Source organism: Acidovorax radicis (assembly GCF_020510705.1).
Lineage (GTDB): Bacteria > Pseudomonadota > Gammaproteobacteria > Burkholderiales > Burkholderiaceae_C > Acidovorax > Acidovorax radicis_A.
The window spans coordinates 4,837,940-4,953,282 of record NZ_CP075184.1 but is presented as its reverse complement, the minus strand read 5'-3'; the positions used below and the strand labels follow the sequence as shown (position 1 = coordinate 4,953,282).

The window sequence follows — 115,343 nt, the reverse complement described above, 5'->3', positions numbered from 1 at the left end:
ATCCTGGGGTGGCCCGGCGATGAAAAAATTTCCCTTGCAAGGCCGCACGCTGGCATTGCTGGCCGTGGTGGTGCCCATGCTGGCGCTGTTCGTCTATGTGGTGCTGCGTTCGGGCCCGCTGGCGCCGGTGGCGGTCACGCTGGCCAAGGTTGAGCGCAGGGCCCTCACGCCGGCGCTGTTTGGCGTGGGCACCATCGGCGCCCGCACCACCACCAAAATAGGCCCCACGGTGGCCGGGCGCATCCAGCGGCTGGATGTGGACGTTGGCGACCATGTTCAGGCCGGCCAGGTGCTGGGCGAGATGGATGCGGTCGATCTGCAAGACCGTTTGCAGGCCCAGGACGCCGCGCTGCAGCGCGTGCAAGCCAGCTTGCGCGAGGCACAGGCGCGGCAGGCCCATGCGCAGGTGCAGGCCACGCGGTATGCACAACTGCTTGCCGTGCGCTCGACCAGCGAAGAGCTGGCCGCCGCCAAGCAGCAGGAGTTGCAGGTGGCCGATGCCGGCGTGGCCGCCGCGCAGGCCGAGGCGGTGCGCGTGCGTGCCGAGCGCGCTGCCATCGGCACGCAGCAGCGCCATCTGCGCTTGGTAGCGCCCGCCGCTGGCCTGGTGACGCTGCGCTTTGCCGACCCCGGCACCACCGTGGTGGCGGGCCAGACGGTGGTGGAGGTGGTGGACCCGGCCAGCCTGTGGATCAACGTGCGCCTGGACCAGATCAACGCGCATGGCCTGAAGGCCGGCCTGCCGGCACATGTGGTGCTGCGCTCGCGCGTGGGCCAGGCGCTGGCGGGGCGCGTGCTGCGCGTCGAGCCGCTGGCCGACGCCGTGACCGAGGAAACGCTGGCCAAGGTGGTGTTCGAGGCCTTGCCCTCGCCCCTGCCGCCGCTCGGTGAACTGGCCGAAGTGACCATCGACCTGCCTGCGCTGGCGGCGCAACCCGTGCTGCCCAATGCCGCCGTGCAGCGCGCGGGCGGCCAGACCGGCGTGTGGCGCTGGGCTGATGACAAGCTGCAATTCGCGCCGGTGCAATTGGGCAGCGCCGGTCTCGACGGCCATGTGCAGGTGCTGCAGGGGCTGGACGAGGGCGACCAGGTGGTCGTCTACAGCGAAAAACCCCTGACCGCGCGCAGCCGCATCCGGGTGGTGGAGCGCATAGCCAAAGGTGCCACCAAGGGCGGGCCATGATCAGCCTGTCCGGCCGTGACATCCTGCATGCCTGGGGCAAGTTTGTCTTCACCGGCGTGGGCCTGGGCTTGCTGATCGGCGTGACGCTGACCATGGCCGGGGTGTACCGGGGCATGGTGGACGACGGAATGGCGCTGCTCGACAACAGCCGCGCCGACATCTGGGTGGTGCAGAAAGACACGCTCGGGCCGTATGCCGAATCGTCCAGCCTGCAGGACGACCTGTACCGCGGCATCCTGGCGATGCCCGGCGTGGCCCAGGCCGCCAACGTCACCTACCTGACCACGCAGGTGCGCAAGGGCAGCAGCGATGTGCGCGCCATGGTGGTGGGCATTGCGCCGGGCCCGGCGGGCGTTACGCCGGGCTGGCCGCCGCACCTGGTGGATGGGCGCCAGGTCACGCGCGGCCACTACGAAGCCGTGGCCGACGTGGCCGCAGGTTTTCAGCTGGGCGAGCGCCTGACGGTGCGGCGCAACCACTACACCGTGGTCGGGTTGACGCGGCGCATGGTGTCTTCCAGTGGCGACCCGATGGTGTTCATACCGCTCAAGGACGCGCAAGAGGCGCAGTTCCTCAAAGACAACGACGCCATCTGGCACAGCCGCCGCCGCACCGAGGCCAACCCGGCCTTCAACCGCCCCGCGGTGCCGGGCCTGCTCGATGCCGTGATCGCCTCGCAAAGCACCAATGCCTTCGTGAACGCCGTGCTGGTGACCGTGCAGCCCGGCGCCGCCCCGCGCGAGGTGGCCGAGGCCATCCAGCGCTGGAAGCGCCTGACGGCCTACACGCGCCCGCAGATGGAGGAAATCCTGGTCAGCAAGCTGATTGCCACGTCGGCGCGGCAGATCGGCATGTTCCTGGCCATCCTGGCCGTGGTCAGCGCCGCCATCGTGGCCTTCATCATCTATTCGCTCACGATGGACAAGATCCGCGAGATCGCCGTGCTCAAGCTCATTGGCACGCGCAACCGCACCATCGCCGCCATGATCCTGCAGCAGGCGCTGGCGCTGGGGGTGATCGGCTTCGTGGTGGGCAAGATCTCGGCCACGTTTGCTGCGCCCTTCTTTCCCAAATATGTGCTGCTCATGCCCATGGATTCGGTGGCCGGCTTCTTCGCTATGCTGGGCATTTGCGTGATCGCCAGCGTGGTCGCCATTCGCATGGCGCTGCGGGTGGACCCGGCGCAGGCCATAGGGTGATAAGAGGGTGATGCCATGACCGCCAAAGGAATCCGCGTGGAAGGCCTCAGCAAAAGCTATGGCAAGGGCGACACCGCCGTGCACGCCCTCAAAGACGTCAACCTGCAGGTTGGCCCCGGCGAAGTGGTCGGGCTGGTGGGGCCCTCGGGCTCGGGCAAGAGCACGCTGCTCAAATGCCTGGGCGCCGTCATCGACCCCACTGCCGGGCGCATGGTGCTGGGCGACGAGGTGATCTACGACAACGGCTGGCAGGTGCGCGACCTGCGCGCGCTGCGGCGCGACAAGATCGGCTTCGTCTTTCAGGCGCCCTACCTGATCCCTTTCCTGGATGCCACCGACAACGTTGCCTTGCTGCCCATGCTGGCCGGCGTGCCCAACGCCCAGGCCCGCGCCCGGGCGCTCGAATTGCTCACCGCGCTCGACGTGCAGCACCGCGCGCGCGCCATGCCGGCCCAGCTCTCGGGCGGCGAGCAGCAGCGCATCTCGATTGCCCGCGGCCTGGTCAACCGCCCGCCCGTCATCCTGGCCGACGAGCCCACCGCGCCCCTGGACAGCGCACGCGCCCTGGCCGTGATCCGCATCCTCAACGACATGGCGCGCCGGTTCGAAACCGCCGTCATCGTGGTCACGCACGACGAAAAAATCATTCCCACCTTCCGGCGGATTTATCACATCCGCGATGGCGTAACGCACGAGGAAGCGGGCGAAGGCCGCAGTCTTGCATAACCCCTACAAGGAGACGCCATGGCAAAGAACACGCAGCACAGCGGCTGGGTCCGGGCCGTATCAGCGGTGGCCGTGGCCTTTGGCCTGGTGACCCTCAAGGAAGGCGGCTTGGTGTTGTTTGTCGACGGCGCCGCGCGCGCCGCGGCCGGTGCCTACGTGCCGTTTGTGCTCTGGTTCAACTTTCTGGCCGGCTTTGCCTATGGGGTGGCGGGCGTGGGACTGTGGTGCCACCAGCGCTGGGCGGCCTGGCTGGCGCTTGGCATCGCGGCGGCGACGGCGTGCGTTTTTGTCGCCTTTGGCGTGCATGTGCTGGGCGGTGGTGCCTACGAGCAGCGCACCGTGCTGACATTGGCGCTGCGCACGCTGGTGTGGACGGCCATGGCAACCTTTGCCTGGCGCGTGCTGCCGCGCACTGCGGCGCCATCAGCGGGTTGAACTCCAGAGAAGCGCCATGAACTCCTTCAAAACCTCTGCGGGCACCGCCCGCACCCGGGCTGCGCTGGCCGCTGCCGCAGGCCTGGCGCTGTTGGCGGGCTGCACTGCCGGGCCCGATTTCCGGCCGTTGGCAACACCCGCAAGCGCTACCGTGCTGGCAGCGGCGCCGCTGTCCACCGCCTCGGCAGTCACCGCGCTGGGCGGGGCACAACACTTGACGGCCGGTGTGGATCTGGCCGCACCGTGGTGGACCCGGTTCGGCGCGCCCGCGCTGGACGCGCTGGTCGATGAAGCACTGGTGGCCAGCCCCACGCTCGCCGCCGCCGAGGCCACGCTGCGCCAGGCGCAGGAAATGCAGGCGGCGCAGGCCGGCGCCATGCAACTGCCCCGCGTCGATGCCAGCGCGGGCAGCCAGCGCCAGCGCATTTCGCCCAGCGCGCAGGGCCTAGCGGGCGAAGGGCGCAGCTTCAGCCAATACAGCGCCAGCATTGGCGTGCGCTACACGCTCGACCTGGCGGGCGGCAACCAGCGCGCCCTGGAGGCCCTGGGCGCCCGCACCGATTACCGGCGCTACCAGCTCGAAGGCGCGCGGTTGAACTTGGCGGCCAGCATTGTCGGCGCCGCCTTCACGCAGGCGCGGTTGGCGGCGCAGATCGAGGCGCTGCAGGCCATCGTGCACCTGCAGGAGGAGCAACTGCACCTGGCCGGCGAGCGCCTGCGCCTGGGCCAGGCCGCACACAGCGAGGTGCTGGCGCTGCAGGTGCAGGTGGAGCAAACGCGCGCCAGCGTGCCGCTGCTGCGCCAGCAACACCAGCAAAGTAGCCACCTGCTGGCCACGCTGGCCGGGCGCGAGCCCACGGCGCAGGGGCTGCCCACGTTCACTCTGCACGATTTCACGCTGCCGGCCGAGCTGCCGCAGGTCATTCCGTCGGAGTGGGCGCGCCAGCGCCCCGACATCCAAGGCGCGCAGGCGCTACTGCATGCGGCCAACGCGGACTACGGCGTGGCTGTCTCGCGCCTGTACCCGCAAGTCAACCTCAGTGCCAGCCTGGGCTCGCAGGCGCTGACCACGGGTGCCTTGCTGGGCGGTGGTGCCGCCGTGTGGAGCCTGATCGGCCAGATCACGCAGCCGCTGTTCAACCCCGCGCTGCCGGCCGAAAAGCGCGCGGCTTTGGCTGCACTGGACGCCGCCGCCGCCAACTACCAGGGCGTGGTGCTGGAAGCCTTGCGCAGCGTGGCCGATGCGCTGCGCGCGCTCGACAACGACGCCCATGCGCTGGCCGCGCAGGCCGGTGCCGATGCCGCCGCGCAGGGCAGCCTGCAGTCCATGCAGCGGCAATACGCACTGGGTTCTGCCAGCTACCTGCAGTTGCTCAGTGCCCAGCAGCAGGCGCAGCAGATCCGCGTCGATCTGGTGGCGGCCCAGGCGCAGCGCCTGCAGAGCAGTGCCGCCCTGTACCAGGCTGTGGGCGCCGGCTGGGCGGGAGCGCCGCAGGCCGGCAACGGCGGCTGAGGGGCTGTGCCTATCGATTCGGCGGGATGGCGGCATGCACCCGTTTTGGCGACGCCTGCCGAGCCTTCGACCGTGCAGCAGGCTCACGGCAGGCCGGCGCAGGGTGAAGGGAACCGCGTCATGCATTCCACCTTGCCGGATCCCCAAGCGGGGCGGCGTCAGCCCAGCAAGCCCTTGGGCACCTTGTCTGCCTTTTTCTCCACCGGGTTGGCCGTGAGCCACTGGGCCGCGTACTGCCGCATGAACTCCTTGGCCTTCTCTTGCCGTGCCGTCAGCCACGCATCGTAGGAGCCTTCGTTCAGGATGGCGGGCATACTTTTTTCGCTGCCCGGCTGGCCGTAGCGGTGTAGCAGCGCGTGGTTGTTGGCGTTCACTGTGAGCAGGCAGTAGCTGATGATCACCTCGCCATCGGCGCCCTGCCAGCGCGCCCACAGGCCCGCCACGCCCATGGGCTTGCCGTCCACGCGCGCCACGCGGGTGGGCACGGCCTTGCCGCTGCGCAGGTCGTCTTCATAGAACGCCACCATGGGCACGATGCAGCGCTGGCCATTCAGCCACGCGTCGCGAAACGCCGTGCCGGTGGAGGCGGTGTCGGACTTGGCGTTGACCAGCTTGGGCGCGCGCAGCTTGGCGTCGGATGCCGACTTGACCCAGTGCGGCACCAGGCCCCATTGCGCGGGCACCAACACCCGTTGCTGTTCGGGGCGGGCGGTGGGCTCGCTGGCGGCTTCGGGGTTCACACCTAGGGGCTCGGTCTGTAGCGTGGTTGGTGTGTGGGCCGACTGTTCAGCCGATGACGGCATCGCAGACGAAGGGGCCACCATGGCGGATGCCGTTGCCGCATGCACGATGAAAAAGCCCGGCTTGCGGGGCCACAGGTGGCGTTCGCCCAGGGCAGCGGGTGGTTCCACCGCAAAAGCCTCGCGGTAGGTATTGGCGGAGGTCAGTGTTTCGTAGTGCGTGCTCATCGCGCGATGGTACCGCTGCCGGGCCACCATGCACAATAAAAACGGCCTATAGCGCTTGTTTTATAAGCGCAAGCAGCTATAAAAATTGCAGCAATCGCACAGGTGGGCGGTAGCGTTGTTGCTGCACGTCATGACACACATCAAGCGGGGTGTCGCGCACGTTGTGACGCGGCCTGCAGGCGTTTTCACAATGGCGCCATGGACTTCGCACCCTCCCTCCTGGCCCGGCAACTGCGTGAGCGCCTCTTGGCGTTCATGGACCGCTACCTGCTGCCCTACAACGCCGCGTGGCATGCGGCCGTGGCGGCGGGCGACTACCCGCCGCCGTTTCTGGAAGACCTCAAGGCCCTGGCGCGTGAGGAGGGGCTGTGGAACCTGTTTTTGCCCACGCTGCGCGATGACGAGCCCGGCACGCGGCTGTCCAATCTTGACTACGCGCCGTTGGCCGAGGACATGGGCCGCCTGCCCTGGGCGGCCGAGGTGTTCAACTGCCACGCACCCGACACCGGCAACATCGAGCTGCTGCACCGTTTTGCCACACCCGCGCAGCGCGCGCAGTGGCTGGTGCCGCTGCTGGAGGGGCGCATGCGTTCGGCCTTTGCGATGAGCGAGCCCGATGTGGCCTCGTCCGACCCGACCAACCTGCAGACCACCGTGCGGCGCGAGGGCGACGACCTGGTGCTCAGCGGCCGCAAGTGGTTCATCACCGGGGCGGCGCACCCGCAGTGCCGTCTGCTTATCGTCTTGTGCCGCAATGCAGACGCGGACAGCACCAGCAGCCATGACAGTCACAACAGTCACCAAAGTCACAGCATGGTGCTGGTGCCCGTGGATGCACCGGGTGTGCAGATCGTGCGCAACATCAGCGTGCTGCACCACCATGCGCCCGAGGGGCATTGCGAGATCTTGCTGCAGGGCGTGCGCGTACCCGCCGACCACCTGCTGGGCGTCTGGGGCGCCGGTTTTGCGATGGCGCAGGCGCGCCTGGGGCCGGGGCGTGTGCACCACTGCATGCGCACCATTGGCCAGTGCGAGCTGGCATTGCGTCTGGCCACCGAGCGCGCGCTGGAGCGCACGGCCTTTGGCAAGCCGCTGGCCGAGCAGGCGAATGTGCAGGAGTGGATTGCCGAGTCGCGCATCGAGATCGACCAGGCGCGCTTGCTGGTGCTGCATGCGGCCTGGTTGCTGGACCAGGGCGATGCTGCCGATGCCCGCCAGGTTCGTGCCCAGGTCGCCGCCATCAAGGTGGTGGCCGCGCGCCTGCAACAGCGTGTGGTGGACCGCGCCATGCAGATCTTTGGTGCCATGGGCCTGTCGCCCGACACGCCGCTGGCCGCCTTCTGGACCTGGGGCCGCGCGCTGCGGCTGATGGACGGGCCCGACGAGGTGCACCTGCGCACCGTGGCGCGGCACGAGCTGGCCCAGGCGCGGGCCGGGCTGGGGGCATCGGCCGCCTGGTTCACCACGCCCGAACAACTGCGTGCGCCGCCGCATCTGCGTGCCTGATGGGTGCCCATAGGAGCCCAGGGCGCCTGAGCGATTGGCAGACCGGCCGGGCTTGGAGATACTGTGGGCTCTTTACTTTTCCCGGAACGTCTCGCCATGAATATGTTTGCCACTGCCATGACCGCCGCTGTGCTGTTGCCCGGCGCCTTGGGCCTGGCCCATGCACAACCCCAAAAGATACGGCCCGGCCTGTGGGAACACAGCGTGGTGATGAAAAGCCAGAGCGGTCAGATGGAAGCCGCCATGGCGCAGGCGCAAAAGTCCATGGCCAGCATGACGCCCGCACAGCGTGAGCAGATGGAACAGATGCTGGCCCAGCAGGGCGTGACCATGGGGCCGAACGGCAACACGGTGAAGGTCTGCATCAGCGCAACGCAAGCAGATCTGGACCACCTGCCTGTGCAGGAAGGCTGTACGCAGAAGGTGCAGCGAACGGGCCCCAACGCGGTGGCAATGACCTTCAGCTGCCAAGGGCACCAGGGCCAGCCGCCCACCTCAGGTGAAGGCACCATGACCTTCAGGGGCCCCACCGCTTACGCAGGCAATTTCAAGGTCAAGGCCACCTCCAACGGCAAGCCCGAGCAGATCGACATGGCGCAGACGGGCAAATGGTTGTCTGCCGACTGTGGCGCCATCAAGCCCGCGCGTTAGTGGCGTAGCCTGGCGACGGGCGGTGGCTGGCAGGCGCCACCACCACCCGGTTGCGCCCGAGCGACTTGGCGGTGTAGAGTGCCTGGTCTGCACGCTCCAGCGTGTGCTCCACCGTATCGCCGGGCAGGTGCAGCGCCAGGCCGATGGACACCGTCATGCGCAGCACGCCCGTGGCGTGGGGGATCGTCATGGCTTCCACCGATTGGCGAACGCGTTCGAGCAGTTCGCGGGCGTCCTCGGGGCGCGTGTCCGACAGCATCAGCACAAACTCTTCACCGCCCCAGCGTGCCAGCACGTCGGTGTCGCGCACGCTGGCGCGCACGTTGCCCGCGAAAGCCTGCAGCGCGCGGTCGCCCGTGGCATGGCCATGGGTGTCGTTAACGCGCTTGAAATGGTCGATGTCGATTTCCGCCAGCAGCATCGGGCGGCCGCTGCGCAGGCTGCGGCGGTGCTCCATGTCCATCAGTTCGAGCATGGCGCGCCGGTTGAGCAGGCCCGTCAGTTCATCCCGTGTGGCCAGTTCGCGGTTGACTGCCAGTGCCTGGGCCAGCGCCTCGCGCTGCTGCCGCAGCTTGGTACGGATGCGCTGGATGCGCAGGTTCAGCGCCATACAGCCGCTCAGCACGAGGAGCACCATCAGTGCGTAGGCGGTGTCGAGATAGCCCGACGCGTTGGCACTGAAGCGTGAACTCATCCCAATGGCGCAGGCAAACGCCAGCAGTGCATACACGCCAATGCCGATCACCTCGGCCACCGTGAGCCCGAAGGTGCCAAAAAACAGGATCATGGCCAGCACGCTGGGCACCAGCCCGCGTGCATCCCCCGCCAGCACATAGGCCACTGCGCCGCTGGTGATGGTCCAGACCATCTGGGGAATGGTGAGTGAGGGGTCGCGCAGATGGGCGGTCTCACCGGACCGGATGAAGGCCGTCATCACCACCAGTCCGCCCACCGACAGTGCAGCCCACCACTGCACGGCGGTCTTGTCCACCGTGTCGCTGGCATGCGCCACCAGCAACATCACGCCCGCACTGCCCGCCATGAGCAGCAGGGCCAGCAACGCCATCCCCACCAGCGTGCGCCGCCGGGGATCGGTGGAGAGAACCACATCCTTGAGGCGTTGCCAGCGAGAAAACGTGCGCAAGTGGAGGCTCCTGCCAAAAGGTGGAATCGCGTGGAGCGAGGGAAGCCGAGGGATTTGGGGTCAGTCCATTTTAGGGCGGCGCACTCCACGCGGGCAACCCGACACGCGCTGTGTTCCGTATTCGAGCCTGTTCACGATCTCCCAAAGACCGCTGCCCGAAGGGTTGGAGCGAAATCGGGCGATTGGACGCCCCGGCTGCTTGCATGGGCATCAGCCCATGCGGCGCACCCGAAGCATCCACTCATCCCGATTGCGCTCCAACGCGGCTTCTGCGAGATCGTGAACAGGCTCTTAGAGGGTAAGTGCCGCCAGGGCCGCCAGCGGAGCCGTCTCCGCGCGCAGCACGCGCGGGCCCAGTGTGACGGGGGCAAAACCGTGTTGCAGCGCAATATCTTCCTCGGCACTGCTGAGCCCGCCTTCGGGCCCAGACAGGAACAGCACGGGCCCTTGCGCCGCCGTCGCAGTACGAAGGGGCGCGGTGCCCTCGCGCAGCGACAGCAGCAGGCGCAGGCCCAGCCCTTGGGTGGGCGCCTGGGCTGCGAGGGCTGTCTGGGCGCGCGCCCAACCCACCAGATCTATCGCATCGTGCACGACGGGCACGCGGTTGCGCCCGCACTGCTCGCAGGCGGCCACGGCCACGGCCTGCCAGTGGGCGATCTTCTTCTCAGCACGGTCGCCCTTGAGCTTGAGCACGCTGCGCTCGGCCGCCAGGGGGGTGATGCTGGCGACGCCCAGCTCGGTGGCCTTTTCCACAAGCCAGTCCATGCGTTCGTTGGCGGTGATGCCGGCCAGCAGGTGCACGGCGCGTGGGGCCTCGCGCTCAACGGCGTGGTGGGCTCCCACCAACACCCGCACATCGCTGCGGCCCATGCGCAGCACGGTGGCATCGAACTCGCCGCCGGGGTCGCCCGCAGCCTGCCCGCCGTGAAAGAGCGTGATGCCGTCGCCCGGCTGCAGGCGCAGCACCTGCACATGGCGGGCGGCGCCGGGGGGCAGGTCCAACTCAGCGCCGGTGGCCAGGAGGGCCGGGCAATGGAAACGAGGCATTTGCTACTTAATTGATAGCTTATAGCGCTTGCAGGATAAGCGCTGGAGGCTGTTTTTGTTCATGTCGTCGGTGGCGCGCAAGCGGGCGCCGTTCAGCGCCTACATCCGGCCATAAGCGAATCCGGTGACGGGCTCGGTGCCCTCGATCTGGTCGAGCATCTTGAGCAACGGCCCCAGTTGCCGATAGCGGTTGGCGGTGGCACGGATGTAGCCCATGAAGCGCGGCGTGTCCGCCAGGTACTTGGGTTTGCCGTCACGCAGGGTCAGGCGCGCAAAGATGCCCGCGACCTTGAGGTGGCGCTGCAGGCCCATCCATTCCACGCTGCGGTAGAACTCGCCAAAGTCGTTGCCCCAGCCGCTGGCGCTGGTGGCACCCAGCAGCCCGGCCTTGCGTGCCTTCTCCCAGTAACGCACGGTAATGTCGATGACAAATTCCTCCTCCCAGCTGATGAAGGCATCGCGCATCAGGCTGGCAATGTCGTAGGTGATGGGGCCATAGACGGCGTCCTGGAAGTCCAGCACGCCCAGGGGCACGCCGTCCTGCACCGGCGCCATCAGGTTCCGCGTCATGAAATCACGGTGCACGTAGACCTGGGGCGCAGCCAGGTTGTGGGCCACGATGGCATCAAAAGCGCCCTGCAGCGTGGCCTGCTGTTTGTCGTCCTGCGCGATGGCGCGGTGTTTGGCGAGGTACCAGTCGGGGAACAGCGCCAGTTCGCGGCGCAGCAGGGTCTCATCGTAGGCGGGCAGCACGCCGGGGGTGGATGCCTTTTGCCACTGCAGCAGCACATCGGTGGCCTGCTGGTACCAGGCGTAGGCGTCCTGGGGCTTTTCGGGGTTCAGCCGCTCGATCACCGTCTGGTGGCCCAGGTCGGACAGCAGCATGAAGCCACCGGGCGCATCCCATGCCAGGATCTGCGGCACATTCAAACCTGCTGCGGCCATGAGTTGCTGCACATGCACAAACGGCTGGCAGTTTTCCTTGTCAGGGGGTGCATCCATCACGATGCAGCTGGCGCCACGGCCCTCGTTGGCTCCGTCAGCCCCGTGCATGCTGTCGATGCGCAGGTAGCGCCTAAAGCTCGCATCGGCCGACGCGGGCCGCAGGGTTTCGGGGCGAAGCTGGTGGGCTGCCACCAGGGGGGCGAGCCACGCATCGAAGGCGGCGTGGCGTGCCGGATCAGCCCAGACCACTTGTGCCGATGGGGGGGTGGCCACAGCGTGGCCCGGGGCCGGGCGGTGGGGAGATGGTGGGATTGGGTGGCTCATGGATAATCCGATTTTACAAACCCGTTCCTGGTGTGTTCCCACATCACCCGAAACGGGGCCTTTCCCCTGTCACCGTCCCCATCACCCCACGTGCCACGCTGCAAGCCCCCTACCGTGCAGACCCCTTCCCCCCGCACCTGGCCCGCCACGGCAAAGGCCGCACGCCTGCGCGCGGCGATGCCTCCCGTGCCCCGTGCGCTGGCCTATGGCGTCGCGTTGGCATGGTGTGGCTTGCCCGTGGCCGCGCTGGCGCAAGACCCCACGCCGAGCGCCTGGGATGCCCCGCCCGCGCTGCGCACCTCGCCCCTGCTGCAGGAGAAAATCCCGGATGCCGTGCGCACCCAGCTGCCGGTGTTCGTCAAGGGCGACCACATCAGCGGCCAGACCGACCTGAATGCCCTCATCGAAGGCAATGCCGAGCTGCGCCGTGGCGACACCGTGATCCATGCCGACCGGCTCGACTACAACGTGCCTGAGGATCTGGCCAAGGCCAGTGGCAAGGTGCGTATCAACCGCGCAGGCAATGTATATGAGGGCACGGCGCTGGAGTTGCGGGTGGATGCGTTTGAAGGGTTCTTCAGCGATGCGCAGTACCGTTTTCTTGCTACGCAGGCACACGGCGATGCCACGCGCGTCGATTTTGTCGACCGCGACCGGGCCGTGGTGCACAACGCGACCTACACCACCTGTGAACGTGGCGATGAAGCGAGCTGGACGCCCGACTGGGTGCTGCGCGCGTCCACCATCCATATCGACAACGAAGAACAGGTGGGCACGGCCGAGGGTGCGGTGCTGGAGTTCAAGGGCATCTCCGTGCTGCCCATCCCGTACATCACCTTTCCGCTCTCCGACAAGCGCAAGTCCGGCCTGCTGCCCCCGACCATCGGGATCGACAGCCGCGACGGCGTGACCTATGGACAGCCCTACTACTGGAACATCGCGCCCAACCGAGATGCCACGCTGCGCGCCGCGCTCATGACCAAACGGGGCGCCAATCTGGGCGGCGAGTTCCGCTACCTCGAACCGAGCTACAGCGGAAAAATCAGCGGCGATGTCATGCTCGCCGACCGCCTGCGCGATCGCTCGCGGTGGAGCTTCTCCGGTCAGCACCAGGGCATCATTGGCACCGACATCGGCGCGCTGGGGCTCAACCTCAACCTCAACCGTGTGAGCGACGACAACTACTGGCGCGATTTCGGCCGCGCGGCCGAGCCGCTGCGCCAGCGGCTGCTGCCCAACGATGCCTCGCTTTCATGGGGTGGCAACGACATGACGGCCACCGTGCGCACCCTCAAGTGGCAAACGCTGCAAGACGTGTCATCGCCGATCGTGCCCCCTTACGACCGCATGCCCCAACTCAATTGGCGCTATGTGCCTTCGCAGCTGGGGGGTGGGCTGGATGCCAGTGTCGAGCTGGACGCCACACGCTTTGAGGCCGCGCGCGCGCTCACGGGGCAGCCCAATGCCGACCGCAGCTACGCCATGGCGCAGATCAGCCGGCCGTTTCTGGCGCCCGGCGGCTTCATCACGCCGCGCCTGCAGCTGCATGCCACGCAGTACCAATTTGATTCGGCCTTGAAGAACGGGCAAAGCTCGGCCAGCCGCGCCCTGCCCACGTTCAGCCTGGACAGCGGGCTGGTGTTCGAGCGCGAGGCCTCGTTTTTTGGGCGCGCCTTTTTGCAGACGCTGGAGCCGCGGGCGTTTTATACCTACACCCCCTATCGCGACCAGAGCTATCTGCCGGTGTACGACACGGCGGCCAACGACTTCAACTTTGCCACCATCTATACCGAAAACGCGTTTGGCGGCAACGACCGCCTGGCCGACAACAACCTGCTCACACTGGGTGTGACCACCCGCCTGCTGGATCCGAACACGGGTGCAGAGGCTGTGCGCTTCGGTATGGCGCAGCGCCTGCGTTTTACCGACCAGAACGTGACCCTGCCCGGTGGCACGCCCGTGAGCGATCGCCTGTCCGACATGTTGTTTGGCGCGGGCATCAACTGGACACCCCAGTGGGGCTTTGACTCCACCGTGCAATACAACCCCAAGACGCGCGATTCCATCCGCTCGACCATCGCTGCACGCTACAGCCCCAGCAACTACCACACCGTGAGTGCGGCCTACCGCTTTCAGCGCGACACCAGCGAGCAGGTCGATATCGGCTGGCAGTGGCCGCTCAACGACCTGTGGGGCGACAAAGGAAAAGACCTGGGTGCTGGCCGTGGCCAGGGTGGCGGGCGCTGGTACAGCGTGGGCCGGCTCAACTACAGCCTGAAGGACCGCAAGTTGGTGGACACTGTGGTGGGCCTCGAATATGACGGCTGTTGCTGGATTGGCCGTGTCGTGCTGGAGCGTCTGCAAAGCAGCGTGACCACTTCCAACACGCGCCTGCTGTTCCAGATCGAATTCGTGGGCTTCTCACGCCTCAGCCTGGGCTCCAGCCCGCTCGACACCTTCAAGAAAAACGTCCCGCGTTACCAGAATCTTCGGGATCAGGTCACGGCACCCAGCCGCTTCAGCAATTACGACTAGTGTTCAACATGCTCCACACCATGAATCGCAGTGCAATCGCCCTGGTTCTTGCTACCTTGGCCTCCGTGGCCGCGCAAGGCGCTTTTGCGCAGGGCCTGCGCCCTGCTGGCACATCGCCCGCCAAGGGCGCCGGGCTGTCTCGTCCGGCCACTGTCCCGTCGATCACCCTGCCTGCGGCGGGTGCCGTCAGCACAGCGCCCCGCTCTGCCGACTTCATCGTGGCAGTGGTCAATTCCGAGCCCGTGACGAATTTCGAAGTGCGCTCGCGCCTTGCACGGGCCGAGGCCCAATTGGCCAAACAGGGTGGTGCCATGCCGCCGCGCGACCTGATTGCGCGCGAAGTCCTTGAGCGTGTCATCCTTGAAAAAGTGCAGCTGCAGCAGGCCCGTGAATCGGGCATCAAGGTGGACGACTACGCCGTCTCGCAGGCCGAGCAGAACGTGGCCCGCCAGAACGACATGGAGGTGGAAGGCCTCTACAAACGCCTGGCCCAGGACGGCATGAGCAAAGAGCGGTTCCGTGAAGAGCTGCGCAACCAGTTGCTTTTGCAGCGCCTGCGTGAGCGCGAGGTGGAATCCCGCGTGAAGGTGTCCGACCTGGATGTCGACCAATACCTGCGCGAAGAGCAAAAAGGCACCGACATCGCATCGATGGAGATCAACCTGGGCCATGTGCTGGTGCTGGTGCCTGAAAACGCCACCCCCACCCAGGTGGCAGAACGCAAGGCACGTGCGCAGCAGGCCGCAGACAAGGTGCGCGCGGGCGAAGACTTTGCCGCTGTTGCGCGCGAATTTTCCGATGCCCCCGAGGGAACACGTGCCGGCGGCTTGCTCGGCCTGCGCCCCGCAGATCGATATCCTGAGCTGTTTGTGAACTCCACGCTGGGCCAGCCCGTGGGGGCCATCGTGGGCCCGGTTCGTTCGCCCGCCGGATTTCACGTGCTCAAGGTCGTGGAACGGGTCAACGCGGGGGTGCCGACCACCGTGGTTCAGAGCCATGCGCGCCACATCCTGCTGCGCACCGGCCCCCAGCTCTCCGAGAGCGCCGCCGCCGCGCGGCTGGCTGAGTACCGCCGCCGTGTGCAGGCGGGCCAGGCCGACTTTGCAGCCCTGGCGCGCGAACACTCACAAGACGGCAGCTCCAAAGAGGGCGGCGACCTGGGCTGGGCCAATCCCGGCCGCTATGTGCCCGAGTTCGAGCAGGCGCTGGACACCCTCAAGCCCGGGGATATCAGCGAGCCGGTGGTGTCCCGCTTTGGGGTGCACCTGATTCAGCTGCTGGAGCGCCGCGAAGCCAAGCTCACCCAGCGCGAGCAACGCGACATGGCGCGCAGCGTGGTGCGCGAGAAGAAGCTCGACGAGGCCTACGCCAACTGGGCTAAGGAGCTGCGTGGCCGCGCGTATGTGGAATACCGAGAGCCTCCGCAATGAAGGTGAATCCAGCGGCACACGTCATTCATCGGAGCGCTGTTTGAAACACATTCCACGCAAGCGTTTTGGGCAGCACTTTCTGGCTGACAAGGGCATCATTCAGGACATCGTGCTGGCCATAGCGCCGCAGCCGGGTGATCCGATGGTCGAGATCGGACCAGGCCTGGCGGCCCTCACGCAGCCGCTGGTCGAGCGCGTGGGGCGGTTGACGGTCATCGAGCTCGATCGCGATCTGGCGTTGCGCCTGCGGCTGCATGGGCAACTCGACGTGATCGAGTCGGACGTGCTCAAGGTTGACTTCACGGCGCTGGCGCAAGCGATGCGCGACAAGGCGGGGCAGCCCGGCCTGCGGCTGCGGGTGGTGGGCAATCTGCCCTACAACATCTCCACGCCCATCCTGTTCCATTTGCTGGACCACGTGCAGGTGATCCAGGACCAGCACTTCATGCTGCAAAAGGAAGTGATCGACCGCATGGTGGCCCGGCCCGCCACCAGCGACTACGGGCGCCTGTCGGTCATGCTGCAGTGGCGCTACGCGATGGAAAACGTGTTGTTCGTGCCCCCCGAGAGCTTTGACCCACCCCCGCGCGTGGACAGTGCCGTGGTGCGCATGGTGCCGCACGCGGAGCCTGCGCCTTTGTCGATGCCGCTGCTGGAAGAGCTGGTGCAGGTCGCCTTCAGCCAACGCCGCAAGCTGCTGCGCCACACGCTAGGCCGCTGGCTCGAAGCCCGTCAGTTTGCCGGCCACTTCGACACCCAGCGCCGCGCCGAAGAAGTGCCGGTGAGCGAGTTTGTGGCGCTGGCACAAGTGTGCTCATAAATTTATAGCATTTAGCGCTTTGTGGATAAGCGCTAGAGCTCAATTTAACTAACAGTCGCTAGCAACTGACGCAGCCCAGGCGAGAGAAGGGGCTGAGGGCTGCGGCTCCAAGCCTGCCTGCGCAGGCTTGGACAGCCCGAAGAACTGAGCTGCCGCCTCAGGCGGCCAGCACCGAGCGGTACAGCGCCTGAGGGGGATGTGCCGAATTCAGGCGGCGCTGAGCCAATACCCCGAGTTGAAGGGGCTGCTCATGCGCAGCGCCATCGGAGACACATCAACCAATTTGTCGGTGGGCATTTTTTCGGCAGGATCACCACCGATGTCGATGCCCTCGACGCCTTTGGTGTCGGTAGCCTCGTTCGCCCGTTCTGCTTGGCTTGTGGATGCAGAACGGGCTACAGAAAAGAATAGAAACACCGGAACGGAATCTTGCGATCAGCCCAGTAGTCCGCCGCGTCGCGGAAGATGTCGAGCAGTTGCTCGCGCGCTTCCTTGTCGAACTTGCCCGTGGCAGGAATCTGCTCCAGCACCACGATGAAACCAGGCTGTGGGCCCGATTTATGCAGGGGGTCTGTCATGCAGTCATACAACGCATCGAAGTTCTTTCCGAAATGCGCCGGAAAGGTGAATTGCCCGGCAATCAGGTCCAGTACGTCCTGTTTGGACTGTGCATGGGCCAGGTTGGCGTACAAGAAATGATGACCCAGGGCGGTGGCCGCGTCCTGCAGGTCCTGCACGCGAAAAGCGCGAATGGACTGCACGATGTTGTTGCGAACGCCACGCAGTGGCGTTTCCAGGTCTTTACGAAGTGGCGTCTGCATCTCCGCTACTCTTTCTTTATAAAGTCCACAAAACTCTGGCTTTTCGCAAGGCTGCGGAATGCAGCCTGCGAGTGGGGGAATCAATGGGGCACGGTGTGTGCGGCCAGTTGTGTGCTGGTCTGTGTGCACCGCATCGGGGGTCATTCGACGATCTCGCGAAAACTGGCGTAGTGGTCGCCGGTGTAGTAGCACGCGTCCGGAACCCGGGGCTTGCCTCCACATACGATGCGCCGGGCTCCCCGGTCGCGCGATCCTGGTGTTCTGACGGTGTACTCGCGGTAATAGCCCCGCTTTTGGGCGGGCAATATCCGCTCGCGATTGCCAAAAACCGATCCGTCCTTGTCATGCGGGAATGGCCCGCCTTCACGGATCAACGCATACGTTGTGCGCCCTTGAGGCGGTAACTCGGACAAAGCGATCGAGGCGGGCGCCCCGCTAGAAGACGGAGGTTTGCGGGCGTGCCCTGCTACCGGGCACAAAATGAACGCAACACCCAGAACCCACAAAACCCCTGCTTTTCGCGCCCGGGTGGCTACAGCCTTCAGCATCAACGAACCTTTCAGAAACTACGGGTTAACCCGAAATTTCGAGCCGCTAGTGTGACTCAACAGCCCTCAAAAAGCAAGCGTTTGCCCAAAGATTGAGCAGGCAAATGAAGGAATAGCTAGCGCTATAAGTTAGCGCTAGCTATTGACTTTGAGCCTATCGTGACGCGTTGGCGTCTGCCACGGTGAGGGCTGTCATATTGACAATGCGGCGCACGGTGGTACTGGCTGTCAGGATATGCACCGGCTGCGAGGCACCCAGCAACACGGGGCCAATGGCGATGTTGCCGCCCGCTGCCGTCTTGAGCAGGTTGTAGGAAATATTGGCGGCATCGATGTTGGGCAGAACCAGCAGGTTGGCGTCGCCGATGAGATCGCTGTGGGGCATGATCGCCGCGCGCGCCTTGCCGTCCAGCGCCACGTCGCCGTGCATTTCGCCGTCCACTTCGAGCCAGGGGGCTTGTATGCGCAGCAGCTCCAGCGTCTGGCGCATCTTGACTGCGCTGGGCTGGTTGCTGCTGCCGAAGTTGGAGTGCGATAGCAGCGCCGCCTTGGGCTTGATGCCAAACCGCATCATCTCCTCGGCGGCCATCACCGTGATCTCGGCCAACTGCTCGGCCGTGGGGTCGTAGTTCACGTGCGTGTCCACCAGGAACACCTGGCGGTCAGGCAGCAGCAGGCCGTTCATGCAGGCGTAGGTGTTGACCCCCGCGCGCTTGCCAATCACCTGGTCGATGTAGTTCAGGTGCAGCGCCGTGTGGCCCCAGGTGCCGACGATCAGGCCATCGACCTCGCCCTTGTGCAGCAGCATCGATCCAATCAGGGCGAGGCGGCGGCGCATCTCGATCTTGGCGATCGACACCGTTACACCTTTGCGCTCGGTCATGCGGTGGTAGGTCTGCCAGAAGTCACGATAGCGGTGGTCCTGCTCGACGTTGACGATGTCGTAGTCCACCCCTTCGCGCAGGCGCAGGCCGAACTTCTCGATGCGTTCGGCAATGATGGCCGGGCGGCCAATCAGCGTGGGGCGTGCGATCTTTTCGTCCACGACGATCTGGGCGGCGCGCAGCACGCGTTCTTCTTCGCCCTCGGCATAGGCCACGCGCTTCTTCACGGCGGCCTTGGCGGCGGTGAAGATGGGCTTCATGGTCGTGCCCGAGGCGTAGACAAACGTCTGCAGGTGGTCCCGGTAGGCGTCCATGTCCGCGATGGGGCGCAGGGCCACGCCGCTGTCTGCGGCGGCCTGGGCCACGGCCGGCGCGATCATCATCATGAGGCGCGGGTCAAAGGGCTTGGGGATCAGGTACTCGGGGCCAAACGCCAGGGGCTCGCCCACATAGGCGGCCGCCACCACTTCGCTTTGCTCCGCCTGCGCCAGCTCGGCAATCGCGTGCACAGCAGCGATTTCCATCTCCATCGTGATGGTGGTCGCGCCGCTGTCGAGTGCCCCGCGGAAGATGTAGGGGAAGCACAGAACGTTGTTGACCTGGTTCGGGTAGTCCGACCGGCCCGTGGCCATGATGGCGTCGTCACGCACCGCCTTCACGTCCTCGGGCTGGATTTCGGGGTTGGGGTTGGCCAGGGCAAAGATCAGCGGACGCACGGCCATCTTGGCCACCATGTCCTGCTTGAGCACGCCGCCCGCCGACAGGCCCAGAAAGACGTCGGCATCTGCGATGACTTCGCCCAGCGTGCGCGCCGAGGTCTTTTGCGCGAACTGGATCTTGTCCTCGTCCATCAACTCGGTGCGGCCTTCATAGACCACGCCCGCCAGGTCGGTTACCCAGATGTTCTCGCGCGGAATGCCCAGCTTGACCAGCAGGCCCAGGCAGGCTAGGGCCGCAGCACCGGCGCCCGAGGTCACGAGCTTGATTTTTTTCGGGTCCTTGCCCGCCACCTTGAGCCCATTGAGGATGGCAGCGCCCACCGTGATGGCCGTGCCGTGCTGGTCATCGTGGAAGACCGGGATCTTCATGCGCTCGCGCAGCTTGCGCTCGATGTAGAAGCAGTCAGGCGCCTTGATGTCTTCAAGGTTGATGCCGCCAAAGGTGGGCTCCAGGCTGGCGATGATCTCCACCAGCTTCTCGGGGTCCTTCTCGTTGATCTCGATGTCAAACACATCGATGCCCGAGAACTTCTTGAACAGGACGGCCTTGCCTTCCATCACCGGCTTGCCGGCCAGTGGCCCGATGTCGCCGAGGCCCAGCACGGCCGTGCCGTTGGTGACAACTCCCACCAGATTGCCTCGGGCGGTGTATTTGAACGCGGCGTTGGGGTCTTTGACAATTTCTTCGCAAGGCGCGGCCACGCCCGGCGAATAGGCCAACGCCAGGTCATGCTGGTTCAGCATCTGCTTGGTGGCGGCGATGGCGATCTTGCCGGGCTTGGGAAACTCGTGATATTCGAGAGCGGCACGGCGCAACTGGGCGCGTTTGTCGGGGTTGTTGTTGTTCTGGGCCGTGGTGTTCTCGGGCATTCAGTGTCTCCAACTCAGGGGTGGGTGCGAAAACCGTGCTCCAGCGGGTCTGCAGCGGGCTGTCAGCTTTGTAAGGGTCTGCGATTGTAGGACGAGGGCGGTAAAAACCCTAGTAAGAGAATCTGCTTACCCAGGTGGATCTGTGATGACCTTATGCATACCAATCACCGCGCGGTGCAAAACAAACGCCCCACAACCGCTGGGGCTGTGGGGCGTTAATCAGAAGAGACTGCGTAAGCAGCGGTCAGACATCAATGACTCAGCGGCTGCTCGGAAAGCTGAACACCGCCCCCTCGCGCACGCCGGCCGAGGGCCAGCGCTGCGTGATGGTCTTGCGCTTGGTGTAAAAGCGCACGGCGTCGGGGCCGTAGGCGTGCAGGTCGCCGAACAGGCTGCGCTTCCAGCCGCCGAACGAGTGGTAGGCCACGGGCACGGGCAGGGGCACGTTCACGCCCACCATGCCGACCTGGATGTGGTCGGTGAAGTAGCGGGCCGCCTCGCCGTCGCGGGTGAAGATGCAGGTGCCGTTGCCATATTCGTGCGCATTGATGAGGTCCATGGCCTCTTGCAGCGTCTTCACGCGCACCACGCCCAGCACGGGGCCGAAGATTTCTTCCTGGTAGATCTTCATGCCGGGCTTGACGTTGTCGAACAGGCACGCGCCCAGAAAGTAGCCTTCCTCATGGCCGGCGACCTTGACTGCGCGGCCATCCACCACCAGCGTGGCGCCTTCGGCCACGCCGCTGTCCACATAGGCCTTCACTTTTTCGAAGTGCGGCTTGGTCACCAGCGGGCCCATGTCGTTGCTGTTGTCCGTGCCGGGGCCGACCTTCATCTTGGCGATCTCGGTCTTCAGGCCGGCAATCACTGCGTCGCCCACTGCGTCGCCCACGGCCACCAGCAGCGGAATGGCCATGCAGCGCTCGCCGCACGATCCATACGCCGCGCCCATCAGCGCGCTGACGGCGTTGCCCACATCGGCGTCGGGCATCAGCACGGCGTGGTTCTTGGCGCCACCCAGGGCCTGCACGCGTTTACCGTGTTTGCAGCCTTCGGCGTAGATGTATTCGGCAATGGGGGTGGAGCCGACAAAGCTCACGGCTTTGACACGTGGATCGCGCAGCAGGGTGTCCACGGCCAGCTTGTCGCCGTTGACGACGTTGAGCACGCCGGGCGGCAAGCCCGCTTCCAGCGCCAGCTGGGCAATGAACAGCGTGCTGCTGGGGTCGCGCTCGGACGGCTTGAGCACAAAGGTGTTGCCGCAGGCCACGGCCATGGGCCACATCCACAGCGGCACCATGGCCGGGAAGTTGAACGGCGTGATGCCTGCGGTGACACCCAGCGCCTGGAATTCGCTCCACGAATCGATGTTCGGGCCCACGTTGCGGCTGTGCTCACCCTTGAGCAGCTCGGGTGCGTAGCTGGCGTATTCCACGTTCTCGATGCCGCGCTGCAGCTCGCCGTGCGCATCGGACAGCACCTTGCCGTGCTCGGCGGTGATCAGGGCGGCGATCTTGTCGGCGTTTTCTTCGAGCAGCACCTTCAGCTTGCTCATCACGCGCGCACGCTTCAAAGGCGGCGTGTTGCGCCAGGCGGGGAAGGCCGCCTCGGCAGAGGCGATGGCGGCTTCCACCGTGGCCTTGCTCGCCAGCGCCACGCTGGTGGTGGACTGACCGGTGGCGGGGTTGAACACAGGCTGCGTGCGCTCGGTGTCTGCAACGAGCTTGCCGTCGATCAGGTGGCCGACGGTGGTGGTGACGTTCTTGTCGTGGTTCATGGTGATTTCGAGTAAAAAGTGCCTCTAACGCTTGTCTAATAAGCACTATAAGCTATCAAATTAATAGTATTCAAGCCGTAACAGCCTGGGTCTCCAGCGTGGGCAGCACGTGCCCGAAAGCCCGGTCGATGAACGCCTGCTTTTCGCCCACCGGGGCAAAGTAGTGCAGCACCTCGCGCGCGGCGTCCAGCCCCTTGAGGCGCGCGATCAGCCACGCCACCAGGTACTGCGACGCCAGGCACCCGCCCGCCGTGGCCACGTTGCCGTGGGCCGCAAACGCGCGCGGCACGATATCCACACCGGACTCCACCACCCAGGGCTTGCTGGTCAGGTCGGTACAGGCGGGCGTGCCGCCCAGCAGGCCCAGGCGGCCCAGCAAGTAGGTGCCGGAGCACTGTGCCGCCAGCAGCTGGCGTGCGGGGTTCAGCACACGCAGCTGGTCCATCAGCGCCGGGGTGTTGGCCACCTCGCGCGTCTTCATGCCGCTGCCCACCAGCACTGCGTCGGCCTCAGCCAATTGGCTGAGGTCCTCGTGCGCGTCGATGGTCAGGCCGTTCATGGACGTGACGCGCGGCGTGGGGCTGGCAATGCGCACCTGCCAGTTCGTGTCGCCCAGCAAGGCGATGCGGTTGAGCATGCCAAACGCCACCAGCGAATCGAGGTCGTTGAAGGCGTCGAAGGTGAGGATGGCAATGCGCATGGATGGGCAGGGCTGCGGAATCAAGCCGTTTCTTGCAGGGCGTCGCCCAGTGCGCTCACCATGCGATCGATTTCGGCCTCGGTGCTGATGAACGGGGGCGCGAGCTGGATGGTGTCGCCGCCGTAGCGCACGTAAAAGCCCTTCTCCCAGCAGTTCATCGCGATCTCGTACGGGCGCTTGGCAGGCTCGCCGGGCAGCGCGCTGATGGTGATGCCGGCGGCCAGGCCATAGTTGCGGATGTCGGCCACATGCTTGGCTGTTTTCAGGCCGTGCACTGCGTTTTCGAAGTACGGCGCCAGGGCCTTCACACGGCCGGGCATGTCTTCCTTTTGCAGAATGTCGAGCACCGCATTGCCGGCCGCGCAGGCCACAGGGTGGGCCGAGTAGGTGTAGCCGTGTGGGAATTCGAGCATGTACTCGGGCCCGCCCTGGTTGATGAAGGTGTCGTAGATCTCCTTGGTGGCGATCACGCCGCCCAGCGGCTGGGCGCCGTTGGTCACCTGCTTGGCGAAGTTCAGGATGTCGGGCGTCACGCCGAAGGCTTCGGCCCCCGTCCAGGCGCCGCAGCGGCCAAAGCCGGTGATGACTTCATCAAAGATCAGCAGGATGTTGTTCTGCGTGCAGATCTCGCGGATGCGCTCCAGGTAGCCCTTGGGCGGGATCACCACACCGGCCGATCCCGAGAAGGGCTCGACGATGACGGCGGCGATGTTCGATGCGTCGTGCAGCGCGATCACCTCCAGCAACTTGTCGGCCAACGCACGGCCGCCTTCTTCGACCATGCCCTTCTGGAAGGTGCCGGCTGGCGGCTGGGTGTGCGGGATGTGGTCGGCCTCGATGCCCTGGCCGAAGGTCTTGCGGTTGCCCATGATGCCGCCCACCGAGATGCCGCCGTAGTTCACGCCGTGGTAGCCCTTCTCGCGGCCGATGAGGCGGGTCTTGGTGCCCTGGCCCTTGGCACGCCAGTAGGCGCGGGCCATCTTCAGCGAGGTGTCGGCCGATTCAGAGCCCGAGCCGGTGAAGAACACGTAATCGAGGCCCGCAGGTGTCAGCTCCTTGACCTTGTTGGCCAGGGCAAACGAAGCGGGGTGGCCGAACTGGAACGCGGGGGAGTAATCCAGCGTGGCGGCGGCGCGGCCAATGGCCTCGGCAACTTCCTTGCGGCCATGGCCCAGGCCCGAACACCACAGGCCCGAGAGGCCGTCAAAAATCTTGCGGCCCTCTGCGTCGGTGTAATAGGCGCCCTGGCCGCTCACGATCATGCGCGGCTTGGCTTTGAAGTTGCGGTTGCCAGTGAAGGGCATCCAGTGGGCATCAAGCCATGCGGCGTCGGTGCGCACGGCGGCTGCGGGATTGGGGTCGATGACGGCGAAGCTCATGGCGTTCTCCTGGCAAGTGCAAATGGTGGGCAATCGATCGGGCCCGGACAGGCGGGCCGAAGGTGCCATTGTTAGGGCGGGTGTTAATCTCTCCAATAATCCAATATCAATGTTTACTTGACAATTTATGCAAGTAAAAACCGCCTCTCAACCCCCCTCCACCTCCTCGCCCTCTGCCTCGGGCAAACACCGCGCCGTGCTGGGCCAGCTCAGCGACATGGATCTGCGCCTGCTGCAGGTGTTCAAGAGCGTGGCCGAATGCGGCGGCATGGCGGCGGCCGAGCTGGAGCTGAACATCGGCACCAGCACGGTGAGCCGCCACATGAAGGACCTGGAAACGCGGCTGGGCCTGACGCTGTGCCGCCGGGGGCGGGCGGGGTTTGCGCTCACGGCCGAAGGGCAGCGGGTGTATGAAGAAACCCTGCGCCTGCTGGCCTCGGTGCGCAGTTTTCGTGACAGCATCGACGACATCCATTCGCGCATGGGCGGGCAACTGGCCGTGGCGGTGTTTGACAAAACCGCCAGCAACCCGGCTGCGCGCATTGGCCAGGCGATTGCCGCCTTCACCGCCCAGGCGCCCGATGTGCAACTGCAGCTGCATGTGGGCTCCATCAACGCCATTGAGCGCGGCGTGATCGATGGCAGCTACCAGGTGGGCATCATCCCGGCGCACCGCAGCTCGCAAAGCCTAGCCTACGCCGACCTGTTTGCAGAAACCATGCTGCTGTACTGCGGCGCAGGGCATCCCCTGTTTGGCGCCTCTGTTCCCCCGGCCGACTGGCGTGCGGTGCGCAGCTACCAGTTTGCGGGCCTGGGCTACCACTCGCCCAACATGGAGCTGAGCCACCAGGCGAGGCTCTCGCGCGCGGCCACGGGGTTTGACCAGGAATCCATCGCCACGCTGATCCTGTCGGGGCGCTTTCTGGGGTTTTTGCCCGACCACTACGCCGAGGCGTTCGAGCGCCAGGGCCGCATGCAGGCCGTGAACCCCGCGCTGTTCCACTACAGCTGCCAGTTCGTGAGCCTCATGCGCCGCTCGCCCGCCCCGGCCCGGGCGGCCCAGGCGTTTGCGCAGTGCCTGGAAGTGGCACACCGGCCCGGCCAGTGACAGGGGCATTGCGAGGCTACGGCTTGCCAGAGGCCGCGGCGCGGCGGACAATCCGTGTCTTTGCAACATTGTGTGACACAGGAGCGCCCCCATGGCCAGCATTTCCTCGATTGGCAGTTCCGGCCTTCAGGCCGCGCAGTTGCGGCTCGATGCGTCGGCCAACAATGTGGCCAACATCAACACGCAGGGTTACCGCCGCGAGGTGGTTGCCCAAGAAGAAGTGGCTGAAAGCGCCGGTGTGCGCGCCACGGTGCAGCGCGAGCAGGACAGCCAGGGCGTGGCGCTGGAGCAGGAGGCGGTGGAGCAGATGTCTGCCACCTACGCGTTCAAGGCCAACCTGCAGACCATCAAGACGCAGGACGAAATGATGGGCTCGCTGCTGGATGTGACGGCTTGAGAAGGCCTGACGAACGTCTGACGAAGGCCTGCAGTCCAGGTGCCACCAGGCCCACACCATGCCCCGCTGGCCGGGGCATTTTTGTTGGCGCTTTGGATCGATCGCTCAATGGGCAGAGCCCAACGTGGCCAGGCGGTGCACCAGCCAGCGTTGAAAAGCCAGGCCTGTGGCAGAGCGGCTGCGCAAGGGAATGGTGTACATGGTGATGGTCCTTTCGGTGTGGAAGAAAGAAAAGAAAGGGGCTCAGGCGCCTTGCAGCGTGGTTGTGGCGGGCTGTGCAGCCGCGGCGTTGGCAACATGGCCAACGCCACCTGCGGTGCCTGCCTTGTGCCGAGCGGCGCGATCCCACGCTTTCTCATGGAAGAAGAAGGCCACGGCTTGCACGGTCGGCTCCAGCAAGCTCAGGGTGAGCGAGGCCCACAGGTTGCCGGTCACGGCATAGGCCACCAGGGCGGCCACACAGATATGGATCAGGTAGTAGCTGCCGGTTTTCATCAGCATGGATTGGTTCTGGCGGGCAACCTGGCGAATGCGGGACATGGTGGTGGGCTCCTGGTTTCTGTAAAGCCCGGCGCGGTGCGACAGGCGTTGATAAATGATATCCATTCTCAATAAAAATCCCAATCGATTCTGCCTAACGCTCGCATAGCCGCCGCCCGCATGCCCCTGGAGCGGCCTGTGTCTGCAGCGGGCCAGGCCGTGCGTGAGTGTGAACGGGTTCACGCGCGAGGGCAAAAAAAGCGGCGATGTGCAAAACCCCGTTGCTATGATGGCCGCTCTCATCAACCCCTCATCACAACACCCGGGAGCACACATGGCCCTCATGGACTTCATCAAGAAACAGTTCATTGACATCATCCAGTGGACCGAAGAAGGGGATGGCAAATTGGCATGGCGCTTCCCCATGCGCGACATGGAAATCCAGAACGGCGGCACGCTGGTGGTGCGCGAGTCGCAGATGGCCATCTTCGTCAACGAAGGCCAGGTGGCCGACGTGTTCACGCCCGGCACCTATAAGCTCACCACGCAGACGCTGCCGGTGCTCACGTACCTGAAGAACTGGGACAAGCTCTTCGAGTCCCCCTTCAAGAGCGACGTGTACTTCTTCAGCACGCGCCAGCAGATCGACCAAAAGTGGGGCACGCCCCAGCCCATCACGATCCGTGACAAGGACTTCGGCGCCGTGCGCCTGCGCGCGTTTGGCAACTATGCGTTCCGCATCGCCGACCCCAAGCTGTTTCACACCGAGATCTCGGGCACGCGCGAGATGTACCCCGTGGCCGACCTGGAAGGCCAGCTGCGCGGTCTGGTGCTGCAGAACATCAGCAACGCCATTGCGGGCAGCGGTCTGCCGTTCCTGGATCTGGCGGCCAACCAGGTCATGTTTGCCGATGCGCTGACCAAAGAGCTGGCGCCGGTTTTTGCCAAGCTGGGCCTGCTGATCGAAAACCTCACGGTGCAGAACGTCTCGCTGCCCGAAGAGCTGCAAAAGATCCTCGACCAGAAGATCGGCATGGGCATGGTCGGCAACGACATGGGCAAGTTCATGCAGTACCAGACGGCGCAGGCCATCCCCAAGTTTGCCGAAGGCGCGGGCGGCGGTGGTGGCATTGCGGGCGACGCCATGGGCCTGGGCGCCGGTGTGGCCCTGGGCCAGGTGCTGGCGCAGAACCTGCAGCAGGGCTTGCAAGGTGGCGCTGCCGCTGCACAGGCCGCACCTGCTGCAGCCGCCGCAGCGGTGGGCGTGAAGCCCGAGGACGTGATGGCCACGCTGGAGAAGCTGGGCGAGCTCAAGTCCAAGGGCATCCTCACGCAGGAAGAGTTCGACGCCAAGAAGGCCGAACTGCTCAAGAAGCTGGTCTGAATCCGGTTGCTATCATAAAAATAGCTGCATGCGCTTGAGGGATAAGCGCTAGAGGCCAAAAAGGCTTTAAAGGGCTTCAAACCGCGCAATGCGGCGCAGGCAGCACCACGACACGATGGCCACCGAACCCACACCGCCCACGCAGCGTTATTACCGCGCGCCCTGCCCCGGCTGCGGCGCGCCGGTGGAGTTTCGCAGCGCGCAGTCCACACACGCCGTCTGCGGCTATTGCCAGAGCACCGTGGTGCGCAGCGGCGAGGTGCTCACGCGCCTGGGCAAGATGGCCGAGCTGTTCGACGACCACAGCCCGTTGCAGCTCATGGCCAGCGGGCGTATTCAGCTCGACGGCAAGGACGTTCCCTTCACCCTCATCGGCCGCCTGCAGTACAAGGGCGATGCGGGCGTGTGGACCGAATGGGCAGCCTTCCTGAATGACGGCACCCTGGCCACGCTGGGCGAGGACAACGGTGCCTATGTCTTCACCCGACCCATCGACCTCGGCCGCGAAATGCCCGAGGCCGAGCGCTTTCGCATCGGCACCACCACGGCCATCAACGGCAAACCCTACAGCGTGGCCTACACCGGCCAGGCACAGCTGATCTCGGCCCAGGGCGAGCTGCCCAAACTACCGCCGCTGGGCCAGCCCTTTGGCATGGTCGAGCTGCGCAGCGCCGACGGCGAAGTGGTCAGCATCGACTACGGCCACACCCCGCCCAATGTGGAGCGCGGCCGCGCCGTGCTGCTCGAAGACCTGCAGCTGCAGGGCCTCAAGGACGAATCGGCCAAGGACGAAAAAGGCCGGCAGTTCAACTGCCCGCACTGCGGTGCACCGGTGCAGATGCAGCTGTCCACTTCCAAGAGCATCACCTGCGGCTCGTGCGCCAGCATCATCAGCCTGGACAGTGGCGTGGGCGGCGAGCTGCGCTCGGCCGAGCAGGACGAACCTGTGCAGCCGCTCATCCCGCTGGGCAGCAAGGGGCAGTTGCAGGGCGTGGCCTGGCAGGTGGTGGGCTTTCAGCACCGCATGGGCGTGGAGCCCGGCGATGACGAACACTTTGGCTGGAGCGAATACCTGCTCTACAACCAAAAGCGCGGCTTTGCCTTTCTGGTCGATTCCGAAGAAGGCTGGAGCATGGTGCGCCCCACCACCGGCGCGCCGCAGATGGCGGCCACCGGGCGCACTGCCACCTACATGGGCACCAAGTACGACCTCAAGTACACCTACGAGGCCGAGACCACCTATGTGCTGGGCGAGTTCTACTGGCAGGTCACGCGCGGCCAGAAGACCACCAACCGCGACTTTGCCAGCAGCAAGGGCCTGCTGTCGATGGAGCAAAGCCCGAACGAGATCACCTGGTCCGCTGGCGACAAGCTCGCCAGCGATACCGTGATCAAGGCCTTCAAGCTTGACGACAAGAAGGACGTGCTGCAGCGCGACGACCCCGGCCCGTTTGTGGCCAAGTCGGGCCTGGGCTGCGGCACCATCATCCTGATTGCGATCATCATCATCATCCTGCTCATCATCCTGAGCAATTGCTCGGGCTCATCGGGCGGTGGCTACCGCAGTTCGGGCGGCTCGTTTGGCGGGTATTCCTCCGGCGGCAGCCACAAGTAGGCGGCGGCACCGTGCAACAACGTTTCAAGAAGGAGATCTCCCCATGATCGGCATCGAATGGCTCAAGCCCGCAGCGTTCCTCGGGTCCATCCTGTACGCCATCATTGGCGTCATCATCTTCTGGCTGTGTTTTGTCATCGTCGACAAGATCACGCCCTATGACCTGTGGCGCGAGATCGTCGAAAAGCAGAACCAGGCCCTGGGCCTGGTGGTGGCGGCGATGTGCCTGGGCATCAGCATCATCGTGGCAGCGGCGATTCATTGATGAAACACCCCCCTGAGCGGCTGCGCCGCTTCCCCCCGCTCTCGCATCGCTACGCGATGTGGGCAGGGGGACGACGCCAGCGCAGCGGGGCGGCCCTTGCGCGGCGTCCACAGGCCAGGGCCGCGCCCATTGCATGCGCCGTCACATGAAGGAAACTGGCGCCCCCACCGGCGCGCGCGCCATCGACGTTGCGCTGCTCGCCAGCGTGTTCGTGGTGGCCGCCTGTGGCCTGCTCTATGAACTGGCTGCGGGCGCGCTCGCGTCCTATGTGCTGGGGGACTCGGTGCTGCAGTTCAGCACCATCATCGGCACCTACCTGTTCGCCATGGGCGTGGGTTCGTGGCTGTCGCGGTACTTCGAGCGGCAGCTGCCCGCGCACTTTTTGCGCATCGAACTGCTGGTGGCGCTGATTGGTGGGGCGCTGCCCGCCACACTATTTCTGGCCAACGCCTATACGCCAGGCGCGTTCCGGTTCCTGCTGTATGGCATGGTGCTGCTGGTGGGTACGCTGGTGGGGCTGGAGATACCGCTCGTGATGCGTATCCTCAAACGCAACGTGGCGCTGAAAGACCTGGTATCGCAGGTGCTCACGTTCGACTACCTGGGCGCGCTGGCGGTGTCGCTGGCGTTCCCGCTGCTGCTGGTGCCGCACCTGGGGTTGATACGCACCGGTTTGCTGTTCGGCCTGATGAATGCGGCCGTGGCGCTGTGGGCGGTGTGGTTGTTCCGGCACGAGTTGCGGCGCCTGCGCTCGCATCTGGTGGCCTGTGTGATGGTGGTGATCATCCTGTTGGCAGGATTTGCCGGTGCCGAGCACATCACCAGTTTTGCCGAGGACAAGTTCTACCAGGACCGCATTGTTTTCACCACCGCCACGCCCTACCAGCGCATCGTGGTCACGCAGGGCCGCTATGGTCACCGGTTGTATCTGAACGGCAACCTGCAGTTTTCCGAGTCGGACGAATACCGTTACCACGAGGCCCTGGTGCACCCGGCCATGTCGGCCCACGGGGGGCCACGGCGCGTGGCGGTGCTGGGTGGTGGCGACGGCATGGCCGTGCGCGAGATTCTCAAATACCCTTCGGTCGAATCGGTCACGCTGGTCGAGCTCGACCCGGCCATGACCAGGATCTTCACCGACAACCCCACCCTGGCGCACCTGAACGGCAACGCGCTGCGTTCGCCCAAGGTGAAGATCATCAACACCGATGCCTTTGGCTGGCTTCAGCAAGAAGGGGAAGAAGCCCCTTTCGATGTGATCGTGGTGGACTTCCCGGACCCCACCAACTTCTCGATCGGCAAGCTCTACACCAACAGCTTTTATGCGCTGCTCGACAAGCGCCTGGCGGCCAGTGGCTATGCGGTGGTGCAGACCACCTCGCCGCTGGTGGCGCGCCAGAGCTTCTGGACGGTGGTGCAGACCATCGAATCGGTGGGCCTGCACACCGCGCCCTACCACGCCCACGTGCCCAGCTTTGGCGAGTGGGGCTATGTTATTGCCAGCCGTCGCCCGTGGCGCCTGCCCGAGACGCTGCCCGCAGGGCTGCGTTTTCTGAGCCCGCCGTCCTTGCCGCTGATGTTTGACTTCCCGCTCGACATGGCGCGTGTGCCCGCCGAGGTCAACCGGTTGTCCAACCAGGCGCTGGTGCACACCTATGAACGCGAGTGGGGAAAGCATTGACTCCCCCTGAGCGGCTGTGCCGCCCGGTGGCAGTGCCAGAGGCACGGCCTTTTCGGCCTGTCCAAGCCTGGGCAGCCAGGCTTGGAGCCGCAGGCACTCAGCCCCTGAGGGGGAAGCCACCGGTGGCCTGGCCAAGCCAGCTCCACGGTGGCACTCGCTTTTGCCGCGCCATTTGCATGCGCTACGCCTTGAATCCCTGAAGCAGAATCAAGCCCCATGCAACGCCGCCACTTCCTTGCCACCGCTGCCGCCTCGGCGGCCACGGGCGTGTCGCTGTCGGGTTGCGATCGGGCACCGCGCACGTTGGAGGGCAGCTTCACCGGCATCGACATGGCCCGTGGTCACCAGGTGCGGGACCTGCTCCAAGCCGGCACGCTGCCCGAGCCCGCCGTGGTGCGGCGAGCGCAGGTGATCATCGCCGGTGGGGGCGTGGCGGGGCTGGCGGCGGCGCGGTCGCTGCGGCTGACAGGCGTGGATGACTTTGTGCTGCTGGAGCTGGAGGACACCGCTGGCGGCAACAGCCGGGGCAGCGCTGTCAACGGCCTGGCCTGCCCACAAGGCGCGCACTACCTGCCCCTGCCCGGCGACGACGCGCGCGAGGTGCAAGACCTGCTGGAGGAACTGGGCCTGCGCCAGCGTGTGGCCGGGCGCTGGCAGTACGAAGAGCGGCACTTGTGCCACAGCCCCCAGGAGCGGCTTTTTATCGGGGGCGAGTGGCAGGATGGCCTGCTGCCCGGAGGAGGTGTAGGTGAAGCCACCCTGGCGCAATACCGCCGGTTTGCCAGGCTGGTGGCGGTGCAGGCGGCCGCGGCCCGGTTTGCCATGCCCGCGCTCACGCTGTGGGACGCCAGGCACCCGATGGCACCATCCCACAGGGCGCTGGATGCCGTCACCTTTGCCGCGTGGCTGGCCGAGCAGGGGCTGGACGACCGGTACCTGCGCTGGTATCTCGACTACTGCTGCCGCGACGACTACGGCGCGGGGGCCGATCGGGTATCGGCCTGGGCAGGCATCCACTACTTTGCCAGCCGCCACGGGTTTCACGCCCCTGGTGAAGCCACCGACGAGGCGCGCGACAGCGTGCTCACTTGGCCCGAGGGCAACGGCTGGCTCACCGAGCGCCTGGCCGCGCCGTTGCGCGCAGCGGGCCAGTTGGGCACCGGCACCAGCGTGCTGCGCATTACCGAGGACCGGCATGGTGTGCAGGTGGATGCCTTCAACCACACCACTGGCAACGCCGAGCGCTGGCATGCGCCGCGCTGCATCGTGGCGCTGCCGGCTTTTGTGGCGGCGCGCGTGGTGCAAAACCCGCCCGCGTTTTTGACCGGTGCCGCGCAGCGCCTGACATGGGCCCCGTGGCTGGTGGCCAATATCTACATTGACAGCCCCCTCACCGACCGCCCCGGTGCGGCGCCGTCGTGGGACAACGTGCTGTATGACGACCCCACACCCGGCGGCCTGGGCTATGTGGACGCGGGCCACCAACGGCTGGACCCCCGCGCCACGTTGGCAGGGCCCACGGTGTTGAGCTACTACCAGGCGCTGGGCGACATGCCGGACGCCCGCCATCGACTGGCCACCTTGCCCTGGCAACACTGGGCGGATGCGGTCATGGCCGCATTGAGCGTGCCCCACCCCGACCTGCGCCAGCGTGCGCGGCAGGTGGCCATCACCCGCTATGGCCATGCCATGTCCATCCCCGTGCCAGGGGTGGTTCAATATTTGAGCCAAATTGGCCTTCAGCGCTTATCCAGCAATCGCAGGCAGCTATCAAATGGGGAGCGAGTTCGCTTTCTCCCGACACCCGCCACGGCGCGGCTGTCATTTGCGCACAGCGACTGGTCTGGCTATTCGGTGTTTGAAGAAGCCTTCACACGTGGGCACGGCGCCGGGCTGATGGCCGCCGGTTGACGGAGGGTGAGGGGCAACGCCCACGTCATTCCACGCCAGTCCGTTCGCCATCGCCTCACCACCCCGATCACCCCACCATCGCTGCGCCATCACCCGCGCTGCACATCCCACCACAGGCCCAGGCACAACGCAGCGCCCACGGCATACAGCAGCCAGGTGGGCGAGACGGCGTAGGGGTAGAACATCAGCGCAACGCCCCACCACCGGGTGCGGCGCTGCTGCGATCTCTTGCCATGCCAGTACGCGGCCATGCCAATGAGGCCGAACACGATGGCGCCCACGATGTAGGCCGGGCTGGGCAGCTCCAGTCCGAGCGATTGCAATGCAGAGAGGGTTTCCATGGCGGGTGTGGGCAGGTGGGTGGGCGGTGGTGGTGGCGACGGTGGTGCACTATGCCCCCACGCGAGGCACGCCCGGTGGGTAAGGTGCAGGATGTGGTGTGTGAGTCCCATCCACCACAAAAGATTCAATGCGCATGCAGGGCACCCGCGACACATGCATTGTGTTGTGCCGCATGCAGTGGTTTGCCCAGGCCCGGTTTCATGACGGCGTCATAGACGGGCCGCATCGTTGCCGTTTTAGGCTTTACCACTGCAAACATGTCCCGACTCTCTCCCCTGGCTGCCTGCGCCGCGCTGCTGTGCATGGCTTGTTCCACCTCGTTTGCCCAGCAGGCCTACCCTGCCACCCTGGCAGGCCATGCCGTGTTGCCGGCGCTCACGGTGATTGCCGCCCCCAAGGACGCGCCGCAGGACCTGCAGGTCAGCGGCAAGTTCACCACGCCGCGCCGCGTGGACGCCGTAGGCTCCGTGATGGGCCAGTCCGGCGGGCGCGACACGGGCGTGTCGCTGCCATTCAAGGGCCAGCCCATCCAGGGCCACTCCGGCATCAAGCGCATGGCTGATGGATCGTTCTGGATCCTCACCGACAACGGCGCGGGCGCCAAGGCCAACTCGCCCGACTTCATGCTGTACCTGAACCACTACACGGTGGATTTCCAAAGCGGAAAGTTCAACCGCCTCAAAACCGTGTTTTTGCATGACCCCGACAAAAAGGTGCCGTTTCGCATCACGCAGGAGGGCACGTCAAAGCGCTACCTCACGGGGGCTGACTTCGACCCCGAGAGCTTTCAATTTGCGGGCGGTGCCTTGTGGATCGGTGAAGAGTTTGGCCCCTACCTCCTCAAGGCCGATCTGAACGGCAAGGTGCTGGCGGTGTTTGAAACGCAGGTCGATGGCAAGGTCGTGCGTTCGCCCGATGCGCCCGGCCTGCAGCTGCCCGGCGCCCCCGATGCCAAAGGCGTGGCGTTTGAGGTCAAGCGCTCCAAGGGTTTTGAGGGCATGGCCTCGTCGAAAGACGGTAGCAAGCTTTATGCTCTGCTTGAAGGCGCGCTGTGGAACGAAGAAGCCAAGGCCTATGAAACCGTGGGCGGCAAACAGGTGCTGCGCGTGCTGGAGTTTGACGTGAAGGCCGGGCAGTGGACGGGCCGGCACTGGAAATACGTGCTGGAGGCCAACCACCATGCCATCGGTGACTTCAACATGATCGATGGCACCACCGGCTTGATCATCGAGCGCGACAACGGCGAGGGCACGGCCGACAAGGCATGCCCTGCCGACCAAAAGCGCGCCGACTGCTTTCACGACATCGCCAAATTCAAGCGCGTCTATAAAGTCGAGCTCTCCGACGCCAACGTGGGCGGCGAGATCCGCAAGCTGGGTTACATCGACCTCATGAACATCCAAGACCCGCAGCGCCTGGCCAGGAAGCCCCTGAACAACGGCGTGCTGACCTTCCCGTTCTTCACCATCGAGAACGTGGACGTGGTGGACGCCACGCACATTGTGGTGGGCAACGACAACAACCTGCCGTTCAGCTCCAGCCGCGAGCCCAACAAGGCCGACGACAACGAACTGGTGCTGCTGGAAGTGGGCGAGCTGCTGCGCGCCAAATAACGCGCCAACGCGCCGTTGGCCACGGCCGGGGGCAAGCGCCACCGGGCGCCATCCACCCCGGCCTTGCGGCCTTAGTCCACCGCCGTCAGGTTTGTTCTGCCGCGACCCAGCGCAGGCCCTTGCCGCGGCTGTAGTAATAGTCTCCTTGGGGGCTGATGACAACGGCACGGCGTGTTGCGGGGTCTGAAAAATAGCGCCACCCATAGCCCGGGGCGTCGGGGGCCGCGCTGTGGGGAACCGCCTTCATCCCATGGTCGAAGCCGTCGGCGGTGCGTTTGTCCGAGGCGTTTTGGCGGGCGGTCTCGCGGTCCCCGGCCAGGCCAGGGGCACTGATGACGGCGGCCAGCAGGGTGATTGCGGTGATCGCGGTGAGGCGTTGGGTGCGCAGCATGGGGGCTCCTTGTGTTGACAAGTCCTGTGGTCGGGGACTGTGGGCACAGTTTGTACTGTTTTTGCAGTGTGCCTTGGTGGTGATGAATCTCCGCTGAACAGGGGCTGCTGCCCATGGCGCGGTGCGCAGGTGTCTGGGTGGCAAAATTGCGGGCGGTGTAGTCGCGTGTGCGGGGCTGGGAGCGGTATCGGCCAGGTTGCTTTGCGCTGCATCTTTTGCCACTTCTTCGCCTTTTTTTGGGGAACCCCGCGCCATGTTCACAGGCATCGTCCAGGCCACGGCAGGCATTGCCGCCATCCACGACCGCGCAGGCCTGCGCACCTTCACGCTCGACTTTCCCGAGGGCTTTTGCCAGGATCTCGCCATCGGTGCCAGCGTGTCCACCGATGGGGTGTGCCTCACGGTCACGGAGATCCTCTCGCCCACGCAGGCCAACTTCGACGTGATGCTGCAGAGCCTGAACATCACCACGCTGGGCAGCTACCGCCAGAGCGACCGCGTGAACGTGGAGCGCGCGGCCAAGGACGGTGCCGAGATCGGCGGGCACCCGCTGTCGGGCCATGTGGACTTCACGGGCACGCTCGTGGAACGCCGCGAGTTCGACAACAACCTGGTGTGGCGCGTGGCCGTGCCCGAGCCGTTTCGCCGCTATGTGTTCGCCAAGGGCTACATCGCCATTCATGGCGCCAGTCTCACCGTGGCCGAGGTGAACCGGCAAGAGGGCTGGTTTGAGGTCTGGATGATTCCCGAAACGCGCCGCGCCACCGTGTTTGAACACAAGAAGGTGGGCGACGCGCTGAACATCGAGATCGAGCGCAGCACCCAGGTGGTGGTGGACACCGTGCGCGAGGCCGTTCAGGAGAGCCTGGGTCGCCTGCAGCCGGTGCTGGAAGCCTTGCTCAAGGAAAAAGGCCTGTCGCTCGACGATTTTGTGCAGCCCCCGGCGTTGTCCCACGGGTCACGCTGAGCACCTGTGGTGGCGACAACCCCCTCCCATTCGGTGGTGCGTGCCTTGGCCGTGCCTGATCTGCCGGGCCTGCTGGCGGTGCAGCGCGCCTGCTACGGCGAGGGTTTCGTTGAAAGCGGCGAGGTCTTTGCCCGCCGCTTGGCCAGCACCGTCAATGGCTCGCTGGTGCTTGAGCGTGACGGCGCCGTCTGTGCGTATCTGGCGGCGTATTGGTCGCAGCAGGGCAAGGTGACGCCACTGCACGGCGACTTTGAACCCACCCCCCGGCCAGACACGCTGTATCTGCACGACATGGCGGTGTTGCCTTCCTGCGCGGGCCAGGGGCTGGCGCACGCCTTGCTGCAGGCGCTCTGGGGGCAGGCAGCCGCGCGCGGGCTGCGGCACGCGGCGCTGGTGTCTGTGCAAGGGTCGCGCGATTACTGGGCCCGCCAAGGCTTTGCGGTGCAGGCGCTCACATGCGAGGTGCAGCGCGCGCGCCTGGCCAGTTATGGCGACGATGCGGTGTACATGGCGCGTGCCCTGTCGGCGGCCTGAACGCCCTGTGACGATGGCGCGGCGCGGGTCGTTGCGTCGTTTGGGTGCGACGGGTATCGGCGTCGGCAAGGCCGCGCGCGGCGTGTCGTTTTTGTGTCAACGCCCGTCGTCATAATGCGCGCCATGCCCCACCGCTGGAAACCCAATGTGACCGTGGCCGCGCTCATCGAGCGCGATGGCCGTTTTCTACTGGTCGAAGAAGAGACCACGGACGGTCTCAAGCTCAACAACCCGGCGGGTCACCTTGACCCCGGCGAGTCGCCCATCCAGGCCTGCGCCCGCGAGGTGCTCGAAGAGACGGCCCACGACTTCGTGCCCACCGCCCTCATCGGGGTGTACATGAACCGCTTCACCAAGACGCGCACGGGGGATGACATCACCTACATGCGCTTTGCGTTTGCGGGCAACCTGGGCATACACCACGAGTGGCGCACGTTGGATACCGGCATTGTGCGAACGCTGTGGATGACCGCCGATGAAATCCGCGCCTGCCCCGAGCGGCACCGCAGCCCGCTGCTGCTGCGGTGCCTGGCGGATTACCTGGCGGGCCAGCGCTTTCCGCTCACGTTGCTGCACACCGATGTGTCCGTGACCGAGCCGGTCACGCAATAGGATCGTGGACACGTTCTAAGCCAACGCATTCGGCGCCATGGGCGCGCGCCGAATGCATGCGGGTTCAATCCGCCGTCAGCTTGCGCTCCTTGATGATGGCCGCCCACTGGGTCGACTCCTTCTTCATGAAGGCAGCGAATTCGGCGCGTGTGGTGGGTTGGGGCGTGAGGCCGTGTTTGTTCAAGACATCCTTGACGCCCGGATCGTTCAGCGCCTTCACGATTTCCTTGTTCCAGCGGTCCAGCATCGGCACGGGTGTCTTGCCGGGCGCCACGAAGCCATACCAGTTCAAGGCCTCGAAACCGGGAAAGCCCGACTCGGCCACCGTGGGGATGTTGGGCAGGTAGGCCGGGCGCGTCAGGCCCGTGGTGGCCAGCGGGATCAGCTTGCCCGACTCCACATGCGGCATGGCCGTGGGTGGGGCGGCGAAGTACGAGGCGATGCGCTCACCCAACAGATCTTGCAGTGCGGGCGCGCCGCCTTTGTAGGGCACATGCACCATGTCAACGCCCGCCCGCTGGTTGAACAGCTCGCCCGCCAGGTGCGAGGCCGACCCCGCACCGGTGGAGGCAAAGTCCACGCTGCCGGGCTTCTTCTTGGAAAGCTGCACAAACTCTGCGAGCGTTTTCACGCCCAGGCCCTTGTGCACCACCAGTACGTTGGGAAAGTACACGCCGCCCGAGATGGGTGCCAGATCCTTGAACGGGTCGTAGCTCAACTTCATCAGGTGCGGTGCGATGGTCAGCGGGCCGACCGATCCAAACAGCAGCACCGAGCCGTCCGGCGTGGCATTGGCCACGAACTGGTGGGCGATGTTGCCGCCCGCGCCGCCTTTGTTGTCCACCACCACCGTCTGGCCGATATTCTCGGAGAGCTTCTTTGCGATCAGGCGCGCAGCCGCGTCGGCGGCACCACCGGCCGCGAAGCCCACCACCAGCGTGACGGGCTTCTTGGGTGGAAATTCCTGGGCCTGGGCGGCACCGCCCAGCACCAGCGCAGCGGTGGCAAGCGCGGTGGCGCGCAGCAATTGTCGTTTGTTCATCGAGGGTCTCCTTCGGGTGAATGGTTGTTATGAGAATTCAGTCGGCACCCAGGCCGATGGGGTTGGGCTGGCGCTTTTCCACCGCATGGCGCAACAGCGATGCCGTGCGGAAAATGCCGTGCCCGAACTTGCCGTAGGGCATGGTGGCAAACAGCGCCATCACCGCGCCCAGGTGCAGGCACAGCAGCAGCGCCAGGGCGGGGGTGCCACGGCCGACCCACAATGCCAGACCGCTGGTGGCGGTGAGGAACAGCAGGGCGATGAAGCCGCGGTCCATGGGCTTTTGTGCGGCGTCGCCGTGCAGCGGGTGGCGGCGCAGGTTCAGCCGCCACAGGCCCGCCGTGCCCAGCGCCAGGCTCACGCCGCCGGCCACGCCCAGCAGCTTGGGCAGGCTGGGTAGCTCGTAGGGCGCGGGCTGGCCCAGCAGGTAGTGGTAGAGCGTGGCCACGCTGGTGGCCGCAAAACACAGCATGAAGCCGTAGAACGTGAGGTGGTGAAAGCGCCGGCGCGAGAGGGTGTAGGCATCATCCTCGTTATGGCAGCCGTCGCCATGGCCCCCATCCAGGTATTTGAGCCGCAGCACCGCATCCGTGGCCTCGGCAGCGGCGGGCGAGGACAGCGGCGCGCCGCTGGTGGCGGGCGTGATATCGCGCCAGAAGCGGCGCACGCCCATGCCCAGCGCAAACACCACGAACAGGAACACCGGGGCGAACAGGCCCACCAGCAGGTTGTGCGGGAAGATGCCGTAGAAGTTGCCGCCCGGCGCGCTCCATAACGTGCCTTTCAATGCCACGGCCAAGGCCAGGAACAGCGCAAGGCCCGCAGCCAGCGCCAGTGACAGCGTGAGCCCCTGGCGCTGGTACAGCTGGCCCAGCGCGGGAGGCCAGGCGTAGTCCACATAGGTCTGGCCGCGTACCTGCGCCATGGCCTGCGGCACGTTCACGGCAAATTCATGCGGCGGCGCGTACTGGCAGGCGTGCAGGCAGGCACCGCAGTTGTGGCACAGGTTGGCCAGAAAGTGGATGTCGGCCTTGCCAAACTCCAGCCGCCGCGTCATGGCCGGGAACACGGCGCAAAAGCCTTCGCAGTAGCGGCAGGCGTTGCAGATCTGCAGCTGGCGGGCCACCTCGGTTTCGGCACCGGTGAGGGGCGCAATGGGCACCACGTTGCCGTTCGCCAGCGCCCGGGCGTCGCGCGTCAGGGCTTCAAGCGACTGCATGGTTTGCTCCTTGTTTTGTAGCTATTGGCGCTTTCTGCATAAGCGCTGGAGGCCGTTTTGATGCCAAAGCGGCTTGGGTGCCGGCGATCCGGCCAAACGCCGTGCCGATGCTCATGCCCACGCCCGCCGTGTAGCCCTTGCCCAGCACATTGCCGGCCATCATTTCGCCCGCCACGAACAGGTTGTCGCTGGGCTGGTTGTTAAAGCGCACGGCGGCCGTGTCGTCGGTGTGCAGGCCCAGGTAGGTGAAGGTCACGCCGGGCTTGAGGGCGTAGCCGTAGTAAGGGCCCGTGTCGATGGGCCGCGCCCAGTGTGTCTTGGCCGGTGTGATGCCTTCGGTGTGGCAGTCGTCCATGGCCGTGTGGTCGAAGGTGCCCACGCGGCAGGCGGCGTTGTAGGCATCGAGCGTGCGCATGAAAGTATCCACATCGAGGCCGAGTTTTTGCGCCAGCTCGGGCAGGCTGCCGGCCTTGACGCCCGGAAACACTGGCGGCATGAAGCGGCCAATGGCCTTGCTGTCGATGATCGAATAGCCGATCTGCCCGGGCTGCTGCGCCACCAGGCGCCCCCAGATGGCGTAGCGTTTGGGCCAGAAGTCTTCGCCCTCGTCATAAAAGCGCTCGCCCTCGCGGTTGACCACCACGCCCAGCGACACGCAGTCGATGCGTGTGCAGATGCCGCCGTCGTACAGCGGCGCGCGCGCGTCGATGGCCACCATGTGCGCCTGCGTGGGGTCGCCAATGCGATCGGCGCCGTGGTCTTCAAGCAGATGCCGCAGCAGCACGCCCTTGTTGTACGCCGTGCCACGGATCAGGAAGTTGTCCGACGGCCACTCGCCGCGCTCGTTTTGGCCCCAGGCCTCGCGCAGCCACTCGCGGTTGGATTCAAAACCACCGGCGGCCAGCACACAGGCCTTGGCGGTGATGCGCTCTGGCTTGCCGTTCACGGTGCAATGCGCGGCAACGAAGCGGCCGTTGTCGATCTCGATACGGTCCACCGGCGATTCGTAGCGCACCTCAACACCCAGCGCTTCGGCGCTGCGGAAATACGCATTCACCAGCGCCTTGCCGCCGCCCATGAAAAAGGCGTTGGTGCGGGCCACATGCAGCGTGCCGGCCAGCGCGGGCTGGAAGTGCACGCCATGGCGGCGCATCCAGTCGCGGCAGTCTGACGAGGCACGGATGACCAGGCGCGCGAGGTGTTCGTTGGTCAGGCCACCCGTCACCTTGAGCAGGTCCTGCCAGAATTCCTCTTCGGGGTAGGCGCCGACCAGCACGTCCTGCGGCGCGTCGTGCATGCAGCGCAGGTTGCGCGTGTGGGCCGAGTTGCCGCCGCGCCAGGCGCGCGGAGCCGATTCAAGCAGCAGCACGCTGGCCCCCGCCTCGCGGGCCATCAGCGCGGCGCACAGGGCGGCGTTGCCGCCGCCAATCACCAAAACGTCCACGCTCATGGCTGGGTGCCTCGGGCCGGGTGGCAGGCGCTGTGGCGCGCGCGGGTGCGGTGGGTTGGCCGGTGGGTGAGGCCCATGGTTTTGTCTCCTGGCGTGGTCGCCGCTTCGTTCGTTCGGGGTTATGGCGACTGTAGGGAGCTGCGGGCCGGCGGTGCAGCCGGTTCAGTTCATGCAGGTATCACGAATCGAGATGGTTGTTTGCCCCCTCGATGAGCTTGGTGCCGAACCACTGCCCCGCTGCGACCAAGCTGCGCACGCAGTCGGCCACCACCACGCGCGCGGCCAGTGCGGCGGGCGAGAGCTCATCTTCTGACAGGCTGCACAGCAGGTTCACGCGGCGCGCGGGTGCATCGGTCAGGCGCGCGCACTGAAAGCGCTGGGCCGCATCGGGGTAGCGGCCCATGGCCGCCCAGGGCTGCAGCGTCGATCCCAGGCCCGCATCCACCGCCGCCATCACCATGGCCAGGGAATCCACCTCCAGCACCACGCGCGGGGCCACGCGGTCGCGTGCGAAGGCGGTGTCCAGCGTGCTGCGCAGGCCGTGCGGGCCCGTGGGCAGGATCAGCGGCTCGTCCCCGAGCTCGGCCACGGTGATGGTCTCGGGCAGGCGGCGCGCACCCGGGCCACCGCGCGCGCAGATCAGGAACAGGTCTTCCTCCAGCAGCGGCTGCATCTGCCAGCGCCGCCCGGCCCCTGCGCGCTGGGCCTGGTGCAGCCGGGTGTCGAACAGCACGGCCAGGTCGAGCTGGCGGGCATGGAGCATGTCGGTGAGGTGGCCCGACATGCTCTCGACCATGTGCAGCCGCACGTCGGGGTAGCGGCTGCGCATGGCCTGCATGAGGGGCAGGCCCAGCACACCCGAGGTGGTGGGCGCCAGGCCCACGGTGACGGTGCCCGACAGCCGCGCCTGCTGCGCCGCGCGCACGGCCTGCTCGGCATGGCGCAAGGTGAGCTGCGCTTCGCGGAAGAAGGCCACACCGGCCTCGGTGGGCGCTACGCCGCGCGGCGTGCGGTGCAGCAGCCGCGTGGCCAGTTCGCCTTCAAGCCGGGTGATCTGCTGGCTCAGCGCGGACTGCACCACATCCAGGTCGAGCGCGGCGCGGCTCATGGAGCCACGCTCCACGACGCGCACAAAATAGCGCAGCTGTCTCAGTTCCATCGGCGAATCCTTCGGGCCTTGCAGGGGGCCACAGCCATCACGGCATGTGATGGGTGGGAGATGTTCTCACACCCCGCCCGGCAGCAGTGCGGCCAGCGCCTCGCGCATCCAGCGCGCAATCAGCTGCTGGCGCTCGCGGGGCATGCGGTCCAGGGTCGAGGCGACGCTGATGGCGGCCACGGGCGCGCCCTCGGCATTGCGCACGGCCATGCCTGCGGCCAGCACGCCCTGGGTGGCGTGATTGCCCACCACCGACCAGCCGCGCTCGCGCGTGGCACGGACCAGGATTTCCAGGCGCTCGGGGGTCATGCCGCCGTAGCTTGGCAGCTCTTTGGCGTTGGCGGCGATGCAGGTCTGCATCTCGGAGTCAGGCAGCGCGGCCAGCAGGGCCAGGCCGGCGGCGCCCACGCCCAGCGGCTGGCGCGTGCCCACCTGGATCACGAGGATCTGCACCGGGTGCGTGCCCACATGGCGCGCAATGCAATGCGACGTGGGCCCTTCGCGCACGATGGCAAAGGCCGCATCGCCACAGGCGCGGCTCACGCGCTCGAGCACGGGTGCCAGGCGCACGGCCATGTTTGGCAGGCCAGCGGGTGTGGCTATCGCCGCCAGCCGGGGCCCGGCCACATAGCGAAAGCGACCGCGCTGGGCCACGTAGCCGCTGTCCAGCAGCGTGGCCAGCAGCCGGTAGACAGTGGCGCGTTCCAGCCCCGTCGCGCGGCACAGGTCGATCACGCGCAAACCATCGCGCCCGCTGGCCAGCACGGCGTCCAGCACCTGCAGGCCACGTCGCAGCGTGCGGCTGCCCGGGTCGTCCACAGGTTCTCCGTCTGGTGAAGTGCAGGGCAAAACGTCCGGCAGGTGAACGTTTAGATTGGCGGAGCGGGAGGGCATGGGAAAGAATTTGTCGGTCAACGCAACCAGCATGCAGTGTGCCGCAGAGCCACGCTGCTGAAGCGCCAAGACGGTATTTTCAGAAACTCCCAGGAGACAAGACATGACCTCGTACACCACTACCACCAACGCGCCGCGCCGACGCCTTCTGGCCTTGGCCGGCGCTATCGCCTGCACCGCCGCACTGCCTTTGCATGCCCAGACCACCGGCTGGCCCACCAAGCCCGTCAAGCTCGTCGTGGGCTATGCAGCCGGCGGCGCCACCGACGTGATTGCGCGCCTGGTGGCCGTCAAGCTGGGCGACCAGCTGGGCCAGCCCGTGGTGGTGGACAACCGCGCAGGCGCCAATAGCAACGTGGGTGCCGAAAACGTGGCGCGTGCGCCGGCCGATGGCTACACGCTGTATGTCTACACCATCGCCAATACCATCAACGCCACGCTGTACCCCAAGCTGGGCTACGACCCGGTCAAGGACTTCGAGCCCATCGGCATGATCGCCAAGATCCCGAACATCCTCGTGGTCAACCCCAAGCTGCCCATCAAGAACCTGGCCGACTACGTGCGCTACGCCAAGGAGTCCAAGGACGGCATCACGTTTGCGTCTTCGGGCAGCGGCTCGTCCATCCACCTCTCGGGCGAGATGTTCAAGATGCAGTCCAAGCTCAAGATGCTGCACGTACCCTACCGAGGCAGCGCGCCCGCCGTCACCGACCTGCTGGGCGGCCAGGTGGACTCGATGTTCGACAACACGCCCTCGGCCCTGCCGCATGTGCAGGCAGGCAAGCTGCGCGCCATTGCCATCACCAGCGCCCAGCGCTCGCCCCTGCTGCCGGATGTGCCCACGCTGGCCGAGTCTGGCTACACGGGCTTCGACGTGCAGTCGTGGTTTGCGCTGGCGGCCCCCACCGGCACGCCGCGCCCCGTGGTCGAGCAGATCAACACCGCCCTGAACAAGGTGCTGGCCCTGCCCGAGGTGCGCACGCGCCTGCAGGAACTGGCCGCCACGCCGGACGGGGGCACGCCCGACAAGATGCGCAGCTTTGCCGCCGCCGAAATCAAGCGCTGGCGCGAAGTGGTGAAGGAATCGGGCGCATCGGCCGAGTAAGAGCGGCTCAAAAAAGCTCCCCTGGCGTCGTTGTCCCGCCTTGTCGTACCGGTGGTACTGCTTGCGACGGAACGCCTGGCCAGGGCCGCTTCGCTGAGTTTTGTTAGCCGCTCCAAGACGACTCACATCTCCACCACCAACCCACAGCCTTCCATGTTCCCCATCGACTTCTTCTGGCGGGCCGCCCAGCGCTGGCCCGACCGCATTGCCATCGACGCGCCCGAGGGCACCATCCGTTACGACGCGCTGGCCGCCCGCGTGGCCGCGCTCGCGGCGAGCTTCACCGCCATCGACCCCGCACCCCAAAGCCGCGTGGGCATCTGCGCGGGCAACAGCGCAGACCACATCGCTGCGCTGCTGGCCGTGCTGGCCTGCGGCAAGGTGTGGGTGCCGCTCAACCCTAAGAGCACGCGGCCCGAGATCCGCCGCATCATCGACGCGACCGAGCCCACCATGCTGGTGTTGGATGCCGCGTGCGCCGACCTGCTTGAAGGCGCGCCTGGCGCCCGCGTGCTGACCGGTGTGCAGGCCGCTGATGGCGCCCCCACGCTGGCCGGCTTGGCTGCAGCGCACGCCGGCGCACCGCGCCCGCAGCTGGACCTCCCGGGCGACGCCACCCAGGCCATCAAGTTCACCGGCGGCACCACCGGTGCGCCCAAGGGCGTGATGCAGCCCTACCGCGCGTGGATGGCCAACATCACCAACCAGATCCACGCCTGGGGCTTTGACGAGCACGAACGCTACATCGTGGCCGCGCCCATCACGCACGGCACCTCCACGTACATCCTGCCCATCCTGGCGCAGGGTGGCTGCCACGTGGTGCTGGCCGGTGCGGGCGCCGAGGCGGTGCGCACGGCCTTCCGCGAGCGCGGCGGCACGGTGTGCTTCATGCCGCCCACGCTGGTCTACATGCTGATGGCGCTGCCCGGCGTATCGCGTGCGGACTTTCCGCGCCTGCGCCGGCTGATCTACGGCGGCGCACCCATGCCGCCCGACAAGATCCGCCAGGTGCGCGACTTCTTCGGCCCGGTGCTGGGAACCACCTACGGCCAGACCGAGGCTCCGCAGATCTTGACGGTGCTGTGCCCCGAAGATTTCAAGGACGAGCGCAACCTGGCATCGGTGGGCCGCACCACTTGGTTCAGCGACGTGGCCATCATGGCGCCCGATGGTCGCCTGCTGCCCACCGGGGAGGTGGGCGAGGTGGTGGCGCGCGGCGACCTGCTGATGACCGGCTACTGGCGCCTGCCCGAGAAGACCGCCGAGACCCTGGTGGACGGCTGGCTGCACACGGGCGACCGGGGCCTGATCGACGAGCGCGGGTTCCTCTACCTCAAGGACCGGCTCAAGGACATGGTGATCACCGGCGGCTTCAACGTCTACCCCGTGGACGTTGAAAACGCGCTGGGCCAGCACCCTGCGGTGCACGAATGCACCGTGTTCGGCCTGCCCGACGACAAGTGGGGCGAGACCGTGCAGGCCGCCGTGCAACTGCGGTCGGGCGAGCAGGCCAGCGAGGCCGAGCTGATCGCCTTTGTGCGCGAACGCCTGGGCCCCGTGCAGACGCCCAAGCACATCCATTTTCACGACAGCCTGCCTCGATCGCCTGTGGGCAAGGTGCTCAAGTCCGCAGTGCGGGATACCGCGCTCGCGGCCCTGGCCCCACCACCGCCTGAAAGAACTAATCACCATGACTACTACTACCGCCAAGACCCCCGTCACCCGTCTGTGCACCCACACGCTCACCAGCCTGCACTACCGCAACGCGAACCTGGTCGAAGACCTGATGGGCAAGAAGACCTTCACTGAAGTGATGCTCATGCAAATCCTGAACCGCACCCCGCGCGGCGTGGACCTGCGCATCACCGATGCGGTGCTGATCGTGCTCATGGAGCACGGCCTCACGCCCAGCGCCATTGCTACGCGGCTGATCTACATGAGCGCACCCGAAAACCTGCAGGGCGCCGTGTCGGCAGGCCTGCTGGCCGTGGGCAGCTCGTTCGTCGGCACCATGGAGAACTGCTCGCGCCTGCTCGACCGCATCAGCGCCGCCGCCGACCCCGAGACCGAGGCGCTGGAGATTGCGCGCCACTACAAGGGCCTCAAAAACCCGGTGCCTGGCTTTGGCCACCACCTGCACAAGCCCGTGGACCCACGCGCATACAAACTGCTGGAGATGGGCCGCGCCGAGGCCGAGCTCAAGGGCGACAAGATCCGTGCACTGGAAACCTTGGCCAAGGCCGTCGATACCGTTGCCGGGCGCCCCATCACGATCAACGCCACGGGCGCCGTGGCCGCGCTGCTCAGCGAGATCGGCGTGCCCACGGGCGTGATGCGCGGCTTTGCCGTGATCTCGCGCGCTGCGGGCCTGGTGGCACACATCGTCGAAGAACAGCAAAGCCCCTCGGGTCGCTTCATCTGGGACACCATCGAACACGCCATTCCCTTCGTCGGTGGCGAGGCTGACCAGGGCGCTGGCGCATGACCGCCGCGCCAAGCCATCTGCCCGCCCTCCCGCTGGACCTGACGGGCCGCGTGGTGTTTGTGGCCGGCGGCGGGTCCGCCGGCCCGGGCTGGAGCATTGGCCGTGCCGCCTGCGTGACCTATGCCCGCCTGGGCGCCAGCGTGTGCGTGGCCGACTGCGACGCAGCCTCGGCCGAGGAAACCACGGCACTCATCCATGCCGAGGGTGGCACAGCCGCCACCTTCGTGGGCGATGTGGCCGTGCAGGAGGACGTCAAGCGCCTTTTTGCTGAGGCGCGCGAGCTTTTTGGTGGCGCCATCGACGTGCTACACCACAACGTGGGCATAGGCAAGACCGGCGGCCCTATGGAGACCAGCGCCGAGGACCTGGACCGTATCCACGCCGTGAACGTACGCAGCCTGCTGCTGACGTCACAGCAGGTGCTGCCCGGCATGGTGGAGCGCGGCCGGGGCGCCATCATTGCCATCTCATCCGTCGCCAGCATGCGTTACATAGGCTACCCGCACCTGGCCTACAGCGTCACCAAGGCGGCCGTCACGCACTTCACGCGCATGGTGGCGCAGCAGTACGCGGGCCAGGGCGTGCGCGCCAACACGGTGGTGCCGGGCCTGATTGACACGCCGCGCATCGCGAACACGGTGGCGAAGATGTTCTCGGACACCAGCCTCGACGAGGCCCGTGCCGCGCGCGCCCGCCAGGTGCCTATGGGCCGCATGGGCTCGGCCTGGGACGTGGCCCATGCCTGCGCTTTTCTCGCCAGCGATGCGGCCGCCTACGTGACCGGCACAGAGCTGGTGGTGGACGGTGGCATCACCGGCAAGTTCGTGTAGCTGTCTGTCGAAAAAAAGCAGACCGCGCAGCCCCACCAGACGCTGCGCGGCTTGCTGCGCTTCATTAGAAGCTGTGCATCACGCCGGCAGAGACACCCGTGGCGCTTGCCTGGTTGGCTGCGCCCTGGAAGCCATGGCGCCAGCGGGTATTGTCCAGTTCGGCGTAGACCTTGGTGCGGCGCGAGAGCTTGTATTCGGCAAACGCCACCAGGCGGCCATAACCGTCGTCGGTGGCGCCGGTGCACGTGCGGTCCACCTTGTAGTAGGCCGCAGTCAGGTCGGTCTGTGGGGTGATGGACCAGGTGGCGCCGGCCGACATCACACGCTGCACGGTGTGCTTGCCTGCGGCGGTTTCGGCCTTGCTGCGCGCGGCATTGGCGGCGAGCCGCAGTGTGTCCCATCGGTAGGCGACGCCCAGGGTGGCGCCGTCCAGCGTGCGCTGATCTGCGGCCTTGAAGGTCTGAAAGGCGCTGGACACGGTGAAGCTGCCCGCCGCATAGGCCAGGCCCAGGCCGCGCGATGGCAGGGCTGAAGTCTGCGACGCCACCTCCCCCAGGCCCAGCATGGCCCGCGCAGTGAAGCCGCCAAAGCGGCCCGTGTACTTGACCGCGTTGTCCAGCCGGTAGGAACCGCTGGTAGAGCCAGCACTGCCGAACTCGATGCCCAGGCCGTGTTGGCTGAGCGCCGCCACGCCAATGCTGGCGTTGAAGCCAGCAAAGCGCATGCCCAAGGGGTCCACGGGCGAGATGGCATCGGCCAGCGTGGTCGTCTGCCGTCCCAGGGCCAGTGTGCCCCAGCCGCCTTGCAAGCCTAGCCAGGAAGCGCGGTCAAAGTACTTGCTGGCATTGGCGGGGGCTCCCGTATCGGCGTTGAGACCGCTCTCCAGTTGGAACACGGCCTTGGCCCCACCCCCTAGGTCTTCGGTCCCACGAAGCCCCCAGCGGCTGGTGGTGTTGATGCCGCTGCCCAGGCTGTCCGTAGACCCGGCCGAGGCTGCATTGGAGGCCGTGAGCCCGCTGCCATGGCGCATGCCCAGGTCCACGATGCCGTACAGCGTCACGCCGTTGGTTTGCGCCACCACGCAGGTGCTGGCTACTGCGGCGCAAAGCGCTCCTAATCTTTTCATGAATGGCCTCCTCTATTTTTTTGAAAACGGAAAACGGAAAACGGAAAACGGGTAAGGGTGCTTTCCCCGTCCCTCAATCGGGTGTGAGCTGGGCCTTTTGCACTACGCCTTTCCACTTGGCGAGCTCCTGGCGCACGGTCAGGCCCAACTGTTCTGGCGTGCTGGTGTCCACCACAGCGCCCTGTTCTTCAATGCGCCGTACGACGTCCTTGTCTACCAGCGCGGTGTTCAGGGCCTTGTTGAGCTGATCGATCACTGCCCGAGGGGTTTTGCCGGGGGCAAACAAGGCATACCACTGGGTGATCTCGACCCCTTTCACTCCCGCCTCTTCCAGGGTGGGCACATCGGGCAACAGCGACGACCGCTTGGGGCCTGCCAGTGCCAACGCGCGCAGCTTGCCGCTCTTGACGTGCGGGTAGGCCGAGAACAGGCTGGGGAACATGACCTGGGTTTGTCCGGCCATCGTGTCTTGCATGGCCGGTGCGGCGCCCCGGTAGGGCACGTGGGCCAGCTGGGCACCGCTCTCCAGCTTGAAGATCTCCGCCGAAAAGTGGGGCGCCGTGCCGTTGCCCGCAGAGGCGTAGTTGAAGTCCTGTGGCCTGGCCTTGGTCAGCGCCACTAGCTCGCTCACCGACTGGGCCGGTACCTTGGGGTTCACCACCATGAGTGTGGGCGAGTAGCTCACCATGCCGATGGGCTCGAACTGCGTGATGGGGTCGTAGCGCAGCTTTTGCAGCGCCGGGCTCATGCCGTGCGTGCCGATGTACCCGAAAAGAATCGTGTGGCCATCGGGCGTCGCGCGGGCGACGTACTCCGCCGCGATGGATCCGTTGGCCCCGGCCTTGTTTTCCACAATGACTTGCTGCCCCAGCAAGGTAGACAGCTTGAGCGCCACCACGCGGGCCATGCCGTCGTTCCCACCGCCTGCGGCGGTGGGCACCACCAGCGTAATGGGCTTCTCCGGATAGGCCGCGTGGGCAAGGGTGGGGAAAAGCTGCGCAGCGGTGGCGAGGGCGGCTGCCGCGAGCAGGGTGCGGCGTGTGGGCAAGGGGCGCACGGATGGATGGGTCATTTTTTTGTCTCCTGTTATTGAAAAAGAGGGAATGGGAAGGTCAGTGGGTGAGCGCGTTGGCTGAAACGAACAGCGTGCCTTCCAGGATCTTTCGCGCCGTGCGGACCAGCGCGGCCTGTACGAGCTTGAAGTGCCCATCCACGTCGCTGAGCTCCACGTCCACCTGGATGCGGCCTGCAGGGTGCAGCACCTCCACGCGGCGTGTGCCTGCCGTGGCGGCTTGGAGGGTGTCGGTGATCACCGTGCCTGGCAGCACATGGGCGGCCGCCACGCCAATGGCACCGGTCACGGCGTGTGAGCGGTGGCAGCGGTGGGGCGTGAAGTAGCGCGATACGACACTTCCTGGCTGATCGCTTGCAGACACGATCACGGGCTTGGGCAGCACGCTGTTCGATACGTCGCCCATGCCCATGTGCAGCCCTGCTTCGCGCCGAAGGGCTTCCAGCCTGGCCAGCAGGCTGGCATTGGCATCCAGTTCTGCGGGGCTTTCGTCGCCGCGCAGACCAAGGTCTGCGGCGCGCACCAGCACCATGACCTGTGCGGCATCGATGCAGGTGACCTGCAAGCCGTGGATGGTGTCGATGCGCTGACCGGTGGGGAAGATCTGGCCCGTGACGGCGCCCCAGGCATCCAGGAAGTTCATCAGCACGGGTGCTGCGGTGCCCTGCACGCCGTCGATGTGCACGTCGCCGTCGTAGTGAACGCGGCCCCCGGCGGTGCACACCTGCACATCAATGCGTGAACGGGTGTTGACGTTGTAGACCCGCACCGTGGTGGTGTTGCCGTGGCCGGATGCAGGCACCAGCCCTTGTTCGATGGCAAAGGGCCCCACGCCCGCCAGCATGTTGCCGCAGTTGGGGCGCGTGTCCACGCGGGCCTCGTCCACGCTGACCTGGGCGAAGAGGTAGTCCACATCGCAGTCGGCGTGCACCGAGCGCGAGACGATCGCCACCTTGCTGGTCAGCGAGTTGCCGCCGCCCAGGCCGTCGATCTGCAGCTCATGCGGCGAGCCCAGGGCCGCGATCAGGGTGCGGTCACGCGCCGCAGGGTCTTGCGGCAGCCAGTCGGCCAGGAAGAACGGCCCCCGGGAAGTGCCGCCACGCATCAGAACGCAAGGAAGGTTGTAGCTCATGGGTCGGCATGGTGCGACGCTTCATATGTTCTGTGAATTGCATTGTTAACAATGATTGATGCATACAGCGCAATGGATAGTGAGCCCAAATACATGGTGAAATCACGTTCGTGAATTGCAATGTTTTGATCGTTTGATGCGTTCTGTGCAACAGAAACATGCCTTGAAAGCCCATGCCCGTGAACAACAAATTCGATCTTGCTGACATCCAGGCCTTTGCTGCAGTGGCTGAGTTGCACAGCTTTCGCGCCGCGGCCGAGTCCATTCACTTGTCGCAACCTGCCTTCAGCCGCCGCATCGACAAACTGGAAGAGGCGCTGGGCGTGCGCTTGCTCGACCGCACCACGCGCCGCGTGACGCTCACGGCCGTGGGCCGCGACTTTGCGCGCAAGACCCGCGTGTGGCTCGATGACCTCGATGGCATGCTGATGGGCCTGGGCGACGTGGCTGCGCGGCGCATGGGGGAGGTGACCATTGCCTGCGTGCCCTCGGCCGTGTATTACTTTTTGCCGCAGGTGGTCAAGCGCTACCACGAGCAGTTTCCCAAGATCCGCGTCAAGGTGCATGACGCCAGCGCCAACGAGGTGCTGGTGGCCGTGGCGCAGGGCGATGCGGACTTCGGCCTGAACTTCATCGGCAGCCAGGAGGCCGAAATCGAGTTCAAGCCCGTGCTGGCCGAGCGCTTCGTCGCCGCCTGCCGCCGCGACCATGTGCTGGCGCGGCGCAAGAAGGTCACCTGGGCCGAGCTGGGTCAGCACGATTTCATGTCGGTGGGCAAGACATCGGGCAACCGCCTGTTGATGGACCTGGCGCTGGCCAACGTGCCCGACCGCCCACAGTGCCTGTACGAGGCCAAGCACGTCACCACCCTGCTCGGGCTGGTGGAGGCGGGCCTGGGTGTGGCGGCCGTGCCCAGCCTGGCCATGCCGGGCAAGGACCACCCCACGCTCGTTAGCATTCCGCTCGTCGAGCCCGTGGTCACACGGCAGATGGGCCTCATCAAGCGCCGGGGCAAATCGCTGTCGCCCGCCGCCCAGCAGCTGTATGACCTGCTGGTGGCTACGCGTTCTGTGCGCCCGCGCCGCGCCGTCACGGCGCAAAAAATACAATAGGGGCAATGACAGCCCATACCCAACAGCCCAAACAACGTGTTGTCGTCGGCCTTTCGGGCGGCGTAGACTCCGCCGTCACCGCCTACCTTCTCAAGCAGCAGGGTCATGAGGTGGTCGGCATTTTCATGAAGAACTGGGAAGATGACGACGACAGCGAGTACTGCTCGTCCAACATCGACTTCGTGGACGCCGCCGCCGTGGCGGACGTACTCGGCATCGAGATCGAGCACGTGAACTTCGCCGCCGACTACAAGGACCGCGTATTCGCCGAGTTCCTGCGCGAATACCAAGCCGGGCGTACACCCAACCCCGATGTGCTGTGCAATGCCGAGATCAAGTTCAAGGCCTTTCTCGACCACGCCATGCGCCTGGGCGCCGAGAAGATCGCCACCGGGCACTATGCGCGCGTGCGGCAGAACGACTCCACGGGCCTGTTCGAGCTGCTCAAGGGGCTGGACCCGAGCAAGGACCAGAGCTATTTTCTGCACCGCCTGAACCAGGCGCAGCTGTCCAAAACGCTGTTCCCTGTGGGCGAGCTGCACAAGACCGAGGTGCGCCGCATTGCCGAAGAGATCGGCCTGCCCAATGCCAAGAAGAAGGATTCCACCGGCATCTGCTTTATCGGCGAGCGGCCGTTTCGTGAGTTTTTGAACCGCTACATCAGCCACGCGCCCGGCCCCATCCAGGACGATCGGGGTCGCACGCTGGGCCAGCATGTGGGCCTGAGCTTTTACACCCTGGGCCAGCGCCAGGGCCTGGGCATTGGCGGTGTGAAGGCCAAGGGCGCTGAACTCAAGGCGGCCATCGATCGGGGCCAGCGCGGCGTGGGCGAGCACGAACCGTGGTTTGTGGCACGCAAGGACATCGAGAAAAACACCTTGCGCGTGGTGCAGGGGCATGACCACCCCTGGTTGCTGTCCCACCGCCTGGTGGCGCAGGACGTTAGCTGGTGCGCGGGCCATGCCCCCACGCCCGGCGCCTACGCCGCCAAGACGCGCTACCGCCAGCAGGATGCGGCCTGCACGCTGGAGATGGCACCCGGCGGGTTTGCCCTGCAATTCTCCGAGGCGCAATGGGCTGTGACGCCGGGGCAGAGCGCGGTACTGTATGACGGGGACGTGTGTTTGGGTGGAGGCGTGATCGCCACTGCCGGTTGAGCGGCGGCTCCGGGTGCATGTCTGCCGGGCCGGGTGACCGCACGACGATGGGATCCGCTCAGGCACCGCCATAGTGCTGCTGCTGCCGCCACCGGACCCGTGAAATTGATTCAGGTGCCGCCGCCGCATTTTTCACGCTGCGCGGGCACCGAAATGCCTAAAGTCCCGTTTGCGCTGCGCCTGTCTGCCCACGCTCGGAATGACGTGCGCGGCGCTTTCCTCCAAATATCTGGATAACAACACGGAGACAAGCGCATATGGTCTGGCAGCAAATTTACGACCCGTTCGGCAACATGATCATCTCCACCGCGCTTGCCGCAGTGCCGGTGGTGGTCATGCTCGCGGCACTGGGGTTTTTTCACATCAAGGCCCATATTGCGGCGGGCATGGGGCTGATCGCCGCGCTATTGGTGGCCATCTTTGCCTATGGCATGCCGGCCGATATGGCCGGGCGGGCGGCCCTTCTGGGGGGCTTCACGGGGCTGCTGCCCATCGGCTGGATCGTGCTGAACATCATCTTTCTGCACCAGCTGACCGAGCAGAACGGCAGCTTTGCCGTTCTGCAGGATTCGCTGTCGGGCATTACCGAGGACCGCCGCATCCAGCTGCTGCTGATTGCGTTTTGTTTTGGTGCGTTTTTTGAGGGCGCGGCGGGCTTCGGCACGCCGGTGGCCGTGACGGCCGCCATCCTGATCGGGCTGGGCTTTTCGCCACTGGCTGCGTCAGGCCTGTCGCTGATCGCCAACACGGCACCGGTGGCCTTTGGGGCGTTGGGAACGCCAGTGATCACGCTGGCCAAGGTGCATGGCTACGACCTGATGGAGGTGACGGCCATGATCGGGCGCCAACTGCCGTTTTTCTCGCTGCTGGTGCCGTTCTGGCTGATCTGGGCCTTTGCGGGCCGCAAGGGCATGTGGGAGATCTGGCCCGCCATTTTGGTGGCTGGCCTGTCGTTCGCCATCCCCCAGTTCCTGGTCTCCAACTTCATCGGGCCCGAGCTGGTAGACATCATTGCTGCCATCGTTTCCATGGCCTGCTTGGTGGCCTTTTTGCGGGTGTGGAAGCCCAAGACGGTGTGGACCTCGCCCTCGTTGCGTGGCCATGACCCGAGTGCCGCCGAGGCCAAGTCGGCCCAGGTGGTCAAGCGCCACAGCACGCAGGCGCTGGTAGCTGCCTGGACGCCCTGGGTGATTCTTTCGGTGTTCGTGTTCGTTTGGGGCCTGCCCTCGGTCAAGACTTTTCTCAATGGCCTCTTTGCCCCCGCCTTCCCCATCGAAGGCCTGCACAACATGATCGAGAAGGTGGCGCCCGTGGTGACCAAGCCCACCAAGGAGAGTGCGGTCTACACGCTGAACCTGCTGTCGGCCACAGGCACGGGCATTTTGCTGTCGGCCATCGTCAGCGCGGTGGTCATGAAATACAACCCGGTCGCTATCGTGCGCACGTTTTTCAAGACTCTGTGGCTGGTGAAATATTCGTTGCTCACCATCGTGTTGATGCTGGCGCTGGGCACGCTCACGCGTTACTCGGGCACCGACACCACGCTGGGCCTGGCGTTTGCCAACACCGGCGTGCTGTACCCGTTCTTCGGCACGCTGATGGGCTGGCTGGGCGTGGCGCTCACGGGGTCGGACACGGCGTCCAACGTGCTGTTTGGCGGCATGCAGAAGGTGGCCGCCGAGCAGCTGGGCCTGTCGGCCAACCTCATGGGTGCGGCCAATAGCGCGGGGGGCGTGATGGGCAAGATGATCGACGCACAGTCCATCGTCGTGGCCTCTACCGCCACGCGCTGGTTCGACCACGAGGGCGACATCCTGCGCTATGTGTTCTTCCACTCCATCGCGTTGGCCTGTCTGGTGGGTCTGTACGTGACGCTGCAGGCCTACGTCTGGCCGTTTTCGCTCATGGTGGTGCGTTGATCGCCGTGGGTTAGTAACGTTTTTGGCCTCTGGCGCTTGTCTATCAAGCGCAGACAGCTATCATAGGTATAGCAAACGGGCGCCTCACGGCGCCCGTTGTGTTTTGCAGGCGGAGGGCACAAAAAAGCCCGCGTCCCTCGGGAGCGCGGGCCTATGCCCTCTGAAAAGTCGACGGCGCCAACTCAGAACGGGATGTCGTCATCCATGTCATCAAACCCCGACGCGGCGCGGGGCGCCTGGGCAGCGGGCGCAGGGGCGGGGCGTTGCACGGGTGCTGGTGGGCGCGCTGGCGGCGCGGCGCGGCGTTGCTGCGGCTGCTCATAACCACCCCCTTGATCGCCGCTGTAACCACCATCGTCATAACCACCACCTTGCTGCCCGCCGCCGCCTTGGCCGCCCATGCCCTGGCGGCTGCCCAGCATTTGCATCTGGTCGGCGCGGATTTCGGTGCTGTATTTTTCAATGCCGGCCTGATCGGTCCACTTGCGGGTGCGCAAGCTGCCTTCCACATACACCTGCGAGCCCTTGCGCAGGTATTGGCCGGCGATTTCTGCCAGGCGGCCATTGAAGACCACGCGGTGCCACTCGGTGGCCTCCTTCATTTCGCCGGATTGCTTGTCTTTCCACTTATCGGTGGTGGCAATGGTCACGTTGGCTACCTGGTCGCCACTGGGAAAGGTGCGCATTTCAGGGTCGCGGCCCAGGTTGCCGACGATGATGACTTTGTTCACGGATGCCATGCTGCTCTACCTATAAGTTGGAAGGCGCCGGTGTGCGGGAAAGTCCAGGCGCCAAACGCGCCATTGTGCCGCAATGCCACCGGGCCGTGCCAGAAGAAACTATGCCGCCAGCGGGTGCCCGCCAGCGCGCCCGTTCGCCCTCCTCGGGCGCTTCAGTGGCCGCCGCTGCTGCCCTCGCCACGCGCCAGGGGGCGCAGCGGCCATGTCCATACCAGCCACAGGGCCGTCAGCGCTGAGGTGGCCGCGAACAGCCCCGCCACCCCCACCCATTTCACCAGCGCGCCGCCCAAGGCCCCGCCGGCAAACAGGCCCAGCGACTGCAGCGTGTTGTAGCTGCCCAGCGCCGCGCCGCGCACATGCGCAGGGGCCATGCGCGACACCAGGCTAGGCTGGCTGGCCTCCAGTGCGTTGAAGCCGCAGAAAAATACAAACAACAGGGGGCCCAGCGTCCACAACGTGGGCGGCATGCCACTGGCGGTCAGTGCACCCAGCCCCACCTGCACGCACAGCACCAGCGCGATGGCGCCCAGCAGGGCGGCGCGCAGATGGCCTTTTCGCTCCAGTGCAAACAACCCGCCCATGGCCGCAAACGACAGCACCACGGCGGGCAGATAAACCTGCCAATGGTGGTCTTTGGTCAGGCCCGCCTGCACCAGCATGGCCGGCACGGCCACCCACATCGACAACTGCACGGTGTGCAGCGCAAAAACGCCCAGGTTCAGGCGCAGCAGGTCGGGGTGTTTCCAGACATCCGACAGCCGTCCGCGCGGGGCGTTGGCGTGCAGTGCCTGCTCAGCTGGCACCCACCACAGCACCACGGCGACGCCCGCCAGCGCCAGTGCGCAGGTCAGGCCAAACAAGCCTGACAGGCCAATGTGGGCCGCCAGCGCTGGCGCAGCCACCAGCGCCACGGCAAACATGAGCCCGATGCTGCCACCCACCAGTGCCATGGCCTTGGTGCGCACGGTGTCGCGGGTCTGATCGGCCAGCAAGGCGGTGACAGCGGCCGACACGGCGCCCGCGCCCTGGATGGCGCGGCCTACCAACAAGCCCGTAAGTGAATCGGCCAGCGCGGCCAGCAGACTGCCAGCGGCAAACACCAGCAGCCCGAGCACGATGACCCGTTTGCGCCCAAAGCGGTCCGATGCCATGCCCAGCGGCAACTGCAAAAACGCCTGCGTCAGGCCGTAGATTCCCATGGCCAGCCCCACCAGAGCGGGATCGTCGCCACCGGGGTATTTGCGCGCCTCCAGGGCGAACACAGGCAGTACCAGGAACAGCCCCAGCATGCGCAGCGCGAAGATCAGCGCCAAGCTGATGCTGGAGCGGCGCTCCAGCGGTGTCATGTTGGTGCTGGGAGTGGGGGACCGCATTGCTGCAGCGGCTGACAGGGAGGAAGAATCCGACACGGTGTGCGCTAAGGCCCGAGGAAGCAAAACCGGGATTTTCACCCATTGGGCGCCAAGGTGCTGCTGGGCCTGCAATCGATGGCGGCAGCAACTGCTCAGCTTCTGGTGTTGGAGCCTCCACACCCTCAGGCATGGGCATGCTCGCGGTCGGTAGCACCGCGACACACGCCACCCTTGACGTTATGGTTAAAAACTGCTGCTAACGCTTATTGGATAAGCGTTAGCAGCTATTGTTTTTGGATTTTGGTCGATGTGGCGCGCTCGCGCCATTCAAGCCCTGGACAGGCGCCGCTGTCTGCGCCAGCCCAGGAACCCCAGAACCGCCGATAGCAGGCCCAGCGCCCACGGTGCATCCACGGGGATGCCGACTGCATCGCCACCGACAGGGCCGGCTGCCAAAGCAAAGGGGTCACTGATGCGGCCAATGGTTCCGTCAGAGTCACCCGCACCGTTGTCGGTAACGGCGTAGGTTACCGTCAGACGGTCTGCGCTCAGAGTGGCCCCGCCAAGCTGAAACCAAGTGGATGTCGCGACCACGCCACCGACCGCAGCAGTGGCAGGGCCGTACTTCCAGAACTGGGTGCCCGCCGGCAAGGCCTGCGGATAAGTGATGGCCATGGTCACGGTACCCGTGCAGGAGGTGGCCTGAAAGGCATATTCGCCATATGGCATCGTCTTGCCTGCCGGGGCAGGGTTGGACAGGCTGGCAAAGCCGCTGGTGGGGTCGAGCGTGCAGGTCGCCCCACCGCCAGAGAGCGTTGCCGTTGCAGTACCCGCCATGCCCAGTGGCGTACCCGTCACTGTCAGCAGGCGGGGGACCACAGCGTTGGAAGCAACTGATGGAGCGCCCGTGCCGACGGAATTGGTCGCCATCACCGTGAACGTATAAGACGTGCCGTTGGTGAGACCCGAGAGGGTGATGGGAGAAGTGGCCCCCGTTGTATTTGTCCCCCCGGGGCTGGCGGTGACGGTATACCCGGTAATCGCTGCTCCGCCGGTGGACGCTGGCGCGGTAAACGTCACCGTGGCTTCAGTATTCCCAGCGCTCGCAGTGCCAATGGTGGGCGCACCGGGCACCACGGCATTCACAGTGAATGTCTGGCTGACCTGGGAGGCGGCCAAGTAGCTGCTGTCACCCGCCTGATTCGCATTGATCGTACAGCTCCCTGCCGTTACAAAGGTCAGTGCACCGCCCGCAGTGACGGTACAAACACCGGCAGTCGCGGTAGTGAATGAGACGGCATATCCGATACCCGCAGAAGAAGACGCCGAGAGCGTGGGCGTGGTGCCGAAGTTCTGCGCTCCAGGATTGTTGAAGGTGATGGTCTGCGGCGACGCTGGAGTGACCGAGTTGGATGGTGCCGAAGAGTTGCCCGTGCCGGCCGAGTTCGTCGCGGTGACGGTGAAGGTGTAGGCCGTCCCGTTCGTCAGGCCGGTCACAGTGATCGGCGAACTGGAGCCGGTGCCAGTGGCCCCACCCGGATTGGCGGTGACGGTGTAGCCGGAAGCGATGATGGCAGCGCCGCCGGTGGAGGCCGGTGCGGTGAACGTGACCGTGGCTTGGGCAGCGCCCGCAGTCGCCGTGCCGATGGTGGGTGCGCCGGGCGCTATGGCATTCACGGTGAAGGTCTGAGTCACGGTGGTGGCCGCTCTCCATGTGCCGTTGCCACCCTGATCAGCATCAATCGTGCACGAGCCCGCCGTCACAAAGGTCAGTGTGCCACCGCTGGAGATCGTGCAAACGCCTGTAGTGGACGATGTGAACGTCGGCGTCAGGCCGGACGAGGCGGTGGCAGTCAACGTGGGCGAGGTGCCGAAGCTCCGTGTACCGGGGTTCGCGAACGTGATCGTCTGGTTGCCCTGGGGCGTAGCGGAGTTGGATGAGCCAGACGCCGTGCTGGTGCCGACGCCGTTGGTGGCTGTGACGGTGAAGGTGTAGGCCGTGCCGTTGGTCAGCCCGGTCACCGTCGCCGTGCAGGCTGCCGGTCCTGCGCAAGTACCAAAAGCCCCGCCCGGGTTCGCAGTGGCGGTGTAAGTGGTGATGGCTGAGCCGCCGTTGCTGCCCGGTGCGGAGAAGGCCACGCTCACCTGCGCGTCGCCTGCCGTTGCCGTACCGATGGTGGGGGCCCCTGGCGCGGTGAGGATGTTCACCGTGTGCGTGCTGCCGCTGCTGTATGCAGCCACCGCATTGCCAACGCCATCGATGATATTGGTGCCTCCATTCAGATTGACCTTGAGCGTACCCGTGCCGCTGATGCCGCTAACGTTCACGTTAACAGCCGACCCCGAGCTGGCGGACACGCTAGCGATGCTGCCGGATGCCGAGCCCGTGCCCACGAGCGTGAAGTCGTCGGTGGAAACGTTGGCCACGGACTCGCTGAAGTTCACCGTGAAAGCCATGCTGGTGGCGCCGCTGCCGGGCACGCCGCTCACGACGATGCTGCTGACGACTGGCGCGGCGTTGTCCACCGTGGCGTTGGTGGTGTCGCTGGTGCTGGTGGCGTTGCCAGCGTTGTCCCTGGCCGTGACCGCGACGTTGAGGTTGTTGGCCGTGATGGCGCCTGCCACGATGGTATAGGTCGCCGTCCAAGAGCCGCCGCTGTTGGTGGCGGGCACCACACCACCGCCGCCGAACTGGGTGAAGTTCACCGTCACGCTGCTGATGTCGACGTTGTTATCGCCGCTGCCGGTGTTGTTCCAGGTGGCTGTGACGGTATCGCCGATCTTGAATGCGCCTCCGGCGCCCGAGGCGCCGCTGATGCTGATGGCGCCATCCGTGACGATCGGCGCGATGTTGTCCACCGTGGCATTGGTGGAGTCGGCCGTGGTGGTGGTACCGCCTGCGTTGGTGGCAGTGACGCTGACGTTGCGGTTGGTATTGTCGACGAGGCCCGATGTGATGGTGTACGTGGCCGTCCAGGTGCCACCGCTGTTCGTCGCCGTTACCGCAGCGCCACCACCGAACTGGGTGAAGTCCACCGTCACGCTGGCGATGGCAGCGACATTGTTGTCGCCGCCAACGGTATTGTTCCAGGTGGCGGTGACGGTGTCGCCGATCCTGTAGGCCCCGCCGGTGCCCGATGCGCCTGAGAGGTTAATCCGGCCATCGGTGACCGTGGGGGGAAGCGGTGCCTGGCAGGTGACCGTGGCCGTGGCGCTTGCACCAGTACCCGACCAAACGTAGACCACGTAATTGATGTCGTCGACAGGGGCGGTCTGAGTGGCATGAAGGTTCAGTTCATGGCCTAGGGTTGCATATTGCTCAACAAATATGTCGCCCGGAGAGTTAAGCCCGCCGTTTTTATAAAGGGCGAATCCAGCGCCGTCATATTGGCCGGTGTTAGTGCTGCCGGAAGACGTGACATCGTAGGTAATCCGCTCACCAGCAGTAACGGCATAGTTCGGTTGCCAATCCTCTGTCCCTGCTGACACGGTGACTCCGCTACCCCAGTACGCCTGAATTGCGACGCACCCGCTGGACAGGGCGGCCAGACTTGGCAATGAGAAACCCAACAGCGCTATCGAAGCCAGCGCGACCCGCCACGTCTTGCGAGGCCTATCAAGATGTTGTAGCTTCATCGCAGAGAGCGCACTTTGAACCGGCTGGTGGCCAGGCAATGAGGAGAGCTTGGACATGCGGGGCAGTGGTGATGTTGGAAGTTGGGGTAGCTGCCTTGCTGCAATTTTGATAGCAGATATGCATTTTGAATAAGTGCCAAAATTCAAAAATTCCGCAAAGATGGTGCTGATTCTGAATCAATTGCAAATTTTTGTGAATAAATATAAATCGGTCGATCTCGCAAGGCTTGGCAAAATCCCAGTAGGCCTCAGCGCACTCACCTATCATGGTGGGTTTATTTTCTGTGCCGCTCTGTGACCCATCCCCCTGCTGTTGACAACGCCGACGCACCCCTCGCCGATGGCCTCTACCTCGCCCGCGCCCTGCGTGAGCAGCGCATCAGCATCCGGGGGGCGCGCACGCACAACCTCAAGAACATCGATCTCGACATCCCGCGCAACCAGCTCGTGGTGATCACGGGGTTGTCGGGCTCGGGCAAGTCGAGCCTGGCGTTCGACACGCTGTATGCCGAGGGCCAGCGGCGCTATGTGGAGAGCCTGTCGGCCTATGCGCGGCAGTTTCTGGGGCGGCTGGATAAGCCCGATGTCGACCTGATCGAAGGCCTGTCGCCCGCCATCAGCATCGAGCAGAAGGCCACCAGCCACAACCCGCGCTCCACCGTGGGCACGGTGACCGAGATCCACGACTACCTGCGTCTGCTGTACGCCCGCGCTGGCACGCCGTATTGCCCCGACCACAACCTGCCGCTGGCCGCGCAGACGGTGAGCCAGATGGTGGATGCCGTGCTGGCCCTGCCCGAGGACACCAAGCTCATGCTGCTGGCGCCCGTGGCGCGCGAGAAGAAGGGCGAGTTCACCGAACTGTTCGCGCAGATGCAGGCGCTGGGCTACGTCCGCTTTCGGGTGGATGGCCAGATTTACGAGCACGAGAACCTGCCCGCGCTCAAGAAGACCGAGAAGCACAACATCGACGTGGTGATCGACCGCATCAAGGTGCGCGCCGACCTGCAGCAGCGCCTGGCCGAGAGCATCGAGGCCGTGCTGCGCGTGGGCGGGCACGAGGGCAACGGCCGCGTGCTGGCGCTGGAGATGGACACGGGGCAAGAGCACCTGTTCAGCAGCAAGTTTGCCTGCCCCGTCTGCAGCTACTCTCTGCCGGAGCTGGAGCCGCGCCTGTTCTCGTTCAACTCGCCCATGGGCGCGTGCCCCGCGTGTGATGGCATTGGCCAGCGCGATGTGTTCGACCCGGCGCGTGTGGTGGCCTTCCCCACGCTGAGCCTGGCCAGCGGCGCCATCAAGGGCTGGGACCGGCGCAACGGCTACTACTTTGCGATGCTCGAGAGCCTGGCCAAGCACTACGCGTTTGACATCGAGGCGCCGTTCGAGTCGCTGCCCGCGCCGGTGCAGCAGGCCATCCTGCACGGCTCGGGCGACGAAGAAATCGCCTTCAGCTACATCATGGACAGCGGTGCCTCCAAGGGCAAGGTATATGCCAAGAAGCATCCGTTCGAGGGCATCATCCCCAACATGTCGCGGCGCTACCGCGAGACCGATTCGGTGGTGGTGCGCGAAGACCTTGCGCGCTTTCGCAGCACGCAGCCCTGCCCCGAATGCCACGGCACCCGCCTGCGCCGCGAAGCCCGCCACGTGCGGCTGGGCGAGGGCGAACAGGCCCGCGCCATCTTTGAAGTAAGCCACGCCACGCTGAACACCGCCCATGCCTGGTTCAACGACCTGAGGCTCACCGGCGCCAAGGCCGAGATCGCCGACAAGGTGGTGCGCGAGATCGCCACGCGCCTGCAGTTCTTGAACGACGTGGGCCTGAGTTACCTGAGCCTGGACCGCAGCGCCGAAACGCTCAGCGGCGGCGAGGCGCAGCGCATTCGCCTCGCGTCACAAATCGGCTCGGGCCTCACGGGCGTGATGTACGTGCTGGACGAGCCCAGCATCGGCCTGCACCAGCGCGACAACGACCGCCTGATCGCCACGCTCAAACACCTGCGCGACATCGGCAACAGCGTGATCGTGGTGGAGCACGACGAAGACATGATGCGCGCCGCCGACCATGTGATCGACATGGGCCCTGGCGCGGGTGTGCACGGCGGGCGCGTGATGGCGCAGGGCACTTACGACGAAGTGCGTTGCAACACCCAGTCGCTCACGGGCCAGTACCTGTCGGGCGTGCGCTCGATTGCCGTGCCCCCGCGCCGCACGCCCTGGCTGCCAGTGCTGGAGCAAGCCGCGCCCGTGGTGGAGGCCAAGGCCCAGGCCAAATCGCGCTTTCCGCAAACCGAAGCCAGCAAACGCCGCGCCGAACGCATGGCCGAGCACCACGCGCGCCAGGGTGCCCTGCAGGCGCTGCGGGTGGCAGGCGCCACGGGCAACAACCTGAAGAACGTGACGGTGGACTTCCCTGTGGGGCTGCTCACCTGCGTGACGGGCGTGTCGGGATCGGGCAAAAGCACGCTGGTCAACGACACGCTGTACGCCGCCGTGGCCCGCCAGCTGTACCGCGCCCACGAAGAACCGGCCGCGCACGACGAGATCGTGGGCATCGAGTATTTCGACAAGGTCATCAACGTCGACCAGAGCCCCATCGGCCGCACGCCGCGCAGCAACCCGGCCACCTACACCGGCCTGTTCACGCCCATCCGCGAGCTGATGGCCGAGGTGAACACCGCCAAGGAGCGTGGCTACGGCCCCGGGCGCTTCAGCTTCAACGTGGCCGGTGGCCGCTGCGAGGCCTGCCAGGGCGACGGCGTGGTGAAGGTGGAGATGCACTTTTTGCCCGACGTGTACGTGCCCTGCGACATCTGCCACGGCCAGCGCTACAACCGCGAGACGCTGGAGGTGCTGTGGAAGGGCAAGAACATCGCGCAGATCCTGGAGCTGACGGTGGAAGACGCCGCCGCCTTCTTCAAGGACGTGCCGACCATCGCGCGCAAGCTGCAAACGCTGCTGGATGTGGGCCTGTCGTACATCCGCCTGGGCCAGGCAGCCACCACGCTGTCGGGCGGCGAGGCGCAGCGTGTGAAGCTGGCGCAGGAGCTTTCCAAACGCGACACGGGCCGCACGCTCTACATCCTGGACGAGCCCACCACCGGCCTGCACTTTGCCGACATCGACCTGCTGCTCAAGGTGCTGCACCAGCTGCGCGACGCGGGCAACACCATCGTCATCATCGAGCACAACCTCGACGTGATCAAAACCGCCGATTGGCTCATCGACATGGGGCCGGAGGGTGGTGCGGGCGGTGGCACCGTGGTGGGCGTGGGCACGCCGGAGGAGCTGGCGGCCAACCCGGCCAGCCATACGGGGCGGTATCTGGCGCCTTATCTGCGGGTATCTGAGGTAAGTAGCTAATCAGGTGAAATTGGCCTCTAGCGCTTATGGAATAAGTGCTGGCCGCTATTAAATTGAGAGTGATGCGCGGCGCACGCGCAACCGCCTGACGTTGCGTGAAGCGGCCAGATCGGCGCACCCCGGCGTTGACAGTTGCTATAGCTGTAATAGCATTCAGCGCTTTATGGGTATGGGCTGAAGCCCGAAAACCCCAAAGAGCCTGCTCTAAACCCCTACCGCTCCACCGTCCACCGCGTCACCTTCGGCGGCGCATCTCCCGTGTGGAATGCCAGCTTGCGATCGCGCAGCGCCACGTCCGACGCCGTCACCCGGTCAAACCGCCGCAGGTGCTCGGTCCAGGACTCGTCCTCGATGCGCTCCACATAGCGCGTCGGGTTGCTGATGTCGTGCAGCAACTGCCAGTCCAGCGCCCCCTGGCGCAAGCGGCTGCGGCGGCTTTCCTGCATCACGGCGCGAAACTCGGGCGCGCGGGCGGGCTGAATCAAATACTCGATCGTGACCACCACCCGCCCGGCCTCGGGCGCAATGTCGGCCACGGGCACCTTGAACGCGCGCGACGGGCTCAGGTCTTCTTCGAGGCTGCGGTCGGCCACCCAACGCTGCACCAGTGCCATGGCCAGCACGCCGGTGGCGGCGGCAATGGCCAGGCTCAGGTGCACATCGCTCCACGTGGCCACCTGGCCCCATACGGCCGCACCCAGCGCGGTGGCGCCCATGATGGCCATCTGGTAGATCGACATGCCGCGCGCGCGCACCCAATTGGGCAGCGCCAGCTGGGCCGACACGCTGAGCGAATTGGCCGTGGTGATCCACGCCATGCCGCCCACAAACATCGCGGGCACGGCCACATACACATTGGGCGCCACCGCCATCACGGCCGTGGCCGCCGCCTGCAGCATCGTGCCCCGCATCACCAGCACGTCACGCGCCATGGCCTGGCGCAGGCGCGGCAAGAACATGGCGGCCGTGATGGCGCCCGCCCCCATCGACGCGAGCAGCAGCGTGAACGTGCCGGCACCGCCGCCCTCCAGCCCCCGGGCCAGAAGGGGGAGCAGTGCGAGCAGCGCCGTGGCATGAAAAAAGAACAGGCCGATGCGCCACAACACCGCGCGCATGCGGGGCGACTGGCGAACGAACTGCACGCCCACCCGCATGGCGCTGCCCAGCTTTTCGCGGCCCAGGGGGCTGGGCACGTGGGTGCGCTTCCAGCGCATGATGACGAGGCCCGACACCACCGACAGCACGGCATTGAGCACAAACACCCAGGCGCTGCCCGCGCTGGCGATGATGGCACCCGCCAGCAGCGGGCCGATGATGCGCGAGGCATTCATCGCCACGCCGTTGAGCGCCAGCGCGGCAGGCAACTGCGGGCGGCTGACCAGCTCGGGCACGATGGCCGAGAACACCGGCCAGCGCATGGCCAGGCCGATGCCGTTGGCAAAGGTCAGCGCCAGCAGCAGCGGTGCCGACATGCCGCCCGACAACACCGCCACACACAGCACCAGCGCCACGGCGGCCACCCAGAACTGCGTGGCGATGAAGTAGCGCCGCCGGTCCAGGATGTCGGCCAGCGCGCCGCTGGGCAGGCCCAGCAGAAAAACCGGCAGCGTGGACGCGGTCTGCACCAGCGCCACCAGAATGGGCGAGGTGGTGAGCGTGGTCATGAGCCATGCGGCCGCGACATCGTTCATCCACATGCAGGTGTTGGCGGCCATCCAGGTGAGCCACAACATGCGAAACACCGGCAGCGACAGCGGCGCCAGGGGCGAGAGCGAGGCGCCCGCGCCGCGTGCGGCGGCGTCTGCTTCAAGCCGCATCTCCACGGATTCTTCGGTGCCCCGGGCGATGGCCGCGCGGTCCTCGGCGGCGGTGTGTGCCCCGGCCAGGGTGGTGTTGCCATCGGGCGCCGCGTGGGGCCCGGCACCCTCGATGGTGGCGGGGCGGGAGATGGTGTCAGCGGGCGTGGCGGCCGGCGTGTTTTCGCGCGGTGGCGGCAAGGGCAAAGGTGGCATGTGCGTGCATTGTGCGGTGGGTGGCGCGCGTGCGCTCGGCGCCACGGCACGCCCCACTGCCACGCGGGGGCATGGCCTGCGTAGCCGAATTCATGGTCAAAATGGCCTGTAGCGCTTATGCATCAATCGCTAGTAGCTTTATTTTTGATAGCAATCACACCTTGGGGCGCACCAGGTGCGCCAGCGGCAGCGCCCCGCTGGCCTTGACCTCGCCGAGTGAAAAACTGGTGTGCATGTCTTTCACGTTGGGCAGGTTGAGCAGCACGTCGCGCGCGAACTGCGAGAAGCTGTCCAGGTCGCGCGCCACCACCTGCAGCTCGAACGTGCCCGTGCCGCTGATGTAGTGGCAGGACACCACCTCCGGGATCTGCCGGATCGCCTCTTCCATGGCGCGTGTGAGGTTGCCGGTGCTGCGGTCGGCGTCCAGCCGCACGAAGGCCAGCACGCCAAGGCCAATCTTGTGCCGGTCGATTTCGGCCCGGTAGCCCTTGATGAAGCCTTGCTCCTCCAGCGCGCGCACCCGGCGCCAGCAGGGCGCGGCCGATAAGCCCACGCGCTGGGCCAGCTCGGCATTGGTCAGGCGCGCGTCGGTTTGCAGCTCGCTCAGGATGGCAATGTCGAATTTGTCCAAATTATTCATGATTTACCAATTCTAAGAAAGATCCTTTCTATATCAAGGGTAAACGTGGCACAAAAACGCAAGCACATAGCGCAGCACAGTGCATAAACTGCCCCCAGCCCCCCACAAGGTGCCCGGCGCCGCCCACAAGGCGGTGGCTGTGCGCGCCCCACCACCGGAAACAGCCATGAACGCCCCATTGCCCGAACACATCCGCAAAGCCCTGGAAACCGTCACGCTCGACGACAAATATGCATTGGATAGCGGCCGCGCGTTCATGAGCGGCGTTCAAGCCCTGGTCCGCCTGCCCATGCTGCAACGCCAGCGCGACGCGATGCAGGGGCTCAACACCGCCGGCTTCATCAGCGGCTACCGTGGCTCGCCCCTGGGCACGTATGACCAGTCCCTGTGGGCGGCCAAGAAACACCTGGCGGCCAACAACATCGTCTTTCAGCCCGGCGTGAACGAGGAGCTCGGCGCCACGGCCGTGTGGGGCACGCAGCAGCTCGACCTGTACCCGCAAGCGAAGAAGTTCGACGGCGTGTTCGGCATCTGGTACGGCAAGGGCCCGGGCGTGGACCGCTGCTCGGACGTGTTCAAGCACGCCAACATGGCGGGCACCGCCAAGCATGGCGGCGTGATCGCCATTGCCGGCGACGACCACATCAGCAAGAGCAGCACGGCCGCGCACCAGAGCGACCACATCTTCAAGGCCTGCGGCACGCCGGTGTTCTTCCCGAGCAGCGTGCAGGAGATTCTGGACATGGGGCTGCATGCCTTTGCCATGAGCCGCTTCTCGGGCGTGTGGTCGGGCATGAAGACGATTCAGGAAGTGGTGGAGTCGTCGAGCAGCATCTCGGTGGACCCTGACCGCGTGAAGATCGTGATGCCCGAGGATTTTGTGATGCCGCCCGGCGGCCTGCATATCCGCTGGCCCGACGCCCCGCTGGAGCAGGAGGCGCGCCTCATGGACTACAAGTGGTACGCGGCCCTGGCGTACATCCGCGCCAACAAGCTCAACTACAACGTGATCCAGGGCCCCCACGATCGCTTCGGCATCATCGCCAGTGGCAAGGCCTACAACGACACGCGCCAGGCCCTGGTGGACCTGGGCCTGGACGACGACACCTGCCGCCAGCTGGGCATCCGCGTGCACAAGGTCAACGTGGTCTGGCCGCTCGAAGCCACCATCACGCGCGACTTTGCCCAGGGTCTGCAGGAGATCCTGGTGGTGGAAGAAAAGCGCCAGGTCATCGAGTACCAGATCAAGGAAGAGCTCTACAACTGGCGCTCCGACGTGCGCCCCCATGTGCTGGGCAAGTTCGATGACTCCGCAGGCGACGCCACGGGCGGCGAATGGTCCATGCCCAACCCCAGCCAGAACTGGCTGCTGCGCGCCAAGGCCGACCTGACACCGGCCATCATCGCCAAGGCGATTGCCAAGCGCCTCAAGAAGCTGGGTGTACCCGGCGACATCATCGCCCGCATGGATGCGCGCATCGCCGTCATCGAGGCCAGCGAGCGCGCGATGACCGAGCTGAAAGTGGACACCGGCGAACGCGCGCCGTGGTTCTGCAGCGGCTGCCCGCACAACACCAGCACCCGCGTGCCCGATGGCTCGCGCGCCGTGGCCGGCATCGGCTGCCACTACATGGCCAACTGGATGCCCGACCGCAACACCTCCACCTTCACGCAGATGGGCGGTGAGGGCGTAACCTGGGTGGGCCAGGCGCCGTTCTCCACCGACCAGCATGTGTTTGCCAACCTGGGTGACGGCACCTACTTTCACAGCGGCCTGCTGGCCATCCGCCAGGCGATCGCTGCAGGGACCAACATCACCTACAAGGTGCTCTACAACGACGCCGTGGCCATGACCGGGGGCCAGCAGGTGGGCGAGCGTCCCGAAGGCCACTCGGTGCTGCAGATCATGAACAGCCTCAAATCCGAAGGCGTGGTCAAGCTCATCATCGTGACGGACGAGCCGCAAAAGTACGACGGCGTGGCGCTGGCCGAGGGCGTGACGGTGCACCACCGCGACGAACTCGACACGCTGCAGCGCCAGTTCCGCGAGATCAAGGGCTGCACGGTCATCATCTACGACCAGACCTGCGCCACCGAAAAGCGCCGCCGCAGGAAGCGCGGCACCCTGGCCACGCCCGACAAGACCGTGGTCATCAACGAGCTGGTGTGCGAGGGTTGTGGCGATTGCTCGACGAAGTCGAACTGCCTCTCCGTGGAGCCCGTGGAGACCGAATTCGGCCGCAAGCGCCGCATCAACCAGAGCACCTGCAACAAGGACTACTCGTGCGTGAATGGCTTCTGCCCGAGCTTCGTGACGGTGGAAGGCGGCAAGCTCAAGAAGCCTAAAAAGGAAAAGAAGGGCGACCTGTCGGCGCTGCCTTCCATCCCAGAACCGGTGCTGCCGGTGGCCGAGACGGCCTGGGGCATCGTGGTGGGCGGCGTGGGCGGCACGGGCGTGATCACCATCGGCTCGCTGCTGGGCATGGCCGCGCACCTGGACGGCAAGGGCGTCATCACGCAAGACGCCGGTGGCCTGGCGCAAAAGGGCGGCGCCACCTGGAGCCACATCCAGATCGCCAACCGCCCCGACGCCATCTACACCACCAAGGTCGATACGGCCAAGGCCGACCTGGTGATCGGCTGCGACTCCATCGTGGCGGCGCACAAGTACACGCTGGCGGTGATGCAGCCGGGCCGCACCTTCGTGGCGCTCAACACCCACGGCACGCCCACGGCGGCGTTTGTGACCAACCCGGACTGGCAGTTCCCTGGCGCCAATTGCGACAGCGCGATTGCTGCGGCTGTCGGCGCGGGCGGTGTGGGCAGCTTCGATGCCGAGCAGGTGGCCACCCAGCTGCTGGGCGACAGCATCTACACCAACCCGCTTATGCTGGGCTACGCCTGGCAAAAGGGCCGCGTGCCTTTGAGCCTGGCGTCGCTGATGCGCGCCATGGAGCTCAACGGCGTGCAGGTGGAGAACAACAAGGCCGCGTTTGAATGGGGCCGCCGCTGCGCGCACGATCTGGCCTCGGTGCAGGCACTGTTTGCCGCCGCGCAGGTGATCCAGTTCGTCAAGAAGCCCTCGTTCACCGAAATGGTCGGCAAGCGCGTGGAATTCCTCACGGGGTATCAAAACGCAGCCTATGCCTCTGAGTACCAGGCCTTTGTCGAGAAGGTGAAGGCTGCCGAGGCGAAGCTGAGCACCAGCACCAAGCTCTCCGAGGCCGTGGCCCGCTACCTGTTCAAACTGATGGCCTACAAGGACGAGTACGAAGTGGCGCGCCTGCACACCGACAAGGCCTTCACGGACAAGATCGCGAACATGTTCGAAGGCGACTACAAGCTAGTGCACCACCTCGCGCCGCCCATGACCGCCAAGAAGAACGACAAGGGTGAGCTGGTCAAACAGCCGTTTGGCCCCTGGATGCGCAGCGCCTTTGGTGTGCTGGCCAAGATGAAAGGCCTGCGCGGCACGGCACTGGATGTGTTCGGCAAGACCGAAGAGCGCCGCATGGAGCGTGCGCTGATCGTGGAATATCGCGCCTGCATCGAAGAACTCCTCAAGAACCTGAACGCCGACAACCTGGCCCTGGCGGTGGAGATTGCGCGCATCCCCGAAGAGATCCGTGGCTACGGCCATGTGAAGGAGCGCCACCTGAAGACGGCGCGCCCGAAATGGGACAGCCTGATGGCCCAGTGGCGCGGCGGCCCCGCCGCCCAGACAGCGCGCCAGGCCGCTTGAGCAAGGGCCTTCGGGCTCGCTACGGAAGGAAGGCCCGCGCAATGTGCGGGCCTTTTGCTATTATTTGAGGAGCTACTTGCGTTTGACAGTCAATCGTTAGAGGCCATTTTTGCTTGTTTTCTGCAGCCCGCAGCGGCCAGGCCACCCATGGCGGCAAACACCCGCCACAGGCTTGGGTCTTAGCCCTTGGGAGGCAGGCAGGGCGCCGCATACAATGCTCTGTTCCGCCCGGCAGGCGCTTTCGCGTTGGCTGCTGGCGGTTTTTGTGTATTTTGACCATTCCATTGTGGAGTCCCGCCCGTGTTTATTTCTTCTGCTTTCGCCCAGACCGCACCCGCCGCAGCCGCAACGGGCGGCGGCATCATGTCTTCGCTGACGGGCATGCTGCCCCTGGTGCTGATGTTTGTGGTGCTGTACTTCGTCATGATCCGCCCCCAGATGAAGCGCCAGAAAGAACACCGCGCCATGATCGAAGCCATCGCCAAGGGCGACGAGGTGGCCACCTCCGGCGGCATCGTCGGCAAGGTCACGCGCCTGTCTGAAGGCTTCCTGCACATCGAGATCGCCAACGGCGTGGAAGTGCAGTTGCAGCGCAGTGCCGTGGTTCAGGTGTTGCCCAAGGGCTCGGTCAAGTAAAGACAAAGATGAATCCCCCTGAGCGGCTTGGCCGCTTCCGCCTTCTCTCGCTGCTTCAGCGCGGGGAGGGGGACGACGCCGACGCCTGCGGACTGGCCAAGCCAGTTCCACGGCGTCCCTGGCAGGGGGTCGGCGCGCTGCGCCATGCACAACTGAGATAAGAGCGCGATCATGAACCGTTATCCGGTCTGGAAGTACGCGATCCTGGTGATCGTGCTGCTGGTGGGGGCCTTGTACACCCTGCCCAATTTCTTTGGCGAGGCGCCTGCCGTGCAGGTTTCGTCGGCCAAAGCCACCATCAAGGTGGATGCCGCTGTGCAGCAGCAGGTGGAAGAGGCGCTCAAGGCGGCGGGCGTCACGCCCGACTTTGTGGCGCTGGAAGGCAACTCGGTGCGCGCGCGTTTTGACACGCCCGACAACCAACTCAAGGCCAAGGACGCGATCCAGAAGGCCCTGGTGCCCGATGCCAACGATGCGTCCTACATCGTGGCGCTGAACCTGGTGTCCCGTTCGCCGCTGTGGCTCAAAGCCCTGCACGCCAATCCCATGTATCTCGGCCTTGATCTGCGCGGTGGTGTGCACTTCATGCTGCAGGTGGACATGCAGGCGGCACTGACCAAAAAAGCCGAGTCGTATGCGGGCGATATCCGCACGGCCTTGCGCGACAAGAACATCCGCCATGGCGGCATCAGCCGCGAAGGCCAGAACATCGACATCAAGGTGCGTGACGAGGCCACGATGACGGCAGCTCGCAACCTGATTGCGGACCAGTTCACCGACCTGCAGCTGGCCAGCACCCCGGAAGGGTCTGAATTCAAGCTGCGCGCCTCGATCAAGCCGGAGGCTACGCGCCGCGTGCAGGAGCAAGCGCTCAAGCAGAACATCGTCACGCTGCACAACCGGATCAACGAACTCGGCGTGGCCGAGCCGGTCATCCAGCAGCAGGGCCTGGACCGCATCGTCGTGCAGTTGCCCGGCGTGCAGGACACCGCCAAAGCCAAGGACATTCTGGGCCGCACCGCCACCCTGGAAGTGCGCATGGTCGACGAAGGCACCGAAGCCCGCACCGCCGAAACCGGCCGTGGGCCCGTTCCGTTCGGCTCCGAGCGCTATCTGGAGCGCAGCGGCCAGCCCGTGATCGTGAAAAAGCAGGTCATCCTGACCGGCGAGAACCTCACCGATGCCCAGCCTGGTTTTGACGGCCAGACGCACGAAGCCACCGTGAACCTGACGCTCGACGCCAAGGGCTCGCGCATTTTCCGTGACATCACCCGGGAAAGCATCGGCAAACGCATGGCGATCGTGCTGTTTGAAAAGGGCAAGGGCGAAGTGGTTACGGCCCCCGTGATCCGCTCCGAAATTAGTGGCGGGCGCGTGCAGATTTCGGGCCGCATGACCACGGCAGAAGCCAATGACACCGCGCTGCTGCTGCGCGCAGGTTCGTTGGCGGCGCCCATGGAAATCATCGAGGAATACACCATCGGCCCAAGCCTGGGTGCTGACAACATCGATCGCGGCATCCACAGCGTGGTCTGGGGCATGCTGGCGGTGGCCGCTTTCATGTGTGTGTACTACCGGTTGTTTGGTGTTTTCTCGACCATAGCGCTCTCTGTGAATGTGTTGCTGCTGCTGGCCATCCTGTCGATGTTGCAAGCCACGCTGACGCTGCCGGGCATCGCGGCCATGGCGCTGGCGCTGGGTGTGGCGATCGACTCGAACGTGCTGATCAACGAGCGCATCCGCGAGGAACTGCGCGAGGGCGTTTCGCCGCAAGCCGCCATCCAGATGGGTTACGACCGCGCCTGGGCGACGATTCTGGACTCCAACGTCACCACGCTGATCGTGGGCCTGGCGCTGCTGGCCTTCGGCTCCGGCCCGGTGCGAGGTTTTGCCGTGGTGCACTGCATCGGCATCCTGACCAGCATGTTCTCGGCCGTGTTCTTTTCACGCGGCGTGGTGAACCTCTGGTACGGGCGCCAGAAAAAACTCAAGAGCGTATCGATCGGACAGGTCTGGAAGCCAGACGCCGACACCGCTCTGGTCAAAACGAACTAAAGGAGGCAAACCATGGAATGCTTGGTTCCTGCGACGCGTGCGCTGCCTCTGGAAATTCCGGAAAAAGGATAAGAAATCATGGAATTTTTCCGAATCAGAAAAGACATCCCGTTCATGAAGCACGCGTTGGTCTTCAACGCGATCTCCTTCATCACCTTTGCCCTGGCCGTCTTCTTCCTGCTCACACGCGGGCTGCACCTGTCGGTGGAGTTCACTGGCGGCACGGTCATGGAAGTGGCCTACAGCCAGCCTGCGGAGCTGGGCAAGGTGCGCGAAACCGTGGCGGGCATGGGTTACCCCGACGTGCAGGTGCAGAACTTCGGTACGGCGCGCGACGTGATGATTCGTCTGCCCGTGCAAAAGGGCGTGACCTCGGCCCAGCAAAGCGAACAGGTGCTGACCGCGCTCAAGACCATTGACCCGGCCGTCACGCTGCGGCGCACGGAGTTTGTCGGCCCGCAGGTGGGTGAAGAGCTGGTGCACGGGGGGCTCATGGCGCTGGCCATGGTGGTGGTGGGGATCGTGGTCTATCTGGCCTTCCGCTTCGAGTGGAAGTTCGGCGTGGCCGCCATCATCGCCAATCTGCACGACGTGGTGATCATTCTGGGCTTCTTTGCATTCTTCCAGTGGGAGTTCTCACTGTCGGTGCTGGCCGCCGTGCTGGCCGTGCTGGGCTATTCGGTCAACGAGTCGGTCGTGATCTTTGACCGGATCCGGGAAGCTTTCCGCAAATACCGCAAGATGAACACGCACGAAGTGATCGATCACGCCATCACGAGCACGATGAGCCGCACGATCATCACCCACGCGTCGACTGAAGCCATGGTGCTGTCAATGTTCTTTTTTGGTGGCCCCAGCCTGCATTATTTTGCGCTGGCGTTGACCATCGGTATCTTGTTCGGCATTTATTCGTCGGTGTTTGTGGCCGCCGCCATTGCCATGTGGCTCGGTGTGAAACGGGAAGATCTGGTCAAGGTCACCAAAAAGGATGAAGATCCCAATGACCCCAATGCCGGAGCCACCGTCTGACCCGCTAACATCTACTCATGCAACCCACGCCCTCTTCCGTTCCGCAGCGCCGCCTGGCCCGCCAGGCGCGTCAACGGTTCGTAGAGGGCATTTGCGCCGGCCTGCCAGATGTAGACAAAACGGTTCTCGACTTTCTGTCCACGTTGATGAACCAGACTGGCACCGCGCGCCAGATGCAGTCGCACCGCGATGCATGGATGCAATACCAGCAGCACCACGCCGCCTGGATCAAACGTGTCGGCTCTGCGTGGCAAGAAGCCCTGGCACCTCACATCAGCACCACCCGGGGCCAGTCTGCAGGCATGATGGGCGCCAGCCAGTTTGAGCTGCTCAGTGACGATGTGGTGGAAAACAAGATCCTGGCCGCTCGCATGGCCCTCACGATCAGCGAGCAGGTCAACCAGCAATTCGATACCCTGCGCCAGCGCACCCAGTCGCTCGAAGGCCAGGAGCTTGAGGGCAGCGACATCCTGCGGCCCGAATCCGTGTGCCTTTTGCTGGTGGAGCAATGGATCGAAGCGGGGCTGGCCCGCACCGATCTGTTGACCGTGGTCGACCCCTTGCAACGCGACCTGGCCAATCTGCTTCAAAAGCAATACCAGGCCGTCAACGTGTTCTATGTCGAGCAGGGCATCACGCCCCAGGCGGATCTCAAATCCCGCGTACGGCGCACCTCTGGCGGCACAGTCACCGCCACGGGCAGCGGTGAATCCGGCGCAGGCGGTCTGGCCTCACGCGCGTTGGCACAAACACACGAAGCCATGGTGAGCGCCGCACGCGGTGGCATGGCGTCTCCCATGGGTGGCCATGCTTTCGCGCACCCGGCAGGGCGCATGCAACCGCCGTCTGCGGGCTACCAAGGACACCCTGGTATGCCCACCGCCTTCGCCAACGGCGTGACGCCGCTGGTGCGCGCACGCCAGCGCGCGCAAGGCGTGATGGGGCAATTGCGCCGGCTGTTGACGCAGCCCCAAACCGGCTTTGACATGGTCAATGCGCCACCAGCATCTGCGGCGCTTGCGCACGCGCTCACGGCACAGCGGGTGCACGCCGACACCTACTACAGCGGTATCGCCACCCTGATGGAAGACTACAGCCCAGCGGCGGTGGTCCAGCTTGTGGGGGCCGTGCGCGAGCGCTCCACCGAACTCAAGAAAAAAGCGACCACCACCGGCGAAAAGGCCATCATCGAAGTGGTGGCCCTGATGTTCCAGAGCATTCTGGCCGAGGATCGGATTCCCCCCGCAGTGCGCGTGTGGTTTGCGCGGCTGCAGGTGCCCGTTTTGCGGGTAGCTTTGGCCGAGCCCGAATTTTTCAGCAACCTTGATCACCCCGCACGCAAGCTGATTGATCGCATGGGGGCCTGTGTTCTGGGCTTTAACGCCACCGCCATCAACGGAAGCGCCCTGGAGGCAGAAATCCGCCGTGTCGTGCAGGTGATTGAGCAATATCCCGAAACGGGGCGCCGGGTTTTCCAGTTGGTCCACGACGAGTTTGAAAAATTCCTGTCGAAGTTCCTGACTGAAAAGCAGGCCACCTCACGCCTCGTGAGTGTTGCCCAACAGGTTGAGCAACGGGAAACGCTGGCCATTCAGTACACGATCGAGCTGCGTACCATGTTGCGTGACATGCCGGTGCGCGATGAAATTCGCGAGTTCCTCTTCAAGACCTGGGCCGAAGTACTGGCGTTGTCCGCAGTGCGCGACGGCCCGCAGCACGCAGACACCATCACCTTCAAGCGCACGGCAGCCGATCTTGTATGGGCCGCCAGCGCCAAACCCAACCGCAGCGATCGCGCCCAGGTCATCCAAAACCTGCCGACCCTGCTGCAGCGGTTGCGCCAGGGGCTCGCACTGTTGGGTGTGAATGGCGCCGATCAGGATACGCAGATCAAGACGCTGACCGACACGCTGGCCGACGCGTTCCTGTCGAAAACGGCTTCCATCCCGCAAGCGAATATTGATGCCATGGCCAAGCGCCTGGCCAATCTGGAAGACTTCATCAACGATGCCACCCTGGGCGATATGCCGCTCAGTGCCGACAACATCGAGATGATGCTGGGCATTGATGCCTCGTCGATCCACGTGGTGGCAGACAACGGCGCGCCCGTGGACGATGCCATGGTGGCCTGGGCGCAGGAGCTGCAGCCCGGCGCCTGGTACACCCTGGACCACAACGGCGCCTCGGCCCAGGTGCAATACGCGTGGCAAAGCCAACGCAAACAACTGCACCTGTTCGCGGCCATCGACGGGAGCAGTTACCTGATTCAGCTACGGCGCCTGGCCGCTTATTTGCAGGCCGGCTTGCTCGTGCCGCAAGACGAAGAGGGCCTCACCCTGCGGGCCACGCGGGATGCGCTGGCCAAACTCGATGCCAACCCTGAGCGTCTTCTGGACTAACCCCACGCATCATCAGCCGAGGCCCATGCGCTGAAACAGCCCCCCGGGAAGTCGCGCCACACGGCCCGCTAGCTCCAGATCCAGCAGCACCACTTGCAACGAGGAGGCGTCCATGCCGGTCCGGGCAATCAGGGTGTCCATGCCCATGGGATCGAAACCCAACGCGTTCAGCACCGTTGTTTGCGTGGTGTCCCCGGCTTCGGGCAATGCATCGAGGCTGGGCGCGTCGGGTTGATGCCCTGATGGTGGCGCGGGCATTTTGAGTTCCTCCAGCACATCCTGGGCAGACTCCACCAGCTTGGCTCCCTGCCTGATGAGTGCATGGCAGCCGCGCGACTGCGGCGCGTGAATCGAGCCGGGAATTGCGAAAACCTCTCGCCCCTGTTCCACTGCCATGCGCGCAGTGATCAAGGAACCTGACGCAAGCGCCGCTTCTACTACCAGCGTTCCCTGAGACAGCCCGGAGATGATGCGATTTCGCTTGGGGAAATTGGCGGCCAGTGGCGGCGTACCCAGTGGATACTCACTGATCAACAGACCCTGGGCCGCAATACGGTGTGCAAGATCAAGATTCTTGCGTGGATAGACCCGATCCAGCCCCGTCCCCACCACGGCAATCGTGGCCGCAACATCGGCACCGACCACGGCGGCGTCCAGTGCGCCTTCATGGGCGGCGGCATCCACCCCCAACGCCAACCCCGAAACAATGGTGAGCCCCGCGCTGTGCAGCGAGCGTGCAAAAAGCCGGGCATTCTCTGCGCCCTGGGGCGTCGGGTTGCGGCTTCCGACCACCGCAAGGCACGTTCCATGGGGGAAGGGCCGGTGCGCAACCAAATGCGCGGGGCCTATCACATACAGCAGCAGCGGAGGGTCTTCCGTTTCAAGCAGCGCCTGGGGATAACGGTCGTCGCCCAGCGTCACGATGTCGCGTGTGGGCCCTTGCGGGTCAGCACCCGCTAGCCACTCGCAGGTGACATCGAGCAGGGCCTGCCAAGAGGAGGGCACATCACACAGCGCCTGTGCCTGTGCGGGGGGCACACATTGCTGGAGCGCCCCGACTGTTTGCTGAAAAATCGCCTGGGGTAGCCCGAAATGCGACAGCAGCCGCCGTGCGGCACCGTTGCCCACCCCGGGAGCAAGCGTAAGGCGCAACCAAGCGCCAAGCTCTTCACGATCCATGGTCTGCGGACTCAAAATGGGCAGCAGCGGGGGCCTCTCATGGAGGAGGCTCCCGCCACACCCAGCCGAGACTTATTTGGGATTGACCAGACGGTCACCCACCCGCACACCATCGCGGATCTCAAGGATCAAAGCGTAGGACACGCGATCAAAAGTGCGGAACACCATCGCCGTACCATTGATCTCGCTGGGCAGCTTGATCATGGCTTTGCTCGGATCGGTGGAATCCTTGACACGAGCGCCTTTGGTCAAGAGGCTCAGGACATAGCCCGCCTCAATGCCGTCCTCAGCCCCCTTGTTGATGGCGACCACCTGGTTTTGCGCGGCATAGGTCACAGACGAACTGCCGTAGATGGAGACCACACTCGCGTCCACATCAAGTTCGGGCGCACGGGGGATGTAGTTTGCGAAGGCACGCGCAGGTGCCGGCAGCAGCCGGTCGCCCGCCCTGACTTCCTCTTTGGTCGCCGAAAGCGTGACGGTGGCGGGCACGTACTCGGCCGAATAGCCACCTTTGCCATTCGGAACCTCTTCAAACGCCTCGCCACGCACCAGCTCCGCCTTGCCCAGGTACTGCGCTTCGTAGCCGAGCACTGCACCGGACACAGGGTCCTTGAGTGCCACGGCGTCACGGAACACGCGGTAGAAACGGGGCTCACCAGCCTCGGCCAGCATAGGCGACGCTGCGTCGCCACGGACGTAGACGCGGTCGCCGCTGGCCATCAGCACACGCTCTTCGGTGGTGGCAATCACGCGCGGAGCATGTTCCAGCACCTGCGCGTCCACCACCAGGGGCTCAACCAGGAAGGGCTCAATCAGATGCGGCTTGAGGGTGGGCAATGCAGAATCTGCAAGGCTATCGCTGCGGGTACGCGGCGATACACGAACGGTTTCGGGTTCGCTGGAGCGGCTGGTGCGCAAACGAGCATAGGCGCCATCTTTTTCGAGGTACAGCGTCTGCCCGGGGAAAATCAGGTGGGGGTTGGGAATGGCCTTGAGGTTCATCCCCCACAGCTCAGGCCAGCGCCATGGCCGCTTCAGGTACATGCCAGAAATACCCCAGAGCGTGTCACCACGCTTGACCACATAGGTGTCGGGCGCGTTGGGCGCCAATTCTTCCAGCGGCACCCCGCGCTCGGAAACCTGCTGCGCAGTGGCACGCTGACCACTGGAGATAGGGTGATTTTGCGCCTGAACCGGCATGACCAGCATTGCGCCAGCGATGATGGTGAGCGCGCCCAGGGCGGTTCGCCGCACACTGGTAGATGCCGTCATGTTGTTCCTTTTTTCATGCATTGTGAAACCCCCCCTCACAGACGCCACGACGCTCGCGGCGTGCGAGAGACCGGGCAAATACGTTACAAACCTTCTTAGATTCTCTGCTCAAGCCCTTGATTCGGCAACGATTATTGGGTTGGAACGCAGCAGCAGATCGCAAAAGTGGCGAAAATAGCGACATATCACATCCGTATCCATGGCAATCCTTCCCATTCTCTGTTATCCGGATCCTCGGCTTCACACAGTTGCGCGCCCTGTTCAAGCCGTGGATGACCGCATCCGCACGCTGGTATCCGACATGCTGGCCACCATGTACGACGCCCATGGCATTGGCCTGGCAGCTACGCAAGTGGATGTACACGAACGCCTGGTGGTCATTGACGTGTCCGAAGGACGGGACCAGCCCCTGGTCCTCATCAACCCGGAACTCATCTGGACCAGCGCGGAAAAACACATCAACGAAGAGGGCTGCCTCTCGGTGCCTGGGATCTACGATGGCGTGGAACGATTTGATGCCGTGCACGTGCGGGCGATGGACGACCAGGGCCAATCACGTGTCATTGAAGCCGACGACCTGCTGGCTGTCTGTATCCAGCACGAGATGGATCACCTGATGGGCAAGGTGTTCGTTGAATACCTGTCCCCCCTCAAACGCAACCGCATCAAGACCAAAATGGTCAAACAGCAGCGGGAGAACCGCGAGTGATGCACTCAGCGCTCGGCGCCCTTCGACGGGGTGTCGGAGTGCTGGCGCTTTTAGCCCGGCTAGCACTGCCGGCGCTGTTGGGGCTGATCGCCGGTTGTGCAACACCGTTCAATGAACCTCCCGGGGCGCTGCGGGACGCTGTGGCTTCACGCCTGGGGGCGCCCACCGCCCGCTTCCCGCTGCCGTCGGGTGGAGAGCGGTGGCTGTACTCCGAGTTGCCCGCAGGGTACGCGGTTTACAACCTGGATTTCGACCCGGCAGGCCGCTTGGTACACAACGAACAGGTGCTGAACCAACCCCGCTTCGAACAGCTTTCGAAGGGCGCGTGGACAACGGCCGACCTGCAACGCACGTTCGGCACGCCGCTGCGGATAGAACGGGTGGCGCGTTTTGACGGCGACATCTGGACCTATCACTTCCTGCAAAACTCGGACCCCAGGCTGGCCCATATCCATGTCGATCCGCAGGGGGTGGTGCGCAGGGTGACGTTCACCGATGAGCTGCCCCTTTTCGACAACGACCGCGACTGAACACCGGGCGCATGCCATCCGCGTCCCCTGTGACGCTTCTACCAGAACAGATCCCAGATCCTATGAGAGTCGTTTTTGCCGGCACCCCGGAATTTGCCCGTGTCGCACTGCAGCGTTTGCTGGCCGCCGGATTCACCGTGCCCCTGGTTCTCACCCAGCCCGACCGTCCCGCCGGCCGTGGCATGAAACTGCAGGCCTCGCCCGTCAAGCAATGTGCCCTGGAGCATGCCATCCCCGTGGCGCAGCCCCGCAGCCTGCGCCTGGACGGCAAGTACCCCCAAGACGCCGAGGCAGCGCGTGACGCACTGCTCGCCGCCCACGCCGACGTGATGGTGGTGGCCGCCTATGGGTTGATCCTGCCGCAGTGGGTGCTGGACGCCATGAGCGCCACGCGTTCGTCGGAAAACAAGGAAAGCGCGGGACAACGCGGCCTGGGTTGCCTGAACATCCACGCCAGCCTTTTGCCCCGTTGGCGCGGAGCCGCGCCCATTCACCGCGCCATCGAGGCGGGTGATGCGGAAACCGGCATCACCATCATGCAGATGGATGCGGGCCTGGACACGGGCGCCATGCTGCTGGTCGAGCGCATGGCCATCGCCCCCACGGACACCACGGCCGCCCTCCATGACCGGCTCGCCGACCTCGGCGGGCGACTCATCGTGGAGGCGCTGGAGATGGCGGCCTGCGGCGGTCTTGTGGCCGTAGCGCAGCCAGCACAAGGTGTGACGTATGCCCACAAGATCGAAAAATCGGAGAGCACCATCGACTGGGCGTTGCCCGCAGCACAAATCGGCCAACGCATCCGCGCATTCGATCCGTTTCCCGGCGCCAGCACGGAATGCAGCGGCGAAGTCATCAAAATATGGAACTATGAAATTGATAGCATCCAGCGCTTTACGGATAAGCGCCAAGGGCTTGTTTTATCCACAAACGACGATGGCATTGTGGTCGCATGCGGCGACGGTCATGCCTTGCGCCTGACCACGCTGCAGCGCGCAGGGGGCAAGCGGCTGGCTGCGGCTGATTTTCTGCGCGGCTTCGATGTGCAGCCGGGCATGGTGCTGGGTGCCACCGGGCCATGAGCACGACACGGGCCGTCATCCACAACACGCTGCGCCACCCCGCCTTCCGGCTTGCCGCCGTCGATATGGCGGGCACTTCGCTGGGCATTGCAGCCTGGGGGCTGGTCACCGGCGTCGCCATGGTCAAGAGTGGCATGCCCGTGGGCATGGCCGTGTTCATGTCGCTGCTGGTCTATGCCGGCAGCGCACAACTGGCCGTGATCCCGCTGCTTTCAGTAGGGGCCCCGCTGTGGGTGGTATGGCTCACGGCGGGCTGTGTGAACCTGCGCTTCGTGATTTTCAGCAGCATGTGGCGCAGCTACTTCGCGCACCTGCCGCTGCGCCAGCGGCTGGCGGTCGGCTATTTCAGCGGGGACGTGATTTATGTCGCGTTCATGAAGCGGTTTCCTGACCCACAGCCACAGCCGGATCAACTGCCGTATTTCTGGGGCGCTGCCTGCACCAACTGGCTGGCATGGCAAGTTCCTTCCATTGCCGGGATTTTGCTGGCCAATGCGGTCCCCCTGTCGTGGGGCCTGGGTTTTGCGGGGGTGCTGGCGCTGCTGGGGGTGCTCCTGTCGTTGCTGTTTGACCGCGCCACCTGGCTGGCCACCGGCGTTGCCGCAGCGGCCGCGATTGCCGCGTTTGCATTGCCACTCAAGCTCAATATCCTGGTGGCTCTGGCCGCCGCCGTGGCTGCGGGCTTGTTGATGGAAGCCGTGGACCGCAGCCGCAGCAAGCCCGGGCTCCTGCTGGTGCCAGCCAACAGCGTCTTACCGCCCGATGAGCGTGAGCACGTCCAGGCGGGTGATGTGGTGGCATTGCGCGAGGAGAGCCACCCATGAACGGGTCATGGATAGAGCCACTGGTTGCCACGATCGGCCTGGCCATCATTACGGTGGTGTCGCGCGCGTTTTTTATGATTCCAGAAAAGGAACTGCCGCTGCCCGACTGGCTCAAGCGCGGGCTCAAATATGCCCCGCTGGCGGCGCTGGCTGCTGTCATCGCGCCAGAAGTCCTCATGCGCCAGGGCGAACTCATCGACACCTTCATGGATGCCCGTCTGCCCGCCGTGTTGGGCGCCAGCCTTTACTATTTTTGGCGCAGAGACATCCTGGGCACGATCGTGCTGGGCATGGCGGTCTATTTGCCGCTGCACATCGGCTGGGGCTGGTAGAAAAAGAAGCGCCCCTAGGTCGCCTTCGGCGCCCTCCCCCTGAGGGGGACGCACCCGGTGGCCTGGCAAAGCCAGTTCCACGGGTGCACTGGCGACGGGCACGCCCTGCTTCATGCGATCACTAAAATGGCGACTCCCAAGCCTCCATCTCCCCTCCTGCCATGAATATCCTCCGCTTTTCCGATCTGTGCGCCCAGGGCAAGGCCCAAGGGCAACGCGTCTTCATCCGAGCCGACCTGAATGTCCCCCAGGATGATGCCGGGCGCATCACGGAAGACACCCGCATTCGTGCCTCGATCCCCTGCATCCGCATGGCACTGGACGCTGGCGCCGCTGTCATGGTGACAAGCCACCTGGGCCGCCCCACCGAAGGCGACTTCAAGCCCGAAGACTCGCTGGCACCTGTGGCCACCCGGATGGCGGAGCTGTTGGGCCGTGACGTTCCGCTCGTCACCAACTGGGTTGATGGCGTGACCATCGCCCCAGGCCAAATCGTTCTATTGGAAAACTGCCGACTGAACTTGGGCGAAAAGAAGAACAACGAAACGCTGGCCCGCAAGATGGCTGCGCTGTGCGACATCTTCGTGAACGATGCCTTTGGCACCGCCCACCGCGCCGAAGGCACGACCTACGGCATTGCCCAGTTCGCACCCGTTGCCTGCGCTGGCCCGCTGCTGTCTGCAGAAATCGACGCTTTGACCAAAGCGCTGGCACATCCACAGCGCCCACTGGCCGCCATCGTGGCGGGTTCGAAAGTGTCGACCAAACTCACCATCCTGCAGAGCCTGGCCGACAAGGTGGATCAGCTCATCGTAGGGGGCGGCATTGCCAATACCTTCATGCTCGCCGCTGGGCTGCCCATCGGCAAAAGCCTGGCCGAGCCCGATTTGCTGGACGCTGCCCGCTCGGTCATGGCCGCAATGAAAGCCCGGGGCGCCGAGGTGCCTATCCCCACCGACGTGGTTGTGGCCAAGACCTTTGCGGCCGATGCGCCCGCCACCGTCAAACCCGCCACCGCAGTGGAAGCCGACGACCTGATTCTGGACATCGGGCCCGAAACAGCAGCGCGCCTGGCCACGCAGCTCAAGTCCGCAGGCACCATCGTCTGGAACGGTCCCGTGGGCGTGTTTGAGTTCGCGGCGTTCGAGAACGGCACAAAAACCATCGCCCAGGCGATTGCCGATTCGGTGGCCTTCAGCATCGCCGGAGGCGGCGACACGCTCGCGGCCATCGCCAAGTACGGCATCGAAAAACAGGTGGGCTACATCTCCACCGGCGGTGGTGCTTTTCTCGAAGTGCTGGAGGGCAAGAAACTGCCGGCATTCGACATTCTGGAGCAGCGCGCAGCAGCGGCCTCGATGTAAGCAAATGCAAGACAAACACCTCTGACAGAAGCCATACGCCTTGCATCGACTCACAACTGTGACAAAAACAACGAACTGTGTACGCCGGAGCGTAGTTAGCGTAATTTTTTCTTGTTTTTGTTGAGGATCCCGCCCAGAATTATTTTTCAATCACGCGGGCAGCATCTGTTCAGATCCTCGCAAATCAAGTCCGTAGGAGGGAATCATGTCGTTTTCAAAGGCAATCAGTTTGGCCGTTCTGGCTGGAGCTGTCGCAACTTTGGCTGGGTGCGCACAGAGGGCACCAATTCCCGTTGCGGAAAATTTTGAATACACCTCGCAACCCAAGGTCCGCTCCGCAGGCCACTGGGACCTGGTGTCACGCGATGTGGTGAACCAGACCCTGGGCACCCTGGACAAAGTGGGAGTGGCTCCGAACACCCCCCTGCACGTATCGCTGCCTGCCAACTCCACCCAGTTTGAAACGGCCTTCCGCGAGTTCCTGATCACCAAGCTCGTCCAAAACGGTGCGGTGGTTCAACAGAATCCGGGCCAAGCGCTTGAAGTGTCCTACGGCATTCAGGTCGTGCGCCACAACAGCGAACGCCCTCGTTTCATTCCTGGCCAGTTCACCATCCTCGCCGCGGGCCTGTTTGCGGCCCATGGCCTGCGCAACGAACACCTTGACGCTCAATTGCTCGGCGGCCTCGGCTTGGCCGCAGCAGCAGATTACGCCAACAGCATCAACTCCGGTGGCCCCACCAACACCGAGCTGATCCTGACCACCACCGTTACACGCGGCGGCCAATACCTGACCCGCAAGACCGACGTGTATTACCTGGAAAACGCTGACACCTCGCTGTTCACGCGCCCCTCGTACAACAACGTCAACATGAAGGTTGTCTCGCAATGAAAATTCCTGCACTCCTGACCGTGCTGGCCGGCGTGGTTCTGGCTGGTTGCGCCAACACCTCTGCGCCCGTGCGCATGGAGCCCACCTACCAAGAAGCCGCCAGCAGCCAGTTCATCCAGACAAGCCGCGATGCCGTGGCCAAGCTGACGGCCGGTTTTGATATGAGCAACCTGGGCGCAGGCCCTGTGCTCGTGGCCACCGTGGTCAACGTGAACGACCTGAGCCGTGCGGCCCCGCTGGGCCGTACCCTGTCGGAGCAATATGCGACAAGCATGGCGGCCGGCGGGTTCAATGTGAAGGAAATCAAGCTGCGCGGTGACGTGTTCGTGCGCGAAGGCGCCGGCGAGTTGCTGCTGTCGCGCGAGCTCAAGGACATTGCACGCAACCACAATGCATCGCTGGTCCTGGTGGGCACTTATTCCGCCGCCGCCAGCTACACCTATGTGAGCCTGAAACTGGTGCGCACGGAAGACAGCCGCATCATTCGCGGCCATGACTACGCACTGCCCAACGACCGCGACGTGCAACGCCTGCTGGCCGTTCCACGCTGAAGAACGGCAACGGGCCCACGGGCCCCAAGCAAAAGGAAAGGGGCCGTTTCGACGGCCTTTTTTTATGGGCAATCCGCACAATGAAGCCGCCACGACCAACACACAAGAACCTGCGGCGTTGGTGCCCGCTGCTCCACCCACCTAAAATCACGCCCCATGAACTTCATCGACATGCTGCGCGACGCCACGGCGCAGAACAATTCCCTGCTGTGTGTGGGCCTGGATCCGGAGCCCACGCGATTGCCTGCGGGGATGTTGGGCGATACGCACAAGATCTATGATTTTTGCGCGGCCATTGTGGATGCAACCGCCGATCTGGTTTGCGCCTTCAAGCCCCAGATCGCCTACTTTGCCGCCCACAGGGCCGAAGACCAGCTCGAGCGGCTGATGCAGCACATGCGCTGCAACGCGCCCCATGTGCCGGTTATCTTGGATGCCAAACGCGGCGACATTGGCTCCACTGCCGAGCAGTACGCCAAAGAGGCCTTCGAGCGCTACGGCGCAGACGCTGTCACTTTGTCGCCGTTCATGGGTTTTGATTCGATCGAGCCCTATCTCGCCTACCACGGTAAGGGTGCATTTTTGTTATGCCGCACATCCAACCCAGGGGGCGATGATTTGCAGAGCCAGCGCCTGGCCAGTGTCGAAGGCCAACCGCTGATGTACGAACACGTGGCCCGCCTGGCCCAGGGCCCCTGGAACCGGAACGGGCAACTGGGGCTGGTGGTGGGCGCCACTTACCCGCAAGAGATCGAGCGCGTGCGCAGCATCGCCCCCACGCTGCCACTGCTGATCCCCGGCGTGGGCGCCCAGGGCGGCGATGCCGTGGCCACCGTGCGTGCGGGTCTGCGAAGTGATGGCCCCATTATCGTCAATTCCTCGCGCGCGATTCTGTACGCCTCCAATGGCGCCGATTTTGCAGCGGCCGCACGCGCAGAAGCCATGCGCACGCGCAGCGTGCTGGAAGCCGCGCGGGGTTGACTCGCTTTACGCCTCGGTCTGGCCGCTCGCGCTGGCCAACGACCCGGCCCTCAAAACCACGCATGCCCGGGAGCGGAGCACACCACCCGGCAGCGGAACGCCAAGGCCCCCACGATGCAGCTGAAATGGCTTGAAGACTTCATCGTGCTGGCGCAGGAGCGCAGTTTCACGCGTGCGGCCGAACTGCGCCACGTGACCCACCCCGCGTTCGGACGGCGCATTCGCGCGCTGGAGGCGTGGGCAGGTACCGCACTGGTGGAGCGCAGTGGTAGCCCGGTGACACTCACGCCCGCAGGGCTGGGTTTTCTGGAAACCGCCAACCACATGGTGCGCAGCCTGGCGCAGTCGCACGAAGAAATGCAGAGCCTGGCAGGGCGGCAGGCCCGCACCGTGACGCTGACCACCGGCCGCACGCTGGCACGTACCCTGGTGGCAGACTGGTTGGTGCGCTTGCAGCCCATTCTTCAGGGTGGCGAGTTGTGCATACGCACGCGGGCTCTGGCAGACACCGTGGCCATGCTCGAGCGCAACGAGGCCGACTTTTCGCTCGTCTACCACCACCCTGCACTGGCGATAAGGCTGGACGCGCGCCAGTTCATGCACCTCACCGTGGCCAGCGACCGGCTGGTGCCCGTCTCTCGCGCCACGGCCCAGGGTAAGGCGCGCTACCGGTTTGACGCGGGTGATACCACCCCGCTCCCCTATCTTGCCTACGCACCCCAATTGGCGCTGGGGCGCCTGATAGAAGACCATCTGGCGCACCACCCGCTTGCGCCACGGCTGCAACGGGTGGTGGAGTGCGACTCGGCAGATGCCCACTACGAGTACGTGCAAAAGGGCCTGGGCGTGGCTTGGCTGCCCTGGTCCATGGTGCACGCCGACTGCGCCGCCAAGCGCCTGGCCCCAGCGGGCGATGCGCGCCTGGAGGTGCGCTTTGACGTGCGCCTGTACCGGCCCAAACGCCGCCTGGGCCCGATGGCTGAAGCACTCTGGGCCGCTTTGGCCCGGCGCTGACCCCAAGGGTTTGCGAGGGGTTCTCATGCTGCATTGACAGGTTTTCGTGCTGTTTCGGCACCACCTGCGGCCGCCTGTCTTTTCACAATGGAGTCACCGGACGGGGCGCAACACGCATCCCAACGGCGATAGTGCCTCCCCCATTCGATGTTTCAGCGCTCCATACCAAGGAATCCTCACATGCCCACACCTACCCTCTGCCTGCGCCGCGCCGCCCTGCTGTGCGGCCTCGCCGTGCTGGCTGCCCCCACACTGGCGCAAGAAGCCTACCCCTCCAAACCCATCACCATCGTGGTCGGCTACCCGCCCGGCGGCAGCACGGACCTGACGGCACGCAACGTGGCCACGGAACTGGGCAACAAGCTTGGCGTGCCCGTGGTGATTGAAAACCTGGGCGGCGCGGGCGGTGCCATTGGTGCCCAGAAGGTGGCCAACGCCACCCCCGACGGCTACACCCTGCTGGTCGGTGCCAACAACGAGATCGCCATCAACAAGCTGGTGACCAAGAAGGTCAAGTACGACATCAAGGACTTCACCGCCATCGGCCTCATTGCGTCCCAGCCTCTGGTGCTGGTGGCGTCCACAGGGGCTGGGGTGAAGAACATGGCGGAGTTCACGCAGAAAGTGTCAAAAAACCCCGGCAAGTTCAGCTACGGCAGCTCGGGGGTGGGCACGGCGCTGCACCTGGCGGGCGAGGCCGTCAAGGAGCAAGGCAAGCTGTTCATGACCCACATCCCCTACCGCGGCGTGGCGCCCCTCACGTCCGACCTGATGGGCAACAACCTGGAATACGGCGTGTTCGTGCTCTCCAGCGGTCTGCCCCACATCAAGAGCGGCAAGGTGATTGCCCTGGGCACCACCGAAGCCAAACGCTCGGCCACCACGCCCGACATCCCTGCGCTGGCCGAATCTCCGCAATACAAGAATGTGGACATTGGTGTGTGGTTCGCGCTGATGGCGCCAGCCCACCTGCCCAAGCCGGTGTTCGACAAGATCAAGAAGGCGCTGAACGATACCCTGCAGTCGCCCGACTTTCGCAAGAAGATGGAAGCTACGGGCTCCACCGTCGCGTCGCCCAGCGTGAACATCGACCAGTTCCTGGCCACCGAAGTCGCCAAGTACAAAAAGATTGTTGAATTCGCCAAGATCGAAGAATGACTAACGACAACCACAACCACAACACTGCCGTGCCACCGCTGACTTTTGAACTGCCCGCGCCCGACATCAGTGCCTGGCGCGCTGGCAACACCGGCACCGAGGGCGTGTGGCACTTCGACGCTGGCCAACCCGGGCGCCACGTGATGATCAGCGCCCTGGTGCATGGCAACGAGCTGTGCGGTGCCTGGGCACTCAAGGGTTTGCTCGAAGCGGGCGTGCGTCCGCAGCAGGGCACCCTCACGCTCGCGTTTTGCAACCTCGATGCCTTCGACCGGTTTGACGCGCACAACCACGATGCCTCGCGTTTCACCGACGAAGACCTCAACCGCCAGTGGCTGGACGAGCGCATCGACGCGGCCGACACCCACGAGCGCCGCCGCGCCGCCGCGCTGCGCCCGTGGGTGGCGCAGGCCGACTGGCTGCTCGACCTCCATTCCATGCACGAGCCCTCGGCGCCGCTGCTGCTCACCGGCATCCAGCCGCGCAACCTGGCGCTGGCGCGTGCTATGCGCTTGCCCGAGCACATCGTGGTGGACGCCGGCCACAAGGACGGCGTGCGCATGCGCGACTACGGCCGGTTTGGCGACCTGGACGACAACGGCACCCGCTCGCTGCTCATCGAGTGCGGCTTCCATGGCGACCCGGCCAGCCGCGCCGTGGCGCAGGACCAGTGCGTGCGCTTCATCGAACAGTCCGGCGCCCTGAGCGCCGACGCGCTGGCGCAGCAGCTGCCCGGCTGGCGCCTGCCCGACGCACCGCGCCAGTGGGCGCTGGAGGTGACGGGCCCCGTGGTCGCCACCAGCAGTGCCTTCCGCTTCGTAGCGCCCTACACGGGGCTGGAGGTGTTCGAGAAAGCTGGCACGGTGATTGGCGACAACGACGGCGTGCCGGTGGTCACTCCGTACGACGACTGCGTGCTGGTCATGCCCTCGGTGCGCCAGGCGCGTGCCGGGGTGACCGTGGTGCGCTTTGCGCGGCGCAGGTTGCTGTAGAAGTTTTGGTGGTTTTGCTATCCAAATAATAGCTGCTGCGGCATATTCAAACAGCGCTACGGGCCATTTTGGCTTGTAGTCTGGGCCCCAGCACCACACAGGCCAGCGCCGCCACCACCAGCGCAATGCCCGCCCACTGCCAGGGCGCCACGCCCTCGTCCAGCAGCAGCCAGCCCGCCGTCAGCCCCACCACCGGCACCGCCAAGCTGAACGGCGCAACCCGGTTGGCGGGGTAGCGCTGCAGCAGGTTGGTCCACAGCGCATAGCCCACGATGGTGGCCGCCCAGCCCAGGTAAGCCACGGCGGCCCAGGACAGCAGCGGCACGCTGGCCAGTGTCTGCCACTGCAGCCAGCGCGCGGCGTCGGGGTCGAACAGGGCGGACAGCGCCATGAACGGCAGCACTGGCACCAGACTGCTCCAGATCACGAACGCCAGCGGGTCAAACCCCGGGCTGTGCTGCTGCGCCAGCCGCGCCACGATGTTGGACGACGCCCACATGGCCGCGCCACACAACGTCAGCAACAGGCCCGCCAGCGTGGTGGCTGCGCCCACGCCCACACCAGCGCCGGGGCCCACGTAGTTCATGGCAAAACACACCAGCCCCAGCGCGGCCAGCACCATGCCCGCCCGCAAGGGCAACCCCGGCCACTCGCGCAGCAGCGCAAAGCCGAAGAGCGCCGTGAAGAACACCTGGGTCTGCAGCAGCACACTGGCCAGCCCGGCCGTCATGCCCACCTTGAGCCCCATGAACAGAAAACCGAACTGCCCCACGCCCTGGAACAGCCCGAACAGCAGCACCCAGCGCCAGTGCATGCGCGGCGGGCGCACCAGCAGCACCAGCGGCAAGGCGGCGCACAGGTAGCGCGCAGCGCCCAGCTGAAAGGGGCTGAAGCTGCGCAACCCCCATTTCATGGCGACAAAGTTCACGCCCCACAGGACCACCACCAACAGCGCTGCGAGCAGATCGCGCGCACGCAAGGGGCTGTTGGCCCCAAGCCCGGCCGCAGGGGCCGTCACTGCGCGGCGCGCGCAGCGTCGATGTGCGCCTGGGCGCGCTGGGCCAGCGCGATATCGCCCGGGGTTTCGGGGCTCCACTTGTCCACCGTGCGGGGCGCGTCGTCCGCACCCACGGCGGTGTACACCGCCACACAATGCACCACGTCTTGCAGCGGCGCGCCGTTGATGGCACCGCTGCGCACCTCCACCGCCAGGTTCATGCTGCTCTCGCAGGTGTGGGTCAGCCGCGCATGCACCTCCACCAGGTCGCCCGGGCGAATGGGGTGCACAAAATCAGCGCCCCCCACAAACTCGGTAATGCAGGCTCCTTTGGCCCATGCGCTGGCGCAGGCATACCCGGCTTCGTCAACCCAGCGCAGCACGGTGCCACCGGGGACACGCCCCCCTTGCAGCAGGCTGCTTTCAGACGCCAGAAAGCGCAGGGTGATTGAGTGCATGCCGGGTGCTCCAGATGGGGTGGAAGAAGCCCATTATTCTCCAGCCCGTGCCTCCCGCCCCCGCCGCGCGGCCGACCAGCGGGCGCCTCTGGCAGCCCAGCGACACACCGTGTGCCACGCTGCTCACTTGACCTGAGTCAAAACCTTACTACAGATAGATACCTACATTGCGTTACATCCCGTGCGCCCTGATCGAGGGCCACCCCCCATCGGCGGCTGCCGACACCCCCGCCCGCTGAGCGGTTTCCCTTCTCTCGCACACGCTGGTCGTGTGCCTACTGCCATGTCACTTCTTCACCGGTTGAACCTGCTCGAAAAATTCCTCATCCTCGGGACCATCGGGCTCATGATGAGCGCACTGCCCACCTATCTGACAGTGAGCGATTCGCTGCACGCCATCGGACATGCGCGCCAGGAGGCACAGGGCGCGGCGCCCGCACAGGCACTGACCCGCCTGGTGCAAGTGGTGCAGGTGCACCGGGGCCTGTCCGCGGGCATGCTCGGCGGCGACGAGGGCCTCGCGGCACGCCGCCCTGCCGCGCGCGATGCGGTCAATACCGCGCTGGGCGACGTGAGCGCCCGATTTGCCGCCGCCAAGGTGCCCGCTGCCCAGATGACGGCATGGACCCAGGCCCAACAGACCTGGCGCACGCTGGAGCAGGCAGTGGCCGCACGCAGCATCGAGCAGGCCCAGAGCACGGCCCAGCACACCCAGCTCATCGCCGATCTGCTGCAGCTCAACGAAGCACTGGTGCACGCCTACGGCTTGCAGCTCGACCCCGACGCCGACACCCATGCGCTGATCCAGGCCTCTCTGGCACAAGCCCCGATGCTGGGCGAAAAGCTCGGCATGCTGCGCGCGCAAGGCGCCAGCGCACTGGGCAAGCACGAGCTCACGCCGCAGGGCAAAGGCCAGCTGCTGGTGCTGCAGCAGCGGGTGGCCGAGCTGCAGGCCGACACCTTCCGTGGGCTGGACCGCGCCCTGCAGGGCAACGCGCAACTCCAGCGCGCCTTGGGCAGCAGCGCACAGGCGGTGCAGGGCCAGATCCAGCAAACGCTGCAGATGGCGGAGCGCGATGTGATCAATGCCACCGAGCTCACGCTGGCCTCCAAAGACTATTTCGACACCTTCACTCGCACCATCGACGCGTTGAACGCGCTCAACAGCCAATCCATGGACAGCCTCGACCAGGCCTTGCAGGCCCGCGTGTCTGACCTGCAGCGTGGCCTGATGTGGATCGCCTTGGCCCTGGTGGTCACGCTGTCGGCCACCAGCGCCGTGGCACTGGTGTTTGTGCGGTCCATGACCGGCCCGCTGTCGCAGGCTGTTGCCTTGTCCCGCGCCGTGGCGCAGGGCGACCTGAGTGGCGCGCCCATCGCCCATGGCACCAATGAGGTCGGCCAGTTGCTGCAAGCGCTGCTGCAGATGCGCACGCAACTCACCGACGTGGTCCGCAATGTGCGGGGCGGATCGGAAAGCGTGGCCTCCGCCAGCGTCCAGATCGCCCAGGGCAACACCGACCTGTCGGCCCGCACCGAAAGCCAGGCCAGCGCGCTCGAAGAAACCGCCGCGTCGATGGAGCAGCTCAACGCCACCGTGCGCCAAAACGCCGACAGCGCCCAGCAGGCCAGCCAGCTGGCCGCCAGCGCCAGCACCGTGGCCGTGCAGGGCGGCGAGGTGGTCGCCCAGGTGGTGGACACCATGCACGGCATCAACGACGCGTCGCGCAAGATCGCCGACATCATTGGCGTGATCGACTCGATTGCGTTTCAGACCAACATCCTGGCGCTCAACGCGGCGGTCGAAGCCGCCCGCGCGGGCGAGCAGGGCCGGGGCTTTGCCGTGGTGGCGTCTGAAGTGCGCTCGCTGGCCGGGCGCAGCGCCGAGGCCGCCCGCGAGATCAAGTCGCTCATCAGCGCCAGCGTGGAGCGCGTGGAACAGGGCAGCGCGCTGGTGGACCGCGCAGGTGCCACCATGAACGAGGTGGTGGGCGCCATCCGCCGCGTGACCGACATCGTCGGCGAGATCAGCGCGGCCAGCCACGAGCAGTCGCTGGGCGTGGCCCAGGTGGGCGAGGCGGTGACGCAGATGGACCAGGTCACGCAGCAAAACGCCGCGCTGGTCGAGGAGATGGCCGCTGCCGCCAGCAGCCTCAAGAGCCAGGCCGAAGACCTGGTGCAGGTGGTGTCGGTGTTCCGCCTGGGCGATGAGCACGGTCACAGCGAGACGCTACGACTTCAATAGCAGCTAGCGCTTATAGATAAAGCGCTACAAGCCTTTTTTCTTGAAACTGCCCCACCATTCCTGGTGGGGCGTTGCCATTAGAGCGGCGAACAAAACTCAGCGCAGCGGCCCTGGCTAGGCGTTCCGTCGCAGGCAGTACAAGCGGTACGACAAGACGGAACAACGACGCCAGGGGAGTTTTGTTCGCCGCTCTTAGCCCCGAGGTCGCTCAATGCCCAGCGCGGCCAGCTCCGCGTCGGTGAACACGCGCGAGCGGGTGTGGAAGGCCTTGCCTTCCGGCCCTTCGAGCGAGAAGGTGCCGCCCGTGCCCTCGATCACATCGATGATGAGCTGCGTGTGTTTCCAGGTCTCGTACTGCGCGCGCCCGATATAGAACGGGCAGCCGCCGATGTCACCCAGGTACACGTCGCCCGCGCCCATGGTGATTTCACCGGGCAGGTAGCAGTTGGCGGCGCTGTTGTCGCAGCAGCCGCCACTCTGGTGGAACATGAGCTCTGGCCCATGTTGGGCCTGCAGCCGGGCCACCAGCTGCAGGGCGGCGGGGGTCGCCACCACACGCGGTGGTGGGGCGCCAGGTCTCTGCGCGGAGTCCATGGCGTCAGGCCGCCATGGCCCCACGGAAGATGCCTTCGATATCGGCCTGCGTGGCCGTGCGCGGGTTGGTCAGCCCGCAGGCGTCCTTGAGCGCATTGGTGGCCAGCATGGGGATGTCGGCCTCCTTCACGCCCAGGTCCGCGAGGCATTTGGGGATGCCCACATCCAGCGCCAGCTGACGGATGGCGGTCAGGCACGCCTGTGCGCCCGCTTCGGCGCCGAGCCCCGACACATCCACGCCCATCGCATGGGCCACGTCGCGCAGGCGTGCCGCCGAGGTGGGCACGTTGAAGGCTTCGACATGGGGCAGCAGCAGCGCGTTGCACACACCGTGGGGCAGGTCATAGAAACCGCCCAGCTGGTGGGCCATGGCATGCACGTAGCCCAGCGATGCATTGTTGAACGCCATGCCCGCCAGAAATTGCGCATACGCCATCTGCTCGCGTGCTGGCAGGTTGTCACCGTGGGCCACAGCCGTGCGCAGGTTGCGGGCAATCAGCTCCACGGCCTTGAGCGCGCAAGCGTCTGTGATGGGCGTGGCAGCGGTGGACACATAGGCCTCCACCGCATGGGTCAGTGCATCCATGCCCGTGGCGGCCGTCAGGCCCTTGGGCTTGGCCAGCATCAGTTCGGGGTCGTTGACCGACGTGAGCGGCGTGACATTGCGGTCCACGATGGCCATCTTGATGTGGCGCGTTTCGTCGGTGATGATGCAAAACCGCGTCATTTCGCTGGCCGTACCCGCCGTGGTGTTGATCGACACCAGTGGCAGCTGGGGCTTGGCCGAGCGGTCCACGCCTTCGTAGTCGGCAATCTCGCCGCCGTTGGTCGCACACAGGGCAATGCCCTTGGCGCAGTCGTGCGGCGAGCCGCCGCCCAAAGAAATCACGAAGTCGCACTGCTCGGCCTTCAGCTGCGCCAGCCCCGCGCGCACATTGCCCACCGTGGGGTTGGGCTGCGTGCCATCGAACACCACCGAGTCGATCTGCTGCGCCGCCAGCTGGGCCTGGATGCGTGCCGCCACACCCAGTTTGCTCAGCACATGGTCGGTCACGATCAGTGCCTTGCGAAAGCCATGGCCTTTCAGGGCCACCATGGCCTCTTGCAGGCAGCCTGCGCCCATGATGTTGACACTGGGCATGAAGAATGTTGTAGCCATCGTGAAACCTCTTTGGATGAATAAGGGAGAACAGATGCGCATGGAAGCCCATGCGTGGCGCGCAGCCCGCGCGGCAGGTGGCGGCGCGCAGCCGCCCATGAGCCCAGCCCTGGCAACCGCCAGAGGAGCCCCGTGGCAAGTTGGAGCAACGAGCCACCATCCTCAACAGCGTATCCAGCGGTTCACAAACCGTCCCTGGCTAGGCGTCTCCGTCGCAGACAGTGGCAGCGCCACGGCAAGACGGAGCAACGACGCCAGGGACGGGTTTTGGACCGCCACCCCCAATCAGAAGAAGCCGAGCTTGTTTTCGCTGTAGCTGACGAGCAGGTTCTTCGTTTGCTGGTAATGGTCCAGCATCATCTTGTGCGTCTCACGCCCAATGCCCGATTCCTTGTAGCCACCAAACGCCGCGTGCGCTGGGTAGGCGTGGTAGCAGTTGGTCCACACCCGTCCGGCCTTGATGGCGCGGCCCATGCGGTAGGCCACATTGCCATTGCGGCTCCACACGCCCGCGCCCAGGCCATACAGCGTGTCGTTGGCAATTTCCAGCGCCTCGGCTTCGTCCTTGAAGGTGGTCACGGCCAGCACGGGGCCGAAGATTTCTTCCTGAAAGATGCGCATTTTGTTGTGGCCCTTGAACAGCGTGGGCTGCACGTAGTAGCCGCCTTCGAGGTCGCCGCCCAGGTGGGCCTGGCCGCCACCGGCCAGCACTTCGGCGCCTTCTTGCTTGCCCAGCTCCAGGTACGACAGGATCTTGGTGAGCTGCTCTTTCGATGCCTGCGCGCCCATCATGCTGTCGGTGTCCAGCGGGTTCTGGTGCTTGATGGCGGCCACGCGCTTCAGGACGCGTTCCATGAACTTGTCGTAGATCGATTCCTGGATCAGCGCACGCGATGGGCAGGTGCAGACCTCGCCCTGGTTGAAGGCAAACAGCACCAGGCCTTCGATGGCCTTGTCCAGAAACGCATCGTCCTTGTCCATGATGTCGGCAAAGAACACATTGGGGCTCTTGCCGCCCAGCTCCAGCGTGGCGGGGATGAGGTTGTTGGCGGCGGCCTGCGCAATCACGCGGCCCGTGCTGGTGGAGCCGGTGAACGCGATCTTGGCAATGCGCTTGGATGTCGCCAGCGGCATGCCTGCTTCGCGCCCAAAGCCGTTGACGATGTTGAGCACGCCGGGCGGCAGCAGGTCGGCAATCAGCTCGGCCAGGATGAGAATGGAGATGGGGGTGGACTCTGCAGGCTTGAGCACCACGCAGTTGCCCGCACCAATCGCAGGGGCCAGCTTCCACGCAGCCATCAGGATGGGGAAGTTCCACGGAATGATCTGGCCCACCACGCCCAGCGGCTCCTGGATGTGGTACGCCACGGTGTTCTCGTCGATGTTCGACAGCGCGCCTTCTTGCGCGCGCACGCAGCCCGCAAAGTAGCGGAAGTGGTCCACGGTGAGCGGGATGTCGGCGTTCAGTGTTTCGCGGATGGCCTTGCCGTTGTCCACGGTTTCGGCGTAGGCCAGCAGTTCCAGGTTTTGCTCGATGCGGTCGGCAATTTTGAGCAAGATGTTGCCGCGCGTGGCGGCGTCGGTCTTGCCCCACGCGTCGGCGGCGGCGTGCGCGGCGTCCAGCGCCAGTTCGATGTCTTCGGCGGTGGAGCGGGCGGCCTGGGTGTAGATCTTGCCGTTGACGGGCGAGATCACATCAAAGTACTGGCCCTTGACCGGGGGCACGAATTTGCCGCCGATGAAGTTGTTGTACTGGGGCTTGTAGGCGATCTTGGCGCCAGCGGCGCCGGGGGCTGCGTAAACGGTCATGGTGTTGTCTCCTGCGATGGTTGTATGCATCGGGCGGGCCCCAGGGGCCTGTCCGATACCAACCCCCTACTCAAAACCCATGCCAGCGGGCCGAGGCGCGCAGCGCGTTGATTTCATTGGGATTTTTCCTCTGCCCAGGGGGTACACCTGTCGCAGCAGGCCTCGCCGTGCTGTACCGGGCCGCGACACCTGTCACGAAATGGAACAGTTGGCGCAGACCTTGCGCCAACGCCCTTGCCCCCGGCGTTGCCGCCCGCCATACTCATCGCAACCCTACAAGCAGGCCGTCCTGAGCCTGCAGGAGACAAAGCGTGCGCCCCAACACTTCTCCCGTCGCCCTGCGACAGGCCCGCCAGCACTTGCTGGACTCTGGCCAGTGCCCCAGCGGCCTGGTGGACGAGCGCCTAGCGCGCTCCTGGTCGCGCAGCATGGCGGCCGGCCTGGCGCCCACCGGGCGCCCCCCGGCCATTGACCACCCCAGCAGCGGCACGCTGCGCCAGGTGCTGGCCAGCAACCCCGAGCTGCTCGCGCATTCGCGGCCCGTGATGGAGTACCTGTTTGAGCAGGTGCGCCACAGCCAGAGCGTGGTGGTGCTGGCCGACCGGCGCGGCATGCTCATGCACACGCTGGGTGATCCGTACTTTGTGGACAAGGCCGAGCGCGTGGCGCTGACCAGCGGTGCCTCCTGGCACGAGGCCCACCGCGGCACCAACGCCATCGGCACGGCCCTGGCCGAAGCCTGCGCGGTGGAGGTGCACGGCGGCGAGCATTTTCTGGAGCGCAACAGCTTTCTCACCTGCGCGGCCTCGCCCATCCTGTCGGCCACCGGCGAGCTGCTGGGCATCCTCGACATCTCGGGCGACTACCGCAACGGCCACGCCCACACGCTGGGGCTGGTCAGCACCGCAGCGCGCATGATCGAAAACCGCCTGCTGGCTGCCACCTGCAAACGCGACATCCGCCTGCACCTGCACAGTGCGCCCGAGGGCATTGGCAGCGTGGCCGAGGGCATCGTGGCCGTGTCGGCCGACGGCTGGATCGTGGGCGCCAACCGCGCGGGCCTGGCGCAGCTGGGCCTGCACGCGGGCGACGTGGGCGCCAGCTTGCTGGAGCGCGTGCTGGACGTGCGGCTGGACGACCTGCTCTCGCACCACAAGCGCCGCCCCCAGCAGCCGCAGGCTTTGCGCACACCCCACGGCGGCCTGCTGTTTGCCCAGGTGCAGATGGATGCCGCCGCGTGGGTCGCCCCGTCGCAGCCCGCCACGGCGGCCCGCGCAGCCCCCACGCAGGACGCATTGGCGCTGCTGGACACCGGCGACGCCCGCTGGCGCGCCGCCGCCGACAAAGCCCGCCGCGTGGTGGGCAAGCCGATTGCAGTGCTGATGCAGGGCGAATCGGGTGTGGGCAAGGAAGTGTTTGCACGCGCCCTGCACGCCAGCGGCCCGCGCCGCGACGCACCGTTTGTGGCCATCAACTGCGCAGCCATCCCCGAGCACCTGATTGAATCGGAACTGTTCGGCCACGTGGCCGGCGCCTTCACCGGCGCCCGCAAGGAAGGCCACCTGGGCCGCCTGCGCGAGGCCCATGGCGGCACGCTGTTCCTCGACGAAATCGGTGACATGCCGCTGGCCCTGCAAACCCGCCTGCTGCGCGTGCTGCAAGAGCGCAGCGTGACGCCCGTGGGCGCCAGCAAGGCCGTGCCCGTGGACTTTGCAGTGATCTGCGCCACGCACAACCAGCTCATGCAGGCCGCAGAGCAGGGGCGCTTTCGGCAAGATTTGTACTACCGCATCAACGGCCTCACGGTGCAGCTGCCCGCACTGCGCGAGCGCAGCGACTTCGTGGCGCTGCTGCAGCGCCTGCTGGCTGACCTGGCCACCGAGCAGGGCCTGGGCTTTGACGTGTTGGTGGCCCCCGACCTGCTGGCCCGCCTGGCCGCCTACCCCTGGCCCGGCAACCTGCGCCAGCTGGCCAACGTGCTGCGCACCGCCTGCGCCATGCTGGCCGAGGGCGAAGACACCCTGGGCTGGGAGCACATGCCCGACGACCTGGTGCAGGCGCTCACAGCGGCGCCCGCCAGCCCGCGCAGCGAAGCCGCAGCGGGCCCTGGTGTGGACAGCCTACCCGCCAGCTTGAGCCTGCAGCAACTGTCCCAGGCCGCCATCGACCAGGCGCTGCAGGCCGCACGCGGCAACATGTCGCAGGCAGCGCGCCAGCTGGGCATCAGCCGGCAGACGCTGTACCGCAAGCTCGCGGCTCAGAAAACCTAGATTTGCTATCAATAGAGTAGCTGTGTGCGCTGATTTCTAAGCCGTTGCAACCTGTTTTGATACAAACTCCAGGAAATCTTCCCCGTTCGGGCTGGGCCTGTCGAAGTCAGGGCACGCCCCTCAAAAAGCAAGCTATGAAATTCATAGCTACCTACGCTCCATCCATAAGCGCTGAGGCCAATTTTCGGAGCTCTCTTCCGTTTCGGGTGGAACGCTACAGTTCAAATAATGCGTATCTGGCGAAGCTGGGGTTGGTGAAGGGGGTTGTGAGTGGCTTCCTAAATGACTGGCAAGTGCGGCGGTTGGCCCAGTGCGTGCGCGAGGTTTTTGCGCCCTGTCAGCATGTGCTGGGTGTGTAGACACGCAAAATATGAAGTCGGCACCAACCCACTTGAAGCCATTCGCGCTTGTCGATGCGCCGCGCAAGGCTTCGACAGGTCAGCCCGAACGGTGGGTGGAAGTTCAAAGACGCCCGGTCCCAAAGGCCCTGAACAGATAAGCCCCGAAGAGATAGCCATGGTGATTGACGAACCCACCGCGCAGCGCTTTATTGCTGCCTACATGCATTTTTTAAACAGCCTGCTGCAGCCCAAAGAAACCAAGGGCCTGACCGTAATGCAAGTGCTGGCCAAGGGCCGCGACCGCTTTGTGGCCGACCGCACGCTGCTGACCCACTACCGCCAAAAACACCCCGAGGCCGACGCCGAGATGTTGGACGCCATTGCCCAAAGCCAGTTTGGCCGCTGGGTGCACCTGAAGGACACGCGGGGTTATTCGGTGCTGCTGGACGAAGACGCCACCCGCGCCTATGGCGTGCTGGGCCTCACGCAGCCGCTGCGCACCATCGACGCGGGCGAGGGCTACGTCATGGGCAGCGGCCTGGTCATGCAGGCCGCGTTGGTGCCGTTGAATGGCCGCTGGGTGTGCGACGGGTTGATTCAAGAGCCCATCTGGCTGGGCCCCAACTACAAGCGCAGCTACACCGAGAGCTACACGGCCCTGCGCAAGGCGGGCGGGTTCAGCCTGGGGCCGGGGTGATGTGCTGGGCTGGTGCGGGTAGACGAGGGATTGGCCTACTCTGGTTCGTGTTGAGTGCATTCACATCCAACCCGAATGGATGGGCATTTCTTTCTGGACGCACCCCGGAATCAATCGTTCAGGCTGCCGCCAGTACGCGGTATTCCTCGGAGGTCATGGGCTCAAAGTTGGCTGGCACGCCGCCTTGTAGCTCCACCATGACCCGGCGAGCAAAAGGTGCGCCCATGCGGTTGATGCGGCGCACCGTGGCCGTGATGGTGGCGTGCTCCAGCAGTGCGGCGCGCAGGTCGCTGACCAAGTAGCGCGGTGCCCAGCCAAGCAGGTGCCCGTCTCGTGTTTGCAGTTGCACGGCGTAGCCCGTGGCGGGGTTGTTGACCTCTATAGCGACTTGCAGCGTGTCGCCTTCTTCCAGGGCGTTCGCCCGGGCTTGCGCGGCAGGCAAAACATGCCGCAGTCCATGCAAAAAGAAGCGGAAGGTCACCGTGCCATCGGCCATCTTGCGAATTTGCGGAAACACTTCCAGGCTGTCTGTCTGACGTTCGCCGCCCGTGAGGCTGAGGATTTCAATAGGGTCTGCATGGGCAGGGTCCAGGTTCAGCCAGCCCAGATACTCGGCAAAGTCTTTGCGGTTGGGCTCCAGAATCCGGTTTTTGAACAGCGGGAACAATTCGCTGGCTTCGTAGCGCCGCTCAAACTCTGGGAATGCCAGCAAGGGGGAGAAGCCTGCACGCTCTTGCGCCTGCAGTGCACCACGGGTGTACTGAAACACGTAGTCGTGGTGTTCCACCGAAGCATCCAGGCGGCCAATGGGGAACCAGGCTCTCGATGGGCCGGGCGCTTGCCATGCTACGAAGAGGGTGCTCATGTCGGGGTACTCATTCACTTCAACAAATCTAACAACGTGGTGCGCGCATCCAGCACCATGGCTTCTGCGAACCGCTTGGCGGTGTCTGAAGCGCGTTCAGCCGGCAGGCGTTGAAATATGCGGTGCAGCATCTGAACATCCAACGCAGCCACCCGCGCAATGGCGGAACTGAAGTACGAAGGATACGCCCGTGCTGCTACTTGCACCAACCGCAGGGGGTTTTCGCCGTGGGGCTGATCGGGGTCGCGAAAGATGCCCCCTCGGCCCTTGCTGATGTAGCGCGCCACTTGCTGGTTTTTCAGTAGCTCGGCTCGCTTGGCGTCCAGCAACTCTCTGCCCAGCGATGATGCATGGTCAAAGCTGGGGGCCGCACTGAGCACGCGGGTTTGGTGCACCACCGGGCTGTGCGCGCGCAAGCCCCAGTTTTCGTGGTGGCGGTCGGTATTGCCAATGAGCGCATCGAGCACCATGTAGCCAGCAAGCTCGGTGAGTACGGCATCGGTGTCTGCAAACCCAGCCAGTGCACGAATGGCCAGCTGGATGTTCTCCAGCGTGTGGTCTGCCTGCCGGAAGATTTTTTCCTTGTCGTAGCCGGTGACGCTCCAGGCCATGATTTCATTGCCGTGCACCAGCGCCTCGCCTGCGTCCACATCCACAAAATTGCAGGAGATACAGCCCACCTTGCCGTTGTATTCGGCCAGTTCGACCTTGGCTGCGTTGATGTGGAGTGCATGTGCAATCTCTGCAGCCGCCTTTTCTGCCCAGTCTTCACCAGTGTTGGGACGGGCCTCTTTGAAAAGCCACCGCTGCCCATCCAGCAGCACCCAAAACTTGGGTTTGCTTCCCAGTTGTTCCGTGTCTTCCCGCGCTTCAAGCGGAATGCTGATGATCGGGTAGTTCGGCATAGGGGGAAGGAGCGGTGTGATGGGGCTGAAAAACGATTATGGTGCAGGGCCTTGACCCCAGATAGGTTCTTTTGAGCGTGGGGTAAATCGCAATAATTGCTATATTTTGTGTAGCTGCTTGCGCCTGTTCATAAAGCGCTAGGGACCCTCTGCACAAATCCCTGCGTAATGTGCTTACGAAGGCTTGAAGCCGAGACAATAAGGCCATGAAGCAAAGCAGCCTGGGCCTGAGCAATACCACCAAGCGCACACGCAAGCGCGAGTTCCTTGATGCGATGGAGTTGGTGGTGCCCTGGGCCGAGTTGGTCTCGCTCATTGAGCCCTACGCCCCAGAGATCGGACGCCGGGGCCAGCAGCCCTTTGCGGTGCAGACCCTGCTGCGTATCCATTTCATGCAGCAGTGGTTCAAGCTTAGCGACCCAGCCATGGAAGAGGCACTGCACGACGTGCCAGCCTTTCGGGACTTTGCCGGCCTGTCTCACTGGGACGAACACATTCCCAGTGAATCGAGCATCCTGCGTTTTCGGCATCTGCTGGAGCGCCACAAACTGGCCGATCAGATCCTCGCTACGGTCAATGCCCTGCTGCAAGCCAAAGGGCTGCAACTCAAAGCAGGCACGGTGGTGGATGCCACGCTGATTGCGGCGCCGACGTCCACCAAGAATGAAGGCAAGGCACGAGACCCCGAGATGCATCAAAGCAAGAAGGGCAACGAGTGGTACTTTGGCATGAAGGCTCACATTGGCGTGGATGCGGATTCAGGCCTGGTGCACAGCGTGCGCGGCACCAGTGGCAATGTGAACGACGTGATAGAAGCCAACAGCCTGCTGCACGGGCAAGAAACGGATGCCTTTGGCGATGCGGGCTACCAAGGAGTGGACAAGCGGCCCGATGCCAACAAGAACGTGCGCTGGCATGTAGCCATGCGCCCGGGGTTGCGCCGGGCTTTGGACAAAAACAAGCCTGTGGATGCGCTGATCGACCAACTTGAACGCACCAAGGCCAGCATCCGGGCCAAGGTGGAGCACCCGTTTCGGGTGCTCAAGCAGCAGTTCGGGTACGTGAAGGTGCGCTACCGGGGGCTCATGAAGAACACGGCGCAGATCGTCACGCTGTTTGCGCTGGGCAATCTGTGGATGGCAAGGCACAAGTTGCTGGCCTGCATGGGGCAGGTGCGCGTGCAGGGGGCGTAAAGCCTCCGATATAGGGGCAATGGCCCTCGCCAAACGCCTGCTGGGTGCGCTGCGCACGCCTCATTACTCAAAGCGAGTGCTGTTTTAGTTCAGGCATCGCTGTGACATAGCCAGAACCGATTCGTGAAGAGCTTCCCTAGAGGCATTTTTTATCAAATTCCTTGCCCAGGCTTCGACAGGCTCAGCCCGAACGGGTAGCCGGGTCTACCGCTGGCAGCACCAGCCGCGCCCGCAGCCCCTGGCCTGGGGCGCTTTGCAGCTCCAGCCGCCCGTTGTGGGCACGGGCCACGCGGTCGGCAATGGCCAGGCCCAGCCCGGCGCCGGGGCGGCCGCTGCGGGCAGCCTCGCCGCGCGCAAAGGGCTGGCGCACGCGCTCCAGCTCGGCAGCGGGCAGGCCGGGGCCGTGGTCCTGCACTTCTATCCAGACTTCATCTACCGCACTGCCCGTGCGCAGCACCACGGGCGCTGCGCCGTGGCGCCAGGCGTTCTCTACCAGGTTGTCCACCGCGCGGCGCAGGGCCTGGGCCTGCACGGGGGTGGGCGGCGGTGCGCCTAGCTCCAGCGCCACGCTGCGGCCATGGTCGGCCTGCGCCTGGGCGATGGCCTGGGCCAGGTCGTCCAGCGCGGCGGGCTGCGGGGGCTCGGCCTCCTGCATGCGCGCAAAGTGCAAGAACTGGCCGAGGATGGCCTCCATCTCGTCCATGCTGCGCACCATGCCCGTGGCCAGTTCGGGCTCGATCTGCGGCCCGGCAATCTCTACCGAGAGGCGCAGCTTGGTCAGTGGCGTGCGCAGGTCGTGCGACACACCGGCCAGCATCAACGCGCGCTCCTGGTCGGCAGCGGCCAGGCTGTGCGCCATGTGGTTGAAGCTGCGGCCCACGGTAGCGATTTCTTCGGGACCGTCCTCGGGCAGCGGGGCAGGCGCCTGGCCCTGCGCCAGTTGCCGGGCCGCTGTCACCACCTGGGCCAGCGGGCGGTTGATGTGGCGCTGCAGCCACCACGCGCCCAGCAGCGCCAGCAGCATGCTGGCCAGCGTGGCGGCCAGCCAGGCGCCGGTGAACTCGCGCGTGGGGAACACACTGGGCAGGTTGAGCCAGTAGGTTTCCGGCCCCTGCGCGCCCTCATGCACCACGCGCAGCGACAGCACGCCGCTGCTGTCGCGCCGCCAGACCGGCTCGCCTGAGGGAGGCGTGCCCTGTGCCTCGTCCAGCCGCTGCGTCACGGCGCGCACAAACTGCCGTTCCATGGGCGAGAGCACGGCGCGCCAACTGCCCGGCGCAGCCGTCAGTGCGGATGCCTGTGTTTGCGCGGCCTGGTCGTTGAAGGCCTGCACAAACGCTTGCCGCTGCCCGGGCGGCAGCGCCTGCAGCCCCGCACGGATGGCGGCCACATTGCGCGCCACGCCATCGGCCACCTGCGCCACGCGGGGCTTCAAGATCATGTGCCGCACCAGCACGGCCGCGCACAGCTGGCCCAGCACGATGAGCGCCGCCATCAGCAGCAGGTTGCGCCCGAGCAGGCTGCGCGGCCACCAGCTCCGTTGGCGGGTGGGCGTGGCGGAGGGTGTCATGGCTTGCCTCCGCCGCCCGGCGCTGCGCCATCGGGCACAAACACATAGCCCACACCCCACACGGTGCGGATATGGCGCGGCTGGGCCGGGTCGGCCTCGATGAGCTTGCGCAGGCGCATCACCTGCACGTCGATGCTGCGGTCGGTGGCGGTGTGGTCGGGGCCATAGGCCAGCGCGATGAGCCGGTCGCGCCCGAGCGGTCGGTGTGGCTGCTGGGCCAGCGTCTGCAGCAACGCGAACTCGCCGGTGGTCAGGGGCACGTCCTGCGCACCGTGTCCGTCGTTGCGCTCCAGCCGACGCTCATCCAGCCACAGCGTGAAGGCACCAAACGCAATGCGCCCGCCCGCCTGGCGCGGCCCGGTGTGTGCGCCCAGCAGGCGCTGGCGGCGCACCATGGCCTGGATGCGGGCCAGCAGCTCGCGCGGGTTGAAGGGCTTGGGCAGGTAGTCGTCCGCGCCCATCTCCAGGCCCACGATGCGGTCCACCGGGTCGCCCCTGGCCGTGAGCATCAGGATGGGAATGGTTTCGCCCTGCGCACGCAGGCGGCGGCAGATGGCCAGGCCGTCCTCGCCCGGCATCATCACGTCGAGCACCAGCACATCAAAGCGCTCGCGCTGCAGCAGCACATCGAGCGGGCCTGCGCCATCGACCGTGCGCACGGTGTAGCCCTGGTCGCTCAGGTAGCGCTGCAGCAGCGCGCGCAGGTCGGGCTCGTCATCGGCGACCAGGATCTTGGCCAGGGTGTCGGTCATGGGTACCAAAGGGGCATGTTGGCAAGGGCGGCAGCGTTTGCCAATGGTAGGCGGTTGCCGCGCGCATGCGCCTCCGGTCATGACAAGGCGTGACGTGGCCGCAGGCGTTTGTCATGGTTTGTCATACCTGCGCGCGCGTTTGCCATCACTGGCTCACACCTGCTCGCCAAAGTCGGTACCTGTTCAACGCCTTACCAAGGAGCTGCCCCATGACCCCCCTGAACCGCCCCACCGTGCACGACCTGTTGCAACGCCCTGCGCTGGCTGTGGGCGTTTTTATGTTCTCGGCCCTCACGGCCGTGCTGCTGGCCGCCTTGATGGCGTTGGCCGCCCCGGCAGACGCCAACGCCCGCACCCGCCGCAGTGTGGAGCACAACGCCGATGGCAGCACCACGGCCCACACCGGCGTGGCCCGCAGCGGCGCCAACGGTGCGGTGCTGCGTGGCCGCACCGCCACTACCGATGGGCAGGGCAATGCCAGCGTGACGAGCCGCGGTGTCGCCGTAGGGGCACAGGGCGGCATGGCCGTGCGCCAGGGCAGCACCACGCGCAACGCGGACGGCAGCGCCAGCCGCACCGGCACGGTGTCGGCCCAGAACGCCCAGGGCAACCTGCAAAGCAGCGGCGCAGCGACCCGCAACGCCGACGGCACCGTGACGCAGGCCCGCAGCACCACCGCCACCAGCGCGGCCCCTGGCAACAGCGTGCAGGCGCAAAGCAGCTACAGCAAGGACAGCGGCTTGAGCCGCAGCGCCACCTGCTACGACGCGAGCGGCACCGCCATGGCCTGCCCCACCCGGCCTTGAGTTCACGCACTTGAACCGCTCACGCTGAGCCTGTCGAAGGCGCCGCACAAGACTTCGACGGGCTCAGCCCGAACGGATATTTCAGGTTCAAAGGTACCCACCCCAATGACTTCCTCTGACTTCCCTCCTCCCCATTCCAGGAGCCTTGCCATGTCCCTGCGCCGCATCCTCACCTTGACCACCCTCGCCGCACTCACGCTGGCCACTGCCAGCGTGCAGGCCCAGACTACCGCGCAGAGCGGCGGCCGCCTGCGGGCCCTCATCGCGCAAAGGCAGGCCGCCGCCGCACCGGCCGCGCTGTCCGCAGGCGTGCAGCGCATTGCCGACGTGCCCTACGGCATGGACCCGGCGCAGCGCATGGACGTGTACGTGCCCACCAGCCCCACGGGCGCTGGCACGGGCACCAACAGCCTGGTGGCCAGCGCTGTGCGGGCGCCGGTCATCTTCATGGTGCACGGCGGCGCCTGGCGCATCGGCGACAAGGCCGTGGGCCGCGTGGTGCAGGAGAAGGTGAGCCGCTGGGTGCCCAAGGGCTTCATCTTCATCTCCATCAACTATCGGCTCTTGCCGGATGCCCCCGTGGCGCAGCAGGAGCGCGATGTGCTAACCGCCCTCATGGCCGCACAGCAGCGCGTGTCCACCTGGGGTGGGGACCCGAACCGCTTCATCCTCATGGGCCACTCGGCCGGGGCTCATCTGGTGGCCCTGCTCAACGCCCGCGCGCCGCAGGCCCTACGCGAAGGGGCCTGGCCTTGGCTGGGCACGGTGTCGCTCGACAGTGCCGTGATGAATGTCCCCGCCACTATGCGCGCACCGCACATGCCGCTGTACGACGATGCCTTTGGCAGCGACCCCGCCTACTGGCTGGCGCTGTCGCCCTTGCACCAGTGGACGGTGGGCGCGCCACCCATGCAGATGGTGTGCTCCACCGAGCGGGCCGACCAGCCCTGCACCCAGGCCGACGCCATGGCCCGCCACGTACGCAACCAGGGCGGCCGCGCCGAGGTGCTGCCGCAGGACCTGGACCATGGTGAAATCAACGCCCAGCTCGGCCTGGACAGCGACTACACACGCGCCGTGGAGGCCTTCATGGGATCGCTGGACACCGAGGTGGCGCGGCGGTTGCAGTGTGGAGCGGCAGTTTGCTATTAAATAGATAGCTGCTAGCGCTTGATAGATAAGCGCTAGCAGCCACTTTTACCTGATTAGCTACTTACCTCAGATACCTGCAGCAGCTTCAAAGGCAGTGGGCCAGTAGTCACCAAGGCCTTCAACAGTCTGGGCAGCATGGCAGGCAGATCAAAGCGGCGGTTGAATCGCCAGCAGAACTCGGCCAAGTAGCGCTGGGCATACCTGGTGTGGTCAAACGAGTGATAGGTTCCTGCCATGCTGGTCTTGAGGTTGCCCAGCAAGGTGTTCACCCAACGCAGCTGAGGTGTCTGCGCCCCCTGGCGCCCACCTCCAGTCACGTGGCGCTCATGCGTGGCCTGCGCCTGCTGCACCTGCGCAAAGGCACGCGTGCCGTCGCTGACCACGTGGCAGCCCGCCGCCAGGTGGCCCTGTGCCCATTGCCGCATGTGCTGGTTGGTAAAGTCCTGCACAGGCGTCAAGTGCATGTACAGGGGCCGGCCATCGACGCTGGTCTGCACTGCGGCGACGAAGGCCGTCTTGTTGGCTGCGCGGCGCCCGCCGTTGATGTGGCCTGCCCGCTCGCCCCCAAGGTAGGCATCGTCAATCTCCACCCGCCCTTGCAGCAGGTAGCGCGCATCGCGCTGGGCCATGGCCTGCATCAGTTTGTGCTTCATCAGCCATGCCGTTTTGTAGGACACGCCCAACTGGCGCTTGAGCGCCAGGGCGCTGATGGCGTTCTTGTTCTGCGTCAGCAGGTACATGGCAAGAAACCACAGCTTTAGGGGCACATGGGTGTGTTCCATCACAGTGCCCACGATGGATGAGCTTTGGTAGCCACAAAGCAAGCACTCCCACAGCAGACGGCCCGTGCCATTGCGGGGGTGAAAAAAGCGCTTGCAGCCGCAATGCGCGCACTGCCAGCCATCGGGCCAGCGGGCGGCCACCAGGGCCTGCTCGCACTGCTGATCGCTGCCGTACTGAGACTGAAATTGTGGCAGCGACAGCCCGCGCTGGAACTGGATGGTGTTGATGGACATCGCTTGCTCCTTGGCGCCGAGAACTCGGCATGTCCGTTGGAGTCCTCTGGCTGGGCTTTGTTCTGCGCAATCTGAGGTATGTCGCTAATCAGGCAAAAACACTTCAAACCCTCACTTCGGCCACAACGCCCACAGCCGCAGGTTCTGCTTGAGCCGCCCTGCAATGTCGCCGGCCTCGGGCCCCCAGCCTGTGAAAAAGTCAGCCCGCACGGCACCCAAAATCGCGCTGCCCGTGTCTTGGGCCATCACCAACCGGTTGAGCTGTACCTGGGGGCCGGAAGAAGCCAGCCACACCGGCGTGCCATACGGAATGCTCTGGCGGTCTACCGCAATCGAGCGGCCGGGGGTCAGTGGCACGCCCTGGGCGCCCCGGGGGCCAAAACCGGCGTCGAGCGGGCTCAGGGCCTCTTCGCGAAAGAACACATAGCGCGGGTTGCTCCACAGCAGCTCGTTGGTGCGCTGCGGGTTGTTCGCCAGCCAGGCGCGGATGCCCGGCCAGGTGGCGTCGCGTGTGGCGCCTTGGTCGAGCAGCCAGCGGCCCACGCTTTGGTAGGGCTGGTCGTTGGTGCCGGCATAGGCCACACGCACCACCGACACGGAGCCATCGGCCTCGGCAATGCGCAGTCGGCCCGAGCCCTGGATGTGCAGCACCATGGATTCGATGGGGTCGCGCAGCCACGCAATGGCACGGCCCTGCAGCGCGGCCTGCGCCTCAGGCAGGGTGTCGATCTGCTGGCGCGTGTACCAGGGCCTGCGGCTGCCAAAGCTGGCGGGCGTGCGGTAGATCGGCACCGTGTAGCCGTTGCCCGGCTGGCGGGCCGCATCCATCATGGGTTCGTAGTAGGCGGTCAGCAGGCCTTCGGAGTTGCCATCCATGCCCTCGATGCGGTAGGGCTGAAACCGGGCGATCAACCATGCGCGCTGCTCGTCGGTGGTGGCGATGCTCAGCTGGCGGACCTCGCTGCACAGCGCCGTGAAGGGCGGCTGGGGGCGTTCGCAGCTTTTGATCCAGGCATTCCAGGCTTCATACAGCGCGTCGTCGGTGAAACCAGGCAACTCTGCCCAGCGCACGGGAATCCACCGGCTTTTGGCCTGCGCCATGGGCGAGGGCAAGGGGCCCGAGTCGCCCGGGAGCGGGGCCGCACTGGAGGGAAACGGCGCGGCAATGGCACCGGGCCGCGAGGGGCTTGGGGCGGGGGCGGTGGAGCAGGCGGCCAGCGTTCCTACAATCAGCGCCGTCGATACAAGGCGCAGGAGTGTCAATTTCATGGGGCTGATTTTGCTTGAAGCGCTGCTGGCGCTGGTGGTGCTCGTGGCCATCGTGTGGTGGACCATGTTTGCGGGCCGCAAGCGCGGAGAGCTCAAGCCCCCACCGGGAGGTGATGATGGGCAACCCCCGCCAGCGCCGTGACTTTCACCTTTTCGTGTGGTCCGTGTCGGCCGTGTCGGCATATGCGGCGTTGTCCTACAAAGGCGCAGGCGATCGCGCTGGTGACGGCGGGGCTGGGCTGTGCCACGATGGACACCACTGGGGGGCGGGGCAGGGTTCGGCCAAGGCGGTATGCACCGCACCGCATCGCGTCTGCGCCGGGGGTGGCCTTGGCTCCACCTGCCCAGCGCCACTGATTTTTCAAGGAGCACACACATGCGCAAACACATTCTTCTCGGCCTGACCGCCGTCGTGGTTCTGGCCACCGGCTGCGCCAGCATGGACGATACCCAGCGGCGCACCGCCACAGGGGCAGGCGTCGGAGCCTTGGCGGGTGCGGTGATCGGTTCGGCCACCGGAGGCCACGCCGGCACGGGGGCGGTGCTGGGTGCCGGTGTGGGTGCCTTGGGCACCTATATCTGGTCACAAAACATGGAGCGCCAAAAGCGCGACATGGAGCAAGCCACGCGCGGCACCGGCATTGCCGTGTCCCAGACGGCAGACAACCAGCTCATGCTGAACATCCCGAGCGACATTTCGTTTGCCGTGGGACGTTCGGACATTCAGCCCAACTTTGCACCGGTGCTTGACCAGTTTGCCACGAGCTTGCGCAACAACCCGAACACCGACGTGCGCATCGTGGGCCACACCGACAGCACCGGCAGCGAAGCCATCAACAACCCGTTGTCGATGGACCGTGCCGCCAGCACCCGCAGCTACCTGGCAGCGCGCGGCGTGGACAGCCGCCGCATCATGATTGAAGGCATGGGCGAGCGTTATCCCATTGCCTCCAACGACACCAGCGAAGGCCGCGCACGCAATCGCCGCGTCGAGATCTTTGTGGGCGAACGCCCTCGTTAAGCCGCGTTGGCCCGGGGGTGGCGCAACAGGGTTGTCACACTCCGGGCCTGTAGGCTGGGCGGACGGCGGGCGCATTCATTCGCCAGCTCGACGCTTCAATGCCCGGTGCGCAGCAGGTTGGCCAGTTCCACGGCGGACTTGACCTGCATCTTGTCGAACACCCGGGAGCGGTGTACCTCCACGGTGCGCACGCTGATGTCCAGCTGATCCGCAATCAGTTTGTTCGGCAAGCCCGCCACCACCAGATCCATCACATCGCGCTCACGCTCGGTGAGTTCACCCAGGCGGACCTGCACGTCGCTGCGCTCGCGCAGTTCAGACAGGTGTTGGGCCGACAACGCCAGCGCTTGTTCGATGCGGTCCACCAGTGCATTGTCGGAGAACGGTTTTTCGCAAAAATCAAAAGCCCCGCGCTTGACGGTGTCGACGGCCGTGGGCACGTCGGCATGACCGGTGAGAAAGATCACCGGCATGGTGGCCAGGTCTCCACGGGCAGCCAGCAGGTCGAACAAGGCCAGTCCGTTCATGCCCGGCATGCGCACGTCCAACAGCAGGCAACAGGGCTGGCGTTGTGCGGGGCGGTGTTGCAGCATGGCATCAAACGCCTCGGCGCTTTCAAAAGACTCGCTGGGCAGGCGGCGCGAGCGCAGCAACCACGCGAGCGCCTCGCGCACGCTGGCGTCGTCGTCGACGATGAACACGGTGGCGTTGGGTACAGGTTCCATCAGGGTTCGGAATCAGGGAGGGACACGGGCAGCGTGAAGGTCAATACCGTACCACGCGGCACGTTGGGCGCGTAGCCCAGGAAGCCGCCGTGCTGCTCAATGACCGTGCGGCACATGCTCAACCCCAGGCCCATGCCCTCGGTGCGGGTGGTGAAAAAGGGTGTGAACAGCTTTTCTGCGACCTCGGGGGCGATGCCGGTGCCCATGTCGGTCACTGTGAACTCGATCCAGCCACTTTGTTGGTTGGACGCGGCGCGCCGTACCCGGATATCCAGCACCCGCGAGCGCACGCTCGGGTCGTCCATGGCTTGCATGGCGTTGCGAGCGAGGTTCAGCAACACCTGCTCGACCATGGTGCGATCGCACAACACCGGGGCCAGGCCGGGCTCGACGCTGGTGAGCACGCGCACGCCCAGCTTGCGGGCCTGAAGCTTGATGAGCGGCAAGATGGCGTCGAGCAACTGCTGCGCTTGCACGGACTCACGGACACGGTCACGTCGGCGCACAAAATCATGCACGCTTTTGATCACGCGCCCGGCGCGCTCGGCCTGCCGGGCGATCTGCTGCATGGCCATGCGCACGTCCTGCAGGGCTTCGGGCTCGGCGATCCCCTTGGCCCCATCGGCCTCGGCGTGTTCCAGCAGGTTCAGCGAGCCGTTGGCGTAGCTGGAGATCGCTGCCAGGGGCTGGTTCAGTTCATGGCTGAGCAGCGACGCCATCTCGCCCACTGTGGCCAGCCGTGCCGTGGCCTGCAGGCGCTCTTGCGAGGCGCGTGAGATTTCCTCCACCCGCCGCTGCTCGCTGATGTCCAGAAACGCGCTCATCCAGCCGGTGTGCAGGCCCTGTGCATTGATGAGCGGTGCCTCGATGATGAGTACCGGAAACCGCGTACCGTCCTTGCGCATGAAAATTGACTCGAACCCTTCGCGCGGAGGCACCAGCTGGCCCGACAGCCGCACCTGCTGGCGCTCGCGGTATTCGTCCACCAGCTCGGGCGGCCAATAGGGCGCCGACACGCTCTGACCCAGCAGCTCCGGGGCACTAAAGCCCACCATGGCACAAAAAGCCGGGTTCACGTAGGTGATGCGCCCCTGCAGGTCGCGGGCGCGCAGGCCCGTGACCAGTGAGTCTTCCATGGCCTTGCGGAACGCCAGCGCATCGGCCAGGTCGCGTTCAGCGCGCAGGCGGCGGCGGTTGTCGCGCACCAGCACCACCACCACGGTCACGAGGGCGATCGACATGGCCGTGACCAGGGCCGTGAGCACGTTGGGGAACAGGTTGGGCGCGCTGTGCCATCCGTCCATGCGCAGCACCAAGGTGCTGCCCGGCAGATTCAACAGGTGCTGCGCCGTGAACACACGTGTGCCCCTGCGCGCTGCCCCCAACACGGCCAGGCGCGTGCCATCGGCCTCGGTGAACGAAGCCTCCTGGCTGCGGGTGAGGTTGTGTGCCACCAGGTTGATGAGCATGTCCTGCAAGGAGTAGGTGGCCACCAGAAACCCGGTGGTGCGGCCACCAGCGGCCAGGGGCACACACAGCTCCATCATCTCCGAGCCGAGGCCGTCTCCATGGGGCTGAAAGTAGCTGCTCGAATACGCCGGGCTGCTCAGGCGGCGTGCGTTGGCGCAGGCGATGGTGAGCTCCGAATGGCCGCTGTTGCGCCACCGCATGTCCCACGCCACGGGCCGATACGGAGACTGCGCGTGGGTGCGGGTCTTCAGATTCGGCTCGCGAAGTTCGATGCGCACCAGCTCGCGGCGGTTTTTGAGCAGTTCGGCGGCCTCGATCTCCCATGCCAGCTGACCCGGGCTGTCGGTGGGAAGTGCTTGCAGGGTTTGCAGGTTGTGAGTGAGTGCGGTGCGAATGTCGGAGACGGCATCGACCGTGTCGCGCTCCAGGCGCGATTGCACCTGGCTGGTTTCATACCGCCCCGCCAGCCAGACCAGGGTGGTGAGCATGGACACCACCAAGAGCACCAGCGCGGTCCAGAGCGACCAACGTCGCCATGCACCGCGCCAGCGCTGCAGCAGGGGGCGTTTGGGGCGTGCGGTGGTCACAACACGCGGTGCGCCAGGGCGGGCAATTGCGTGCGCACGTTGCGCAAGTGCTCGGCACTGAGATCACCGGTCACCACCCCGGCACCTTCGCCCTGCTGCGCCAGCACCGTGCCCCACGGGTCGACGAGCATGCTGTGGCCCCAGGTGCGGCGCCCATTTTCGTGGTGGCCGCCTTGTGCGGGTGCCAGCACATAGGCCAGGTTTTCCACCGCCCGGGCGCGCAACAGCACTTCCCAGTGGGCTTCGCCGGTGGTGTGTGTGAAAGCGCTCGGAACGAGCAGCAGGTCTGCACCCGCGCGGGCGTGTGCCCGGTAGAGCTCGGGGAACCGCAGGTCGTAGCACACGCTCAGCCCCACGCGCCACCGGTGGCCATCGCGGGCCGTCAGGTCAAACTGCACGGGAAGGTGGCCAGCTTCGATGATCCGGCCTTCGTGGTAGCTCTCCTGGCCATTGTCGAAACAAAAAAGGTGGATCTTGTCGTAGCGTGCAACGCAGGTGCCTGCGGGGTCGAACACCAGCGTGGTGTTGCGCACGCGGTCTGGCGCCGTGGTTTGCATCGGCAGGGTGCCGCCCACGATCCAGATCTGTAGTGACCGTGCGGCATCGGCCAGGAAACGCTGGATCACGCCATCGCCTTCGGGCTCGCGCCAGGCCAGCTTGTCGGTATCCCTGTGGCCCATCATGCAGAAATATTCGGGCAGAACGGCCAGTTCGGCGCCGCTGCGTGCCGCCTGCTCAAGCAGGATGCGGGCGGCACGCAGGTTGTCGTCGCGCTGTGTGCCGGACACCATCTGTATGGCGGCAACTTTCATGGCGTGTCTCCAGCTTTGGGGGGGCTGACGGAGGAGGCGTCATCGGTGGCCGACCCCGCCTCCCGGCCACGGCGGGGCACCCGCACAACGCGGGGATCGGCCCAGGTGCCGTCGATATGGAACTCTTGCGTGGCCGCCTCAATGAGGGGGCCACGCAGGAAAACCTGCGCGAGGAAGCTGCCCAGGCCCACCACGGGGTTGATGGCGGTGGCCACCAGCGACGCGGTCATGGCATTGATCTCGGGCACCACCACCACCCGCAGATCCTGTGTCTCGTGGTCGATGTTGGCGCTGCCTTCCATCAGTACGGCGGCGTTGATGCCCTTCATTTGCAGGTTGTTGGTGGTGGCCACCCCCTGGTTGATGCGCATGTCGCCACGCACGAAGTCAAAAGCAAAGCCTTCGCTGAACACGTCGCGAAAGTCCAGCGTGAGGCGGCGGGGCAGCGATTGCAGGCTCAAAACCCCCAGGAGCTTGGCCAGGCCCGCGTCGGCCTTGAGAAACTGGCCCGACTCGACATTCAGGTTGACCTGCCCGGTCATGGTGAGGTAATCGGGGCTGAACGGTGCCCCCAGCCAGGCGATCTGGCCTTCCATGCGCCCTTTGCCACGCTTGACCACGCTGGGCATGCCCAGGCGACTCAGCATGTCACCCGAGTCGCGAATGTCGAGTTTGAAGTTGAGCACGGTGCGCCGCGCGGTCGGCTTGGGGCCTGCACCGGCCGCATTCAGCAGTGCCCAGTTGCCGCTGGCGGTGAAACTCGCCTCGGGGGCGAGGATGTTGAATTTGCTCAGGCGCCATTCACTGAGTGCGCCGTCGCCGCCGCGGTTCTGGGCCTCCATTTCGAGGCGTCCGAGCCGCTTTCCGCGCAACTCGAAGTCGTCAATCACCACATCAAGCTCTGGCAGATTGCCCGGCTGTTCGTTGAGCATCTCCTCGACCTGGGTGACCTCGCTCTCGGGCATCTTCATGCGCGACAAGCGCGCAAAAATGCGGCCGTTGGTGAAATCCTGCGCG

At 65.3% G+C, this 115,343-nt stretch carries 97 protein-coding genes (1 of these 97 cut by a window edge); 54 read left to right on the top strand and 43 right to left on the bottom strand.

Going from position 1 to position 115,343, the window contains the following annotated elements:
* The first annotated feature begins 19 nt into the window (after positions 1 to 19).
* Genes KI609_RS22670 through KI609_RS22650 form a run of 5 tightly spaced genes read left to right on the top strand, consistent with a single transcriptional unit; the run spans position 20 to position 5,056 of the window.
* Positions 20 to 1,183: an efflux RND transporter periplasmic adaptor subunit gene (locus KI609_RS22670; protein WP_226445773.1), complete on the top strand. Its 1,164-nt coding sequence runs from the start codon at positions 20 to 22 to the stop codon at positions 1,181 to 1,183.
* Positions 1,180 to 2,382 (top strand): ABC transporter permease, encoded by a 1,203-nt coding sequence (locus KI609_RS22665; protein WP_226445772.1) that lies wholly within the window; start codon positions 1,180 to 1,182, stop codon positions 2,380 to 2,382. Before KI609_RS22670 ends, KI609_RS22665 begins: the two co-directional genes overlap by 4 nt.
* 15 nt (positions 2,383 to 2,397) lie before the next feature.
* On the top strand, positions 2,398 to 3,108 hold the full coding sequence (locus tag KI609_RS22660) for an ABC transporter ATP-binding protein (RefSeq protein WP_226445771.1): 711 nt from the start codon (positions 2,398 to 2,400) through the stop codon (positions 3,106 to 3,108).
* Between the two features lie 18 nt (positions 3,109 to 3,126).
* Positions 3,127 to 3,543 (top strand): hypothetical protein, encoded by a 417-nt coding sequence (locus KI609_RS22655; protein WP_226445770.1) that lies wholly within the window; start codon positions 3,127 to 3,129, stop codon positions 3,541 to 3,543.
* A 16-nt stretch (positions 3,544 to 3,559) separates the two neighbouring features.
* Positions 3,560 to 5,056, top strand: coding sequence for an efflux transporter outer membrane subunit (locus KI609_RS22650; RefSeq protein ID WP_226445769.1), 1,497 nt, complete (start codon positions 3,560 to 3,562; stop codon positions 5,054 to 5,056).
* A 158-nt stretch (positions 5,057 to 5,214) separates the two neighbouring features.
* Here KI609_RS22650 and KI609_RS22645 read toward each other — a convergent pair whose 3' ends face one another.
* Complete coding sequence (locus KI609_RS22645) at positions 5,215 to 6,024, bottom strand: SOS response-associated peptidase (protein ID WP_226445768.1); 810 nt, start codon at positions 6,022 to 6,024, stop codon at positions 5,215 to 5,217.
* A gap of 198 nt (positions 6,025 to 6,222) precedes the next feature.
* On the opposite strand from KI609_RS22645, the gene KI609_RS22640 reads away from it, so the two are divergent.
* Both KI609_RS22640 and KI609_RS22635 read left to right on the top strand, forming a co-directional pair.
* Complete coding sequence (locus KI609_RS22640) at positions 6,223 to 7,530, top strand: acyl-CoA dehydrogenase family protein (protein ID WP_226445767.1); 1,308 nt, start codon at positions 6,223 to 6,225, stop codon at positions 7,528 to 7,530.
* A 96-nt stretch (positions 7,531 to 7,626) separates the two neighbouring features.
* On the top strand, positions 7,627 to 8,181 hold the full coding sequence (locus tag KI609_RS22635) for a DUF3617 domain-containing protein (protein ID WP_226445766.1): 555 nt from the start codon (positions 7,627 to 7,629) through the stop codon (positions 8,179 to 8,181).
* On the opposite strand, the gene KI609_RS22630 is transcribed toward KI609_RS22635, so the two are convergent.
* The 3 genes from KI609_RS22630 to KI609_RS22620 form a co-directional block, all read right to left on the bottom strand.
* Positions 8,165 to 9,325 (bottom strand): GGDEF domain-containing protein, encoded by a 1,161-nt coding sequence (locus KI609_RS22630; protein WP_226445765.1) that lies wholly within the window; start codon positions 9,323 to 9,325, stop codon positions 8,165 to 8,167. The genes KI609_RS22635 and KI609_RS22630 overlap by 17 nt on opposite strands.
* A 291-nt stretch (positions 9,326 to 9,616) precedes the next feature.
* On the bottom strand, positions 9,617 to 10,372 hold the full coding sequence (locus KI609_RS22625; protein ID WP_226445764.1) for a 16S rRNA (uracil(1498)-N(3))-methyltransferase: 756 nt from the start codon (positions 10,370 to 10,372) through the stop codon (positions 9,617 to 9,619).
* Positions 10,373 to 10,471: 99 nt separating this feature from the next.
* The gene (locus KI609_RS22620) at positions 10,472 to 11,641 is read right to left on the bottom strand and encodes an aminoglycoside phosphotransferase family protein (protein WP_226445763.1); all 1,170 of its coding nucleotides are present in this window, start codon (positions 11,639 to 11,641) and stop codon (positions 10,472 to 10,474) included.
* A gap of 177 nt (positions 11,642 to 11,818) precedes the next feature.
* Here KI609_RS22620 and KI609_RS22615 point away from each other — a divergent pair, with 177 nt between their 5' ends.
* Genes KI609_RS22615 through rsmA form a run of 3 tightly spaced genes read left to right on the top strand, consistent with a single transcriptional unit; the run spans position 11,819 to position 16,426 of the window.
* Entirely contained in the window at positions 11,819 to 14,176 is a 2,358-nt protein-coding gene (locus KI609_RS22615; RefSeq protein WP_226450580.1) for an LPS-assembly protein LptD, read from the top strand.
* A 20-nt stretch (positions 14,177 to 14,196) separates the two neighbouring features.
* Positions 14,197 to 15,606 carry a peptidylprolyl isomerase gene (locus tag KI609_RS22610; protein ID WP_226445762.1) on the top strand — a complete coding sequence of 470 codons (1,410 nt, stop codon included), beginning with the start codon at positions 14,197 to 14,199 and terminating at the stop codon, positions 15,604 to 15,606.
* A 40-nt stretch (positions 15,607 to 15,646) separates the two neighbouring features.
* A complete protein-coding gene (gene rsmA / locus KI609_RS22605; RefSeq protein ID WP_226445761.1) occupies positions 15,647 to 16,426 on the top strand; it encodes a 16S rRNA (adenine(1518)-N(6)/adenine(1519)-N(6))-dimethyltransferase RsmA in 780 nt (259 codons plus the stop codon).
* A 395-nt stretch (positions 16,427 to 16,821) separates the two neighbouring features.
* On the opposite strand, the gene KI609_RS22600 is transcribed toward rsmA, so the two are convergent.
* From KI609_RS22600 to KI609_RS22575, 6 genes are all read right to left on the bottom strand, one after another.
* Entirely contained in the window at positions 16,822 to 17,247 is a 426-nt protein-coding gene (locus KI609_RS22600) for a barstar family protein (protein WP_226445760.1), read from the bottom strand.
* A gap of 140 nt (positions 17,248 to 17,387) precedes the next feature.
* Positions 17,388 to 17,795: a ribonuclease gene (locus KI609_RS22595; RefSeq protein ID WP_226445759.1), complete on the bottom strand. Its 408-nt coding sequence runs from the start codon at positions 17,793 to 17,795 to the stop codon at positions 17,388 to 17,390.
* Positions 17,796 to 17,949: 154 nt separating this feature from the next.
* Positions 17,950 to 20,268, bottom strand: coding sequence for an NADP-dependent malic enzyme (locus KI609_RS22590; protein WP_226445758.1), 2,319 nt, complete (start codon positions 20,266 to 20,268; stop codon positions 17,950 to 17,952).
* Positions 20,269 to 20,527: 259 nt separating this feature from the next.
* Entirely contained in the window at positions 20,528 to 22,045 is a 1,518-nt protein-coding gene (locus KI609_RS22585; protein WP_226445757.1) for a CoA-acylating methylmalonate-semialdehyde dehydrogenase, read from the bottom strand.
* Between the two features lie 70 nt (positions 22,046 to 22,115).
* Positions 22,116 to 22,745: a DJ-1/PfpI family protein gene (locus tag KI609_RS22580; RefSeq protein ID WP_226445756.1), complete on the bottom strand. Its 630-nt coding sequence runs from the start codon at positions 22,743 to 22,745 to the stop codon at positions 22,116 to 22,118.
* A gap of 20 nt (positions 22,746 to 22,765) precedes the next feature.
* Positions 22,766 to 24,124 (bottom strand): aspartate aminotransferase family protein, encoded by a 1,359-nt coding sequence (locus KI609_RS22575; protein WP_226445755.1) that lies wholly within the window; start codon positions 24,122 to 24,124, stop codon positions 22,766 to 22,768.
* A gap of 127 nt (positions 24,125 to 24,251) precedes the next feature.
* Between KI609_RS22575 and KI609_RS22570 the strand changes: the two genes are divergently transcribed.
* Both KI609_RS22570 and KI609_RS22565 read left to right on the top strand, forming a co-directional pair.
* Positions 24,252 to 25,232, top strand: coding sequence for a LysR family transcriptional regulator (locus tag KI609_RS22570; protein WP_413463354.1), 981 nt, complete (start codon positions 24,252 to 24,254; stop codon positions 25,230 to 25,232).
* Between the two features lie 91 nt (positions 25,233 to 25,323).
* A complete protein-coding gene (locus tag KI609_RS22565) occupies positions 25,324 to 25,629 on the top strand; it encodes a flagellar basal body protein (protein ID WP_226445754.1) in 306 nt (101 codons plus the stop codon).
* A gap of 243 nt (positions 25,630 to 25,872) precedes the next feature.
* On the opposite strand, the gene KI609_RS22560 is transcribed toward KI609_RS22565, so the two are convergent.
* Positions 25,873 to 26,169: a DUF2061 domain-containing protein gene (locus tag KI609_RS22560; protein ID WP_226445753.1), complete on the bottom strand. Its 297-nt coding sequence runs from the start codon at positions 26,167 to 26,169 to the stop codon at positions 25,873 to 25,875.
* 274 nt (positions 26,170 to 26,443) lie between these two features.
* Here KI609_RS22560 and KI609_RS22555 point away from each other — a divergent pair, with 274 nt between their 5' ends.
* The 5 genes from KI609_RS22555 (at position 26,444) to KI609_RS22535 (ending at position 32,965) form a co-directional block, all read left to right on the top strand.
* Complete coding sequence (locus KI609_RS22555; protein WP_226445752.1) at positions 26,444 to 27,493, top strand: SPFH domain-containing protein; 1,050 nt, start codon at positions 26,444 to 26,446, stop codon at positions 27,491 to 27,493.
* A 115-nt stretch (positions 27,494 to 27,608) separates the two neighbouring features.
* Positions 27,609 to 29,108 (top strand): DUF4178 domain-containing protein, encoded by a 1,500-nt coding sequence (locus KI609_RS22550; protein WP_226445751.1) that lies wholly within the window; start codon positions 27,609 to 27,611, stop codon positions 29,106 to 29,108.
* Positions 29,109 to 29,151: 43 nt separating this feature from the next.
* On the top strand, positions 29,152 to 29,373 hold the full coding sequence (locus KI609_RS22545; RefSeq protein WP_226445750.1) for a DUF350 domain-containing protein: 222 nt from the start codon (positions 29,152 to 29,154) through the stop codon (positions 29,371 to 29,373).
* A gap of 145 nt (positions 29,374 to 29,518) precedes the next feature.
* Positions 29,519 to 31,054, top strand: a complete 1,536-nt coding sequence (locus tag KI609_RS22540; protein WP_226445749.1) for a polyamine aminopropyltransferase — start codon at positions 29,519 to 29,521, stop codon at positions 31,052 to 31,054.
* 216 nt (positions 31,055 to 31,270) lie between these two features.
* Positions 31,271 to 32,965 carry an NAD(P)-binding protein gene (locus KI609_RS22535; protein ID WP_226445748.1) on the top strand — a complete coding sequence of 565 codons (1,695 nt, stop codon included), beginning with the start codon at positions 31,271 to 31,273 and terminating at the stop codon, positions 32,963 to 32,965.
* A gap of 89 nt (positions 32,966 to 33,054) precedes the next feature.
* On the opposite strand, the gene KI609_RS22530 is transcribed toward KI609_RS22535, so the two are convergent.
* Complete coding sequence (locus KI609_RS22530) at positions 33,055 to 33,306, bottom strand: hypothetical protein (RefSeq protein ID WP_226445747.1); 252 nt, start codon at positions 33,304 to 33,306, stop codon at positions 33,055 to 33,057.
* A 258-nt stretch (positions 33,307 to 33,564) separates the two neighbouring features.
* On the opposite strand from KI609_RS22530, the gene KI609_RS22525 reads away from it, so the two are divergent.
* On the top strand, positions 33,565 to 34,920 hold the full coding sequence (locus tag KI609_RS22525; protein ID WP_226445746.1) for an esterase-like activity of phytase family protein: 1,356 nt from the start codon (positions 33,565 to 33,567) through the stop codon (positions 34,918 to 34,920).
* An 85-nt stretch (positions 34,921 to 35,005) separates the two neighbouring features.
* Here KI609_RS22525 and KI609_RS22520 read toward each other — a convergent pair whose 3' ends face one another.
* A complete protein-coding gene (locus KI609_RS22520) occupies positions 35,006 to 35,311 on the bottom strand; it encodes a hypothetical protein (protein ID WP_226445745.1) in 306 nt (101 codons plus the stop codon).
* A gap of 253 nt (positions 35,312 to 35,564) precedes the next feature.
* Between KI609_RS22520 and KI609_RS22515 the strand changes: the two genes are divergently transcribed.
* The 3 genes from KI609_RS22515 to KI609_RS22505 all read left to right on the top strand — a co-directional run bounded on the left by KI609_RS22515 (position 35,565) and on the right by KI609_RS22505 (position 37,424).
* Complete coding sequence (locus tag KI609_RS22515; RefSeq protein ID WP_226445744.1) at positions 35,565 to 36,278, top strand: riboflavin synthase subunit alpha; 714 nt, start codon at positions 35,565 to 35,567, stop codon at positions 36,276 to 36,278.
* A 9-nt stretch (positions 36,279 to 36,287) separates the two neighbouring features.
* On the top strand, positions 36,288 to 36,812 hold the full coding sequence (locus KI609_RS22510; RefSeq protein ID WP_226445743.1) for a GNAT family N-acetyltransferase: 525 nt from the start codon (positions 36,288 to 36,290) through the stop codon (positions 36,810 to 36,812).
* 123 nt (positions 36,813 to 36,935) lie between these two features.
* Entirely contained in the window at positions 36,936 to 37,424 is a 489-nt protein-coding gene (locus KI609_RS22505) for an NUDIX hydrolase (protein ID WP_226445742.1), read from the top strand.
* 64 nt (positions 37,425 to 37,488) lie between these two features.
* Here the strand turns inward: KI609_RS22505 and KI609_RS22500 are convergent, their stop codons facing one another.
* The 5 genes from KI609_RS22500 to KI609_RS22480 all read right to left on the bottom strand — a co-directional run bounded on the left by KI609_RS22500 (position 37,489) and on the right by KI609_RS22480 (position 43,188).
* Positions 37,489 to 38,466, bottom strand: coding sequence for a Bug family tripartite tricarboxylate transporter substrate binding protein (locus KI609_RS22500; RefSeq protein WP_226445741.1), 978 nt, complete (start codon positions 38,464 to 38,466; stop codon positions 37,489 to 37,491).
* 37 nt (positions 38,467 to 38,503) lie between these two features.
* Positions 38,504 to 39,685, bottom strand: coding sequence for a tricarballylate utilization 4Fe-4S protein TcuB (gene tcuB, locus KI609_RS22495; protein WP_226445740.1), 1,182 nt, complete (start codon positions 39,683 to 39,685; stop codon positions 38,504 to 38,506).
* Complete coding sequence (gene tcuA / locus KI609_RS22490; protein WP_226445739.1) at positions 39,672 to 41,135, bottom strand: FAD-dependent tricarballylate dehydrogenase TcuA; 1,464 nt, start codon at positions 41,133 to 41,135, stop codon at positions 39,672 to 39,674. The genes tcuB and tcuA overlap by 14 nt, the downstream gene beginning before the upstream one ends.
* Positions 41,136 to 41,313: 178 nt before the next feature.
* Complete coding sequence (locus KI609_RS22485) at positions 41,314 to 42,294, bottom strand: LysR substrate-binding domain-containing protein (RefSeq protein ID WP_226445738.1); 981 nt, start codon at positions 42,292 to 42,294, stop codon at positions 41,314 to 41,316.
* 66 nt (positions 42,295 to 42,360) lie between these two features.
* On the bottom strand, positions 42,361 to 43,188 hold the full coding sequence (locus tag KI609_RS22480) for an IclR family transcriptional regulator (protein ID WP_226445737.1): 828 nt from the start codon (positions 43,186 to 43,188) through the stop codon (positions 42,361 to 42,363).
* A gap of 103 nt (positions 43,189 to 43,291) precedes the next feature.
* Between KI609_RS22480 and KI609_RS22475 the strand changes: the two genes are divergently transcribed.
* The 4 genes from KI609_RS22475 (at position 43,292) to KI609_RS22460 (ending at position 47,608) form a co-directional block, all read left to right on the top strand.
* Positions 43,292 to 44,293 carry a Bug family tripartite tricarboxylate transporter substrate binding protein gene (locus KI609_RS22475; protein WP_226445736.1) on the top strand — a complete coding sequence of 334 codons (1,002 nt, stop codon included), beginning with the start codon at positions 43,292 to 43,294 and terminating at the stop codon, positions 44,291 to 44,293.
* 153 nt (positions 44,294 to 44,446) lie between these two features.
* Positions 44,447 to 46,102 (top strand): class I adenylate-forming enzyme family protein, encoded by a 1,656-nt coding sequence (locus tag KI609_RS22470; protein WP_226445735.1) that lies wholly within the window; start codon positions 44,447 to 44,449, stop codon positions 46,100 to 46,102.
* Positions 45,984 to 46,778: a citryl-CoA lyase gene (locus KI609_RS22465; RefSeq protein ID WP_226445734.1), complete on the top strand. Its 795-nt coding sequence runs from the start codon at positions 45,984 to 45,986 to the stop codon at positions 46,776 to 46,778. Before KI609_RS22470 ends, KI609_RS22465 begins: the two co-directional genes overlap by 119 nt.
* Complete coding sequence (locus tag KI609_RS22460) at positions 46,775 to 47,608, top strand: SDR family NAD(P)-dependent oxidoreductase (protein WP_226445733.1); 834 nt, start codon at positions 46,775 to 46,777, stop codon at positions 47,606 to 47,608. The genes KI609_RS22465 and KI609_RS22460 overlap by 4 nt, the downstream gene beginning before the upstream one ends.
* 64 nt (positions 47,609 to 47,672) lie before the next feature.
* On the opposite strand, the gene KI609_RS22455 is transcribed toward KI609_RS22460, so the two are convergent.
* From KI609_RS22455 to KI609_RS22445, 3 genes are all read right to left on the bottom strand, one after another.
* Positions 47,673 to 48,734 (bottom strand): porin, encoded by a 1,062-nt coding sequence (locus tag KI609_RS22455; RefSeq protein ID WP_226445732.1) that lies wholly within the window; start codon positions 48,732 to 48,734, stop codon positions 47,673 to 47,675.
* Positions 48,735 to 48,807: 73 nt separating this feature from the next.
* Positions 48,808 to 49,806, bottom strand: a complete 999-nt coding sequence (locus KI609_RS22450) for a Bug family tripartite tricarboxylate transporter substrate binding protein (protein WP_226445731.1) — start codon at positions 49,804 to 49,806, stop codon at positions 48,808 to 48,810.
* A gap of 40 nt (positions 49,807 to 49,846) precedes the next feature.
* Positions 49,847 to 50,938 (bottom strand): 4-oxalomesaconate tautomerase, encoded by a 1,092-nt coding sequence (locus KI609_RS22445; protein ID WP_226445730.1) that lies wholly within the window; start codon positions 50,936 to 50,938, stop codon positions 49,847 to 49,849.
* 179 nt (positions 50,939 to 51,117) lie between these two features.
* On the opposite strand from KI609_RS22445, the gene KI609_RS22440 reads away from it, so the two are divergent.
* The 3 genes from KI609_RS22440 to KI609_RS22430 all read left to right on the top strand — a co-directional run bounded on the left by KI609_RS22440 (position 51,118) and on the right by KI609_RS22430 (position 55,126).
* The gene (locus tag KI609_RS22440) at positions 51,118 to 52,050 is read left to right on the top strand and encodes a LysR family transcriptional regulator (protein ID WP_226445729.1); all 933 of its coding nucleotides are present in this window, start codon (positions 51,118 to 51,120) and stop codon (positions 52,048 to 52,050) included.
* A 5-nt stretch (positions 52,051 to 52,055) separates the two neighbouring features.
* Positions 52,056 to 53,207 (top strand): tRNA 2-thiouridine(34) synthase MnmA, encoded by a 1,152-nt coding sequence (gene mnmA / locus KI609_RS22435; protein WP_226445728.1) that lies wholly within the window; start codon positions 52,056 to 52,058, stop codon positions 53,205 to 53,207.
* 257 nt (positions 53,208 to 53,464) lie between these two features.
* Complete coding sequence (locus KI609_RS22430) at positions 53,465 to 55,126, top strand: L-lactate permease (protein WP_226445727.1); 1,662 nt, start codon at positions 53,465 to 53,467, stop codon at positions 55,124 to 55,126.
* 182 nt (positions 55,127 to 55,308) lie between these two features.
* On the opposite strand, the gene ssb is transcribed toward KI609_RS22430, so the two are convergent.
* The 3 genes from ssb to KI609_RS22415 all read right to left on the bottom strand — a co-directional run bounded on the left by ssb (position 55,309) and on the right by KI609_RS22415 (position 60,464).
* Positions 55,309 to 55,866 (bottom strand): single-stranded DNA-binding protein, encoded by a 558-nt coding sequence (gene ssb / locus KI609_RS22425; protein WP_226445726.1) that lies wholly within the window; start codon positions 55,864 to 55,866, stop codon positions 55,309 to 55,311.
* Positions 55,867 to 56,018: 152 nt separating this feature from the next.
* Entirely contained in the window at positions 56,019 to 57,212 is a 1,194-nt protein-coding gene (locus KI609_RS22420) for an MFS transporter (protein WP_226450576.1), read from the bottom strand.
* Positions 57,213 to 57,545: 333 nt separating this feature from the next.
* Positions 57,546 to 60,464, bottom strand: coding sequence for a fibronectin type III domain-containing protein (locus KI609_RS22415; RefSeq protein WP_226445725.1), 2,919 nt, complete (start codon positions 60,462 to 60,464; stop codon positions 57,546 to 57,548).
* A gap of 684 nt (positions 60,465 to 61,148) precedes the next feature.
* Here KI609_RS22415 and uvrA point away from each other — a divergent pair.
* The gene (uvrA, locus tag KI609_RS22410) at positions 61,149 to 64,217 is read left to right on the top strand and encodes an excinuclease ABC subunit UvrA (RefSeq protein WP_226445724.1); all 3,069 of its coding nucleotides are present in this window, start codon (positions 61,149 to 61,151) and stop codon (positions 64,215 to 64,217) included.
* Positions 64,218 to 64,429: 212 nt separating this feature from the next.
* On the opposite strand, the gene KI609_RS22405 is transcribed toward uvrA, so the two are convergent.
* Positions 64,430 to 66,034, bottom strand: coding sequence for an MFS transporter (locus KI609_RS22405; RefSeq protein ID WP_226450574.1), 1,605 nt, complete (start codon positions 66,032 to 66,034; stop codon positions 64,430 to 64,432).
* A 349-nt stretch (positions 66,035 to 66,383) separates the two neighbouring features.
* Positions 66,384 to 66,869, bottom strand: coding sequence for an Lrp/AsnC family transcriptional regulator (locus KI609_RS22400; RefSeq protein WP_226445723.1), 486 nt, complete (start codon positions 66,867 to 66,869; stop codon positions 66,384 to 66,386).
* A gap of 166 nt (positions 66,870 to 67,035) precedes the next feature.
* Between KI609_RS22400 and KI609_RS22395 the strand changes: the two genes are divergently transcribed.
* From KI609_RS22395 to KI609_RS22375, 5 genes are all read left to right on the top strand, one after another.
* Positions 67,036 to 70,611: an indolepyruvate ferredoxin oxidoreductase family protein gene (locus tag KI609_RS22395; protein ID WP_226445722.1), complete on the top strand. Its 3,576-nt coding sequence runs from the start codon at positions 67,036 to 67,038 to the stop codon at positions 70,609 to 70,611.
* A gap of 300 nt (positions 70,612 to 70,911) precedes the next feature.
* Entirely contained in the window at positions 70,912 to 71,247 is a 336-nt protein-coding gene (yajC, locus tag KI609_RS22390; protein ID WP_226445721.1) for a preprotein translocase subunit YajC, read from the top strand.
* Positions 71,248 to 71,418: 171 nt separating this feature from the next.
* Positions 71,419 to 73,302: a protein translocase subunit SecD gene (gene secD / locus KI609_RS22385; protein ID WP_226445720.1), complete on the top strand. Its 1,884-nt coding sequence runs from the start codon at positions 71,419 to 71,421 to the stop codon at positions 73,300 to 73,302.
* Between the two features lie 78 nt (positions 73,303 to 73,380).
* Entirely contained in the window at positions 73,381 to 74,331 is a 951-nt protein-coding gene (gene secF / locus KI609_RS22380) for a protein translocase subunit SecF (RefSeq protein WP_226445719.1), read from the top strand.
* Positions 74,332 to 74,348: 17 nt separating this feature from the next.
* A complete protein-coding gene (locus KI609_RS22375) occupies positions 74,349 to 76,730 on the top strand; it encodes a DUF1631 domain-containing protein (protein ID WP_226445718.1) in 2,382 nt (793 codons plus the stop codon).
* A 12-nt stretch (positions 76,731 to 76,742) separates the two neighbouring features.
* On the opposite strand, the gene dprA is transcribed toward KI609_RS22375, so the two are convergent.
* On the bottom strand, positions 76,743 to 77,909 hold the full coding sequence (gene dprA / locus KI609_RS22370) for a DNA-processing protein DprA (protein WP_226445717.1): 1,167 nt from the start codon (positions 77,907 to 77,909) through the stop codon (positions 76,743 to 76,745).
* A gap of 72 nt (positions 77,910 to 77,981) precedes the next feature.
* Positions 77,982 to 79,184: a LysM peptidoglycan-binding domain-containing protein gene (locus KI609_RS22365; RefSeq protein ID WP_226445716.1), complete on the bottom strand. Its 1,203-nt coding sequence runs from the start codon at positions 79,182 to 79,184 to the stop codon at positions 77,982 to 77,984.
* Positions 79,185 to 79,383: 199 nt separating this feature from the next.
* On the opposite strand from KI609_RS22365, the gene def reads away from it, so the two are divergent.
* From def to KI609_RS22305, 12 genes are all read left to right on the top strand, one after another.
* The gene (gene def, locus KI609_RS22360) at positions 79,384 to 79,893 is read left to right on the top strand and encodes a peptide deformylase (protein WP_226445715.1); all 510 of its coding nucleotides are present in this window, start codon (positions 79,384 to 79,386) and stop codon (positions 79,891 to 79,893) included.
* The gene (locus tag KI609_RS22355) at positions 79,893 to 80,423 is read left to right on the top strand and encodes a hypothetical protein (RefSeq protein WP_226445714.1); all 531 of its coding nucleotides are present in this window, start codon (positions 79,893 to 79,895) and stop codon (positions 80,421 to 80,423) included. The genes def and KI609_RS22355 overlap by 1 nt, the downstream gene beginning before the upstream one ends.
* 62 nt (positions 80,424 to 80,485) lie before the next feature.
* The gene (fmt, locus tag KI609_RS22350; RefSeq protein ID WP_226445713.1) at positions 80,486 to 81,505 is read left to right on the top strand and encodes a methionyl-tRNA formyltransferase; all 1,020 of its coding nucleotides are present in this window, start codon (positions 80,486 to 80,488) and stop codon (positions 81,503 to 81,505) included.
* Positions 81,502 to 82,329: an AzlC family ABC transporter permease gene (locus tag KI609_RS22345; protein ID WP_413463353.1), complete on the top strand. Its 828-nt coding sequence runs from the start codon at positions 81,502 to 81,504 to the stop codon at positions 82,327 to 82,329. The genes fmt and KI609_RS22345 overlap by 4 nt, the downstream gene beginning before the upstream one ends.
* A complete protein-coding gene (locus KI609_RS22340; protein ID WP_226445712.1) occupies positions 82,326 to 82,661 on the top strand; it encodes an AzlD domain-containing protein in 336 nt (111 codons plus the stop codon). Before KI609_RS22345 ends, KI609_RS22340 begins: the two co-directional genes overlap by 4 nt.
* 161 nt (positions 82,662 to 82,822) lie before the next feature.
* Positions 82,823 to 84,025 carry a phosphoglycerate kinase gene (locus KI609_RS22335; protein ID WP_226445711.1) on the top strand — a complete coding sequence of 401 codons (1,203 nt, stop codon included), beginning with the start codon at positions 82,823 to 82,825 and terminating at the stop codon, positions 84,023 to 84,025.
* Between the two features lie 370 nt (positions 84,026 to 84,395).
* A complete protein-coding gene (locus KI609_RS22330) occupies positions 84,396 to 84,917 on the top strand; it encodes a hypothetical protein (RefSeq protein ID WP_226445710.1) in 522 nt (173 codons plus the stop codon).
* A complete protein-coding gene (locus KI609_RS22325; RefSeq protein WP_226445709.1) occupies positions 84,914 to 85,468 on the top strand; it encodes a FlgO family outer membrane protein in 555 nt (184 codons plus the stop codon). Before KI609_RS22330 ends, KI609_RS22325 begins: the two co-directional genes overlap by 4 nt.
* A gap of 156 nt (positions 85,469 to 85,624) precedes the next feature.
* Positions 85,625 to 86,449 (top strand): orotidine-5'-phosphate decarboxylase, encoded by an 825-nt coding sequence (pyrF, locus tag KI609_RS22320; RefSeq protein WP_226445708.1) that lies wholly within the window; start codon positions 85,625 to 85,627, stop codon positions 86,447 to 86,449.
* A 114-nt stretch (positions 86,450 to 86,563) separates the two neighbouring features.
* Positions 86,564 to 87,463, top strand: a complete 900-nt coding sequence (locus KI609_RS22315) for a LysR family transcriptional regulator (RefSeq protein WP_226445707.1) — start codon at positions 86,564 to 86,566, stop codon at positions 87,461 to 87,463.
* A 180-nt stretch (positions 87,464 to 87,643) separates the two neighbouring features.
* The gene (locus KI609_RS22310) at positions 87,644 to 88,621 is read left to right on the top strand and encodes a Bug family tripartite tricarboxylate transporter substrate binding protein (protein WP_226445706.1); all 978 of its coding nucleotides are present in this window, start codon (positions 87,644 to 87,646) and stop codon (positions 88,619 to 88,621) included.
* Complete coding sequence (locus KI609_RS22305; RefSeq protein WP_226445705.1) at positions 88,618 to 89,613, top strand: succinylglutamate desuccinylase/aspartoacylase family protein; 996 nt, start codon at positions 88,618 to 88,620, stop codon at positions 89,611 to 89,613. The genes KI609_RS22310 and KI609_RS22305 overlap by 4 nt, the downstream gene beginning before the upstream one ends.
* A 46-nt stretch (positions 89,614 to 89,659) precedes the next feature.
* Here the strand turns inward: KI609_RS22305 and KI609_RS22300 are convergent, their stop codons facing one another.
* Positions 89,660 to 90,631, bottom strand: coding sequence for an EamA family transporter (locus KI609_RS22300; protein ID WP_226445704.1), 972 nt, complete (start codon positions 90,629 to 90,631; stop codon positions 89,660 to 89,662).
* Positions 90,628 to 91,068: an acyl-CoA thioesterase gene (locus KI609_RS22295; RefSeq protein ID WP_226445703.1), complete on the bottom strand. Its 441-nt coding sequence runs from the start codon at positions 91,066 to 91,068 to the stop codon at positions 90,628 to 90,630. Before KI609_RS22295 ends, KI609_RS22300 begins: the two co-directional genes overlap by 4 nt.
* Before the next feature lie 283 nt (positions 91,069 to 91,351).
* Between KI609_RS22295 and KI609_RS22290 the strand changes: the two genes are divergently transcribed.
* Entirely contained in the window at positions 91,352 to 93,313 is a 1,962-nt protein-coding gene (locus KI609_RS22290; protein WP_226445702.1) for a methyl-accepting chemotaxis protein, read from the top strand.
* Between the two features lie 192 nt (positions 93,314 to 93,505).
* On the opposite strand, the gene KI609_RS22285 is transcribed toward KI609_RS22290, so the two are convergent.
* The 3 genes from KI609_RS22285 to KI609_RS22275 form a co-directional block, all read right to left on the bottom strand.
* Positions 93,506 to 93,907 carry a DUF779 domain-containing protein gene (locus KI609_RS22285; protein ID WP_226445701.1) on the bottom strand — a complete coding sequence of 134 codons (402 nt, stop codon included), beginning with the start codon at positions 93,905 to 93,907 and terminating at the stop codon, positions 93,506 to 93,508.
* A gap of 4 nt (positions 93,908 to 93,911) precedes the next feature.
* Positions 93,912 to 95,066, bottom strand: a complete 1,155-nt coding sequence (gene yiaY, locus KI609_RS22280) for an L-threonine dehydrogenase (RefSeq protein WP_226445700.1) — start codon at positions 95,064 to 95,066, stop codon at positions 93,912 to 93,914.
* 285 nt (positions 95,067 to 95,351) lie between these two features.
* Entirely contained in the window at positions 95,352 to 96,875 is a 1,524-nt protein-coding gene (locus KI609_RS22275; RefSeq protein ID WP_226445699.1) for an aldehyde dehydrogenase family protein, read from the bottom strand.
* Between the two features lie 311 nt (positions 96,876 to 97,186).
* Here KI609_RS22275 and KI609_RS22270 point away from each other — a divergent pair, with 311 nt between their 5' ends.
* Positions 97,187 to 99,145, top strand: a complete 1,959-nt coding sequence (locus KI609_RS22270; protein WP_226445698.1) for a sigma-54-dependent Fis family transcriptional regulator — start codon at positions 97,187 to 97,189, stop codon at positions 99,143 to 99,145.
* A 516-nt stretch (positions 99,146 to 99,661) separates the two neighbouring features.
* On the top strand, positions 99,662 to 100,183 hold the full coding sequence (locus KI609_RS22265) for a hypothetical protein (protein ID WP_226445697.1): 522 nt from the start codon (positions 99,662 to 99,664) through the stop codon (positions 100,181 to 100,183).
* Positions 100,184 to 100,301: 118 nt separating this feature from the next.
* Here the strand turns inward: KI609_RS22265 and KI609_RS22260 are convergent, their stop codons facing one another.
* Together KI609_RS22260 and KI609_RS22255 are read right to left on the bottom strand one after the other, a co-directional pair.
* On the bottom strand, positions 100,302 to 101,048 hold the full coding sequence (locus KI609_RS22260) for an HIRAN domain-containing protein (protein ID WP_226445696.1): 747 nt from the start codon (positions 101,046 to 101,048) through the stop codon (positions 100,302 to 100,304).
* Between the two features lie 14 nt (positions 101,049 to 101,062).
* Positions 101,063 to 101,953 (bottom strand): HipA domain-containing protein, encoded by an 891-nt coding sequence (locus tag KI609_RS22255; RefSeq protein WP_226445695.1) that lies wholly within the window; start codon positions 101,951 to 101,953, stop codon positions 101,063 to 101,065.
* Between the two features lie 206 nt (positions 101,954 to 102,159).
* On the opposite strand from KI609_RS22255, the gene KI609_RS22250 reads away from it, so the two are divergent.
* Positions 102,160 to 103,146, top strand: coding sequence for an IS5 family transposase (locus tag KI609_RS22250; RefSeq protein WP_226443853.1), 987 nt, complete (start codon positions 102,160 to 102,162; stop codon positions 103,144 to 103,146).
* A gap of 181 nt (positions 103,147 to 103,327) precedes the next feature.
* Here KI609_RS22250 and KI609_RS22245 read toward each other — a convergent pair whose 3' ends face one another.
* Both KI609_RS22245 and ompR read right to left on the bottom strand, forming a co-directional pair.
* Positions 103,328 to 104,716 (bottom strand): ATP-binding protein, encoded by a 1,389-nt coding sequence (locus KI609_RS22245; protein ID WP_226445694.1) that lies wholly within the window; start codon positions 104,714 to 104,716, stop codon positions 103,328 to 103,330.
* Positions 104,713 to 105,468 (bottom strand): two-component system response regulator OmpR, encoded by a 756-nt coding sequence (ompR, locus tag KI609_RS22240; protein ID WP_226445693.1) that lies wholly within the window; start codon positions 105,466 to 105,468, stop codon positions 104,713 to 104,715. Before ompR ends, KI609_RS22245 begins: the two co-directional genes overlap by 4 nt.
* A 209-nt stretch (positions 105,469 to 105,677) precedes the next feature.
* Here ompR and KI609_RS22235 point away from each other — a divergent pair, with 209 nt between their 5' ends.
* Both KI609_RS22235 and KI609_RS22230 read left to right on the top strand, forming a co-directional pair.
* The gene (locus KI609_RS22235; RefSeq protein WP_226445692.1) at positions 105,678 to 106,274 is read left to right on the top strand and encodes a hypothetical protein; all 597 of its coding nucleotides are present in this window, start codon (positions 105,678 to 105,680) and stop codon (positions 106,272 to 106,274) included.
* Positions 106,275 to 106,424: 150 nt separating this feature from the next.
* Positions 106,425 to 107,426 carry an alpha/beta hydrolase gene (locus tag KI609_RS22230; protein WP_226445691.1) on the top strand — a complete coding sequence of 334 codons (1,002 nt, stop codon included), beginning with the start codon at positions 106,425 to 106,427 and terminating at the stop codon, positions 107,424 to 107,426.
* 53 nt (positions 107,427 to 107,479) lie between these two features.
* On the opposite strand, the gene KI609_RS22225 is transcribed toward KI609_RS22230, so the two are convergent.
* Both KI609_RS22225 and KI609_RS22220 read right to left on the bottom strand, forming a co-directional pair.
* Positions 107,480 to 108,442, bottom strand: coding sequence for an IS1595 family transposase (locus KI609_RS22225; RefSeq protein ID WP_226444542.1), 963 nt, complete (start codon positions 108,440 to 108,442; stop codon positions 107,480 to 107,482).
* Positions 108,443 to 108,553: 111 nt separating this feature from the next.
* The gene (locus KI609_RS22220) at positions 108,554 to 109,777 is read right to left on the bottom strand and encodes a murein transglycosylase A (RefSeq protein WP_226445690.1); all 1,224 of its coding nucleotides are present in this window, start codon (positions 109,775 to 109,777) and stop codon (positions 108,554 to 108,556) included.
* On the opposite strand from KI609_RS22220, the gene KI609_RS22215 reads away from it, so the two are divergent.
* A complete protein-coding gene (locus tag KI609_RS22215; RefSeq protein WP_226445689.1) occupies positions 109,710 to 109,853 on the top strand; it encodes a hypothetical protein in 144 nt (47 codons plus the stop codon). The two genes, KI609_RS22220 and KI609_RS22215, sit on opposite strands and share 68 nt — an antisense overlap.
* 234 nt (positions 109,854 to 110,087) lie before the next feature.
* Positions 110,088 to 110,732, top strand: coding sequence for an OmpA family protein (locus tag KI609_RS22210; protein ID WP_226445688.1), 645 nt, complete (start codon positions 110,088 to 110,090; stop codon positions 110,730 to 110,732).
* 95 nt (positions 110,733 to 110,827) lie between these two features.
* Here the strand turns inward: KI609_RS22210 and KI609_RS22205 are convergent, their stop codons facing one another.
* The 4 genes in view from KI609_RS22205 to KI609_RS22190 are tightly spaced (each overlapping or abutting the next) and all read right to left on the bottom strand, a layout consistent with a single transcriptional unit that may run on beyond the window.
* Positions 110,828 to 111,457, bottom strand: coding sequence for a response regulator transcription factor (locus KI609_RS22205; protein WP_226445687.1), 630 nt, complete (start codon positions 111,455 to 111,457; stop codon positions 110,828 to 110,830).
* Positions 111,457 to 113,514, bottom strand: a complete 2,058-nt coding sequence (locus tag KI609_RS22200; RefSeq protein WP_226445686.1) for a two-component system sensor histidine kinase NtrB — start codon at positions 113,512 to 113,514, stop codon at positions 111,457 to 111,459. Before KI609_RS22200 ends, KI609_RS22205 begins: the two co-directional genes overlap by 1 nt.
* Positions 113,511 to 114,326 carry a carbon-nitrogen hydrolase family protein gene (locus tag KI609_RS22195; RefSeq protein ID WP_226445685.1) on the bottom strand — a complete coding sequence of 272 codons (816 nt, stop codon included), beginning with the start codon at positions 114,324 to 114,326 and terminating at the stop codon, positions 113,511 to 113,513. Before KI609_RS22195 ends, KI609_RS22200 begins: the two co-directional genes overlap by 4 nt.
* Positions 114,323 to 115,343 carry the end of a YhdP family protein gene (locus KI609_RS22190; protein WP_226445684.1) on the bottom strand. The gene runs 3,137 nt beyond the window's last position, so 1,021 of the gene's 4,158 nt are visible here — the last part of the coding sequence; its start codon lies beyond the right edge, outside the window — the gene reads right to left on this strand; its stop codon occupies positions 114,323 to 114,325. Before KI609_RS22190 ends, KI609_RS22195 begins: the two co-directional genes overlap by 4 nt.

Coding starts and splice junctions, on each gene's coding strand:
- KI609_RS22670 (WP_226445773.1), top strand. CDS start 20: ATGAAAAAATTTCCCTTGCAAGGCCGCACGCTGGCATTGCTGGCCGTG.
- KI609_RS22665 (WP_226445772.1), top strand. CDS start 1,180: ATGATCAGCCTGTCCGGCCGTGACATCCTGCATGCCTGGGGCAAGTTT.
- KI609_RS22660 (WP_226445771.1), top strand. CDS start 2,398: ATGACCGCCAAAGGAATCCGCGTGGAAGGCCTCAGCAAAAGCTATGGC.
- KI609_RS22655 (WP_226445770.1), top strand. CDS start 3,127: ATGGCAAAGAACACGCAGCACAGCGGCTGGGTCCGGGCCGTATCAGCG.
- KI609_RS22650 (WP_226445769.1), top strand. CDS start 3,560: ATGAACTCCTTCAAAACCTCTGCGGGCACCGCCCGCACCCGGGCTGCG.
- KI609_RS22645 (WP_226445768.1), bottom strand. CDS start 6,024: ATGAGCACGCACTACGAAACACTGACCTCCGCCAATACCTACCGCGAG.
- KI609_RS22640 (WP_226445767.1), top strand. CDS start 6,223: ATGGACTTCGCACCCTCCCTCCTGGCCCGGCAACTGCGTGAGCGCCTC.
- KI609_RS22635 (WP_226445766.1), top strand. CDS start 7,627: ATGAATATGTTTGCCACTGCCATGACCGCCGCTGTGCTGTTGCCCGGC.
- KI609_RS22625 (WP_226445764.1), bottom strand. CDS start 10,372: ATGCCTCGTTTCCATTGCCCGGCCCTCCTGGCCACCGGCGCTGAGTTG.
- KI609_RS22620 (WP_226445763.1), bottom strand. CDS start 11,641: ATGAGCCACCCAATCCCACCATCTCCCCACCGCCCGGCCCCGGGCCAC.
- KI609_RS22615 (WP_226450580.1), top strand. CDS start 11,819: ATGCCTCCCGTGCCCCGTGCGCTGGCCTATGGCGTCGCGTTGGCATGG.
- KI609_RS22610 (WP_226445762.1), top strand. CDS start 14,197: ATGAATCGCAGTGCAATCGCCCTGGTTCTTGCTACCTTGGCCTCCGTG.
- KI609_RS22600 (WP_226445760.1), bottom strand. CDS start 17,247: ATGCAGACGCCACTTCGTAAAGACCTGGAAACGCCACTGCGTGGCGTT.
- KI609_RS22595 (WP_226445759.1), bottom strand. CDS start 17,795: ATGCTGAAGGCTGTAGCCACCCGGGCGCGAAAAGCAGGGGTTTTGTGG.
- KI609_RS22590 (WP_226445758.1), bottom strand. CDS start 20,268: ATGCCCGAGAACACCACGGCCCAGAACAACAACAACCCCGACAAACGC.
- KI609_RS22585 (WP_226445757.1), bottom strand. CDS start 22,045: ATGAACCACGACAAGAACGTCACCACCACCGTCGGCCACCTGATCGAC.
- KI609_RS22580 (WP_226445756.1), bottom strand. CDS start 22,745: ATGCGCATTGCCATCCTCACCTTCGACGCCTTCAACGACCTCGATTCG.
- KI609_RS22575 (WP_226445755.1), bottom strand. CDS start 24,124: ATGAGCTTCGCCGTCATCGACCCCAATCCCGCAGCCGCCGTGCGCACC.
- KI609_RS22570 (WP_413463354.1), top strand. CDS start 24,252: ATGCAAGTAAAAACCGCCTCTCAACCCCCCTCCACCTCCTCGCCCTCT.
- KI609_RS22565 (WP_226445754.1), top strand. CDS start 25,324: ATGGCCAGCATTTCCTCGATTGGCAGTTCCGGCCTTCAGGCCGCGCAG.
- KI609_RS22560 (WP_226445753.1), bottom strand. CDS start 26,169: ATGTCCCGCATTCGCCAGGTTGCCCGCCAGAACCAATCCATGCTGATG.
- KI609_RS22555 (WP_226445752.1), top strand. CDS start 26,444: ATGGCCCTCATGGACTTCATCAAGAAACAGTTCATTGACATCATCCAG.
- KI609_RS22550 (WP_226445751.1), top strand. CDS start 27,609: ATGGCCACCGAACCCACACCGCCCACGCAGCGTTATTACCGCGCGCCC.
- KI609_RS22545 (WP_226445750.1), top strand. CDS start 29,152: ATGATCGGCATCGAATGGCTCAAGCCCGCAGCGTTCCTCGGGTCCATC.
- KI609_RS22540 (WP_226445749.1), top strand. CDS start 29,519: ATGAAGGAAACTGGCGCCCCCACCGGCGCGCGCGCCATCGACGTTGCG.
- KI609_RS22535 (WP_226445748.1), top strand. CDS start 31,271: ATGCAACGCCGCCACTTCCTTGCCACCGCTGCCGCCTCGGCGGCCACG.
- KI609_RS22530 (WP_226445747.1), bottom strand. CDS start 33,306: ATGGAAACCCTCTCTGCATTGCAATCGCTCGGACTGGAGCTGCCCAGC.
- KI609_RS22525 (WP_226445746.1), top strand. CDS start 33,565: ATGTCCCGACTCTCTCCCCTGGCTGCCTGCGCCGCGCTGCTGTGCATG.
- KI609_RS22520 (WP_226445745.1), bottom strand. CDS start 35,311: ATGCTGCGCACCCAACGCCTCACCGCGATCACCGCAATCACCCTGCTG.
- KI609_RS22515 (WP_226445744.1), top strand. CDS start 35,565: ATGTTCACAGGCATCGTCCAGGCCACGGCAGGCATTGCCGCCATCCAC.
- KI609_RS22505 (WP_226445742.1), top strand. CDS start 36,936: ATGCCCCACCGCTGGAAACCCAATGTGACCGTGGCCGCGCTCATCGAG.
- KI609_RS22500 (WP_226445741.1), bottom strand. CDS start 38,466: ATGAACAAACGACAATTGCTGCGCGCCACCGCGCTTGCCACCGCTGCG.
- tcuB (WP_226445740.1), bottom strand. CDS start 39,685: ATGCAGTCGCTTGAAGCCCTGACGCGCGACGCCCGGGCGCTGGCGAAC.
- tcuA (WP_226445739.1), bottom strand. CDS start 41,135: ATGAGCGTGGACGTTTTGGTGATTGGCGGCGGCAACGCCGCCCTGTGC.
- KI609_RS22485 (WP_226445738.1), bottom strand. CDS start 42,294: ATGGAACTGAGACAGCTGCGCTATTTTGTGCGCGTCGTGGAGCGTGGC.
- KI609_RS22480 (WP_226445737.1), bottom strand. CDS start 43,188: ATGCCCTCCCGCTCCGCCAATCTAAACGTTCACCTGCCGGACGTTTTG.
- KI609_RS22475 (WP_226445736.1), top strand. CDS start 43,292: ATGACCTCGTACACCACTACCACCAACGCGCCGCGCCGACGCCTTCTG.
- KI609_RS22470 (WP_226445735.1), top strand. CDS start 44,447: ATGTTCCCCATCGACTTCTTCTGGCGGGCCGCCCAGCGCTGGCCCGAC.
- KI609_RS22465 (WP_226445734.1), top strand. CDS start 45,984: ATGACTACTACTACCGCCAAGACCCCCGTCACCCGTCTGTGCACCCAC.
- KI609_RS22460 (WP_226445733.1), top strand. CDS start 46,775: ATGACCGCCGCGCCAAGCCATCTGCCCGCCCTCCCGCTGGACCTGACG.
- KI609_RS22455 (WP_226445732.1), bottom strand. CDS start 48,734: ATGAAAAGATTAGGAGCGCTTTGCGCCGCAGTAGCCAGCACCTGCGTG.
- KI609_RS22450 (WP_226445731.1), bottom strand. CDS start 49,806: ATGACCCATCCATCCGTGCGCCCCTTGCCCACACGCCGCACCCTGCTC.
- KI609_RS22445 (WP_226445730.1), bottom strand. CDS start 50,938: ATGAGCTACAACCTTCCTTGCGTTCTGATGCGTGGCGGCACTTCCCGG.
- mnmA (WP_226445728.1), top strand. CDS start 52,056: ATGACAGCCCATACCCAACAGCCCAAACAACGTGTTGTCGTCGGCCTT.
- KI609_RS22430 (WP_226445727.1), top strand. CDS start 53,465: ATGGTCTGGCAGCAAATTTACGACCCGTTCGGCAACATGATCATCTCC.
- ssb (WP_226445726.1), bottom strand. CDS start 55,866: ATGGCATCCGTGAACAAAGTCATCATCGTCGGCAACCTGGGCCGCGAC.
- KI609_RS22420 (WP_226450576.1), bottom strand. CDS start 57,212: ATGACACCGCTGGAGCGCCGCTCCAGCATCAGCTTGGCGCTGATCTTC.
- KI609_RS22405 (WP_226450574.1), bottom strand. CDS start 66,034: ATGCGGCTTGAAGCAGACGCCGCCGCACGCGGCGCGGGCGCCTCGCTC.
- KI609_RS22400 (WP_226445723.1), bottom strand. CDS start 66,869: ATGAATAATTTGGACAAATTCGACATTGCCATCCTGAGCGAGCTGCAA.
- KI609_RS22395 (WP_226445722.1), top strand. CDS start 67,036: ATGAACGCCCCATTGCCCGAACACATCCGCAAAGCCCTGGAAACCGTC.
- secD (WP_226445720.1), top strand. CDS start 71,419: ATGAACCGTTATCCGGTCTGGAAGTACGCGATCCTGGTGATCGTGCTG.
- secF (WP_226445719.1), top strand. CDS start 73,381: ATGGAATTTTTCCGAATCAGAAAAGACATCCCGTTCATGAAGCACGCG.
- KI609_RS22375 (WP_226445718.1), top strand. CDS start 74,349: ATGCAACCCACGCCCTCTTCCGTTCCGCAGCGCCGCCTGGCCCGCCAG.
- dprA (WP_226445717.1), bottom strand. CDS start 77,909: ATGGATCGTGAAGAGCTTGGCGCTTGGTTGCGCCTTACGCTTGCTCCC.
- KI609_RS22365 (WP_226445716.1), bottom strand. CDS start 79,184: ATGACGGCATCTACCAGTGTGCGGCGAACCGCCCTGGGCGCGCTCACC.
- def (WP_226445715.1), top strand. CDS start 79,384: ATGGCAATCCTTCCCATTCTCTGTTATCCGGATCCTCGGCTTCACACA.
- KI609_RS22355 (WP_226445714.1), top strand. CDS start 79,893: ATGCACTCAGCGCTCGGCGCCCTTCGACGGGGTGTCGGAGTGCTGGCG.
- fmt (WP_226445713.1), top strand. CDS start 80,486: ATGAGAGTCGTTTTTGCCGGCACCCCGGAATTTGCCCGTGTCGCACTG.
- KI609_RS22345 (WP_413463353.1), top strand. CDS start 81,502: ATGAGCACGACACGGGCCGTCATCCACAACACGCTGCGCCACCCCGCC.
- KI609_RS22340 (WP_226445712.1), top strand. CDS start 82,326: ATGAACGGGTCATGGATAGAGCCACTGGTTGCCACGATCGGCCTGGCC.
- KI609_RS22335 (WP_226445711.1), top strand. CDS start 82,823: ATGAATATCCTCCGCTTTTCCGATCTGTGCGCCCAGGGCAAGGCCCAA.
- KI609_RS22325 (WP_226445709.1), top strand. CDS start 84,914: ATGAAAATTCCTGCACTCCTGACCGTGCTGGCCGGCGTGGTTCTGGCT.
- pyrF (WP_226445708.1), top strand. CDS start 85,625: ATGAACTTCATCGACATGCTGCGCGACGCCACGGCGCAGAACAATTCC.
- KI609_RS22315 (WP_226445707.1), top strand. CDS start 86,564: ATGCAGCTGAAATGGCTTGAAGACTTCATCGTGCTGGCGCAGGAGCGC.
- KI609_RS22310 (WP_226445706.1), top strand. CDS start 87,644: ATGCCCACACCTACCCTCTGCCTGCGCCGCGCCGCCCTGCTGTGCGGC.
- KI609_RS22305 (WP_226445705.1), top strand. CDS start 88,618: ATGACTAACGACAACCACAACCACAACACTGCCGTGCCACCGCTGACT.
- KI609_RS22295 (WP_226445703.1), bottom strand. CDS start 91,068: ATGCACTCAATCACCCTGCGCTTTCTGGCGTCTGAAAGCAGCCTGCTG.
- KI609_RS22290 (WP_226445702.1), top strand. CDS start 91,352: ATGTCACTTCTTCACCGGTTGAACCTGCTCGAAAAATTCCTCATCCTC.
- KI609_RS22285 (WP_226445701.1), bottom strand. CDS start 93,907: ATGGACTCCGCGCAGAGACCTGGCGCCCCACCACCGCGTGTGGTGGCG.
- yiaY (WP_226445700.1), bottom strand. CDS start 95,066: ATGGCTACAACATTCTTCATGCCCAGTGTCAACATCATGGGCGCAGGC.
- KI609_RS22275 (WP_226445699.1), bottom strand. CDS start 96,875: ATGACCGTTTACGCAGCCCCCGGCGCCGCTGGCGCCAAGATCGCCTAC.
- KI609_RS22265 (WP_226445697.1), top strand. CDS start 99,662: ATGGTGATTGACGAACCCACCGCGCAGCGCTTTATTGCTGCCTACATG.
- KI609_RS22260 (WP_226445696.1), bottom strand. CDS start 101,048: ATGAGCACCCTCTTCGTAGCATGGCAAGCGCCCGGCCCATCGAGAGCC.
- KI609_RS22255 (WP_226445695.1), bottom strand. CDS start 101,953: ATGCCGAACTACCCGATCATCAGCATTCCGCTTGAAGCGCGGGAAGAC.
- KI609_RS22250 (WP_226443853.1), top strand. CDS start 102,160: ATGAAGCAAAGCAGCCTGGGCCTGAGCAATACCACCAAGCGCACACGC.
- KI609_RS22245 (WP_226445694.1), bottom strand. CDS start 104,716: ATGACACCCTCCGCCACGCCCACCCGCCAACGGAGCTGGTGGCCGCGC.
- ompR (WP_226445693.1), bottom strand. CDS start 105,468: ATGACCGACACCCTGGCCAAGATCCTGGTCGCCGATGACGAGCCCGAC.
- KI609_RS22235 (WP_226445692.1), top strand. CDS start 105,678: ATGACCCCCCTGAACCGCCCCACCGTGCACGACCTGTTGCAACGCCCT.
- KI609_RS22230 (WP_226445691.1), top strand. CDS start 106,425: ATGTCCCTGCGCCGCATCCTCACCTTGACCACCCTCGCCGCACTCACG.
- KI609_RS22225 (WP_226444542.1), bottom strand. CDS start 108,442: ATGTCCATCAACACCATCCAGTTCCAGCGCGGGCTGTCGCTGCCACAA.
- KI609_RS22215 (WP_226445689.1), top strand. CDS start 109,710: ATGGGGCTGATTTTGCTTGAAGCGCTGCTGGCGCTGGTGGTGCTCGTG.
- KI609_RS22220 (WP_226445690.1), bottom strand. CDS start 109,777: ATGGTCCACCACACGATGGCCACGAGCACCACCAGCGCCAGCAGCGCT.
- KI609_RS22210 (WP_226445688.1), top strand. CDS start 110,088: ATGCGCAAACACATTCTTCTCGGCCTGACCGCCGTCGTGGTTCTGGCC.
- KI609_RS22205 (WP_226445687.1), bottom strand. CDS start 111,457: ATGGAACCTGTACCCAACGCCACCGTGTTCATCGTCGACGACGACGCC.
- KI609_RS22195 (WP_226445685.1), bottom strand. CDS start 114,326: ATGAAAGTTGCCGCCATACAGATGGTGTCCGGCACACAGCGCGACGAC.